The organism is Flavobacterium aquariorum, assembly GCF_003254745.1.
Classification (GTDB): domain Bacteria; phylum Bacteroidota; class Bacteroidia; order Flavobacteriales; family Flavobacteriaceae; genus Flavobacterium; species Flavobacterium aquariorum.
The window spans coordinates 1-115,343 of record NZ_QKXH01000001.1; the positions used below are offsets into that span (position 1 = coordinate 1).

Genomic DNA, 115,343 nt, shown 5'->3' on the forward strand with positions numbered 1-115,343 from the left:
TTTGCAACCAAAAGTCCTTTTCGTCTTCTTTCCTCAGCGTGTATTACTACTAACACTAAGGCTCTAGAAAGGAGGTGTTCCAGCCGCACCTTCCGGTACGGCTACCTTGTTACGACTTAGCCCTAGTTACCAGTTTTACCCTAGGCAGCTCCTTGCGGTCACCGACTTCAGGCACCCCCAGCTTCCATGGCTTGACGGGCGGTGTGTACAAGGCCCGGGAACGTATTCACCGGATCATGGCTGATATCCGATTACTAGCGATTCCAGCTTCACGGAGTCGAGTTGCAGACTCCGATCCGAACTGTGACCGGTTTTGTAGATTCGCTCCTGGTCACCCAGTGGCTGCTCTCTGTACCGGCCATTGTAGCACGTGTGTAGCCCAAGGCGTAAGGGCCGTGATGATTTGACGTCATCCCCACCTTCCTCACAGTTTGCACTGGCAGTCTCGTTAGAGTTCCCGACATGACTCGCTGGCAACTAACAACAGGGGTTGCGCTCGTTATAGGACTTAACCTGACACCTCACGGCACGAGCTGACGACAACCATGCAGCACCTTGTAAATTGTCTTGCGAAAAGTCTGTTTCCAAACCGGTCAATCTACATTTAAGCCTTGGTAAGGTTCCTCGCGTATCATCGAATTAAACCACATGCTCCACCGCTTGTGCGGGCCCCCGTCAATTCCTTTGAGTTTCATTCTTGCGAACGTACTCCCCAGGTGGGATACTTATCACTTTCGCTTAGCCACTGAGATCGCTCCCAACAGCTAGTATCCATCGTTTACGGCGTGGACTACCAGGGTATCTAATCCTGTTCGCTACCCACGCTTTCGTCCATCAGCGTCAATCCATTAGTAGTAACCTGCCTTCGCAATTGGTATTCCATGTAATCTCTAAGCATTTCACCGCTACACTACATATTCTAGTTACTTCCTAATAATTCAAGTCTAGCAGTATCAATGGCCGTTCCACCGTTGAGCGATGGGCTTTCACCACTGACTTACTAAACCGCCTACGGACCCTTTAAACCCAATGATTCCGGATAACGCTTGGATCCTCCGTATTACCGCGGCTGCTGGCACGGAGTTAGCCGATCCTTATTCTTACGATACCGTCAAGCTCCTTCACGAAGGAGTGTTTCTTCTCGTACAAAAGCAGTTTACAATCCATAGGACCGTCATCCTGCACGCGGCATGGCTGGATCAGGCTTGCGCCCATTGTCCAATATTCCTCACTGCTGCCTCCCGTAGGAGTCTGGTCCGTGTCTCAGTACCAGTGTGGGGGATCTCCCTCTCAGGACCCCTACCCATCGTTGCCTTGGTAAGCCGTTACCTTACCAACTAGCTAATGGGACGCATGCTCATCTTTTACCGTTGTGACTTTAATGGCATCATCATGCGATGTCGCCATACTATGAGGTATTAATCCAAATTTCTCTGGGCTATCCCTCTGTAAAAGGTAGATTGCATACGCGTTACGCACCCGTGCGCCGGTCTCTCATTCCGAAGAACAATACCCCTCGACTTGCATGTGTTAAGCCTGCCGCTAGCGTTCATCCTGAGCCAGGATCAAACTCTTCATCGTATATTGTTTGAACTATAAATAGCTCTTTATTTATTTGACTGAAGTTCTAGTGGTTCTATTCAAATCTTCCGATTCTATTACTCTTATTTTATTTGTTCTTATCTTTCGATAAAAACGGCTGTCAATTCAATATGTCTAGGAACGTATCTTCTTTTTTTGTGCGCCAGTCTTTCGATTAGCGGGTGCAAAAGTAGCTATTCTTTTTAAACCTGCAAGCAATTTTTGAAGTTTTTTTGAAAATTTTTATTTCCAATTTTCTTCTCAATTTCTTACCAGTCTCTCAAGGAACGTTACGCGTTTTGCGGGGTGCAAAAATAGCTTACGTTTTCGAATCTCACAAGCTTTTCTGAATCTTTTTTGAAAATAAATTTTCGTCTGGATTTCATCGGGCTTGTCAGGATTTCTAGGAACGTCTGCGTCGTTGCGGGTGCAAAAGTAGCTCCTTTATTCGTTTAAACAATGACTTTTCTAAGGTTTTTTTGCTTTATTTTTCAATCAACTGGTATGTTGTTCTTTACGGGGTGTCGTTTTTAAGAATTTATGGGGTTTTACCCAGCTGTCTTGATAATTTGCCCTGTCGGGGCGTGATTCTTGGGGTTTGTTTAAGGGATTCGCAGAAGAATCGCGTACCTAGTTCTAGCTAATTTCCTTTTACTCCTTTTCTTCCTATTATATAAAGGTGTGGATTTTTCGCTTCCTTTCCTATGAAAAACCCATGCCTTAGCCCCGATAGCAGTGGAAATCCTTGTGGTCCGGGGTTCGGACCACAAGATTGTAGCGGATAGCGGGAAATAGCTCCTGAAGATTTGAATCGACTTAATCGCATTCATCCAAAATCATACCCTATATATAGGTAACAAAAAACAGAAGCAGTCAAAACTAAATTAAGCCATAGAAATTCAGCTCCCTTTTTAGAAAGATTTATCAGAGTTGCCAATACAAGGTGCGATTTTACTAAGAAAAGGGATTAAAACAAAAAAGCTCCTCAAGATGAGAAGCTTTTGGTGCGGATAATAGGACTCGAACCTACACGCCTTGCGGCACCAGATCCTAAGTCTGGCATGTCTACCAATTTCACCATATCCGCGTAATTGTGGGTGCAAAGATAATCATAACTTCGAATTTTCAAAGGATTTTTTAAAAAAAATATTCATTCTCTTTTTTGTATTTTTGATCCTCAAAAAAATTTGATTCAATGGAAGATATAAAATTGTACGTTACAAAACACAAAGATCGCTTTATCAACGAGTTAATTGAGTTATTGAAAATTCCATCCGTAAGTGCAGACACCGCTTTTTCTCAAGATGTTCTTGACACAGCCGAAGCTGTTAAAGCAAGTTTAGTAAAAGCTGGATGCGATTTTGTCGAAATTTGTGAAACTGCGGGCTACCCTATTGTTTACGGAGAGAAAACAATCGACCCAAAATTGCCTACCGTTTTAGTTTACGGACATTATGATGTTCAACCTGCTGATCCATTAGAATTATGGACTTCCCCCCCTTTTGAACCAGTTATCAAGAAAACAGACATTCATCCCGAAGGTGCTATTTTTGCCAGAGGCGCTTGCGATGACAAAGGCCAGATGTACATGCACGTAAAAGCATTCGAATACATGATTCAAAGCAATACTTTGCCTTGTAACGTAAAATTCATGATTGAAGGCGAGGAAGAAGTTGGTAGTGTTAACCTAAAAACCTTTGTGGAAAACAACACGAAAAAACTAAAGAATGATGTGATTTTGATTTCGGACACCGGAATGATTTCCAATCAACAACCTTCTATCACCACTGGACTTCGTGGATTGAGTTATGTAGAAGTGGAAGTTACGGGACCAAATCGTGATTTGCATTCCGGATTGTACGGAGGTGCTGTTGCTAATCCTATAAATATTTTGGCAAAAATGATTGCCTCATTGCACGACGAAAACAATCACATTACGATTCCTGGTTTCTACGACAATGTTGAAGAATTGTCATTAGAAGAAAGAGCCGAAATGGCCAAAGCCCCTTTTAATCTCGATAATTACAAGAAAGCGCTAAACTTAAATGATATTTATGGTGAAAAAGGATTTGTAACCAATGAACGTAACTCCATTCGACCAACACTGGATGTCAACGGAATTTGGGGAGGCTACACAGGCGAAGGCGCAAAAACGGTTATTGCAAGCAAGGCATTTGCAAAAATCTCAATGCGTTTGGTGCCAAACCAAGACTGGGAAGTCATCACCGACTTGTTCTCCAAACATTTCACCAACATTGCTCCGGCTGGAGTTACCGTAAAAGTTACTCCTCATCATGGCGGTCAAGGTTATGTGACCCCAATAGACAGCATCGGTTACAAAGCGGCCAATATGGCTTACACTGAAACCTTTGGTGTTCCTGCAATTCCTGTGCGTTCCGGAGGCAGTATTCCAATTGTTGCTTTATTTGAAAAAGAGCTAAAAAGCAAAACAATACTTATGGGCTTTGGTCTTGACAGTGATGCTATTCACTCACCAAACGAACATTTTGGAATTTTCAATTATCTGAAAGGGATTGAAACCATTCCGTTATTCTACAAATATTTTGTGGAGTTAAGCAAATAAGAATTCTCAAACAATATCTAAATCCGTTCCGTGTGAGCGGATTTTTTTATGTCTACTCCGAAATGATTTTAATTTTAATCAGGAGCTATTTACTTCGTCTGTTCGCTTCGCTCGTGTCCAGCTGTACAATATGTCTGTTGTTCCTCTCGTCTTTTGGGACAAGACGGGACAACAGGATGCCGTTTCCATCTGGGCTAGGGCTTTTGATTTTCAAAAAAAACAAAATCCGCATTTTTCAATGCGGATTTGTCCAAAAAAAAATTTAAAAAAATTAAAAAATTAAAAAAAACCTTAACTAAAAACTTTATCAGGATTGTATCCTATATATGGCATTTCTTGCTCATTAAAAATAACGCCGTATTCTTCTAGCTCTTTCAAAATAGGTTCGTACACTTCTTTGCGAATAGGAAGCTGCACTCCTGGAGTAGTAATTTTACCATTCAGAATTAATAAAGTTGCCATTGCAACAGGCAATCCTACTGTTTTGGCCATTGCAGTATAGGTTTGGTCTTCACCTATACAAACCATTTTGGAGTCTATTTGTTTATCTTCGCCATTAATAACATATCCAAATTTGTGATACATCACAATCATATCCTTATCGTTAGGCTGTAAAGTCCAACTGTCTGTTAGAATTTTTTCAAGAATTTGAGCGGGTGTAGCATCTTTTAATCCTACTTTTTTATTACGATTGAACAAATCCAATTCCAATAATTTATCCCACATGATATCGTCTTGGTCGATTTTTAGAATCAAACGTGTTTTAATTTCAACCGAATCAGTTGGGTGATACGGAAGGAACGAATTCACAAATTGACGGTAACTCATGTTTTCAGAGTTTTCCATAATATAGCTATCGTCCGTCATACCCAATTGCACAAACATATTCCATGCCTTAGAAAATCCCACTCTTCGTATTGTACCTCTATATAAGGTAAGCACATCATCAAGACCATAAACACTTCTGTATTTTAGCGAATCTCTATTCGAATAGGCTTCAAATTTACCGTAACCTTCCACTTCTAAAAACTCAGTTCTGCGAAATAAACTTGTATAAGGGATGTATTTATATGCACCTTCCTGAATAAACTTTGCAGCGCCTCCTTGTCCTGCAAGCACAACATTTCTTGGCGCCCAAGTGAATTTATAATTCCATAAATTATTATCTGACTCTGGAGCTACAAGACCTCCGCAAAAGGATTCAAACAAAAGCATTTTACCTCCTTGTTCCCTAATCTCGTCGATCACTTTCATTGCACTCATGTGGTCGATTCCTGGATCAAGTCCAATTTCATTCATAAAAATTAGATTGTTAGCTTTGGCAGCCTCATCTAATTCTTGCATTGCATCGCTTATATAGGAAGCAGTTACAAGATGTTTTTTATATACGATACAATCCCTTGCAACTTCGATATGAAGGTGAGCCGGCAACATGGATATTACAATATCAGCTTTTTCAATCGCATTTTTTCTTTGCTTCTCATCAAATATATCCAAAGCAATAGGAGTCGCATTTGGATGATTATTTGTCTTTTTGTTAGCTAAATCCAAAGACAAATCACCTATAATAAGATGCAATTCTTCGGATACCGATTTATTCAAAAGGTATTGTATCAACGAAGAAGCAGATCTTCCCGCCCCAATAATAAGAATTGTTCTCATGAGTTAATTATTTAAAAAACGTAACATTATACCTTTCAATATATTTTTCTTGATAAACAGGATATTTTTGTCCCTATTTAAAATAGATTACATTTTGATTGATTTAAAAATATAACACAAACATACAATATTGTTGTATTTATAACAAATTATTTTTAAAAAACATTTACGATTTAAATCCATTCGTCATTTTAAAAATGGTGAAAAAAATTCAATTATCTATGTTTTGAATTACTAAAAAACTACTTTTATCATCGCTTATAAATTACTTTCAGTTTAAAAATATTAGAAATACTTTTGCCTTTTATAAAACAAAAAATAATGGATAAAAAAATAATTACGACAGCAGCCATTTTTGGGATGATAGCCATAATTTTAGGTGCTTTTGGTGCACATGCCCTAAAAAAAGTACTCAGCATCGAACAACTTACTACTTTTGAAACAGGTGTACGGTATCAAATGTACCATGCTTTGTTTTTATTGTTTATTGGGACAACAACAATAATTCGTCAAAAATCAAAAAAAACAATTTATAATTTGACTGTTTTTGGAGTTATACTTTTTTCAGGCTCAATCTACTTGTTGGCAACCAATTCTTTGATGCCAATTGATTTCAAGATATTTGGTTTCGTTACACCAATTGGGGGAATATTTCTTATTTATGCATGGTTCCGTCTGTTTTTTGACTTAATAAAACCAATAAAAAAAGAAAAATAAAATATAATATGGTTCTAAAAAAAATTATACTTTTGCGCTGAAATAAACAACACTCAAAAAAATTTATTTTTTATGGACAACTACGCTTTGTTTACGAAATCGATTTCGTTAAAAGAACTGGGAATTGAAAATGCAAAAATTCAGTATCAACTAACCCCTAATGAGTTACACGATATCACCATTCAATCTGGACAGGGAGTTGAAAATTCTACTGGAGCATTAGCAATTAACACAGGGGAATTCACAGGACGTTCCCCACAGGATCGTTTTATTGTAAAAGACAGTATTACTGAGAATCAAGTATGGTGGGGGAAAGTAAATATCCCTTTCGAACCAACTGCTTTTGATGCTCTTTACAAAAAAGTTACAGATTACTTATCTAACAAAGAAATTTTCGTTAGAGATTCTTACGTTTGCGCCGATACCAATTACAAATTAAATGTTCGCGTAGTAACTGAAACCGCTTGGGCCAATTTGTTTTGCCACAACATGTTTTTAAGACTTACCAATGAAGAGCTAGAAAATTTTACCCCTGAATGGACAGTAATTTGTGCTCCTGGATTCGTAGCGGACCCAGCCATTGATGGAACACGTCAAGGGAATTTTGCAATCTTGGATTTTACTAAAAAGGTTGCGCTTATTGGAGGTACTGGATATACTGGAGAAATGAAAAAGGGTATATTCTCAGCATTGAATTTTATTCTACCCGTTTTCAAAAACACATTACCTATGCACTGTAGCGCTAATGTAGGAGAAGATGGAGATACTGCCATATTCTTTGGATTGTCTGGAACTGGAAAAACAACTTTATCTGCAGATCCAGCCCGAAAATTAATTGGTGACGATGAACACGGCTGGACAAACGAAAATACAGTTTTCAATTTTGAGGGTGGATGTTATGCCAAAGTAATCAATCTTACTGAGGAGAACGAACCAGACATTTTTAGGGCTATTAAAAAAGGAGCCATTCTTGAAAATGTAGTTTTCAAACCTGGAACAAATGAAGTTGATTTTGAAGATATTTCTATCACACAAAATACAAGAGTCAGCTACCCAATTGACCATATCGATAATATTCAACACGGATCTATTGGTAAAGACCCAAAGAACATATTTTTCCTAACTGCCGATGCTTATGGGATTTTGCCTCCTATATCCAAACTAACGGCTGGACAAGCTGCTTATCACTTTATATCCGGATATACCGCAAAAGTAGCTGGAACAGAAGCAGGTGTAACTGAGCCGCAGCCTAACTTTTCAGCTTGTTTTGGAGCACCTTTCATGCCATTGCACCCAACAAAATATGCAGAAATGTTGAGCAAAAAAATGAAAGATGCCAATGTGAAAGTTTGGTTAATCAATACTGGATGGACAGGCGGACCTTATGGAACTGGAAACCGAATGAAATTAAAATACACTCGTGCGATGATTACAGCTGCCTTAAAAGGGCAATTAAATGCTGTTGAGTTTATCAATCATGATGTATTTGGGATTGCAATTCCACAATCTTGCCCAGAAGTTCCTGCTGAAATTCTAAATCCAAGAAACACTTGGGAGAACAAAGAATTATACGACACAAAAGCTACTGAATTAGCTCATAAATTCGAAGAGAATTTTGCGAAATTTAAAGAATTTGCCAATGCCGAAATATTAGCCGGCGCACCGATTATATAGTTAATTTTAATTCAATATGTAAAAAAGCTGTTCTTAATAGAACAGCTTTTTTTGTATATAAACTACGAGAAAAAAGTCTAACAAAAAACAAATCAGCAATTTAAGATATAATTAATTTATTTGGTATTAAATTTGTATCGTCATTCAATAATTATCGAGACAAAAAATCAATCAATCAAAAATCAATCAATCATGTTAAAACAATTTTTCATCCTGTGTTCAGGCGCAGACAAACCGCTGCTAGACGGTTGCTCCGAAGGTGAACAAACCAAATATGTGGGTATTGGTGCCACCGTTTTTTTTACCGCAGTTATGGCTTTTATCGCCAGCGCTTATGCTCTTTTTACTGTGTTCGACAATGTCATTCCAGCGTTGCTTTTTGGATTTGTATGGAGTCTGCTTATTTTTAATCTGGATCGTTTTATCGTTTCAACTATTCGAAAAAGAAACAGTTTTACTAGCGAATTTCTGCAGGCTACTCCCCGAATTATTCTAGCAATTATTATTGCAATCGTGATTTCAAAACCGTTGGAAATCAAAATTTTTGAAAAGGAAATCAACACCGTTTTATTGAAAGAGAAAAATGCGATGGCCTTGAATAACAAAAAGGAAGTCGCCAGTTATTTCAAGTCGGATTTGGACAAAAACAAAAACGAAATCAAGAACCTAAAAGCCGAAATCGTCAATAAGGAAAAAGAGGTAAACACGCTTTATGACACCTATATCAAAGAAGCCGAAGGAACAGCTGGAACAAAAAGAATAGGCAAAGGTCCTGTATTTAAAGAAAAAATAGCCAAGCACGATTTATCTAAAAAAGAATTGGACACCATCAGGAAAAACAATTTAGCCAAAATTGCTGTTCTGGAAAAAGGAACGAAAACACTGCAAACCGATTTGGACAAAAAAGTAACCGAAACTCAACCCATCATCGATGGTTTTGACGGGTTGATGGCGCGAATCAATGCTTTGAACAAACTTCCTTGGCTTCCATCATTTTTTATAATGCTATTATTCTTAGCCATTGAAACCTCTCCTATTATTGCAAAATTATTATCTCCAAAAGGAGAATACGATTTCAAATTGGAAGATTTGGAAACAGCGCTCAAAGCCACAATAGAACAGGACAAATACCAACGGGAATTATTGATAAAAACCAGTGCCACAATGCACGATAAAGTTTATGCCGATATTGCCGAGGATAAAAAATTATATGATTTGCAAAGAAAAAATGCAACCGAATTACTGGAACAGCAATCCAATAATTTTGTCGAAAAGCAAATGAAAACTTTATAAAAATCAAGGCTTTCCATACTTAAATTAACGGCAGTATTTTATCCAAATAAAGCATATTAATATCTCTTATCAAACTTAAAAAAAGCCTTTCCAAATAAATTTATTTATATAAAAACCTGATTATTTGTGTTTTATGTTTATTTTTTTGTTAATTTTAATTAATTAACTTAAAAAACACAAACCTATGGAATTTTTTTATTTTCTTTTAATCGGCGCCATTTCGGGATGGTTAGCCGGGCAACTATGGAAAGGTAGTGGCTTTGGTCTAATCGGCAACATAATTGCTGGAATAATAGGGGGAATATTTGGAGGCTGGCTTGCCGGTAAATTAGGAATTGGCGGTGGTGGCTTACTATGGCAAATTATAATTGCAGCTGGTGGCGCATGGATTTTGCTTTTCTTAATTAGTTTATTTAAAAAATAATATCTCAGAAATAAAACAAAAAAAGGGATTTCAAATAATTGAAATCCCTTTTTATGAATCATTGTCCCGTCCTGAAATAACCTGAATTTCAAAGACAATGTAGTTTACATATAACTCAAAATCTCTTTTTTGAAAGCATCATATTCCCCTTGTAAAATCAAACCGTTATCAAGGAGTTTTTTATAGTTTTGAAGCTTTGCAAAAAGTTCGTCTTGTGTCAACTCACTTGGCTTTTTCTCAGTCGAAGCAGTTGTGCTATCTGCAACAGGTTCTGCATAATTAGAAACTACTGGCATTATTTCGGCAAAATCAGTCACTTCTTCTGTTTCCATTTCCTCGATCAATTCTGATTCTTGAATTAATGTTGGAGCGATTTCTTCCGTAATTGGAGAAAGAGAGTTTGCGCCATTTTTTAAGATATCCAATTGCTCTTTGGCATATGTAAATATTTTACGAGCTTGAATCTTTGGAATATAATCAATCGAAACCTGCATATCTGTTTTGGTAGAAAATGAAAATTCAGAACCAAGAATATTCTCTTTTACAAAAGTTCCTTCGATATCATCCCAAGTATAATCAATAAAATTCATTGATAAACCTAAATTTTTGGGTTGACAGATGATTATTCTTTTGTTAGTCATAACAATACTGTCCGGAAGAACTGTCAATGCTGGTTTTTTCTGAACAGCAATATAGCCTACTTCTTCGTTTTTCATCAAAATATCCTGCAATTTCGAAGTGACTTTCTCAATCGCTTTTGGATCTTGTTCTTCGTTTAAAAATTTTTTAATTTGTTCTTTCATTTTGTATAAAGTTGCTGAGTCACTAAGTAACTGAGTTGCTACGTTTTTCTAATTGTTTTACAAAAGTACTCCCTATTTTTCTAATTCAATAATTTCCATTTGAATTTTCTTGGCCAAACTTTTAAAAACCAAGTCATACGAATGATCGATTAATTCCTTAAATAAAACATCCGAAACATCTTTATTTACAGCAATTGTATTCCAATGTACTTTATTCATATGAAAACCGGGTCGTATAGCATCGTATTCGGCTCTCAGTTCTTGTGCCCGTTCTGGATCGCATTTTAGATTTACTGAAGGATTTCCTTTTTCCCATTGCAATAAAGAAGACAAAGCGAATATTTTTCCGCCAACTTTAAAAACTAAAGTGTCTTCATCGAATGGAAAATGTTCCGTAACTCCTTTTTTAGAAAGGCAATATTCGTAATAGGTTTCTAAATTCATATTTTATTATTTTCCGATTTCGCCCAAATGGGTAAACTTAAATCCCGTTTCATATTTCAGTCCATAGCCCAACATCCTATCCATAGACGAATGGGTAAATAAAATAACTCCTGAAAGTTGAACTCCCTCATTGGAACAATAAATCCCAACAAGATACAAAGCAATCGCTATGCCCCTATGATGAAACACATTATAGCAAAAAGCACCTATTTTATCTCCAAATACATAGCCAATCATAGAGAAATCCGGAAATAAAATTAGCACCAAAAAACACCACCATGCATAGCTTAATTGACTAAAAAAATAAATACCAAGTATAAACAATCCTAATTCTTCGAGTTTAATAACTTTTTGCATCATACTATTTTTTCCATCATTCGTTCGGGATGCGCTAATTCTTTGAAACCAAATTTCTCATACAAAAAATGTGCATCCCTTGTGGCCAATCTCCATATTTTCACTTCTTTCAATGAGGGTTCTTCCATCATTGCCGAAATCAAAATAGAAGAATATCCTTTTCCCCTATGTCCTTCAGATATAAAAACATCCATCATATAGGCAAAAACTACATAATCGGTAATGACTCTTCCAAAACCAATTTGTTCATCGTCTAGATAAATTCCAAAACAAACCGAACTGTCAATCGTTCGCTGGACTTCTTCAATGGTTCTTCCTGCCGCCCAGTAAATATCTTTTAGAAAATATTGGATAAAAGGGACATTCAGTTTATATTTATCAGTAGAAACGGCAATCATACTTTCTTATTTTAAAATTCCATTGACTCTTAAAGCATTCTATGCTTATATAAAATAGGTTTACTCGGACTAGCATCATTTTCAAAAGAAGCAATCTGTAAATTCAACAGATAGCTTCCATCTTCCACGGTATCATCCACAAAAATCATTTCGGTAATTGTTGCATCCAGTCTAGCATTCGCATTCAAATTATTGACATCTTTTACATTCCAAAACTCTTTGTGTGCCAATAATTTTCCTTCGTCATGTTCTTTGTCCACACTCGGCAAATCAATCAGTAAATGTTTGATGCCGCTTTCGCGAATGAAAACCGCAGCATCTTCTGCCAGATAAGGCGGATTGGTATTCGAATATTTCAGTGATTTTTTTATTTTAAAATTAGGCAATGTTCGGATAATTATGGCTTCTGGAGTTTTATTGCCCAACGCTTTTTTAATCTCATTTCTGCTTATTACCAAATCATCACCTTGAATTTCCGGCACAACCGAAACCAATTCGGCCAAAAAGAAAAACTGCTTCAACGACTGATTTACACTGTAAAACTCTCTCGTAATATGTCCTAAACATTCTGTATGTGTCCCGTGTCCGTGTGGATTGAAGAAAATGTTATTGAAGTTGGTCGATGACTTCCCTTCCGAAACTTTGCCTATCCAATCGCCAAAAACAACGGGTTCTATCACCGGTTTTTCTATATACCAGGCAATCGGATTCTCATCTGTATTGGTTAATGGAATCGAAATATCAATGGGTTTTGATAAGTCAACTTCAATAATTTGGTCATTATGTTCGATAGTAGTCTTCATAAAACTAATAAAGCGGTTTAGGATATTTTTGTTTAAAGTTAAAAACTATTTCCGAAGCACCATTTTTTTGCAAATAATCCAATTTTTCCATTGCTTCGGTAACATCTGGAATTTCGCCTTTTTTAACCCACCACATCGCTGTAGCAACTTGTCCAAAAGTTTGAAACCATTCTTTTCTTCGTTTTAAAAACTCCGAGTGAAAGGTTTTATACATATAATGTTCCAAGGTTTCAATACTTTCCCAGATCGAAAAATTCACAATGATTTGTTCATCATTGTAAGGATTAAAATTTGTTGCATTATTGTCTTCATCTTTTAATCGCCATACAAACCCATCACTTTTTTCGGCAATTTCATTGACTTTATCCAAATTATCGACAAATTCTTTCATAATAGGATCGTCAATATTAACACCCTTCATTCTAGCAATATTTATTTCTGCAAGTTGATATTCAGCCATTTTAATTCTTTTTATTTGACAATTAAGACTTTGCGGTTAAGCCTATTCCAAATTTAAATAAAATAAATCTGATGCAATTCCGTCAGTCAAGAATTTTCCCTTTGGAGTTGGTTTCAAAATATTGTTATCAACGGAAAGCAAATCGTCATTTATAAATTTCTGGGCTTGCTTATGCAGATATTCAAGATATTTGCTCCCAAATTCAGTTTCAATTCGGCTCAGAGAAACTCCCCAAATCGTTCTCAAACCCGTCATAATATATTCATTATAACGGTCGGTAATGGATAAAATTTCAATTTCATTGGGAAGTTTGTCTTCTTGAATGGATTTCAAATAAAGTGAATTATTCGAAACATTCCAGCTTCTGGAAATACCATCATAACTATGAGCAGAAGGACCTATTCCTATATATTTTTTCCCTAACCAATACGCCGAATTGTTCTTTGAAAAATAATTGGTCTTTCCAAAATTGGACAATTCATAATGGATAAAATCATTTGCTTCCAATATTTTTACCAAAATTGCAAAATGTTCCTGCGCCGCTTCGTCATTGGGTTGGGCTATTTTTCCCGTTTGTATGAGCTTGTTCAAAGCCGTTTTGGGCTCGACAGTCAATGCATAACTCGAAATATGCGGTATTCCAAAAGACAAAGCCGTTTCAATATTTTGCTTCCATTTCTCGTTGCTCATTCCAGGAATCCCATAAATCAAATCGAGAGAAATGTTATCGAAATATTTTGTCGCTTCTTCCAGACATTTTTTGGCTTCCGCCGAATTATGGGCACGATTCATCATCACCAAATCGTCTTCAAAGAAAGATTGAATTCCGATGCTTAGTCGATTGATTCCAATTTTTGAAAGCTCAATTAAATACTCTTCCGACAAATCATCAGGATTCGCTTCAAGAGTGATTTCAGGATTTTTGGCAACTTGATAATTTTTATAAATCGAATCAATCTGCAATCTCAAATCTGCAATCTGCAATCTGCTCGGCGTTCCTCCTCCGAAATAAATAGTTTCAACGAGTTCGTTCTGAAACTCGATTTTACGCATTTGCAATTCTTTGGCGATAGCCAAAACCATCTCTTCTTTCTTCTTCATTGAAGTCGAAAAATGAAAATCGCAGTAATGACAAGCCTGCTTACAGAATGGTATGTGAATGTAGATTCCTGACATTTATTAATTAGATATTTTGAAAATTAGATGATGAGATAATTTTGAAAATATGTTTATTAAATAACCCGAGTAATTATCTAATTGGCACATTTTCAAATTATCTAATTCTTTTCTCATTCTGTTTCACAAAAGCATCCCAACCTGTATAGCTTTTATCACCAACCACTTTTCCCGAATTAAAAAAATGACAAACCGCGGCGGCTAATCCATCGGTACTGTCCAAGTTTTTCGGTAATTCTTTAAGTCCTAATAATTGTTGAAGCATTTTGGCCACTTGTTCCTTGCTGGCATTTCCGTTTCCGGTGATGGCCATTTTTATTTTTTTGGGTTCATATTCAGTAATGGGAATATCTCTGGAAAGCCCTGCTGCCATTGCTACGCCCTGCGCACGTCCCAACTTCAGCATTGATTGTACGTTCTTCCCGAAAAAAGGAGCTTCAATCGCAATTTCATCGGGATGATGTGTTTCGATTAACTCAATGGTTCGTTCAAAAATGATTTTTAATTTCTGGTAATGATTGTCATATTTGGACAATTGCAATTCGTTGAGTTGCAAGAATTCCATTTTTTTATTGACAATCCTTATCAATCCAAAACCCATAATGGTGGTTCCGGGGTCGATTCCTAATATGATGCGTTCTTTTGTCAAGGTTTGTTATTAAATGGTACTATTGGAGTTGAATTTCATTTCTTCCAGCATCTTGATTATTTTATCTAATTTTTCAATTTCAATTGTATCCAACTTAATTGTTAAAGCTTCAATTTCCAGCTTTGCTTCAATATTGGTCTGATAATCGGATTGTGCCTGAATTCTGTCTCTCTCATTTTGCCTGTTTTGTGACATCATAATAATGGGTGCCGCATAAGCAGCCTGAGTAGAAAAAACAAGATTCAGTAATATAAAAGGATAAACATCCCAATGATACATATAACCAATCAGGTTTAATCCCATCCATACTATTACAAAAACACTCTGAATAATAATGAATTTCCAAGAACCCATTCCTTTAGCCACTGAATCGGCCAAACGGCTACCAAAACCCAATGTTTCGATGTGTTTATCATGCCAAGTTTTGTTATTCTTCATGTCTTTTAAAGTTAGTTTTATTTAAATCATTTAAGTTAATATGCAAAGCTACTCGAAGTTGATGCTTCCATTCATAAAGTTTGCTTCTTTAACAAAAGAAACAATCTTTGTCTTCCTTGGCAATTTCTTCGCGAATCTTTACTAAATAGCATTTTCACGACGATTTTGCTTTACTTTGTGGCATGATTTCAATTCCACACAAAACTAAGCAATTCCTCGTACTTCTGGTCAAACTTTTAATTGTCGGGGGTGCCTTTTATTTTATTTACAATCAATTGGCCAACAATGACAAACTGGACTGGCAAAAATTCTTAGTGCTTTTTCATAAAAATCAGTCGGTATTGGGAATAAGTTTTATTCTCCTTTTGAGTGTATTGAACCGCCTGTTTGAAATTTTAAAATGGAAATATCTGGTTTCCTATCTCCATCCTATTTCTTTGGCTGAAGCAACCAAACAAGTTTTGGCAGGACTTACTGCGGGACTATTTACTCCAAATGGTATTGGAGAATATGCCGGAAAAGCATTGTATTTTGATAAAAAAGAAGCCAAAAAGGTTGTATTCTTAAACCTGATTTGCAACGGAATCCAAATGATCCTGACAATGATTTTTGGCGTTTTTGGATTGTTGTATTTCAATGCGCAATACAACGTGATTACCAGTAAAACGGTAGCAGTACTATTTGGTATTTTGGTAATTCTATTTGCTATTTTATTTTCAGTCAAAAAAATCACGATCAAAGGTTACTCCATAGAAAAACTGATTCATAAAACCAACGAAATCCCAAAATCGATTCATCAAAAAAATACGCTTTTGGCCATTTTAAGGTATTTGGTTTTCACGCATCAATATTATTTTTTGTTTCTGGCTTTTGATGTTGATTTGCCCTATTTTATTTTAATTTCGGCCATTTCGAGTGTTTACTTTTTGGCCTCTTCTTTGCCTACTTTTCAGTTTTTGGATTTTGCCGTAAAAGGAAGTGTCGCTGTATATTTCTTTGGCATATTGGGTGTAAATGAATGGGTGGTTGTCTTTGTCACTATGCTGATGTGGTTCCTTAATGTGGTTTTACCTGTGCTTATTGGGAGTTATTATGTGTTGAATTTCAAACCCAAAATGGCGATATGATTTTCTTTTTATTAAGCATAGCAATCGTTTATATGCTGACTATAAGTTGGCTCATTTATGGTTTTACCAAAATAAATCAGTTTGAATTCATTGGTCTGCCTCCAAAAACCAGTTTTAGCATTATTGTCCCTTTTAGGAATGAAGCCGAAAATTTACCGGTTTTATTGGAAAGTTTTTCAAAATTGAATTACCCAACCGATTTATTTGAAGTGATTTTGGTTGATGATGAATCGGAAAAAGAATTCAGATGGCAGAATACAGATTACAGAATACAATTTTTGAAAAACATCAGACTGTCGAATTCTCCCAAGAAAGATGCCATTACAACCGCTATGGAAATCGTAAAATCCGATTGGGTTGTTACCACCGATGCCGATTGTGTGGTTCATAAAAATTGGTTATTAGCTTTGGACAATTTCATTCAGTTGCATCATGTTTCGATGATTGCAGGAGCGGTTACCTACAATTACAATAATTCCTTTTTACATCATTTTCAACAATTGGATTTGGCTAGTTTACAGGGCGCAACTATAGGAAGTTTTGGAATCAAAAAAGGTTTTATGTGCAATGGAGCCAATTTTGCCTATACCAAATCATTTTTTAAAAAGCTCAAAGGCTTTGAAGACAACTCTGCAATTGCCAGTGGTGATGATGTTTTTCTGTTGCAAAAAGCGTTAGCCAAATACCCCGAAAAAGTAGCCTATTTGAAATCGAAGAATACTATTGTAACCACAAAGCCAGTGAATGATTGGAAATCGCTGTTTTATCAGCGAGTGCGCTGGGCTTCCAAAACGACTTCTTATCAAAGTGTCTTTGGAAAAAGATTGGGGCTACTTGTATTTGTGATGAATTTTAGCTGTGTCTATTGTTTGGTGCTGACTTTTTTGGGCATGTTTCCCTATTTTTTCGTTGGGCTATATTTCCTAATCAAGTTTGGAATTGACTCTGTGCTGATACAGCAAACAAACAAATTCTTGACGAGACATAAAATCCGCTATTTGTTTTTAAGCAGTTTGTGGTATCCGTTTTTCAGTACCACTGTAGCTTTGTATTGTCTGTTTGGAAAATACGAATGGAAAGGGAGGAGGTTTTTGATTTAAGATTGCAGATTGCAGATTGCAGATTGCAGATTGCAGATTGCAGATTGCAGATTGCAGATTGCAGATTGCAGATTGCACTAAATTGTCATCAGAGATGACAATTTAGAAAAAACCAATTCTAATATTGTCCATTCTTCATTTATTCAAATTATGAAATCTTGTTATGAAAACGAAATGCCCTAGCCCAGATTACTTCGCCAGTTCGCTACGCTCGTGTGAAGTGAAAATCCTTTATGTTTTTCTTTAAAAACATAAAGATTACTTCACTTAAAGTCTATTTTCATAGGAGTTCAGTGAACTTCGTTTGCAACGAATAGCTGGAAATAGCTCCTCTTGAATATTTACTGCAAAATCTAAATTCTGTAATCTGCCTTCTGAGATCTTAAATCTACTCCACTTTTAGAATTACGGGAAGGATAAACTGGGTTTTTACGGGTAATCCTCGCTTGATTGCCGGATGGATTTCAGGAAAACCTACTAAACGAGCCTTTAAAATACTGTCTATTTTTACTTTATCATACATAACCGAATCTTTAGGAAACTGCGGTTCGAATTTCAAGGTGGCATTCGGGAAAATGGTCACTTTTACCTCGATAGTATCCAGCTCAGGATAGAGCATTGCCAATGTATCGTTACACAATTTCTCCTGTATTAACTGCGTTAGTACCTCAAAGAAACATTGCTCACGTTGTTTTTTGTCTTCGATTTTATCACAATCCACAACCGATGGATACTCGTCAACCTCTTTCCAATTGATGGACTTCAATTCCTTTTGCAATAATTCCTTTTCGGAAGGAACCTGCTTGTCAAAATATTGACAGGAATTAAAAAGGATAAAGGCTAAAAAAAGGGAATACTGCTTCAATGCTTGTTATTTGAATGGGACTAATATGTTATAAAAATACAATTATTTTTCTCATATTCGTGTACGAAATGAGTGCTGCATTTTCGGCATCAAAATTACTAAAAATATTTTTATGGATATCCTGCTTTTGTTATTGGGTTTTGTTTGTGTGGTTGCGGGTATTTTTGGGAGTTTTTTGCCTGTTTTGCCTGGACCAAGCATCAGTTGGATTGGAATCGTATTGTTGTACTTTACTACAGCCGTTCCTGCTAATTATTGGATTCTGGGGATTTCTTTATTGATTACTGTTACACTAACGGTTTTGGACTATGTTATTCCTGCCAAGGGAACAAAAAAATTTGGCGGGAGCAAATATGGCATTTGGGGAACGAATATCGGTTTGATTATTGGGATTTTTGCACCAATTCCGTTGGGTTTTATTATCGGGCCGTTTGTTGGTGCTTTTATTGGCGAACTGATTTACGATAAACAAGACCATCAACGCGCTTTGAAAGCGGCTGCTGGCTCTCTGCTAGGCTTCCTGGCTTCCTCTTTCATGAAGTTTGTCGTGTGCATGATGTATTTGGGATTGTTTCTTTGGATTGTGTGGGAGAATAGTGAGGCTTTGTTTTAATAAAATTCTTGACAATTAAGTTAGTTCGTTGATTATGACAAAAAATAGGCCACGGATTTGACGGATAAAACGGATTTTACACAGATTTTTTTATTTTTAAGCATAAAAAAAGCCTCTCCATTTAAGGAAAGGCTTTAAACAATATTTGCGGTCTGGACGGGACTCGAACCCGCGACCCCATGCGTGACAGGCATGTATTCTAACCAACTGAACTACCAAACCCTGTTTTATTGCGAGTGCAAATATACAATAGATTTCCGTTTACGCAACTATTTTATAACACAAGAATCAAAAAAAAATATAACTCCTTTAAAATCAAAAAAGCTATCCACAAAGTGGAAAGCTTTTCATTGGTCTAACTACAAACCGGTCTCGTCATATTAGGACGAGAAACAACACAACTAGCTTTAGATACCGTATTTGGGCAAAAAAGCCTTTCTGTTACGAAAGGCTTTTCCCAATATTGCGGTCTGGACGGGACTCGAACCCGCGACCCCATGCGTGACAGGCATGTATTCTAACCAACTGAACTACCAAACCTCTGCTTTATTGCGGTGGCAAAGATACAATAGATTTTCGTTTTCACAAGCCTTTTATTAGAGAATTTAAAAAAAATTTCAACTGCCTTACCCAAACTTTTGTTTTTCAATTAGGTAGGCCGTTAAAATTTTTTCAAAACTTTCACCAACTCCCACAGGAATGTACTTTATTTTGTTTTGAGCGCAGGTTAAAGCCAACTTTTTGAAGTAATCGACCACCTGCTTTTCATACTCTTCCTTAACATTATCAGCAAAAATGACTACCTCATCTCCTGTTTCTACATCAATAAACTTCCTAGGTGCATTGTCAAAATCAAATTTAAGCTCCGTTTCGTTGTCCACCACATGAAATAAAACCACTTTATGCTTGTCGTGTTTCAAATGTTGCAAAGCATTAAAAAGTGCTTCTTCATTTTCAGACTGAAACATATCCGTAAACAAAATAATCATCGAACGGCGATGGATTTTCTCGGCTATCTGATGCAAATAAGTAATAGTATCTGTCTGCTTCTTCTCTTTGGAGTTATCCAAAAGTCCCTCGAGCTTGTTCAAAATCATCCTATGATGACGATCACTTCCTTTCTCAGGCGCATAATATTCATAACTATCCGAAAATACACTTAGCCCCACTGCATCACGTTGTTTTTTCAAAAGATTCATCAAAACCGCCGAAGCCAATACCGAAAAACCTATTTTACTCTCATAGAACTGCTGATCGTCCTTCAATTTAGGATAATGCATCGACGAGGAATTATCAATGATAATATGACATCTCAAATTCGTCTCTTCCTCAAAACATTTGGTGTACAATCGATCCGTTTTGGCAAACAACTTCCAATCTATATGTTTGGTGCTCTCTCCAGTATTATACACTTTGTGTTCGGCAAACTCTGCCGAAAATCCATGAAACGGGCTTTTGTGCATTCCCGAAATAAAGCCTTCCACCACTTGATTGGCTAACAATTCCAAATGTTGAAAACTGGATATTTTTTCTATTTGCGATTCAATCTTCATATTTCAAATGTATAAAAAACTTTAGACAGTTTAATAAACAAAAAAAGGCTTGACTTTCGCCAAACCTTTTTATATAAATTATAATCGTTTCCGATTACAACAATGCGTCTAAGCTATCTGCATACGTTTGTTTTGGAGCCACTCCTACTTGTTTCCCTACTACTTCTCCATTATGAAAAACCAATACTGTTGGAATATTTCTAACACCGTATTTTGCAGCAAATTCTTGGTTTGCATCTACATCTACTTTACCTACAACTACTTTACCTTCGTACTCGTTGCTAAGTTCGTCAATGATTGGTCCAACCATTCTACAAGGCCCACACCATGCTGCCCAAAAATCTACCATTACAGGTTGTGTCGATTTCAAAACTACTTCTTCAAAAGTAGCATCTGTTATTGCTAATGCCATACTATTTTTTATTTTATGTTTAAATGCTTATTTGTTTTAACTAGAGTACAAATTTAGAAATTAAAAACCAACCAAATGCCATTCCCAAATTAGTTTTCATTATAAATGTATTGCTAATAGTTATTTCCAATCGATTAGAAGCTATTTCCAGCTGTACACTATATCTGTTGTCCCGAACCCCGGGACAACAGGATGCAGTTTCCATCTGGGCTAGGGGCATCAAGGATTTCAAGAACTTTTTTAAACAATAAAAAAAGACCCTCTTTTCAGAAGGTCTTGATTCTATTTCAATTACGTTTGATTACAGACTGTACTTCAATCCAAAAGTCATACCTAATCCACTAATTCCAACATAAGAACTAATATCTTCAGTAGCTTTAGTACTATCAAAACCAGCAGCATTAGTTACTTTACTGTTAGAAGTGCTGTTGATTTGCTCAACATAATCCACATGGCTTGCAGAATATGACGCATCGGCACGGAAAGCTGTTGGAGTGTTTAATTTATCCACACCGTTTTCAGTGTACTCTTTTGTTTCTTTAGTTTTTCCATGAACAGTAAAGTTACGGTATTCCAATTCAGCAAAAAGAGAAATGTTTTTTCCTAATTTGTAAGATGTTCCCAAAGCAGCCATAAATCCAACTGTTGGATTTGGTAATACTACGTCTTTTGCGTAAGCGGTTGTTGTACCAGCAGCAGTCGTATAAGTTCTGTTTGTTTCAATCGTTAAATCTCCAACTACAGGAACAATAACCCCTACTTTAGTATAAGGCTCAAATCCACTTGTTTCACCAAGAAATAAAACAACAGCTGGAGCCAAATCAAAAGCAGTAATTTTACCTTCAGCAGTCCCAGTTACAAAAACACCAGCAGCAATTTGTCTATTCACGGTTTCAACCATAGTTTTATCTTTTCCAGTAAAATAATTAAATCCCATCTCAACACCTAAACGTGGTGAAAAACGATATCCTACATTTAAACCTGTACGAAAACCTTCTCCAAATGATCCGTGATTTGTTTCTCTAGAAGCCAAAGTGGTTCCGTTTGCAGCATAAACATCAGTGTTTGGCAATGCACCAGAAACAGTTGGGAATTCTGTTGCAGCCGTTTGGATAAAATAAGAACCTCCTAATTTAAAATACCAAGTTTCTGGCTTACTGTCTGCAGTACTTGTGGTTTGTCCTACCATAGTCATTGTAGAGACTAGTAATCCGAATAATAATAAACTCTTTTTCATGATTTTTTGTTAATTAATTTGCGCAAACTTAAAATAATTTTGAGGATTCTTTAAAATCACTTTAAGCGCCTCAACACATAATTAACACTATTTATAATACTTGATGCTGTTTTTTACTATGCATGCATAATTTTAACTAAAAAACATATTATACTATTGAAAATTTAACTTTTAAAAATCAATTTAATTTAAAATTAATCTGCATTTTCTCCAATTCAAACAACAGTTCATTCGAAATTTGAACTTTTAGTTTTCTACTCGGCATAGATAATTTGGTCACCACTTTTATTTCTTCCACTTCTGTGACTGGCTTTATCTCAGCCAACTCAGTTCCTTCTTCATTTTCATCGACAAAAGACTCTTCTTCATTTTCAACAAACTCAGGTGTAGCCTCAACAATTCGCTTTATTTTTTCAAGCTCCATAATTTCAAAAGACACTGTATTGTCTCCTCTATGATCTTGAAAAAGACGATTCAGTTTATGGATAAATTCAGTCTCAATGTCTTTTATATTCAACAAAAGAATTAACTTTTTGGCAAAGGTACTCAACACATCTTGCAAGTACTGCACTAGTACAAACTGCATTCTAGGATCTGTTTTTTTACCTGTATCTTGATTTACCCAACCTTCTTTTATCATCACTTTCATGAATGTAAAATTGTTTTGGATAAAGAAATGCCTAAACTTTAAATACTCTTCTCCAAAAATTTTAAATTCATAACTCTCGTCATATCCTTCCAACATAAAGGTTCCCCATCCTTTTCCGTTTTTGGCCACGCGGTGCTGTACATTAGTGATAATTCCACCGAAAGTCAAGTTCTTGCCAACATACGCTTCCATGTTTTTAAGGGCTTCCAGCTTGGCATTACAAAAATATTTCATTTCAAATTTGTAATCATCCAGCGGATGTCCCGAAATATAAATTCCAACCACCTCTTTCTCTTTCGCCAATTTTTCCATCGTGCTCCAGTCTTCACAAGGAGGTACTACTGGTTCCGCGATTTGTACATCACTACTCTCACCAAACAAACTCACCTGTGATGAATTTTCATTCTCCTGAAATTTGGATCCATATTTAATCGATTTTTCATAGAATGTAATACCATCACCGTCATCGTGAAAATATTGGGCTCTGGTTGTCCCTTCGAATGAATCAAATCCACCGGCCAAGATTAAATTTTCCAATGCTTTTTTATTTGCTGCGCGCAAGTCAATACGTTTGGTCAAGTCAAAAATAGACTTGTATTTCCCATCTTTTCTGTTTTCTACAATAGTTGCCACCGCTCCTTGCCCCACTCCTTTTATAGCTCCCATTCCAAAACGGACAGCATAATCATCATTTACCGTAAACTTGTAAAACGATTCATTGACATCAGGTCCAAGAACCTGCAATCCCATACGCTTACATTCTTCCATAAAGAAAGAAACCTGCTTAATATCACTCATATTATTGGACAAAACCGCAGCCATATATTCTGCAGGATAATGAGCCTTTAGATAGGCCGTTTGATACGCAATCCAAGCATAACAAGTAGAGTGCGATTTATTAAAGGCATAACTCGCAAAAGCTTCCCAGTCTTTCCAAATTTTCTCCAAAATCTTTGCATCATGTCCTTTTTCGGCCGCTTGGGTAACGAACTTAGGTTTCATTTTGTCCAGTACATCCTTCTGTTTCTTACCCATGGCTTTACGCAAAACATCAGCCTCACCCTTTGTAAAACCTGCCAACGACTGGGACAAAAGCATTACCTGCTCCTGGTAAACGGTAATTCCATAAGTTTCGGATAGATATTCAGCGCAGGCATCCAAATCGTATTTGATTTCTTCATCGCCATTTTTTCTTCGGACGAAAGAAGGAATATACTCCAAAGGTCCCGGACGATACAATGCATTCATCGCAATCAAATCCCCGAAAACCGTCGGTTTCAAATCTTTCATGTATTTTTGCATTCCGGGTGACTCGTATTGGAATATACCAACCGTTTCACCTCTTTGGAACAGCTCGTATGTTTTGACGTCGTCGATCGGAAAAGTATCGGGATCCAATTGAATTCCAGTTCTGTACTTGACCAATTTTACGGTATCTTTTATCAAAGTAAGGGTCTTCAGACCCAAAAAATCCATCTTTAACAGTCCTGCACTTTCGGCAACGGAGTTATCGAATTGAGTAACATACAAATCCGAATCTTTGGCAGTCGTTACAGGAACGAAATTGGTGATATCCGATGGGGTGATAATTACACCACAGGCGTGAATACCTGTATTCCGCATCGAGCCCTCCAATATTTTAGCCTGCTGAATGGTTTCTCCCGCTAAGCTATCTTCATTGGCAATGGCAATCAGCTCTTTTACATTTTCAAACTCATCCGATCGCAAGGCTTTTTTAACCTCATCCTCACTTTCAGAAATAAAACGGGCCAAATTCCATTTGGATGGCATCATTCCTGGAATCAGTTTTGCAATCCTGTCGGCTTCAAACAAAGGCAAGTCCAATACACGGGCCGTATCACGAATAGCCGATTTGGTCGCCATTTTACCATAAGTAATAATTTGCGCCACCTGATTGGCTCCATATTTATTGATTACATAATCCATTACACGACCACGGCCCTCATCATCAAAATCGATATCAATATCGGGCATGGACACACGATCCGGATTCAGGAAACGCTCAAAAAGCAAATCATACTTAATCGGGTCTATATTCGTAATTCCTAAACAATATGCCACCGCCGAACCTGCAGCCGAACCACGGCCGGGCCCAACCGAAACATCCATTTCTCTGGCTTTGGCAATAAAATCCTGTACAATCAGGAAGTAACCCGGATATCCTGAATTGGAAATCGTGAGTAACTCAAAATCCAATCGTTCCTGAATGTCGGGAGTAATTTCGCCGTATCTTTTTTCTGCGCCAACCATTGTAAGGTGACGCAAATATTTGTTTTCACCTCGAACACCTCCATCAGCCTCATCTTCTGGAACTATAAATTCTTCTGGAATATCATACTTAGGAAGCAATACGTCGCGATACAGCGAATAAATTTCGACCTTGTCTACAATTTCCTGAATATTCACAATGGCATCGGGCAAATCGGCGAAGAGTTTTTTCATTTCCTCTTCCGACTTATAATAATATTCTTGATTAGGTAATCCGTAACGATATCCGCGACCACGACCAATAGGCGTGGCCTGCTTTTCACCGTCTTTTACACACAACAAAATATCGTGCGCATTGGCATCTTCCTTATTTACATAATAGGTGTTATTAGTCGCTATTAATTTTACATCGTGTTTTTGAGAAAAAGCAACCAAGGTTTGATTTACACGATTTTCATCCTCTTGATTATGACGCATAATTTCGAGATAAAAATCGGAACCAAATTGTTCTTTCCACCAAATTAAGGCTTCTTCAGCTTGGTTTTCACCGATATTCAGAATTTTACTCGGAATCTCTCCGTATAAATTCCCAGACAAAACCATGATATCTTCCTTGTATTTTTCTACAATTGCTCTGTCAATTCTCGGCACATAATAAAAACCCGCAGTGTATGCAATCGAAGCCATTTTGGCCAAATTGTGATATCCTTTTTTGTTTTTGGCCAACAAAACCACTTGATAACCATTGTCCTTTTTGGATTTATCCAAATGGTTTTCACAGATATTAAATTCGCACCCTACAATAGGCTTGATTTCGGTTTCTGTGGGTTCTTCTCCTTTTTCTACTAACTCCTTATTTTTGGCAGAAGCCGATTTGTTGTGATTCATTACTGCACTCACAAAATGGAATGCTCCCATCATATTTCCCGTATCCGTCATCGCAACGGCAGGAAATTTATTTTTGGCCGTCACCGAAACCAAAGCCCCAATAGCAATGGTCGACTGCAAAACCGAAAACTGTGTATGGTTGTGTAAATGCGCGAAAGACGCATCTACCAATACTTTTTTATTCTCTGTAAGTTCTTCTTTCGAAACCGAAACAGCTTGTTTTTCGCCAAATTGAAGTCGGATTCTCTCGGAAGCTTCTTTTAGGTTAATGTGTTTTAAACCGATTAACTCAATTTCGTGCGGATTTTTACTTTTGAAATCCTTGAAATAACCTATTTCGACATCAAGCTCTTCTTTGGTAAAAATATCTCTACGGATCAATTCCAAGAAACAACGCGTGGTAGCCTCAACGTCGGCAGTTGCGTTGTGTGCTTCCGCAAAAGGAACGTTGAAAAGATAACTATGCAATTCGGTTAACGTAGGCAGTTTAAATTTTCCTCCACGTCCTCCAGGCAATTTCAATAACGAAGCAGTAACCTCGGTACAGGTATCCAGAATTGGCATTTCACCCATTGGCGAAGTAACACCCATTCTGTAGAATTCACAGCCCATAATATTGATATCAAAACCTAGATTCTGACCCACAATAAATTTGGCTTTACCTAAAGCTACATTGAATTTCTCCAAAACTTCAGCCAAAGAAATTCCTTCGGCTTCGGCCAATTCGGTAGAGATTCCGTGAATACGCTCGGCATCGTACGGAATGTTGAATCCTTCGGGTTTTACCAAATAATCCTGATGCTCGATGAGTTTCCCCATGTCGTCGTGCAACTGCCACGCGATTTGAATACATCTTGGCCAGTTGTCGGTGTCAGAAATGGGTGCGCCCCATTTCTTGGGTAATCCTGTAGTTTCGGTATCGAATATTAAATACATAGTTTCTGAAAAGCAAAGTTAAAGTTCCAAATTGCTTCGCCTGTTCGCCTAATGAGGCTCGAGTCCAAGTTTTTATTGCCTTAAAATATTGATTTTATGGACAGTAAAAAGTGTTCAAACACAAAATGGTGGAAGTTCAAATTTAGGTTTTTTATGGGGATTGAGAAGTCTTAAGTTATTAACAACTTTTAAAATAAATCATATAGTTTTATACAATTGTAAGAATATGTATAAATTTGTAAATTAACAATGAAAATAATACTTTTAAAACCCCATTCCCTAATTATGAAAAAAAATCTTTTTGCACTTATAATATTTGTAACGGCATGCAGTAATAATGACAATCCTGATATTGAACAAAATAAATTAACCGCTAACTTTAAATTTGAATCAAATACATTCTATGTTGGTAATGATATTAAAATAACTGACATTTCCGAGTCAGATTTAAAAATTGTTTCTTATTCATATGAATTTGGCAATAGTACTAAATCAACAGAAACAAACCCAGTAATTCAATATAATGACCCAGGAGAATACACTATTACACTATCTATAAAGGATATTAATGGTAATACCTCAAGCACTTCTGTTAAAATTACCGTACTTATGTACGAACCTTACGATTACATAGAAGAATCCTCTCTTCCAAATGCTGGATTTTTCCCTTTAGAAATAGGCATTTATAACAATCACATATTTTATACTCAATATTACAGTCCTGATTATAGTAAAATAACTGCCTATTATAGACATGTTGAATTTGATGAAAATGACAAAACTTTTAATTACAAATTACTTTCTGAAAGTACCCGAAATTCTGGCCATTCACATACTACTTTTTTAAATAACGGAAATAAAATTGTAAATTTAATAGAAACTCTAGGAACTAGTTTATGGATCAGTGAAGCAGTTGAAACAAATTCCGATTGGAGTACTATACTTAGCAAAAACATATCTACACTAACTACTTATGGCTCAGTATCCAATATTAATAATTTCTATTTTTATGGTTCCAAAGATGGAAATCCGGCCATTGAAATTAGAGATGAATCTGGTAAGTTAACCAATACAATAGATTATATAAATGACATTAAAAATGGTTTTATTGGTGACTTAATCAAAAATGGAAACTCTTATATTGGTTTTGGGGGAAAATTTGAAAATTCATCAGGAATGAAAGATTTTGAAAATTATAAACCTTTGATTTTGTTTTTTGACGAAAATCTTCAATTAATTAAATACAAACTTTTTGATTCAACTTTATTGTCAAATAGATTAAAAAGTTGGAATGACTTGAACGGTTCTTTTTTAATAAGGAAATTATCTAATGGCAATTTCGTCTTATATAGCCATGATGAAATAAGAATAATTAATCCTCTTGGAGAAGAAATTAAATTTATAAAAATTGAAAATATTAGCAATTATGACGTTAATGGTCTTATAGTTATAAATGACGAATTTATCATTTCAACTTATAGGAAAATTTTAAAATATGACAATAATGGTACTCTAATAAAAGGAATTAATTTTAAGGGCGAAATAACTCCAGGTTTTGTTACGAAAAATAATACGATCTATTTCACTTCAGGATATGCTTCTCTATCTAATAATGTAACAGTATTCAAAACTTTCATTGGAGCAATAGACTCAAGTTTAAATTTCATAAAAATTAAATAATGTTATTTTTTAAAAAAACCAATTTAAATTTAACTATACATAGAGGCCATCCGAAAATGATTGTTCGGACGGCCTCTTTTGTTACAATAGTTTTAGATGTTGATTCTCATACACTTTATTCGTTGCACAAATCGTTTCGACGAAACTTAAGATTGTAGTTAATTATATTCTCAACGGGTTGAAATCCATTCTCGGCGCCTGTAAATCCTCAAAATTCCAATTGTAAAAACAACATTTCTCGAACACGCCAAATGTCCTTTCGGACGAGTGAGGGATAGAAGCTAGCTACCGAAGTAGCGCGGATAGCCCGACAGCGTTGAGGAAAGGGGCTGTATAAGCGGTGCAAAAAGTAAGCCCCTTTCCTCAACGGTGGCACGCCCAACTTATTTATAGTTTTAGATTCATCCAAAAACCTACTTTCTAATCAAATATTCATCTGTTCTTTTTTTTGGATGTCGTAGTATTTTAGCAAAAAAAGTGAGGTCTAAAAACTCAAAAAAAGCATTATTTACAGCTTCATAAATTGGTTTTTTAGTTAATTTTTATCAAATATTAAGAATACAAAATATAACAATAATCACTATTTTTTAAATTTTTGTTGTGATTTTTTAATCAAATTAGATATTTATGCGTTTTATTTGTAATAAATTTGCAAATTATTAAAAACACAACAAAAAGCATCAAATCTACTTTGAAAAGAAATTCAAAGTCAAATTAAGAAAGTGTATTTTTTTATCGAAAACAACGAACTAAAGTGCAATAGTGTTGTAAAGCCCTTTTGGGTATCGTATATAAACACTTTTCTAAATTGACGACTCTCTTTTCTTTTTTAAATTTGTTGCCAATGATATAATTGTTTAGGAAATTGTCCTGATTATAAAAGAGAAATACACTAAAAAATAGTTAAAATGAGTACTACATTATTCGACAAAGTATGGGATTCGCACGTGGTGCGTAAAATAGAAGATGGACCAGATGTGTTTTTTATTGACCGTCATTTTATTCACGAAGTGACTAGTCCTGTAGCTTTTTTAGGTTTAAAAGAAAGAGGTATTAAGGTATTGTATCCTGAGCGTACTTTTGCAACTGCCGATCATAATACACCAACTATAAACCAACACTTACCGGTTGCCGATGCCTTATCTGCCAACCAATTGAAAGCGTTGGAAGACAATGCAGCTGAATATGGTATTTCACACTGGGGATTGGGACACCAAAAAAATGGTATTGTTCACGTAGTAGGACCTGAAAACGGAATTACTTTGCCTGGTGCAACTATCGTTTGTGGTGACTCTCATACTTCTACTCACGGTGCTTTTGGAGCTATTGCTTTTGGTATCGGAACTTCAGAGGTGGAGATGGTTATGGCTACTCAATGTATTATGCAGCCTAAGCCAAAGAAAATGCGTATCAACGTAAATGGAACTTTAAGTAAAGGTGTGGGTCCAAAAGACGTTGCACTATATATTATTTCAAAATTAACTACTTCGGGCGGAACAGGATATTTTGCTGAATATGCCGGAAATGTTTTTGAAGAAATGTCAATGGAAGGTCGTATGACCGTTTGTAACTTGAGTATCGAAATGGGTGCCCGTGGTGGTATGATTGCTCCTGACCAAAAAACTTTCGATTTCTTAGAAGGACGTTTATACGCTCCAAAGGGCGAAGCTTGGACAAAAGCAGTTGAGTATTGGAAAACCTTGAAAACTGATGCTGATGCCGTTTTTGATGCTGAATTGAACATCGATGCTGCTGATATCGAACCAATGATTACTTATGGTACGAATCCTGGTATGGGAATTGGTATCACAAAACATATTCCAAACGCCAACCAAGTGGAAGGTGGTGAGGAAACTTATAAAAAATCTTTGGCCTATATGGGCTTCCACGAAGATGACGTGATGATTGGGAAACCAATTGATTTTGTTTTCCTTGGAAGTTGTACAAATGGTCGTATTGAAGATTTTAGAGCTTTTACAGAAATTGTAAAAGGAAGAAAAAAAGCAGAAAATGTTACAGCTTGGTTAGTTCCAGGTTCTCACGTTGTAGAAGCACAGATTAAAGAAGAAGGTCTTTTGGACATACTTACTGAAGCTGGTTTTGTATTGCGTCAGCCAGGTTGTTCAGCTTGTTTGGCAATGAACGATGATAAAGTTCCTGCAGGAAAATATGCGGTAAGTACATCAAACAGAAACTTTGAAGGTCGTCAAGGTCCTGGTTCAAGAACGCTATTGGCCAGCCCAATTATGGCTGCTGCTGCTGCCGTTACTGGAAAACTGACAGATCCAAGAGAATTGATGTAAAAAGGCTGTGGGCTTTGAGCCGTCGGCTATCGGCAGATTGCTCAAAGCCCAATGCCGATCGTCCATATGAGAGATTTTAGAAAATATAATGTTTGGCAAGAAAGTCATTTGTTTACACTTGAAGTTTATCAAGCAACGAAAGAATTTCCAAAAGAAGAATTATTTGGATTAACAAGTCAATTGAGAAGAGCAGTTTCTTCTATTCCAACAAATTTTGCTGAAGGTTGTGGTTCTAATTCCGAAAAAGAATTTGCAAGATATTTGAATATTGCAATTGCTTCCTGCTCAGAAGTTGAATATTTATTATTGCTTTCTTCTGACTTGAAATATTTAAAACCTGAAATTCATCAGACTTTAGAAAGCAAAGTAATTCAAATTAGAAAACAGATTTATCAATTAAGACTAAAATTAAATCAATAAAATTAGTGCAGTTTTGCCCAAAGCCCAAAGCCCAAAGCCGACTGCCAAAAACAAATCACAATGGCATACGATAAATTTAATATCCTTACGAGTAGTGCAGTGCCACTACCAATAGAAAACGTAGATACGGATCAAATCATCCCTGCTCGTTTCTTGAAAGCTACAAAACGTGAAGGTTTTGGAGACAACCTTTTCAGAGACTGGAGATACAATGGAGACGATACTCCAAAAGCAGATTTCGTTTTAAACGATAAAACATACAGCGGAAAAATATTAGTGGGCGGAAAAAACTTTGGTTCGGGTTCTTCAAGAGAGCACGCGGCTTGGGCGGTTTACGATTACGGATTCCGTGCAGTAGTTTCTAGTTTCTTCGCAGACATCTTCAAAGGAAATTGCTTAAACATTGGTGTTTTACCTGTTCAAGTTAGTCCAGAATTTGCTGAAACTATTTTCAAAGCTATCGAAGCAGATCCAAAAACAGAATTAGAAATTAATCTTCCTGAGCAAACCATTACACTAAAAGTAACTGGTCAAAAAGAATCTTTTGCCATTAATGGGTACAAAAAGAACAATATGATTAACGGATTTGATGATATTGACTACTTGCAAAACATTAAAGAAGAGATTACAGGGTTTGCAGATAAACTGCCTTACTAAAAAAATAAATACAATTAGTTAAGAAACCCGACACATTTTTTAAATCTGTCGGGTTTGTATATAAAAATAGGTATGGTTTTAGAAATGGCTATTCTGCAGGTAATAAAAGGAGAAGAACAAAATTTCGAAAGAGATTTTGCAATTGCCAGTCAGTTCATACAATCCATTCCAGGTTATGCAAGTCATAGTTTGAGAAAATGTTTAGAGGAGGAAAATAAATATCTTCTCTTAGTAGATTGGGAGAAATTAGAAGATCATACGGTTGGCTTTAGAGAATCGGAAGCCTATTTAGAATGGAAAAAATTGTTGCATCATTATTACAATCCGTTCCCTGTCGTGGAGCATTACGAAATGGTTTTGGAGAATAAAAAATAATTTTAAATTATAAAAAATGAAATCAACTTTATCTGAAATACAACAGCGTTTTGACAATGAAGTAGAGCGTTTTTCTAATTTAGAAACAGGCCAAATCAGTACTGTTGATGCCACTTTGAGTTTAGAATTATTGACCCAAGCAGCTAACGCCTGTTGTCCTGATGCCATACAGGTTTTGGATTTGGGCTGTGGTGCAGGTAACTATTCTTTGAAATTATTAGATCTTATTCCTGATTTTGATTCCACCTTAATTGACTTGAGCCAACCGATGCTGGACAAGGCTAAAGAAAGAATTTTTAAAGCTTCGGAAGGGAAAATCACCACTATTCAAACTGATTTTTTGAGTATGGAATTGCCCAGCGAAACTTTTGATATTGTGATGACCGGAGCAGCGATGCATCATTTGAGAGCAGATGAAGAATGGGAAACGGTTTTCTCCAAAATATATAAAAGTCTAAAAAAGGGAGGCTGTTTTTGGATTTCAGATCTAATAAAACACGACCATCCTGCTATTGACCAATTGATGTGGAAACGCTATGCAGATTATTTAGAAGGTGTGGGTGGCAAAGCATATCAAGAAAATGTGTTCGATTATATTGCCAAAGAAGATACTCCCCGATCTGTGATGTATCAATTGGAAGTATTAAAGAAAGTAGGCTTTTCGTATGTGGACGTTTTACATAAAAACAGTAATTTCTCCGTATTTGGAGGTATAAAATAATATATATGAAAGCAAACAAACACATACAAAGAGACGAACAGGCGACCAAAATATTTGATGACCGAAGCCTTAAAAATGATTACAGAAATCTGATGGGCATTTTAAAACCGGGCATGAATATTCTGGATGTCGGCTGTGGGACAGGCGCTATTTCAAAAGACATTGCAAAAATAGTTGGAGAAAAAGGAAAAGTTATTGGAATTGACAATACCGAAAATTTCATTTTAAGTGGAAAGGAATCCTATCAAGACATCACGAATTTAGAATTAATTCATGTTGATTTATTTGATTTCAATCCAGAAGAAAAATTCGATTTAATTGTTTCGGCCAGAGTATTACAATGGTTGAGTAATCCAAAAGAAGCTTTGTTGAAAATAAAATCCCTTTTGAAACCAAACGGTCAAATTTCAATTTTGGACTATGATCACACGAATTTAGATTGGAATCCTGCTCCGCCAGAAAGCATGCAGACCTTTTATGATACTTTCTTAAAATGGAGACAGGACGCTGGAATGAATAATAGAATTGCAGAAGATTTGCCTGATTTATTGAAAGAAGCAGGTTTTCATTCTATCGAAAAAATAAATTCTGATGACTTTTATAATGAAGAAAGATCAGATTATAAATCGAAAATAGGCATTTGGTCAAAAGTTGCCGGCTCTCTTCAAATGGTAGAAGAAGGTTATTTAGACAATGAATTACGATTGAAAGCCATAGAAGAATACAACCATTGGATAGAAACCGAAGCAATTTCTATGACAATGAAATTAAATGAAGTGCGAGGAAAAATATAAAACTATCAAGATGAATTTCAAACCCAGCACGATTGAAGATATAGACAGCATTTTTGAGTTTTATGATATGGCGATTGCGTATCAAAAAACTAAATTTAATAAACAATGGCAAGGTTTTGACAGAGCATTAGTAAAAAAAGAAATTGCAGAAAACCGCCAATGGAAAATTACAATTGATGGTGAAATTGCTTGTGTATTTGCCATAACATTTGAAGATAAAAGTATTTGGAAGGAAAAAAATAGTGACAGAGCCGTTTATTTTCATCGAATTGTGACGCATCCAAAATTTAGAGGTTATCATTTTGTAGAAAAAATAATCGATTGGGGACTGCAGTTTGCAAAAGAAAATAATTTGGATTTTTTGAGAATGGATACTTGGGGAGATAACGAATCCTTAATTGAATATTATCAAAAATGTGGGTTTAATTTCCTTGGAATTATCATCCCGGATTATGATGGTTTGCCTAAACATTATGAAGGAATAACATTGAGTCTATTTGAAATTAAAGTAGAATAGTAAAAACATATAATACCCTTTTTAAAAGGAATACAAAAAGCAATATGGAAAAAAGAAAAATTGAAATAATGGATACTACACTTCGCGATGGTGAACAAACCTCGGGAGTATCCTTTTCTGCTGCAGAAAAGTTAACCATTGCGCAATTATTGCTAGAAGAACTAAATATTGACCGTATCGAAATTGCCTCTGCTCGTGTTAGCGAAGGTGAATTTCAAGGTGTGAGCGGAATTATGTCTTGGGCTGAGGAAAAAGGATATACCGACAGAATCGAAGTATTGGCTTTTGTAGATGGAGGAATTTCTATCGAATGGATGAAAAAAGCAGGAGCAAAAGTGCAAAACCTATTGACCAAAGGCTCTTTAAATCATTTGACGCATCAATTAAAAAAAACACCAGAACAACATTTTGACGAAATTGCAAAATCTATTACTTTGGCAAATGAAAACGGAATTTCTACCAATGTCTATCTTGAAGACTGGAGTAATGGTATGCGTAATTCTCCTGAATATGTTTTTCAATATTTGGACTTTTTGGTGACACAACCTGTGAAAAGAATATTATTACCCGATACTTTGGGAGTTCTTATTCCATCGGACACTTTTGAATTTATATCTAAAATAACTGCAAAATATCCTAACATTCATTTTGATTTCCACGCGCACAACGATTATGATTTAAGCGTTGCCAATGTGATGGAAGCTGTGAAAGCAGGCATCAACGGATTGCACGTTACCGTAAACGGAATGGGAGAACGCGCTGGAAATGCTCCGCTTGAAAGTACTGTTGCCGTGATTAATGATTTTATGCCCGAGGTAAAAATCAATATCAAAGAATCATCTTTATACTCAGTAAGCAAACTCGTTGAAACATTTACCGGTTACAGAATCCCCGCCAACAAACCTATTGTAGGTGATAATGTTTTTACACAAACTGCAGGAATTCACGCAGATGGAGACAACAAAAACAATCTGTATTTTAATGATTTACTTCCAGAACGTTTTGGCAGAAAACGAAAATATGCCTTAGGAAAAACATCTGGCAAAGCCAATATTGAAAAAAATCTTCAAGAATTGGGATTGAAACTAAACCCAGAAGATTTGAAATTGGTTACGCAAAGAATAATTGAATTGGGAGACAAAAAAGAAACGGTTACCAAAGAAGATTTGCCATATATCATTTCAGATGTATTGGACAGTCAATCTTATGAAGAAAAAATTGTAGTAGAATCGTATGTATTGGTTCACGCCAAAGGATTACGCCCTTCAACTACTCTATGTTTAAAAATCGACGGTGAAATTTTTGAAGAAAATGCACAAGGTGATGGTCAATTTGATGCTTTTATGAATGCCCTTTCAAAAATTTATAAAACAAAAAAAATGATTTTGCCTAAATTAGTCGATTATGCGGTTCGCATTCCACCAGGCAGTAGCTCGGATGCATTATGCGAAACCATTATCACTTGGACTCACAACGGAAAAGAATTTAAAACAAGGGGACTAGATTCCGACCAAACTGTAGCCGCTATCATTGCCACTCAAAAAATGCTGAATGTGGTGGTGATTTAAAAATAAAATTAGAATTGAAAAAAATCTATTAAAAATATAATTAAAAATTAACAACAATGAAATTCAACATTGCCCTTTTAGCCGGAGACGGAATCGGACCAGAAGTAATTAACGAAGCAGTTAAAGTTTCGGATGCCATTGCCAAAAAATTCAACCACGAAATCACTTGGACACCTGCACTTACAGGTGCTTGTGCTATTGATGCCGTTGGTGTTCCTTACCCAGACGAAACTCACGAAATTTGTATGGCTGCCGATGCTGTTCTTTTTGGAGCTATTGGACATCCAAAATACGATAACAATCCAAGCGCACCAGTACGTCCTGAACAAGGTTTATTGTTAATGCGTAAAAAATTAGGTCTGTTTGCAAATGTGCGTCCAACCTTTACTTTTCCATCATTGATTGATAATTCTCCATTAAAAAGAGAGCGTATCGAAGGAACCGACTTGGTTTTCTTAAGAGAATTAACTGGAGGTATTTATTTTGGAGAAAAAGGAAGAAGAGACGACGGAGAAACTGCCTTTGACAATTGTGTATACACTCGAGTTGAAGTTCAACGTTTGGCAAAAAAAGGTTTTGAACTAGCAATGACACGTTCTAAAAAATTATGTTGTGTGGACAAAGCTAATGTATTGGAGACTTCTCGTTTGTGGAGAGAAACTGTTCAAGCTATGGAAAAAGATTATCCAGAAGTTGAAGTGAGTTATGAATTTGTTGATGCAGTTGCAATGCGATTGGTACAATGGCCAAACTCTTATGATGTTTTAATCACAGAGAATTTATTTGGAGACATTTTGACAGATGAAGCTTCTGTTATTTCTGGTTCAATGGGATTAATGCCATCTGCATCAGTAGGTGAACATACTTCATTATACGAGCCAATCCACGGATCTTATCCACAGGCAACCGGACTAAATATTGCAAATCCATTGGCGACAGTTTTATCAGCCGCTATGATGTTTGAAGATGCATTTGGATTGAAAGCTGAAGCTGAAGCAATCAGAGCTGTAGTTAACAAATCATTGGAACAAGGAATTGTAACCGAAGATTTAGTTTCAAAAGGATCAAAAGCATACTCTACCAGTCAAGTAGGCGACTGGTTGGTAGCAAATTTATAGATATATTACGATAGAGGCGCATTACGGTGTGCCTCTACTAATACAAAATGGAATACAACAAAAAAGGTGTCAATTTACATTGACACCTTTTTAATATATGATTGAAAAAAATATTAATATCTTCCTCCTCTGTCTCCACCACCACGGTTATCTCCACCACGGCTGTTTCCACCACCATAACCTCCGCGAGAATCACCTCCACGGCTGTTGTTAAAACTTCTTCTTTCACCTTCTGGTTTTGGTTCAGATTTGTTTACAACGATTGCACGTCCTTGAACAGTAGCTCCGTTCAATTCGTCAATTGCCTTCTGAGCTTCATCATCATTTGTCATTTCAACAAAACCAAATCCTTTACTTCTTCCTGTAAATTTATCAGTGATAATTTTAACTGAATCAACTGCTCCGTAAGCCTCGAAAGACTCTCTTAAATCTGCTTCCTCAATACTGAATGGAAGGCTTCCAACAAAAATATTCATAAGTACCTATTTATAATAATTAGAGCAAATGTACTCTATTTTTTTTCTAAACAACTATAAATTAGCTTATTTATGATATTATTTATAATATACCCCTATTTTGCTTTTTGACAAATCTCTATTTCAACAACGAAAAACTAACTTTTATTCCTTTATTAATTTAAGAATCAACCGAAATAGTTTTTTCTGAACCCTCAGCTATTTTTTTCTGGGAAGTATAATTTCATTCCTTTAAAATACCAAATCGTATTTCGTATTTAAAAAAATTGACTATTTGGTGGTTACCGTTAATGGCACTTTGTAAAAAATCCCTTTTTGAAAATTTACATTTGGATTTATTGAAGGATCTGCTGAAACATTTAATGCATTAATTTTAAATTCACCCGTAATAGTATGGTTTACCGCGTCTATTTCTGTGATTACAATTTGGCCATCACCACTATTTATGCCAGTTGAAAAAACAGTCTTTACATCACCAACTTTTTCTACTAATGTTGCTTTATTAGCAAGGGTAATACCTAAAGGGTAATTTTTAACCAATGTTGTCGAAGTTCTCAGCGTTAAAATTTCGTTTCTTTGATAGGCCTCTATAGTCAAAGAGCCATCAGCAGCTTGAACAGCGGTAAACAAAGTGGCTCTCCAAACCACATTATCTTTTAATCCTTGAACAGCAGGATTATTAAATTTAACTTGATCTTCACAGGATAGTAAAATAAAAAACAGGGCTATAATTGAAAAGAACCTACTCATAAAATTGATTTTGATTCACAAAAATAAAGGTTTTGGAGCTAATATGTGAGTTTTCTTATTCAAAATAAAACTAAAAAAACAGCTAACAAACTATTAATCATTAAAATAATAAACTTTTTAGATAGTTTCGATAAAAGATGTATCTTTGCACCCTTAATTAATCGAGGTCGAGTACCTCAAAATTTAATCATACGATTATGTCAGTAAAAATTAGATTACAAAGACACGGAAAAAAAGGAAAACCTTTTTACTGGGTTGTAGCTGCAGATGCACGCTCAAAAAGAGATGGTAAATACCTAGAAAAAATTGGTACTTACAATCCAAACACAAACCCTGCAACTATCGATTTAAATCTTGATAGCGCAGTAAAATGGTTGCACAATGGTGCTCAACCAACTGATACAGCAAAAGCTATTCTTTCTTACAAAGGTGCTTTATTGAAACACCACCTAGATGGAGGTATTCGTAAAGGTGCTTTAACACAAGAACAAGCTGATGCAAAATTAACTGCTTGGTTAGAAGCTAAAGCTGGAAAAGTTGATGCTAAAAAAGAAGGTTTAACTAAGGCACAAGCTGATGCTAAAGCTAAAGCTTTCAAGGCAGAACAAGAAGTGAATGCAAAACGTTTAGCTGCTGCTGCACAAGCTGAAGCTGATGCTATTGCTGCCGCAACTCCTGCTGTTGAAGAAGAGGTTGTTGCTGAAGCTGAAGAAGCTCCTGCTGCTGAAGAAAATAACGAAACAACTGAAGCATAATTTAGAAGGCGAAAATGCGTAAAGAAGATTGTTTCTATTTGGGTAAAATCGCCAAAAAATTTAGTTTCAAAGGGGAAGTTCTTGCTTATTTAGACACGGATGAACCTGAGTTATACGAAAACTTGGAATCAGTGTTTGTTGAATGCAACAAACACTTGGTTCCTTTTTTTATTGAAAATAGCTCATTGCACAAAAATGATTTCCTCAGAATTCGTTTTGAAGATATCAATACCGAAGAGGAGGCTGATACACTACTAGGCAACGACCTTTATCTTCCTTTGAAAATGTTACCCAAACTTTCGGGTAATAAATTCTACTTTCATGAAGTTATTGGCTTTGAAGTAGAAGACAAACGTTTGGGATATGTTGGAGAAATCCAGTCTATCAACGACACCACAGCTCAACCTCTTTTCGAAGTACTCAAAGGAGATACCGAGATTTTAATTCCAATGATTGATCATTTCCTTGTAAAAATAGACAGAGAAAACAAAAAAGTTATCATGGATTTACCTGAAGGGTTAATTGAAATGTATCTTTAGGGAGTTTAATTGATAATTTGTTTATTCGGTTAATCTGAAATTTCTATGTCCAAATTCCAATTCAAACAATTTTCACTGGAACAAGATCGCTGTGCGATGAAAATCGGCACCGATGGTGTATTATTAGGCGCATGGACCCCGATTGAAAACAATCCATTTAGCGTTCTTGATATTGGAACCGGAACCGGAATTATAGCTTTGATGCTGGCGCAAAGAAGCCATGCCGAGCAAATTGACGCGCTGGAAATTGACGAAAATACTTATGAACAAGCCGTAGACAATTTTGAAAATTCACCTTGGGGCGATCGTCTATTTTGCTTTCATGCAGGTTTAGATGAATTTGTTGAAGAACCCGAAGATGAATATGATTTAATTGTTTCCAACCCTCCCTTTTATACCGAAGATTACAAAACCGAAAACCAACAACGCGATTTGGCTCGTTTTTCCGATGCCTTGCCTTTTGAAGATCTAATTGAAGCAGCAGCATTATTGCTTTCAGAAAATGGAATATTTAGTGTTATTATTCCTTTTAAAGAAGAAGAAAATTTTATAGCCATTGCAAAAGAATACGAATTACATCCCATTAAAATCACTAGAGTTAAAGGCAATCCAAATTCAGACATCAAACGTAGTTTATTGGCTTTCAGCTCAAATGAAAGTGATACTATTTTGAAAGATGAATTGATTATAGAAACAGGCAGACATATCTATACTCCTGAATACATCGAATTGACAAAAGACTTTTATTTGAAAATGTAATCCTTATTTTGTTTTCACACTTTCCTTAGTTTATCCAAAATAGACATTACTGTAATTATTATCGGTTTACCCTCCGTTGACAGCTCCTTTTTTCATTCAAAAAATGTTGCAACATGATAATTTGCTATAACCCATTTTACACTCTTATTTAATACTGGAACTACAAGTTATTTTTTACCTCTTTAAAGAAAAACAAATCAACTCTCAGTGTCAATCATTTAGGATTAAATCTTAAAATTTTTACAAAAAAATTCATAAATTTGATTAAAATGAAAGAATTTAAAGATTTCTGAATATCATAATATCATCATGAAAATAATTTCAGAAAAGGTTTTGTAACAATTGACACAAAACATCAATATCAATTTTTAAAAAGTAGCTCAAACTCATCTTAAAAATAGAACCGAATGAAAAAACATTTAATTCTCTTAACTTTTTTTTTATTGTCACTAGAATTCTTTGCTCAATCTCCAGCTATTTCGAACAAAAAATTTTCAATTGGAAGCTACGGACGAGCTGGAATAGCACATAGTCTTGGAGCTACAGACAGTGAATTTCCCCAATCTCTCAATTTGAACGGAATGGGTTCTATTGGAGGAAGATTTGAAGAAAACGACTATTTCGAATTGGCTGCCGCTTTGCACTTTACTCCAACTATTTCCAGCAAAGACACCACCAAAATCAATGTTCAAGCACGATTTGCATTTTACACCACTCAAGGACAATTAATAGGCAATGTTTCCAACAAATCTATTGGAGGAATCACAACAGCTCTACCTGAATTATTTGCCGAAGCCAATAATATAATGCGCAGTAATTGGAGCGTATGGTTAGGAGCGCGATTATTTCGAGGTGATGATATACATATTATTGACCATTATTATTTTGATGATCATTCAGGGCAAGGCGTTGGTATAAAACACAAAAACACTCAGTTTTCTGTTATCTATACAGGTTCCATCGATACTACCTCGACACTTCCACCCAATTTCTACCTCAATATTGTAAATGGAACTCCCACTTTGGGATTACGCAACAGGTACATCTCCATACTAGAGCATACTCTAATAACAAAAAAAGGTTATGTAAAATTACTCGGTGAATTTCAACGACTCCCATCAGGAACCACTCAAGACGCAACCACAAAATACAATTACCCAGCCGATGTAGGTTATGTAGTTGGAGCAAAATATTTTAAAAACATTTCATCCAGACTCCCAGGTTCCTTTAATGCGATAAGCGCCCGTTATGGCGCAGGAATTGCCAATGGAGGTGATGGTGGAAGTAGCCGGACCTACATAACTTATGGCGGACCTAATCTAGAAACGAATAGTTTCAGGAAGGCCTATTCACTTGCCCTTACCGAAACTTTTTTATTGAATTTTAACAAAAACTATTCTCTGAATGGATATGCAATTTATACCAAAAGCAGAGGCGCTAGCGACAGTCTAAACACCACTACAGATTATCTGGGCAAACAAATATTATTCAACAGAAAACAGGATATCGCTTTTGGAGCAAGAGGCACTTGGTATATCAAAAATTGGCTGCATTTACTTCATGAAGTTGATTTGGCCTGGCGAAAGGACGGTACGCAGGATTTTGCACAAATGACCAAATTCACTATTGCTCCAACATTAGTCCCAACATCAGAGCGAAATGTTTGGGCAAGACCGCACTTTAGATTTGTTTATAGCGTAGCGCATTATAACAAATTTGCATCCAACAACCTCTACTCACCATACCTCACTCAAAGTGGTATCAAAAGCTGGGGACAATATATAGGGGCCAAAGTTGAGTGGTGGATCTGGTAAATAACAAAAAAATAAGCCCTAGTATATTAAGATTCGAAAATCGCAACATTACTAGGGCTTAAAATTAATTACAACAAAATTTATTTTGTCAAAATCATGCAGTAGGTTTAAAACATAATTTCTTGACTTAAAGATTCTTGATATACTATTCACTACTTTGCTATGCAGAATGTGCTTTCTGGATCAACATCTCCATCTGGTATATTTTTACAATGAAAAGTTCTTTTAATCGTAAAACAATCACCATCTATACTCATAACATCTACCACTATCCTATCACCAACCTCGATTTGACTCTCCACACTTTTTTTAGTACAAGTGACTTCATATTGACAATCAGTCACCCACTTTACACTCCATGACATTTGTAACACTCCATTATCATAACTTTCTTGAGTATTGCCTTTTATTACAAAAGTTTTTTTAGGATAATCTGGGTTGTATGCTTTTATGTTTTTTAATTTACTACAATCTAAGGCTTGTGAATACCCTATTGCTCCTACTACTAGAAATAAAATAAGTACAATTTTCTTTTTCATAATTTTGATTTGGGTTAATTTGATGGAAAAATAAAGAATTAAAATCTATTCATTTATTTAGCAATATTACAAAATTGTGTAGCTCAATCCAACACTTCTTCTTCACTTTCTTGCACCGACATAACTATCTGTAAATCTAAAACATACGTCACAATCCTGTGTATTAGATTACTTTTTTGGTAAAACCAAAATAGTTTATAGCGGAAATAATGTTTTAAATTCTTTAGTTATTTTAAACTAATATTTCCTTCATCAGCTCCAGCTGTTTGGCTGCCAATTATTGTAGCATTACGAAACGCTTTCAAATACATTGTCATATACTTCATCCTATTAATTTTCTTTTTTTTAGAAAAATTATTTTATAACAATTTATTTTAGTTTTGTTATATTTCTTTGTGTAGATTTGTAACAATAAAACAGTTATATCATGAGACCCGATTTATTTCAAGCCCCAGATTATTACAATCTAGATGATTTATTAAGTGAGGAACACAAACTAGTTCGTGACTCCGCCCGTGCTTGGGTAAAACGCGAAGTTTCTCCAATTATAGAAGAATACGCCCAAAAAGCAGAATTCCCAAAACAAATTATAAAAGGGCTTGGTGAAATAGGTGGTTTTGGCCCCTATATTCCAGCAGAATATGGTGGTGCAGGATTAGACCAAATCTCTTATGGATTGATTATGCAGGAAATTGAACGCGGTGATTCAGGTGTTCGTTCAACTTCCTCAGTACAATCTTCGTTGGTAATGTACCCTATTTGGAAATACGGAAATGAAGAGCAAAGAATGAAATATTTACCAAAATTAGCCACAGGTGAATTCATGGGTTGTTTTGGCTTAACCGAACCCAACCATGGTTCAGATCCAGGAAGCATGATTACCAATTTCAAAGACATGGGAGATCACTATCTTTTAAACGGTGCCAAAATGTGGATTTCAAATGCTCCTTTCGCTGATATTGCTATCGTTTGGGCAAAAAATGAAGAAGGAAGGATACACGGATTAATCGTAGAACGTGGAATGGAAGGTTTTACAACTCCAGAAACACATAACAAATGGTCGCTTCGTGCATCATCTACTGGAGAATTGATTTTTGACAATGTAAAAGTACCAAAAGATAATTTATTGCCTAATAAATCAGGACTGGGCGCACCTCTAGGTTGCTTGGATTCGGCTCGTTATGGAATTGCATGGGGAGCTATTGGCGCTGCAATGGACTGTTATGACACCGCTTTGCGTTATGCTAAAGAAAGAATTCAGTTTGACAAGCCTATTGCCGGAACTCAATTACAGCAAAAGAAATTAGCCGAAATGATTACCGAAATCACCAAAGCACAATTACTAACTTGGAGACTTGGTGTCCTAAGGAATGAAGGAAGAGCAACAACTGCACAAATTTCTATGGCCAAAAGAAACAACGTGGACATGGCATTGCATATTGCTCGCGAAGCCAGACAAATACTAGGCGGAATGGGAATTACCGGAGAATATTCCATCATGCGTCATATGATGAATCTAGAATCAGTAATTACATATGAAGGAACTCACGACATTCATTTATTGATTACAGGAATGGACATTACCGGAATTCCAGCTTTCAAATAGAACTAAACAACTATTAAAGTATTTATAAAATTGATAGTCAAAGCTTCTTGGTAACGGGAAGCTTTTTTAATTTTACACTAAAAAGAAACTCAATGAATATTGCAACAATCAACTCAGGCATTCAAACCCAAAAACAACAATTATTAAACCATTCTTTATACCAAAAAATAAATACTCTTGAAGATTTGCATCAATTCGTAGAAAACCATGTATATGCGGTCTGGGATTTTATGTCTTTGTTAAAAGCTTTGCAAAATAAATTAACCTGCACTTCAACACCTTGGTTTACGACACCAAATCCCGAAACCCGATATTTAATAAATGAAATTGTATTGGCAGAGGAAAGCGATTTAAGCATTGACGGTCGACGTTTAAGCCATTTTGAAATGTACATTGAGGCAATGCAAGATTGCGGTGCCAAAACAATCGGTATTGAACTTTTTTTAGAAGAGGTTAATTCGCTTCACAATATATTTGTTGCGATCAAAAAAAGTAATCTACATCCAAATATAAAAGAGTTTCTTGACTTTACGTTCAGAGTTATCGAAGAAGGCAAACCACATAAAATAGCAGCAGCATTTACATTTGGCAGAGAGGATTTGATTCCAAAAATGTTTACCGAAATTCTGAAAAATTTTCAATCCAAATTTCCAGCTAATGATTTACGTAAATTACTTTATTACTTTGAAAGACATATCGAATTAGATGCTGATGAGCATGGACCAATGGCAATGAAAATGATCACCGAACTATGTGGTGAGGATCCAAAAAAATGGTCGGAAGTGGAAGAAATTTCGATTCAGGCTTTAGAAAAAAGAATAACTCTTTGGGATGCTATCGAAGAACAGATTCTCCTAAAAGCCGAAATGGTTTAATAAAACATAAGCAACCTTAAGGATCGTTTAATTGTAATTTATTAAAAATGGTTTATACATTGAAAATCTGCGTACTATTCTTAAGCTTTCTTTTTATAGATTGTCAATCTGACAATACTGAAATAAGATCTGTTGTTCCTCCACAAAACCCTAAACCAACTCAACTAACATTGGCCACTAAATCAGAACCAATCAAATATTTGGCTTTGGGAGACAGTTATACAATAGGGCAAAGTGTTTGTGAAACCTGTCGTTTTCCAGAACAATTAAAAACCAAGCTCTATAATTTAAACACTCAAAACAGCATTTCGCTAGACATAATTGCAAAGACAGGATGGACAACCAGTAATTTAATATCGGCAATAAACAGTCAAAATCCAAGTACTGATTATGACCTAGTTACCTTACTCATTGGGGTGAACAATCAATATCAAGGGAATTCTTTTTCTGAATATGAAAAAGAATTCCCTGATTTAGTAAATAAAGCCATTTTATTAGCAAAAGGCGACAAAACAAATTTAATCGTAGTCTCGATTCCAGATTATGCATACACCCCATTTGGCAATGGGAACAAAAGAGTATCTACAGAAATAGACCAATATAATTCTTATGCACAAAACTACTGCGCAGAAAACAGTATAATATTTGTAAACATTACAGACATAACTAGACAAGGACTATCAAATCCTAGCCTAGTTGCTTCAGACAACTTACATCCTTCTGAAAAAGCATATACCTTATTCGTAGAACGCATTTTACCAAAAGCAGTTGACGCTTTACAAAATTAAATTCTAATTCTCTGGAGCCAATTCCAATTCCAAGCCTTCAAGACTCTCGGTAATAGGGATTTGACAACCCAAACGACTATTTGATTTTACATAAAAAGCTTCAGATAACATAGCTTCTTCATCATCACCCATAGCCGGCAACGGAACATCATTAAGAACATAACATTGGCAAGAAGCACACATTGCCATTCCTCCACAAGTTCCTTCAACCGGAAGCTCATAGGCTTTGCACAATTCCATTATGTTCATAGCCATATCTGTTGGGGCCTGTAATTCATGAACAACTCCTTCTCTATCTTTAATTTTTATTAAAACGTCCATTATATAATTTAACTTTTATTTAAAAAATCGGAGTTGTTTAAAACTTCGATATTAATCTTTTACTGTAAGATCTAGTGCGTAATCCTTATTATTTTCGTTATTATGAATTTTCAAACCAATAACATCAGCCTGATTCACTACGAAAGTAACTTTCACAGCGGGCGTATAAGATCCTTCAAAAGTTTTAAATACTAACTTTCCCTCATACGTCAAATTCAACAAACCATTTTTTTCCGTTTTTGTTTTAGTCAATATTTGCGAGTCTAAAACTGCTGTAACATATGCGCTTTTATCTAACATTTTAGCCTTGCCTCCGCTTAGTTCAGTCAAAAATTCAGCATTGGCAATCTTTAATTGTCCCTGTCTATTTGACGATACATCAACCATGGACGCAAAATTCAATTCAGTCCATTCTTCATCAACATTAACATACGTTTTGGACACATATGCCTCTTGAATTGGTTCTTGACCATAGTTTTTATAAAAACACAAAAATAGAATAATTAATAAGTACTGCTTTTTCATAATTCAAATTTTATAGGTTAGTGCTACAAATGTAAATTTTTATTTGAATTTTCAAATAAAAAAATCTTGAATTATTCACATCGTTTTTTACACAAAACAAAATAAACAGCGGTTTTATTGGTAATTCATTAATAATAATCTTTAAAAAAAACCTTTTTATTGATTTTTAACAAGTATGAATCAATCTATTTAACAAGAGTGAACATGACTTTTATCATTTTATACTTGTCTTTTTGTTAGTAAAAAGTCATTTTTAAGACTAATAAAAACAAACAATAATCTATTTTTCAATGTCTTACATAATATTAACAACCGTTTCTATTTGAGGAGCATACTTTTTAATGGTAGTCTCCACTCCGGCTCTTAACGTCATTTGATTCACGCTACAGCTTGTACACGCCCCTTCAAGGCGTACTTTTACGTGTTTTCCTTCATCAATTGAAATAAGCGTAATGTCTCCACCATCTGAATTCAGAAAAGGTCTGATTTCTTCAAGTGCTTTTAGGACATTATTAGTTAATTCTTCTGTTTTCATAAGTCGATATATATTATTCTTTTTCGGTCTACCGATATTTTTGGAGAAGCAATCACATATTAGTGATTGCTATTTATCCTTCAATGTTATTTGAATTGTCATTCAGATAACAAAATTCTTATTTCTTAACAGCCGAACATCCAGCCATTGTAGTGATTTTGATTGCTTCAGTAGGTTCCAAATTTTCATTCCTATTGACAACTTCGCTAACTACGTTTCGTGTTATCTCGTCAAAAACATTTTCAATAACAGAACCTGTTTGCAATGCTGCTGGATGTCCATAATCTCCCGCTTCGCGAATAGACTGTACGATTGGCACTTCTCCAAGAAAAGCAACTCCTAGATCTTGAGCAAGATCTTTAGCTCCCTCTTTCCCAAAGATATAATATTTATTGTTAGGCAATTCTTCTGGTGTAAAATAGGCCATGTTTTCTATAATTCCCAACACAGGGACATTTATAGCTTCTGATAAAAACATAGAAACTCCTTTCTTGGCATCAGCCAATGCAACAGCTTGCGGTGTACTTACCACAACAGCGCCAGTTACAGGCAATGATTGCATAATTGATAGATGAATATCTCCTGTTCCTGGAGGCAAATCAATCAGCATAAAGTCCAATTCTCCCCAATTGGCATCAAAAATCATTTGATTCAACGCTTTTGAAGCCATCGGACCTCTCCAGATTACGGCTTGACTTGGCGAGGTAAAGAATCCAATAGAAAGCATTTTTACTCCATAGCTTTCCACAGGTTTCATCTTCGATTTCCCGTCAACCTCAACCGAAATTGGTTTTTCATTTTCTACATCAAACATGATTGGCATAGATGGACCGTAAATATCGGCATCCAATATCCCTACAGCAAATCCCATTTTGGCTAATGTTACCGCTAAATTTGCCGTAACAGTAGACTTCCCAACACCACCTTTTCCTGAAGCAACTGCAATAATATTTTTTATCCCCGGAATAGCTTTTCCTTTTATTTCATTCTTTTCCGGAACTTCTACTTTTATGTTTACTTTAATTTTGGCATCTGGAGAAACTAATTCATGTATCGTCTTTCTAATATCATCCTCAGCTCTTTTCTTGATGTGCATCGCAGGTGTGTGCAATAGCAAATCTATAACAACTTCATCTCCAAAAGTAACCACGTTTGCTATAGCGCCACTTTCTACCATATTTTTACCTTCACCGGCAATAGTTATTGTTTCTAATGCCTTAAGAATATCTTTTCTATCTAATTTCATGCGTAATTATTATTTTTTTGTTTGGAACATGTAGTGCCTTGTCCAATTTATTTATCTTTTTTGAATCAGGCGATTTCATTATAAAACATTTTATAAAAGGTTTAAAAAATTGTCTTTATTTAAACTAATTTTAGATTGCAAAGATAACGGATTAAGTTCTTATTCTAAAGGATTTGGATTGGATTTATTGATTGTGGTACATAATAACATCTTTCAACACAACTGTGATTTTTGCAATCCTAAAAACCTTAAAAGCGATAACTACAAATAGCAGAAATACCGAATTAAAGCCTCATTTCGGGCTCCCAAAAAACGGACTCAAAATTCATGATTTGATTATCCTCAACAATAATACCCTCACTTTCCAGTAATTGTTGCATTAGATTAGTACCGTCAAAATGGTGCTTACCAGTTAACAATCCTTTTCTATTGACCACCCGATGTGCAGGAACATCCTCAAGATTGTGTGCTGCATTCATTGCCCAACCCACCATTCTGGCAGAACGTGCACTCCCTAAAACTCTGGCAATTGCGCCATAGGAAGTGACTTTCCCATATGGAATTTGCCTGACGACAGCATAAACTCTTTCAAAAAAATTTTCGTTTGTTGCTTCCATTTTGTCTTATCCAAAATATCCTTTAATGAGTTTGAACAATGTAATTATAGAAACTAATCCGGTAATTGAACCAATAATATAATTCCCATTATTCATTAAAAAAGAGGATTTTGCTTCCCTTTTTTTGAAGTATACAATGTAAAGATAAAAAACCAAGAACGAGCCTGTAACTACTCCTCCCACAAAGGCAAAAATAAAAGACTCTAAAAAATAAAAATATCCATAAGTAGAAAGTGTAATGGACACGAAAACATAATATGGAATAGGGAATAAATTCAATGCCGACAATAACATTCCCAAAAAGAATCGATTCGTTTTGCTACGAACCTTCATTTCCGATTTTGGTAATTTTGGCTTTTTGGCTTTCCACAAAAAATAAATGGTCAATACAATAAATATAAATAGTCCAATTTCTTGAAGACTACTTATAATATCGGGGCGGCTATTGATAAAATTGGCAAATAATAAGGCTAAAAATGTCTGAAAAAAAACAATTATTGTAGCACCAATAGCGAAAGAAATGGCCTCATTTCTACCGTCTTTTAAGCTTACTTTTGCAGCTGTCATATTAATCAAACCAGGAGGTGTAATACCAATTGCTGCAACAATAAATCCGAGAAAAAAAGGCAATAGTAGAGTCATACTTAGTTTGCAGTTTCAGTTTGCAGTCTCAGCTTACAAACTGAAAACCATCTTAGAAAACTATTTGATTTTAAAACGAATATACGTAATTGCTTTGTTAATTTCCAAATATTGCTTCTCATAAAATGTCTGAAAAGCCGTAACTTCTTCAGGACTTCCCTCATTTACATACACATTATGATTAGCATACAAAACCTCATGTCCTTCCCCATGAAGCAATCCCAATGTGTAACCATGCATGAATTCACTATCGGTTTTAAGATTGACAACGCCTTCTTTCTTCAAAATTTTCTTGTACAATTGCAAAAATTCCGAATTAGTCATCCTATGCTTCGTTCTTTTGTATTTTATTTGAGGATCTGGAAAAGTAATCCAAATTTCATCAACTTCATTTTCAGCAAAAATATGGTTGATCAATTCAATTTGAGTCCGAATAAAAGCCACATTATGCAATCCTGTTTCAACAGCAGTTTTTGCACCGCGCCAAAAACGGGCACCTTTGATGTCGATTCCCACGAAGTTTTTATTGGGATATTTCTCGGCCAATCCAACAGAATATTCTCCTTTTCCACAACCCAATTCAAGCACCAATGGATTTTCGTTTTTAAAAAACTCCGAATTCCACTTCCCTCTTAGCGGAAATAAATTTCCAACTACTTCTTCTCTTGTTGGTTGAAAAACATTAGTGAATGTTTCGTTTTCCTTGAACCTTTTTAATTTATTTTTACTTCCCACGATATGTTTGCTATTTCGGCAAAATTAAGGAATTATTTAAGACCGAAAACTTTGATGAAGAAAAAATGAAGATTTTAATCATGACCTAATATTTTTTAGCAGAACTTCTTTATACCTAAAAAGCATATTCTATCTCGTCCTTTCAAACCCTTTTTTGAATCAAAAAAGAGATGCTAAAAAACCAACTGAAATTATTCAGCACTAAACTTAAACTGAATTCACTTTTAACTAAAAATATATTTATGTACCTTTATGTAAAATAATCTTTTGATGAAAAAAAAAGTTTTATTTATAACAATAATAGCATTTACTCTTTCCCTCATTTCTTTCTACCGTTACAGAAAAGAAATTCTAACGGCTGAAGCCACTTCTTCTGCCCAACTACAACAAAAAACAGCTGCCAATAAACCTATAATTAGTATTGACAAAACTGCCATTATTCGTTTTTTTAAACAATATTCTTCTCTGAAAAAATACCAGTCAGATGTTACTATCATTTACGTAAAGAGAAATTATAAGTCAATATGGTATAATCGCACGGGACTTATCAAATTTGCCGATGTACTATATGCTAAAGTAAATCTTCTTGATGAAGAAGGATTAAATTCTCACTTACCGTACAAAGATAAATTTGACAGGATTTTTGACAAGAACTCAGCTGATAAACCTTCCCAAACCGATACCGAAATAATGCTATCCACCGTATACGTTTTTTATGCCCAAAAAGTATTTCATGGAATGGACACAAAAAAAATACAGGAAACCGGATGGTTTATCCCTAGAAATAATATTTCTTATGCAAATCTATTGGATTCTTTATTAGTCAATCCGGAATTACTAAGTAGAAATGAAAACCTGGTATTTAACCAATATTACAAACTGCGAGATGTTTTAAAGAAATACCGACAAATAGAAAAAGAAGGTGGTTGGAATCAAATAGACTCTATTTCTGAGGCACAGGAATTGAAACCAAATGACAGCTCCAAAATCATTGGTCAAATAAGACACTGGCTTACCATTAACGGGGACTTAAAACGGGATTCCAAACTTAATGTATACGATGATGAGATGATGGCCGCTATATTGAATTTTAAAAAAAGGAACGGTTTTAAGGCTAATTATCCCATTACATATAGACACATCAGACAAATGAACATTCCTGCCGAAGAACGCATTAAAATCATTATGATAAACATGGAACGTTGTAGATGGATTGATCCAAAATTGGCTAAAGCCAATGAATATATAATTATAAATATTCCATCCTTTAAATTAATTTATAAAAAAAACGGCAAAAAGGAACTGGAATCGAATGTGTTTTTAGGTCAAATCATTACCGAAACAGTTGTTTTTAGTGCCAATATGAGCAGTATAGTATTTAGTCCCTATTGGAATATCCCCAAAAGCATTGTTGAAAGTGAACTAAAAATACAAATAGAACGTGACAAAAATTATCTGGCCAAAAACAATATAGAATGGAACAACGGTAATCCCAGACAAAAACCCGGAATAAATAATTCTTTGGGACTCGTTAAATTTGTTTTTCCAAATTCCAATAACATCTATCTTCACGACACGCCAGCCCGAAATCTATTCGACATGGAATACAGAACATTTAGTCATGGCTGCATCAATTTAGAAAAAGCCAAAGAATTGGCCTTCTTACTTTTAAAAGATGATCCCGACTGGCCTATTGACCGGATCAATAATGCAATGAAAGGAGTAAAGGAAACCACCTGTATACTCAAACATAAAATCCCAATTCATATTGGCTATTTTACAGCTTGGGTTAACGATTCTGGCGAGATCTGTTTTTATAATGATATCTATTTAAGGGATGACCATCTGGCAGAATTATTATTTTCAGAAACACCCTAATGTCATTATTATTTCTTTTCCTGAAGATTTTTTATCATGACATCCTCAATCCCTTCTTTAATTTTTACCACTTCATTTGTATTCTCATTTGGAACGGTCATAGACAAAACATAGTGTTTAATTTTCCATTCTTTACCTATTTTTACCAAAACACCAGAACCTCTGCAAATTTTCATTTGAGTATTCAACAGTTCGTCAAACCAAGCCAGCTTACCTGATTTATCAAAATAAATGTGACGCTCCAATGCTTTAAAGTCCCAAGCTTTACCTCTGTCAAAATAAGGTTTTGCAAAGGCCTTAAAAGCTTTCAAATCCCAATTTTCTGTTGGATCTGTTCCGATGTAAATCGCATCATCTGTCATCATTCCAAAATAGACCTTGGCATTGGCCTCCGCTGCCGCTTTATGCCAAGCATCAAGTGTTCTGTTCACCTGTTCTTTCTCATCAGATTCCTTATACTGTAAAGAATCAAAACTAACTAATGTCAATACTGCTAAACTTAAAAAGAGCGCTCTCATATTTTACTTTTTTATTATTTCTTTGGAAGGCTTCCCATTTTAATTTTCATTTCACCATTTTTCCCGTCTACAACCAATAAATGCAATACTATTCCTTTGTATCGTTTGGCTTCTCTCTCTTTTGGGTCTTTTATTTTATAATCATCCTCTGGATTTCTCAGCGGAATCGTCAAACCTAATTTGGTTCCTTTTTTGAATGAATAAATCCCCTCAACATCAAAATTCAATACATTCGAACTTACTTTAAAATAGTCAACATTTACTAGACTGCCGCTCATGTTCAATTGTCCTGATAAATCATTAAAAACAATATGTTTTACATCTCGATTAGGAAAAGCAAACTTACCTATTTTCATTATTGGTTTAAAATCCGTTAAGGATCCATTTTTGATATCATATTGCAGATTCCCTTTGGCAGAATCGTCAACCAAATCACCATTTTGAGTCATTTTTACCGACATATCAGCCCTTGCCGAAAGACTTCCTTTTATGTTTTGGGGTTGAAAAGAGGTAATCCCAAAGTTTTTAAAAGACGTTAAAAACTGTGGAATATCAACCGTAGCTATATTTACATTTGTTTTTACATCAAACAAATTGCTGTTAGGAATTAACTGGGAAGCGAATGTGATTTTACCCCCGCAGGTTTCAATTGCTCCTTGTTTGACAAAAAATTGTCTATTCTTGGCCACAATAATAATTTTTGCGTTTTTGGCAGTCAAATTAGAATACACCATCTTTTGAAGATTCAAATTTAAAACCACTTGACATTTTTCAACAAGCGTTATTCTTTTTTTAATATCTGATTTGCTGGCTATTTTTTTAACTTCCTTCTTTTTTCCACCGTATGCCAAAACACTCAAAAACTTTTTGACATCCATAAAAGGGCTATTGACATTCAAGACAGCAACCATTTTTTCGGGATCATCATAGTAGAGATTAAGAAAATTGTCTATTTTTCCGTCTAAGTAAACAATATTCTTATCTCTTTGATACTTAATGTTTCTAATAAATAATGCCTCGTCTGTAAAATCAAGAAGAATATTAGTTTGAAAGGGAAGATTTTTAGACTGTAAAAGCATATTCGCCTTTTCAATATTCACTTTTCCTGTAAAACGAGGTTTCGAAATTTGTAAGTCCACAATATTTACATTGAATTTTAAATCGACATTGGCAGTTCCTCCATTAAACTTTATAAATTCATCACCAAAAACATTTCCTAAATTTTCCACATCAAATTTAGAATGCAAGTCTCCTGTAGCAACCGGTTTTTCTAAATTATTAATTGCTGCCGCAGGAATAACTATTGGTATCCCCTTATAGTTCCCTTTAAAATTTTTAATGATAACGGCTGAGTTGATATCATTGTTACCCAAACCATTCTTGAAATTATTGATATATCGACCTTCAAAACTGCAATCTTTAGTTTCTCCTTCTGAAGAGATCAAGACATTATCCTTGATTTGGGCATCCACAATAATTTCGGGATCTCCCTCGGCATTCATGTCTCCAATGATACTGCACTGAGCATCGAGCGGTTTGGTTATATTAAAATGATTCAGAATTTTAAACAAATGAGGGTCTAACAAATGTGCCGCATTCAACCATAAAATACTCGTTTTTATATTGATGTTCATTATTGGATGTTCCTTTTCCAAACCAAAACTCGCTTTGATGTCAAAATCATCGTCACCAATTTCAAGATCTTCGGTAAGAACCTCAATTTTATTTTTGGCTTTGGAGAATTGTACCGCAAGTTTTCCTTTTACCCTTTTGTCTTTTATAAAACTACCATGTTTGGTATTGAATGCCATGCTTTTGGCAAAAACATCCAAAAACAAATCCGTTTGAAAACCATCATCGGTATATTCGATTTTGCTTTTTAAAGACTTTACTTCAAAATGGAACAACTTATTTCTTTGCAGGTTTTGGGAAATAAAAACTACATTCTTGAAATCGACTTCACCGATTTCAGTTTCAGTTTCGCTTTTGGGCTTATTGGTTTTGGGTTTTGGTCTAAAAATATTCGAATTGGAAACCCCATTCTTGTCTTTGAACAAATCGATTTTAGTATCAATCAAAACTACTTTTTCGATATCTACCTTTTTATGCAATAAACTCAGCACATTCAGCCGCACTTCGATTTCTTCTGCTTTTAGCACACTTCTTTTATGTACGGCATACAAACTGTCCTGCAACTCTACTTTATTCAAAACTACAGTAAAATTGGGAAAACCTATTAGGAATTTATAACCAACATCTCCAATACTGGCATGACCCGAAATATTATCGTTGATTTTTTGATTGATCTCAGTCACTATGGTTTCTTTATTTTGAATGAAATAAAGACGTAATCCAATAAAGAAAATCAGGATTAGTCCCAAAAAACCAATAATAAAAAAACCAATTCTCTTTAAAATTTTTCTAACTCTACTTGTTTTAAAAAATTCTTTTCCTTTTTCTATAAATTCTTCCATACTAGTCATTTATATATTATATAGGTGAAAAATATTTCTTACTGATTTCAAATATTTTGAATTAAATAATCTGCAACACGACTCGACCTTAATCAAAGTTAACATAATATATTACAAAAAGGGACGTTATATCTTAAAAACTTTAACATTGTAATGCAATTATATTCAAACAATTTAAACACTGACTTTGTTAAAATTCTCACACTTGTTTAAAGGTTTTTTTGTAGTATATTGATGTAAAAATTGAAAAATTGTACTACTTTTGAGGCCAATAAACTCTATAAATGAGTAACTAATTTAAAAACAAAAAATATGCGATCATTAAAAATTTTACTATTAAGTGCTTTCATAGTATTAGTATCTAATGCATCTTCAGCACAAGCTTGGGGAATTAGAGCAGGGGCCAACATTTCAGACATTACTGGAAATGGCTGGAACACAGACGCCAAAACCGGTCTTTATGTAGGTGTTTACAAAGAAATCCCATTGGTAAAAAGCTTGCTTTTCATACAGCCTGAAGTACAATACTCACAAGAAGGATTTTCTACTGCAAATGCCAAAGACACGAAGATAGATTACCTTACTGTGCCTATTTTAGCAAAAATCTATGCTGTTAAATTATTAAGCTTTGAAACAGGACCGCAATTTGGATTTGTAGTTTCAGACAATGTTGACTATACTGATGTAAACAGTTTTGTGCCTTCATGGGCTTTTGGAACATCTCTTAACCTACCTCTTGGATTGTCTATAAATGCTAGATACATTACAGGTTTGGATGATACGTTTGACAATCCTACTCTTTCAGGAAAAAATCAATCTTTTCAAATTGGTGCCGCTTTTCAATTTTAAATAAAACACCAACCTACCACCTAAAAGTTGCCTTAAAGTTCATTTCTTTAAGGCAACTTTTTTTGTACATTTATAGTAGTCTCAAATAAACACTCCCTTATGAGAAAATCTATTGTGTTGCTTATCCTTCTTATTTTGGGCTCTTCCCTTTCTATGCTTTCCTGTAAAAAAAAGGAAGATGCTAATCTAAAATTACCTCATAAGATTAATGCCTTTAACAAAGTAAAAAGCCTGCCTCCATTTGACAGTACTCTGGTCAGCTCCTTTTTTACAAAACATCCTGAACTTCAAAAATACCAAGAAGAAACAAGCGAATTGTATCGAAAACGCAATTATCAATACATTTGGTTTGATACCAAAGGCATGCTGGAAGTTAGCAATTTACTGTATAATAAATTAAACAATATGGAAGACGAAGGAATTAAAGCCGTCATCCCATACAAAGAAAAACTTGACTTCCTTTTTCAGAATGCGACTGAAAATCAAAGCGCGAATGTCAATGATGAATTATTGATTACATCTCTTTATTTTTTTTATACACACAAAGTTTTAAAAGGAATAGACGACAAGAAAATTGCTGAATTGGGTTGGTATTTACCCCGAAAAAAACAATCCTACGTCAATTATTTGGATTCAATAATTGCCAATCCTTCGCTAATTAACAAAAACGAAAAAGAAATATTGAATGAGTATTACAGCCTCAAAGAAGTACTCCATAAATACAGAAAGATTCAAAAAAATAATTTTTGGAATACCATAGAAATGGATTCCAGTCATACCTATCTCAAGCATGGAGATTCTTCTCAAACTATTGTCCAAATCAGACAGCGGTTGTTTATATTGGAAGACATAGCAACAGACTCAAAAAGCACCATATACGATGAGTCTCTTGCTTCTGGAATTCTAAAATACCAAAAACGAAATGGTCTAAAAGAAAACCAAATAATTACTCAAAAAATCATAGCTTCTTTGAATATCCCAATAGAAAACCGCATCAAAACAATCATGGTCAATATGGAACGCTGTCGATGGATTGATGTTGATGTTGCCAAATCCAAAGAATTGATTGTGGTGAATATACCGTCCTATCGATTGACGTATTTCAAGGAAGGAAAACCTGTTTTGACCTCCAATGTGGTTGTTGGAAAAGACATGAACAAAACCGTGATTTTTAGTGCCGATATGCGTTATATCGTTTTTAGTCCCTACTGGAATGTTCCGACAAGCATTATCAAGAAAGAGATTAAACCTGGTATAGCCAAAAACAAAAACTATCTTGCCCAACACAACATGGAATGGAACAATGGTAATGTTAGACAAAAACCCGGACCTAAAAATTCATTAGGTCTAGTGAAATTTTTGTTCCCTAATTCGAACTCTATTTACTTACACGACACACCTTCAAAAGGTTTGTTTAACGAAGAAAAAAGAGCTTTTAGCCACGGTTGTATCAGAGTTGCGAAACCAGTGGAATTGGTTAATGAAATACTAAAAGACGATAAAAACTGGACACCCGAAAAGATTAATGCCGCCATGCATAAAGGCAAAGAAACGTGGTATACCCTCAAGAACAAAATCCCTGTTTACATTGGTTATTTTACTGCTTGGGTTGATAACGAGGGGGTTATCCATTTTTATGATGATGTCTATCAAAGAGACAATCGTTTGGCAACGATGTTGTTTGAAGAATAACTGATTCCAACATAAAACAAATGAGGCTGCCCCAAAAGACAGCCTCATTTTATATGTATTTGATAATTCGCTTAATGTGCTTTTTGTTTATCGAATGTAGTGTTGAGCACTTTTTTGATTTTATCCAAAGCTCCGTTGAATGCTTTTTCGATAGAGTCAGCGTGTTCTGTGACTGCGATTGGCTGCATATTGGCAGGACGCGCTTCAATAAGACAACGCTTGTCGTTTACGCCTAATTTGGCACTGTTTTCGTCTCCAAAATGCACTTCTATACGAGTCACTTTATCATCAAAACGGGATAATACTCTTGTTATTTCAGTAGAAAAATAAGATTCTAATCTTTCGCTTCCTTCTACATTCTTGTCTGTGTTGATTTGTACTTTCATATGTCTATTATTATTAATTTTTAATGCTTATTCTCAAAGTTAAAAATTATTCCCTAAAACAGTCCCGTTTTAGTAAAACATTATGAAAGAAAAAAGTTGTTTTTTGATTTAAAGACAGAAGTGTCTGAAAAAGAAAAATTTATTGGTTGGCTTGGGTTTGCAGTAACGTAATTTCTTGTTGGATTACGGCAATACAATCTTCCAGCTTTTTTTCAATTTCGTGGCTCCAAAAACGGATTACTTTCCAATTTTGCGATTCCAAGAAATTATTGACCTCAACATCTCTTTGAATGTTTCGTTCTATTTTCTTTTGCCAAAACTCAGTATTGGTTTTGACACGGTCTTTTTGGGTTTCCCAATCTTTTCCGTGAAAGAATTCGCTGTCTACAAATATGGCAATTTTAAGTTTTTTGAAGGTTAAGTCTGGCGTACCAAAAACAGTTCGATTGTTTTTACGGTAACGGTAGCCGAGATGCCACAAAGCTTTTGCCAATCGCACCTCATCTTTGGTATTGGTGCTGCGAATGGCACCCATAATTTTGGAACGTTGTTGTGGTGTAATACGATCCATGACGTAACAATTTAAAAACTGTTACTCAAAGTTAGGGCTTTATTTAAAGAGAAACTATTTTTAAAAAATGATTATTTACAAGGAGAATATTTATTCTTCAACGAACTTATAAAATCCCCTATCAGTCTGAAGAACATTTATTTTACCAAGATTATTTTATAAATCTAATTTGTAAATTGAGTTTAATAAATAGCTCTCCATTTTCCTCATATATCCAACCATATTTATATGGTTTAGGTGATAGATTTTTTGCAAAACCTGGATTCAAGTCATCTTCACTTGTTGAAGCTTGTTCAAGTTTTGTATGATTAATCAAATAATCTTCAAATTCGTTCTTATTGTATATATGATAACAAACCAGATCACCATTATCTTTTACTATAATAATCCCCCCCGTTGCATCATACTTACCTGTCCAAACTGATTCTGGAGTCATTCCTAAGGCACTTTCCGTAAGGAAATTTTTTATTTTATAATCATAAAAAGGGTGCCCTTTTGAAATATTAAAACCTAATGGATTCTTAAATTTAATTTCTTCCAGAAGGTCAGTTAATTTTGATTTTCCATTTTTGAATTTACAATAAATCAAATGGGATAATATCTCAGGTAATTGAGAATCTATTAATTGTAAATTTAATTCTAAATTATCAGATTGGATTTTTTGAAACACAATCTTACAATTTAGATCTTCTAATTCATTTAAACGTAAAGCAATTTTAGATGAACTCTTATTTTGTTGAGAATATAATAAAGTATCTGTATTAATTTTTTTAAAATTAAGAATCAAACCTTCTGGTTTTAATATTTTGAAAATAAAATTAGTACCTGCAGCAGGATTAAAAAGAGTTGAATCTTTACCAATCATTGATTTAATACTAAATCCAAGTGTTGGTTTTAAACCCGTATTCATATCATGAACGACAACTCTAATATCAGCCTTATCAGTTTTAACAGCAGCCAAAGATTTAACATCGATACTGTTTATGAATGATTCTATTGTTGGAAATGAAAAACTTCTGCCAGTTGCTTTTTTCAGGTAACCAAAAAGTTCTTGTGATTTTTGAATAAAATCTAAAACAGAAACTGTAATGACTTTTTTAGAAGTATTCCCATCAATAATTTCAATATTGCCATTAAGAACAAATTCCCTCTTTTCAGCAGCTTCTTGTCTAAGTATTTTTATAATTGGATAATAAACTCCAGGAATTGCATTTAGATTAGCATCTGCTGCATTTAGTTTTCCCTCAGCAAGAAGTTTTAAAAAAACATATATTTCACTCCATTCTCCTTTGTTTCCTGTTATCATAATTTGGATTTTATCAAATCAATAATTTTCTCAGCTGTTGCCTGTATTGCAGGAACTGCAACAGAATTTCCAAATTGTTTATACGCAGAAGCATCAGCAACAGGAATGATGAAATTATCTGGAAAACCTTGTAGCCTCGCCCATTCTCTAGGAGTCATTTTTCTAATTCCTTCACGATTAACTTCACCTTTAATATGGGTCGTCGGAGTGAAATCTGTAATTCTTTTATCAATCACAAGATTTCTCTCTCTTCCCATTCCTCCCACTAGAATTGAATTTGATATTTCATCATCTTTAATAATTGCGAAACCAAATCCATTTCCTTTATCAGCATGCCTAGCTTTGTGATTAATCAGAGTTTGCAAATATTGAGTTGACAAATAGTATTTAGTAGGAACAACTTTCTTTTCTTTTACGTTTTTAAAAAACACTTTTTCTTCAAAAGGTTCAGGATATTCAAATGAGTTTATTCCTAAATCTTCTCTAAAACCTACAATATAAATTCGCTCTCTATTTTGGGGCACTCCAAATTCTTTGGCATTAATAATTTGAGGTTCTGGGACAAAATATCCTAAATCATTTCTCAAAACGTTTAAAATAGTTTCCAGCGTTTTCCCTTTATCGTGACTCCTTAATCCTTTAACATTCTCTAAGAAAATTGCTTTTGGTTTCTTTGTTTTTATAATTTCTGCTACATCAAAAAAAAGAGTTCCTCTTGTATCTTCAAAACCACCTCTTTTTCCTGCAATAGAAAATGCTTGACATGGAAAGCCAGCACATAAAAGATCAAAATCATCAGGAATATATTTTTTTGTTCTTTCTTTTGTAATATCTCCAAAAGGAGTTTCCCCAAAATTTGCTCTATAGGTTTTTTTTGCATTCTCATCCCATTCGCTGGTAAAAACGCATTTTCCTCCCAGATTTTGCATAGCCATTCTGAATCCTCCAATTCCCGCAAACAAATCAATGAATTTGAAAGTATAATTTTTTGGAGTTGGAAAAGGGACATTTTCTACTTCAAATAATAATTGTTGCAGTGCTATATCAGAAACAATATTTAAATTTTCTTCTTGATTTTTATATTCAACAATCTCATTTAAATAAATTTTCGCTTCTTTTTCATAGTGTTTTTTTACTCCATTATGATAATTATGAAGATAATGAGTCACTACCGCTTTTTTGTTATCGTCTTCTTCCAAAGTTCGAATTTTAAACTTTTTACCATCAAACTCTTCTATTGATATTTGCTCTTTCATTTTCATTTCTTAAAATTTAATTCGTTAAAAAAAGTCGCAAAATCACTATCCAATGCGAGGATTATTTTTTCAATTATTTCAATGGAGACATTTCTTTTTCCTTTCTCAATGTCAGAGATATAGGTTCTGTCCACATTTGAAATATTTGCCAAAAACTCAATTGAGAAACCTTTTTGTTCTCTAAGCTCTTTGACTTTAAATCCGAATTTTTCTTTTATATTCATAGTTTATAAAAATAGTTTCGTGAGGACAATTGACCTGCTTACAATCGTCCTCATTCATAATTAGTTTTCAACGTGTTTTCAGACCAAAAAACACCCCCTCTTTTCTCTAGCGTTTTCAGTAATTGGTAATTTAAGTCCCTTATCAAAGCCCCATCTGTTATAATTATTGAGAAGTAGGAACCAAAATGTTCAATAGACATCTAATACGAGCTAAAGAAGGATTTAGCCCCATTTTTTATCCTAAACTAGCCTTATTAATCAAAAAAAGAGGTGCTAAGTACCTCTATTATTGGTGTTAAATAGCAATAGTATTGGTTTTAAGTACCAATACTACTGGTGCTTAATACCTCTATTGTTGGATTTAAATACCTGCTTTGATGGTCTTAAATACCAATATTATTGGTTCTTAGCACCTCTATTATTGGTTTTAAATACCTACTTTAATGGTTGTAAGTACCAGCAATAGAGGTGCTAAATACCTCTATTCAATTCTTTTTTCAATTTTGAAAAACAAAAAACGCCAATCTTTCGACTGGCGTTTTGAGGTTTACAAAAGGTTTATTTTAGTTTTCTTCTTCTAAGTTTTCGAGTTGTTTTTCTAAAACAATATCAGTTTTAATTCGCTTCACGGTTTCCTTACGGGTGATGAGCAACGGGATGGCAACCCCTGCGGCCAAAGCCAAGATGATAAAACAAGCCGAGAGACCGTTCTTTACCGTTTCAAAAAAGAGTTTGGTATAAACATCCGGATCTTGTTCGGCAGTTAATTTCATTACTCCTACCATGGCTTTGTAGGCAAAAAATCCCGGAATCATAGGAATCAATGCGGGAAGCGCAAAAGTCATGGGCGGCGCTTTGCGATAGTGTGCCGCCAATACACTAGAAAAACCAATAAGGCTTGAACCGCATAAGGCCGCGAAAACCAATCCTACTTCGAGTGATATTAAATAAAATTTGAGCAGTCCGCCCAGTGCTGCGATGATATATATAACTCCTAAAGTACGGCGAGGCACATTGAACAAAACGGCAAAACCGATACCTGCACAACCCAACCAAATTCCTTTTTCTAATAATGCAAAATCCATTTTAGTGTAAATTAAAAATTAATAATGAAACCATCAATCCCAATGCAATGGCAAAAGCGATGACCAAAACATTTACGCCTCTGGTGGTTCCGTTTAATATGTTTCCGTCGATCAAATCCGAGAAGGAATTAATCATAGGCACACCGGGAATTAAAAACAATACCGATGTGGATAAGGCATGTATAAATTCTCCCTCGGGATTTAGAAACGAATAGAGCCCGACCAAGAACGAAGAGGTTAAAGCCGCAAAGAAAATACACACATAAAAATTGAATTTGAGTTTCATGGTTTCCTGTCTCACAAAAAGCCCCAAGAAACTTCCTGAAAAGCATAGAATCATTTCGATTAATCCACCACCAAACAATCGGCAAAATGAAGCTCCTGCCAAAGCGACCAAAAACAAAACTGCAAACCTTGGATATAATGGTTTTCGGTCTAGCAATTTCATTTCTTTATTGATGCGCTCCACAGACCATTTTTCTTCCACAATTTTCCAACTCATCGTACTGATATCCGAAATGAGATTGAAATTGAGGTGCATATTCGGCACCCATTTTACACTGGTAAACGTTTTGATATTGTCTTTATAGGTTAAAGTAATCATCAAAGCATGATTGGTAATCATTAAATCCGAATCACAGCAAAAAGCACCGGCTATTCTGCTGATGGTGACTTTGACACGTTCGGTATTGGCTCCTGAAACCATCAGTAAGGAACCTATTTCCAGGAGCATTTCTCCCAGTTCGTATTTGTTTGGTTTTGCAACTAATTCCATATAAATGCGGTTGTTAATTTTACTCCCAAATTTAACAAATTAACCCCTTAAAAGCATGATATACATCATGAAAGCATTAATTTGTTAAGATAATAAATAACAAGTGATTTCTAACGATTTCGCTTGTGGTTAAGCATGAAAAAAGACCCGAAATTGGGAAAGAAGTGGTGTATTTGCAGTTACTATTTGGCTTTTTGGAGGTCCTTTTTGGAGTTATAAAACACAAAAAACGTCAGACTGAAGACTGACGTTTGCCAAAAGCCTATTTTTTTGGGTGTTATTTTATCGAATTATTACTTTTTTATAGATTAAAAAAGGATATTTTAATCTTTTGGATAAATAAAATCTTCTTATGAAAAGCGATGCCCTAGCCCTGATGGAAGCGAAAAGCCTTTTGAAATAAAATGCCCTTTTTCTTGAAAAAAAAGAGCGACCAACGGAAGCTCCTTTTTATTCTTAGAAAAAGGGCGTTTTATGAAAAAGCTTGCAGCGTACAGCAGGATCAAGCTCCTAAACTATGGATTACTTACTGTTGACAATGTTGTAAATCCCATGTTAAAGAGTGTGAAGGCTTGGATGTCGCAGATTTCCTGAATGGTTGCTGCGAGTGATTTTCCGGCGCCGTGGCCCGCGTTGATATCGATTCTAATTAAAACGGGGTTGGTTCCTGTTTGTTTTTCCTGCAACTCGGCCGCAAATTTAAAACTGTGTGCGGGAACTACCCTGTCGTCGTGATCGCCCGTAGTCACAAGTGTGGCTGGATATTGAACACCTGTTTTTACATTTTGGACTGGTGAATACGATTTTAAGTACTCAAACATTTCCTTGCTGTCTGCCGAAGTTCCATAATCGAAAGCCCAACCCGCTCCGGATGTAAAGGTGTGGTAGCGCAACATGTCCATCACGCCCACGGCCGGCAAGGCGACTTTCATCAAATCGGGACGTTGTGTCATGGTAGCACCGACCAATAATCCGCCGTTGGACCCGCCACGAATGGCGAGATAATTAGGAGAGGTATAGTTTTGTGCAATCAGGTATTCGGCTGCAGCTATGAAATCATCAAAAACGTTTTGTTTTTGCATTTTGGTTCCTGCATCGTGCCATTTTTTGCCATACTCTCCTCCTCCACGAAGATTGGCTACGGCGTAGATTCCGCCATTTTCCATCCACACGGCATTCGAAATACCAAAACTTGGCGTCAGGCTAATGTTGAATCCACCGTACCCATAAAGAATGGTTGGGTTGTTTCCGTCGAGTTTCAGTCCTTTTTTGTGCGTGATTATCATTGGGACTTTGGTTCCGTCTTTGGACGTATAGAACACTTGGGTAGAAACGTAATCCTCGCTTTTGAAATCTACTTTCGGTTGAGCATAAACCGCCGATTTCCCTGCTTTTGGTTCAAAAGAATAAATAGTTCCCGGTGTAATATAATTGGTAAACGAATAATAAAGTGTTTTCTCTTCTTTCTTACTTCCAAAACCCGTGGCAGTCCCGAGACCCGGCAATTGAATTTCGCGCACTAATTTGCCCGAATACTCATATTGCTTCACAATCGATACGGCATCTTTCATATAATTGGCAAAGAAATAACCAGCTCCTGTTGTTGGTGTCAACACATTTTCGGTTTCGGGAATTACGTCTTTCCAATTCTCCGGTTTTGGATTACTGAAACCTACACTCACAATACGCTTGTTGGGCGCATTCAAGTCGGTTTCTATGAATAATTTTTCACCTTCGTTTTCTATGATGTTGTTATCACTGTTGAAATTATCTACAATCGTTACAATAGGACTGTTGGGTTTGGTCAAATCCTGAATGTACAATTCGTTTCCGTAAGTGGAATTGGCAGCCGTAATCACTAAATAATGGTTGTCTTCGGTTACGCTTCCGCCAACATAACGGCGTTTTTGGTCAGCACCAAAAATGACTTTATCATCTTTTTGGGCCGTTCCTAATTTATGGTAATACAATTTATGTTGGTCGGTTTTGGCTGATAGCTCGCTTCCTTTTGGTTTGTCATAACTGGAATAGTAGAATCCTTCGTTTCCTTTCCAAGACACGCCGCTAAATTTAACGTCCACCAAAGTATCTTCCAATTTCTTGAAAGTATTGACATCCATCAAGATTACTTTTCGCCAGTCGCTTCCTCCTTCGGAAATGGAATAGGCTACTTTGGAACCGTCTTTGGAAAAATCAACTCCTCCTAATGAAGTGGTTCCCAGTTTTGAAAAAGTATTTGGATCCAAGAAGACTTCTTCTTTGCCCTTGGCATCTTTGCGATACAAAACCGACTGATTTTGCAATCCGTTGTTTTTGTAATAATAAATGAAATTCCCTTCTTTGAACGGTGCGCTTATTTTTTCGTAGTTCCAAAGTTTTTCGAGCCGAGCTTTTAATGCGTCTCTAAAAGGAATTTGAGACAAATAATCGTAGGTTACTTTGTTCTCTTCTTTGACCCAAGCAGCTGTTTCAGCCGATTTGTCGTCTTCGAGCCAACGATACGGATCGCTTACTTTAGTATCGAAATAAACATCAACCGTTTCGCCTTTTGCAGTTTTGGGATAAGTTATTGGAGTTGGTTTTTGGTTTTGCCCAAAAGAAGCCATTGAAGTAGATACAGCCATCAGAAATAGGAATTTTTTCATAATTTATTAGGTTAAGCACCTAACAAAAATAGGAAAAGTTTTTAGAAAATTAGACAGTAGAGAAAAATGAAAAACTTTCAAAAGTCAACAAAGAAACATTAGTGATTTACTGAAAAAATCATAGACATTCTTTTTTATTTAAACCATTAAGAAATTAAGATTCAGTAAGGCTCATGGTCTTTCTTAATGAATCTTAATTTCTTAATGGTTCAATATTTTCAATTTATAGTCAACTTTTCAGAACAAGACATAAAAAAACCCAAACAATGTTTGGGTTTACTATGTGGAGAATATCGGATTCGAACCGACCACCTTCCCGATGAAAAATCGGGACGCTCTAGTTCTTATTTGGTATCAAACTTTCAATATATTTCCTGCTTTTCATCTTTTTAATTTGCAATTCCCTTTGACAAGCTTCACTTCTGGTAAGGAAAGTTTCGAAATATTTTAATTCCCAATCTTTAGCAACTTTTGTGTATTTACTTCTGCTATTCAAATGATCTTGAAGACGTTCTTCAACGTTTTGACAAGAACCAACATAATATTTATTAAGTGTAGTAGAATAAATGATGTAAGTGTAATACATAGTATATAGAAAAGTTTGCGATTCGATTTTAAAAACCAAAGTACAAAAAAATCACAAACAAAAAAAACCCACTGAACTCAGTGGGTCTGTATTGTGGAGAATATCGGATTCGAACCGACCACCTCTTGCCTGCCAGGCAAGCGCTCTAGCCAAATGAGCTAATCCCCCAATATTTATATTCTGAACTGGTAACCTTCCCGACTCAATCGGGACACTCTAGCCAAATGAGCTAATCCCCCAATTGTGCCGCAAATATAACATATAATTATAGGAATATGCAAATTTCAAAAAGACTATTCTTTAAATCCAAAAAAAATAACATTTTGCTACGGTTACTTTTTTAACTTTACATCAAAATACGCCTTATGCTTACACCTGATAAAAACGGAACACTCTTAACAACCATAGAAAACAAAATCGCTACGGTGCAGTTTGGTCATCCCGCCAGTAACTCTTTCCCCAGAGTATTGTTGGATCGATTGACCAACGAGCTTACTTTTTTGAGTGATAATGAAGAGATTTCGGTTATTGTTCTAAAAAGTGAAGGTACAGGTGCTTTTTGTGCAGGCGCTTCCTTTGATGAATTATTGGCAGTAAGCACTCTTGATGAAGGTACCCGATTTTTCTCTGGGTTTGCCAATTTGATCAATGCTATTCGCTCTTGCAAAAAAATAATTATAGGACGTATTCAAGGAAAAGCCGTAGGCGGTGGTGTAGGTATTATTGCAGCCTGTGATTATGCAATTGCAACCCAAGAAAGTGCTATCAAATTATCGGAATTGGCAATTGGAATTGGCCCATTTGTGATAGAACCAGCCGTGAGCAGAAAAATTGGAAAAACAGCAATGGCCGAAATGACTTTGGGCGCACACGAATGGAAATCGGCTTCTTGGGCTCACCAAAAAGGACTATATGCCAAAATAATGGAAACACAAGAGGAACTGGATCAAGAAGTAACCGCTTTCTCCAAAAAACTATCCCATTACAATCCAGAGGCTCTTGCCGAAATGAAAAAAGTCTTTTGGGAAGGAACAGCACATTGGGATAAACTATTAAAGGAAAGAGCTGCCATTTCCGGCAAACTAGTCCTATCCGATTTTACAAAAAATGCTTTAATCAAATAACAATGACCGCTTTCATCCTACTGCTCCAAAAGGTAAACATTGACGAAAAAATTAAAAACGCTCCCAATGAAGGCTATCAAATAGGTGTCCTTATTGGTTCCTATCTGCCGTTTGTTATTTTAGTTTTATTAGCATACTGGACATACAATCGTGCCAAAAACAGAAAAGAGTAACTTATAAAACGAAACCTTTTTGAAAAAAATAATCTTTTTTGGTATTATCCTCTGTTTCCTTACCTCCTGTCAGCAACAAGAACAACCCACGATCTCTTTTTATTATTGGAAGACCATTTTTAGGCTTTCGCCAAAAGAAAAAAACACTTTGTCCACTAATGAAGTCAAGAGACTTTATATACGTTATTTTGATATTGATCTGAGCGATCAAACTCATAAGCCCTACCCCAGAACTCCAATTCGTTTTGAGGATGCAACTTCTGGATTTGAAATTATTCCTGTTGTGTATATCAAAAACAAGGTGATGCTTGACAAGAAATTAAACGTCTTGGATTTGGCTCAAAAAACAAATAATTTCATTCAGCAAATCAACTCAAAAAGCAACATTACCATTCAGGAAATCCAGATCGATTGTGATTGGACTCTTGGCAGTAAAGACAATTACTTGCGATTTATAGAAGCTTTTAAAAAGGTTTCCAATAAAAAATTATCCGCAACCATACGTTTGCATCAAATAAAATATTTTAAAAAAACAAAAATTCCAAATGTAGACCGAGGCGTATTGATGTACTATAATATGGGTAAAATTGCCCCCGATTCTTTAAATTCGATATACGATCGTAACATTGCCAACCGTTATTTATCCAGTCTGCAACACTATCCTTTGCCTATAGACATTGCACTTCCAATATATTCCTGGGGCATTCACATAAGGGATAAAAAAATAATTGGTTTAAGAAACAAAATTGATACCCGTAATTTAAAAAATAGCAGTAGTTTTGTTCCTACAAAAAATAATTGGTTTACGGTTAGACATTCGAATTTTCAAGACGGTATTTTTTATAAAGAAAATGATCAGATAAAATTAGAAACAATATCCAAAAATGATTTGCTCGAAATGGCAAATGATCTTGAAGAAAACACGAAACAAAACCCAAAAGAAATTATCTTTTACGATTTAGACGAATTCAATTTAAAAAATTATGAAGAAGGCCTTTTTAAAAAAGTTATTGATTGCTTTTAGCGCACTTACCCTATTGGTTTATGGAACGATCTATGCTTGTTCCGACGGAGATTGGGGTTGGTCCTTTGATTCCAACTTTACGCCCGAAACATTTGTGGACAAGTCCTATTCACCACTTTTCTTATCGACCGATCTTTTTTACGGAATTGGATATGATACGGAGCATCTTACGAGATTCAATTCTGAAAACATAAAAGACTGGTCAACTTATTTAGAAGGAAAAATCGATGAAAAAGACTTAACTTTTTTCTTGACCGATTCTAGTAGCACTGATGTAGCCGATTTGAATATTTATTATAAAAAAGGAAAGACAAATAAATGGACCGATAAATGGAAAAAAAAATTCAACATAAATGATAGTAAAGTAAAAGACTTCTTTATGTTTTTGAGTGATGCGCAAATTGTTGAAACCTATTCCACCCAACAATTCGATTCATGGAACTATGACGAGACAACAAAACCTCAGCTCCTAACCGATGGCAATTGGATTAAATCAATAGAAAAAAAATACAACGACACTAAAGATCCCTTCCTAAAAAACAGATATTGGTTTCTGGCTATTAAAGCCAGTTTTTATAGTGATCGTCAGGTAAACGGGGTAGCTTTCTTTTATCAAACAGAAAAATCAATACCAAAAAATACTTTGTATTACAGAGCACTGGCCTACATAGCTGGAGTGGAATACAAGCAAAAGCATTATGCCAAATCCAATTTTTTATACAGTCAGGTTTTTGACAAATGTCCGACTCTACGAGTAGTTTCGGCCTATTGTTTTCATCCTCAAGATGAAAAAGACTGGAAACAATCCTTGTCTATGGTTAAAAACAATGACGAAAAATCTGCTCTTTGGGCCATTCAAGGCTATTATAATGACGAAGAAAAAGCAATTGCCGAAATTTATAAATTGCAACCCAAAAACCAACACCTAGATTATTTATTAACTCGATTAATCAATAATCAAGAGAACAAAATAGATCAATCTTTTAAAGACAAAACTGTTCTTGAAAACAAAAAAAGAACCAAAGACAGTATCCATAAATCAACCATTGATTTGGTTACCAAAATTGCACAGTCTGATAAAACATCCAATCCCTATCTGTGGAATGTCGCTGCGGGTTACCTTGAAACTTTAAACGGAAACTTTAAACAAGCTGATAAAAATTTTGACAAAGCCGAAAACAAAATGCCAAAAACTCCTTTGGCCATTAATCAAGTTCGATTACTAAGATTCGTTAACAACCTCAGCAAAATTGATCAGCTGAATTTAGAAAACGAAAAAACAATTCTAGCGGATTTATCTTGGCTGTATTCTGAATTGCCTAAAAGTTCTATAGAGAATTTCCGCTATGAAAATGCTTCCGCTTGGAGTAAAAACTATTTGGCAGCATTATACCGCTCTCAAAAAAACACTGTGATGACCGAAATTTTCAATCATGAATCCAGTTTTTATGATAATGAAAAACAATTGCTCGACATGAAGGCTTTTTTATCCAAAGTAAACAAAACCGAAATAGAAAAAATTGGAGCTTCAATTTATGAAATTAAACTGGCCGACATTAACTATTTTCAAGCCGTTAAAGCAACTTTCGAAAACAAAATCCCAGAAGCCATTGCGTTTATCAAACAATCGGATAAGCTTCAAAACACCGTTTTTTATGGAAATCCATTTATAGGTAACCTCAAAGACTGCCACGATTGTGATCATCAAGCACTGCAAAAAAAGAAATACACCATGCTGGATTTCTTGACCATTATCCAAAAAATGCAGGACAATGTGACCAAACAAGTTGATGTGTACAACAATAATCTTTTACTCGGAAATGCTTTTTACAACATCACCCATTTTGGTAATGGCCGATTATTTTACGAGGGGAAAATTGCAGGAGAAGGTTCTACACCCGATTTCTTCAGAGATCCAATTCGGGAGATGATTACCAATTGCTCTTTGGCGAAAGCTTATTACGAAAAAGCATTTTTGGCAACAAAAAACAACGAACAAAAAGCCAAAACCCAATATATGATGTCCAAATGTGAACGAAACGACTATTATAACAAAAAATACTATTCGCTCAATTTATCTACTTGGGACATTCAAGACGACCAAACCAATTTTATAGCTTGGCAGGGCTTCAAAAACATAAAAGCAAATTATTCAAAAACCAAGTACTATAAAGAAATCATCAACGAATGTGGGTATTTCAAAACCTATGTTCAAAAATAAAATTAAATATCATTGGGCGTGCCACCATAAAACAAAGGGACCAACTCACTATATACTCGTGATTAGGTCCCTTTACTTTATGCTGTCAGGCTGTCCGCGTTACTTCGGTAACTTGCTTCCATCCTTCACGCAAACTCACAAAATTTTTCGATTTAATCAAAATTCCATTACGAACGCGCCATCGCCATACAAACAATACTAATCTTTGCTCCTGGGATTTTCAACAATGCTTTGGAACAGGCTTCGAGAGTAGCTCCTGTAGTTAATACATCATCAATAAGCAGATAATGCTTATTAGTGTCTTCTTCTGTGAAAGCAACATCAAAAACCGTTTCAATACCTTCCGTTCTTCCCAAAAGGTTTTTTTTTGATTGCGTTTTAGAATATACTTTCCGCATGAGAATAGTGTCATTCATTGGAATTTTAAAATTCTCTGACAAGGCCACTCCAAAATTCGTAACCTGATTATACCCTCGTTCTTTCAATCGCTTTTTATGCAATGGAACGGGAATAATAACATCTACATCCTCAACAACTGAATTGTCTTTTAAATCGGATGCATACCATTCGCCCAAAAAAGTTCCTATTTCTTCGTGCCCTTTGTATTTCAAATTATGAATGATTTCCTGAACCATTCCTTTTTTATGAAAATACAGTAATGCCGAAACATGTTTAACAGGTATTCGACCATAAAACTTTTTGAAAGCTTCATTTTCGGGATTCAAATGATGGTTTGTCAGAGGCAATTCATGTCGGCAAACCGTACAAATTATATATTCGTTGGTTCCTACAAATGATTTACAGCCAGCGCAAACCTTTGGAAAAAATAAATTAATCAAGGAATTAAACATAAAAAAATTGATTTATCCATAAAAATAAGAAAACCTCCTCTTCAAACTTCATTTTTTTTCTTTTTTTAATTTCCCTTTTTATATTTTTGCATCACTATGGCAAAACAAGAAGATTTATTTAAGAATGTAGTTTCGCACGCAAAAGAGTACGGATTTATTTTTCCGTCAAGCGAAATATACGATGGTTTGAGTGCGGTATATGATTATGCACAAAACGGAGTAGAATTAAAAAAGAACATACGCGAATATTGGTGGAAATCGATGGTTCAAATGAACGATAACATCGTCGGACTTGACGCGGCTATATTGATGCACCCTACAACTTGGAAAGCATCGGGTCACGTTGATGCCTTTAACGATCCATTAATAGACAACAAAGATTCCAAAAGAAGATACAGAGCCGACGTTCTGATTGAAGATTATGCTGAAAAGTTAAATCTAAAAGCGAAAAAAGAAATCGAAAAAGCGAAAGCTCGTTTTGGAGAGGCTTTCAACGAACAGGAATTCATCACAACCAATACTAGAGTAGTAGAATATCTTGCTAAAGAAAGAGAAATTCTGGAAAGAATGGGACGCTCTTTGGGAGCTGGTGACTTGGAAGACGTAAAAGCGTTAATCGAAGAACTGGAAATTGCTGATCCTGAAACAGGTTCTAGAAATTGGACTGAAGTGCGTCAATTCAACTTGATGTTCGGCACCAAACTAGGAGCTTCTGCAGACACGGCAATGGATTTATATTTACGTCCTGAAACGGCACAAGGTATTTTTGTGAATTTCTTGAATGTACAAAAATCAGGAAGAATGAAAGTTCCTTTTGGTATAGCACAAACTGGTAAAGCTTTCAGAAATGAAATCGTTGCCAGACAATTCATCTTCCGTATGCGTGAATTTGAACAAATGGAAATGCAATTTTTTGTACGTCCAGGCGAAGAAATGCAATGGTACGAGCATTGGAAAACCACTCGTTTGAACTGGCATTTATCTCTTGGTTTAGGAAAAGAAAATTATCGTTTTCATGATCACGAAAAATTGGCTCACTACGCTAATGCAGCTGCAGATATTGAGTTTAATTTCCCTTTTGGTTTCAAAGAATTGGAAGGTATTCACTCCAGAACTGACTTTGACTTAAAAGCGCACGAACAATATTCAGGTAGAAAATTACAGTATTTTGATGCCGAATTGAATCAAAATTATGTTCCTTATGTTGTGGAAACTTCTGTTGGTTTAGACAGAATGTTCTTGGCCGTTTTTGCAACTTCTCTAAAAGAAGAAACATTAGAAGATGGTTCAACAAGAACAGTATTGAAATTACCTGCCGTTTTAGCACCAACAAAAGCTGCCGTTTTACCATTGGTTAAAAAAGACGGATTACCAGAAATCGCAAACAAAATCATCGAAGATTTACGTTGGGATTTCAATGTGGCTTATGATGAAAAAGATGCAGTAGGAAGACGTTATAGAAGACAAGATGCTTTGGGAACTCCTTTCTGTATCACAGTGGATCACCAAACGATAGAAGACCAAACCGTGACCATTCGTCATAGAGATACGATGAAACAAGACCGTGTGGCCATCGCCGACTTAAAAGCAATTATCGAAAATGAAGTTTCGATGAAAAACTGGTTGATGAAAATGTAATTATTCAATCTAATATCGTTTAAAAAATGCTTCTCAATTGAGAGGCATTTTTTTTGTTTAAAATCAAAAAAAATCTTGCCTTTACACATATGTATTTAATTCACAACTGAATAGTATTAAATTTTTCGATAGCTTTTCATCAAATTGCATTAAAAAAACATAAATTTGACTGATTTTGTTTCGCTTAGTCACACGATTATTTATTTTTTTTACCTCAATCGTTCTTTATGAACAATTATTTTAAATAGAAAAAGTATAAATTTAGAAAAGTTTAAAAAGAATTAAATAATAATTAGGTCTTAAAAACATGAATTACACTTATATTATCATAGACGATGATCCCGAAAGCGTTTTAAAAACAAAGACAATTGCCAGTGAATTTTCTGAATTAAATTTTCTTGGTTCTGCTGGTAATTATGCAGATGGTGTAGATTTAATTTTAAAACATATGCCCAGACTTATCTTTTTGGAAATAGATCCCATTGACAAAACCAGTAATTTATCATTGCAGTTAATCAATGGTTTATTAATGTATTTGAAAGAATTGCCAAAAATTGTCATTACAACAAACAAAAAAGATTTTGCTTTCGACTGTATCAAATATGAAGTCATCGATTATTTATTAAAACCATTATTAGTTATCGATTTTGTAAAACTGATTCATAAATTAAATAAAATAAATACAGAAGATGAAGTGGTTCTTGTTCAAAATCCAAATGCCCGAGAAAAACGAAATCTAGAAAATATAGAATTGCAAAACAGCAAAAAATCATTTATTCTATGCGTCAAATCCTATGGCGATCATAGATATATTGATTCTGATGAGATATGTTACTTTCAAGCCGACAATAATTCTACCGATATTCATTTAAAAAATGGCGAAATGATAACGGCTTTCAAGACATTGAAACATTTTGAAACCGTCTTGACCAATCCGTTTATACGAATCCATAATAGTTATATTGTAAATCGGAACTTTATCTCCAGAATTCATACTGGAAATTCTTTGTGTTACATTAAGAAGACCACAATAAAACTTCCGTTTTCAAAATCTTACAAAACCAATATTGACTTTATAATTAATGAATTTGCCAATGAAAATTATATCGAAACTTAATAAATAGTCGTTTGCCATGAATTGCTATCCATTCACTATCAAACGAATACCATTGACCATAAACATCTTTTTTTGAATTGATTATCGCGGCTTCCTGTTTAGTTTTACAAAAGAATTCCAACACAAACGGAATTAAAAACGTAAAAAATAACAACAACATAAAGCCCAGAAATCATGAAAAAAGCTATCTTAACTATCGGATTATTTACATTAGTATTGGCAACAACTTCATTTGCCTCTCCAAAAAATTCAACTTCTTCAATTGCTGATAATGCAGTAATCACATCTATTGATGGTAACGGAAGTCAAGATTCAGGTGGGGGTAAAAAAATAGATTTCATGGGTACAGTTTCAAAAGGCAAAACTACAAATCAATTAGCTGACATTGACGGTAATGGAAGTCAAGATTCAGGTGGGGGTAAAAAAATAGATTAAGCAATTAAACCAATAATAAAATAGAGGCTGTCATTTACTTGGCAGCCTTTTTTTATATGAAAAGTTTTAGTATTTTTGGTTCAACTCAAATCCTAATATTGAAAAAATATTATTACATACTAATTCTTTTTTTAGCTGTTTTTTTTAGCTGTACCAAAAATAAAGTAGCCATAAAAAAAGCGAATACCTCAGAAGACAGCCTTAGTACCTATCTTACTTTGGCTAATGACGACCATTTGTCTTTTGTTTATAAAAAAAAATACAATCAAAAGGCATTTGCAATTATAATGAATCAAAAAGACGATTCGATTAACAAAGTCAACCTCTTTAAGGTAGCCAATCGGTATTACAATATGAACGATTGGAATGGTTACCATGAAACTTCCAAACTCATTTTGGAACGTTCGAAAAAGAGTCATGACACAGTGAATATGGCCAAAGCCTTCACCTATATAGGAGATTACTACGGAGCAAAATCTATCTCGGATAGTGCTTTTTATTCCTATTTTAAAGCTGAAAAACTTTATCTTAAACTTAATGACAATTACAATCTGGCTAAAACACGTTTTAGTAAAGCTAATTTACAATACAATGAAAGCGATTATTTTAATTGCGAAATAGCCGTTTTTAAGGTTTTGCGAGCGATAAAAGGAATCAATGCCGATGATTTACTTTATGAATCCTACAATCTTTTGGGTATTTTATACAATGAAAGAGAAGAATTTGATAGAGCTTTAGAATACCATAATAAAGCTTTGGCTATTATTGGCAACCAATCTTTTCCATCAGTTTTGCAATCCAAAGCATCTTCCTTAAACAATATGGGGTATGTGTATTTGAACTTGAAAAATTACAAGCAAGCCAAAAGTAATTTCGAAAAAGGCTTAAATGAAGCAAATTTATTTGTGGATAAGCCCAAATTATATGCTATGTTATTGGATAATTTGGCCTATGCCAAATTCAAACTAAATGAATCCGACAACCTTCCCAATCAATTTTATCGAGCTTTAAAAATTAGAGATAGTTTAAAAATCACATCTGGAATCATTGTAAGCAAAACCCATTTGTCTGAGTATTTTGCTTCCAAAAATGACACTTTCAAAGCTGTGCAATATGCAAAACAAGCACTTGCTCTTTCCCGCAGCACCAATCGATTGAGAAGTATACTGGAAGCTCTTAAACAAATAGAGGCTGTAGACCCAAAAAATGCTTCTAAATATTCTAAAGAATACATCCTTATCAATGATCGCCTGCAAAAAGCAGAACGCAAAATGGGCGAAAAATTCTCGAGGATAGAATATGAAACCGATGAAATCAAAGTAGAGAACACGAATCTAGAAGGACAAAATAAGAAACTTTTGTTAATCTTTGGTTCTTTTATAATCTTGGCAATATTATTGTACACTATTAAATTACAAAAAGTTAAACAGCGTGAATTGCTATTCAAACAGCAACAACAACAAGCCAATGCCGAAATCTATAATCTATTGATTAATCAACAAAATGCTATTGAAATCAATAGTATTAAAGAGAAAAAAAGAGTCGCCAGAGAATTACACGATGGTGTTCTAGGCAGAATGTTTGGTGTTCGAATCAATCTGGATAGTTTAAACAAAATCAAAGATGATTCCGGAATCGAAAGAAGACTGAACTATCTAACTGAACTCAAGAACATTGAACAAGATATTCGTGAAATTTCACACAACCTGAATAGGGAAAAATCAGAATTAATTAATAACTTCGTAGCTATTGTAGCTAATTTATTCGAAGAACAGAAAAAAACCTATAGCACAAAGTTTCTTGCGCATATCGACCCTGCTATAAAATGGGATTTTATTGATAATACGATAAAAATTAATATATACCGTATTCTTCAGGAATCTCTTCAAAATTGTAATAAATATGCGGATGCCACAAAGATAAAGGTGGAATTCAAAAAACATAATGACAATTTAGTATTAAAAATCAGCGATGATGGTGTAGGGTTTAATATCAATCGAGCAAAAAAAGGTATAGGTCTCCAAAATATAAAAACGAGGACCATAGAATGTGAAGGAACACTCGAAATAAAATCAAAAAAAGAAGAAGGAACTAGCATAATAATAGTAATCCCAATTAAAAAAACACAAAAACCTACAACATAATGATAGTTGATTCAAAAGTGGAAAAATTAATTAAAAAGAACATTTTAATAGTAGATGATCATCCCTTTATAATTGACGGATATAAAAACGCCATTACTCGTTACAAACCCGACATTTATGAATACTCGTTTACCCAAGGTAAGGACTGCGAAACAGGTTACAACATTATTACAAATCCTGAAACCCCTCCTTTTGACGTTGCTTTTTTAGACATCAGTATGCCTGCCTTCGAAGAAAAAGGAATTGTTTCCGGTGAAGATTTAGCAAAATTAATTTTGGAATTGATGCCAAATTGCAAAATTATTCTACTCACGATGTACACGGAATTACTCAAAATAAAAAATATAATTGAGACTATAAATCCTGCTGGACTGGTTATAAAAAATGATTTAACCTTTGATGAGTTACTTTTTGGCTTTGACATTATATTGAAAGATGAGATATACTACAGTCACTCTGTAATAAAAATGGCTGATCAAATTAATAATGATTTTGAAGGTATCGATCAATTTGATAAATTAATTTTATTCCATATTTCAAAAGGAACAAAAACCAAAGATATTCCACAATACATCCCTATTTCACTGCATGGCATAGAAAATAGAAAAGTAAATCTAAAAGAATTATTTAAAATTGAAGATGGAAGTGATATTGATTTGATTCGCGAAGCAAAAGTTAGGGGAATTATCTTTTAACTCTTTCAATAACAACAGAAAAGCGACACCAAATAGTGTCGCTTTTCTGTTTTTTTATATATTATCTATTACTCGCTTATTGCATCCCAACCTCTTGCTTTCAAAGGTATTTTAGTATTAGCACGAGTTACCAGATGCACCCCTTCACTTTCCTGCGTCATGTGCCCGATAATGCTGAAATTTGGGTTCCCTTTTATTTTTTCAAAATCTTCCATAGCGATGGTAAAAAGCAATTCATAATCCTCACCACCGTTGATAGCAACTGTCGTACTATCAATATTAAATTCTTCGCAAACATTGATAAACTGAGGATCTATAGGCAATTTATCTTCATACAGATTACAACCAACACCCGATTGTTTACACAAATGCATAATCTCCGAAGACAATCCATCGGAAATGTCAATCATAGAAGTTGGTTTTATTTCCAAAGCGTGCAATAAAGTACGTACATCTTTACGAGCCTCAGGCTTCAATTGACGCTCGATCAAATAAGTATAGGCATCCAAATCGGGTTGTGAATTAGGATTCACCTGAAAAACTTGTTTCTCTCTCTCCAACACCTGCAATCCCATATATGCGGCTCCAATATCGCCTGTAACTACCAATAAATCGGTTTGTTTGGCACCGTTTCTATAGACGATTTCATCTTCATCAGCTTCTCCAAGAGCAGTGATGCTAATGATTAACCCTTTTTGGGAAGAAGTCGTATCGCCACCAATTACATCTACTTTGTATTCCTGTGCTGCATGCGCAATTCCCTCGTATAATTCTTCCAATGCTTCTAACGGAAAACGATTGGACACCGCGATTGAAACAGTGATTTGCGTTGGTCGAGCATTCATCGCACAAATGTCGGATACATTGACCACGACAGATTTGTACCCTAAATGTTTTAAGGGCATATAGGCCAAATCAAAATGCACGCCTTCGATCAATAAATCGGTGGAAACCACTACTTTTTTCTCTTTGAAATCCAACACGGCTGCGTCGTCACCAATTCCTTTTAGCGTGGAAAGCTGTGTGATTTCGAAGTTTTTTGTCAAATGGTCTATTAAACCAAATTCTCCTAGTTGAGCTATACTGGTGCGTTGCGGGGTTTTATCTTCAATCATTTTGTCTGTTTATTGCTTTTTTGGTTTTTACCAAGGTTGCAAAGGTACGAAGTTGAAGATTTAATAACTATAAATAAAAGGAGAAAGCAGTTTTAGATTTTTTTTTAAAAGTAATTTGTTTAATATCAATTCTATTTGTTTTGATGATTTTTCCAGTGAAAGTAACGTTGAAACGAGATTTAATGAACTGAACGAATCTGTGATTATCGCTTCATACTAAAATGTGATTTGAAGACTTGTGCCACTCCGTTTTGTGTATAGAAAACCTGAAACCAATAATCGGTGGATGGAAGTGGATTGCCATTGTAATTTCCGTCCCATCCTGGGCCAGACGGTCTGAGTTCTTTTAGGAATTTACCGTAGCGATCAAAGATATTTATAACGGCATCGGGCTGAAAAGCGAGATCGGGTATATTCCAAGTGTCATTGTAACCATCATTGTTTGGGGTGAAAAACTTAGGATATTTGAGCACATTAACAATTAAAACACGGTTGTCACAATTGCCTTTGGTGTCTTTTATGGTAATAATATGCTGTCCCGAAGCAACATTGGAAAAAACATTACTAGTTTGAAAAATGCCGTCATCCATTTGGTATTCATATATTCCAAAGCCATTGGTCAGGGTCACGATAATATCGATAGTGTCTTCGAATGCATCGGTCACGGTTACGTTCACAATTGCCGGACTGGATTTTTCAACGGTAACCGTGGCTGGATTGTAACCACAATCGTTGCCTGTATTGGGAGTGTTTTTGGTGCTAACAACGGTATAAGTTCCTTCTTTAATAGCAGAGTAATTGGCTCCCGTGCTTAATTTATTGCCATCCAAAAACCAATCAATGGTATAATTATTTGGATTAAGCCCTGAAATCAATTGTGCCGAATTGATTAGTGCTCCTGTTTGGTAATCGACACAGATTATACCGCTTTTTAACGGCAAATCTTTCAGTGGATAAATGGTAATATTAAAATCGTCTTGGGAAGCACAGTTGGAATTAGCTGGAGCCGGGGCATAGATGTACATCGTTTGGCTGGAGTTTATTTGCTGTCCTGCCAAATAGAGTGTTCCAGTAGCATTTGGTCCGCTATAATAATCTCCTTTTGACAAGGGAGGCAATGTGTAGCTTTGACAAATGGCTACATCCGGCATACTAACCAATACAGGGGCTGTAGAAATAGTTATTGAAAAACTTTTTTCGGTGGAACAAGTCAATCGATTCCCGACTATAGCGTAAACATAAATAGTCTGCGAGGTCGTCAAGACAGTTCCCGCAGGAATAGCGACCCCTTTCCCCTTGGGTTGTGAATAATAATTTCCTAACTTTAATGGTGGCAATGTGTAGCTGTCGCAAACACTTACATTGTTGAAGTCGCCGACATCTATTCCATTGGCATTGACCTTAAAAAAAGATTCGTTGCTGCATTTTGTAAAATCAGCCCATTCATTATAAATATAAATAGTTTGAGTAGTTGTTATGACCGTTCCTTCGATAAGTTGATTTCCCAATCCATGAGGACCTCCTGTAGCGGTGTAATATGCCCCATTTTTTAATTTCGGTAGTTTAAAATTGGTGCAGGTAACCACATCCGTAAAACTATCGACTGGAGGGAGTGGCCTGATTTCGACAATGAAACTATGCTCATTTGTACAATCTGTTCCAACTGAATAAATATAAATCGTCTGTGTTTCAGTAATGACATCACCTGCTTTTAATGAAATCCCGCCACCATTGGTTTCGGTAAAATAATTTCCATTCATCAAGGGCGGTAATACATAACTTTGACATTCCAGCCTATCGCTTGGCGTGTCCACCAATGGCAATGGTTTTATGGTAATCTGATATTTTAAGTTATCGGTGCAATTGGGAGAAGTCGTAGTGGCAACATAATAATACACCGTTTGTGAGTTGGTAATGACCGTTCCTAATGGAATACTTTTGCCCTGACCACCCGGCCCGTCATAATAACCGCCTATGGTAACTGGCGGCAACGTATAGCTTCCGCATTCGGAAATGGGAATAAAAGCTGAAGAATTAACAATATCAACTTTGAACGAATTCTCATTGGTACATTTTCCATCATTTGCATAAATAAAAAGCGTTTGGCTCGAAGTTATTCTATCCCCAGCAGTCAACGGAGTCCCCAAACCTCCGGACAAACTGTAATAATTACCATTTGTCAAAGGAGGCAGCGTATAAGAATCGCAAGTCACCACATTACTGGGCTTATCAACCAAAGGCAAGGGATGAACCGTGAAAGGTATGGCTTCGTCACGGCAAACTACACCGTTAATTACGGCATAATAATAAATGGTGTTGTCTGTTGTATATGTAGTCCCGACTGAAATAGTATTACCTCTTCCTCCAGCCTCCGTAAAAAACCCACCCACAACTACACCGGGAACTATGTATTTACCACAGGCTTCTTTAGGAAAATCAATTTCGTAAACAAAGGTTAGCTTAAAAGAATTCTCATTGGTACAATTGTTTGTTGATGTTGGACCGCTGTAAATATAGTAGATACCCGTTTTGGTGATAATGTCTCCTGCATTCAGTTTAATTCCCGTTCCATTTGATCCCGTATAATAATCGCCATATGTAATTGGGGGCAATGTGTAGCTGTTACAAGCAATCACATCAGGAATGTCATCTACTGTAGGAAGCGAATAAACTATTATATTAAAACTGACGGTTTTGTAGCAACCCAAACTTGTAATATTTTCGATTCGTACCCAAATGGTCTGTGGTGATTGGGAAAGAGAAGTAACGAAAGTAGCTGGGGTTGCTATACTGTTCGTAGCTGTGTTTGCTTCAGCTTGACTAGTATAATAGCTAATTTTGTAATCCGAAGGATTTAATCCGTTCAAAATAGGCGCTTCTTGTACTGTCAAATCAACGGGTACTCTTCCAAAATTGGTGTCACAAAAACTCAAATCTGGCGGTTTTACAACATTGATAGGAGCTGTTACCAATAAATCAAACGGAAGCAAATTATTGCAAAAAGTGTTCCTGTTATAAACATGTACCGCTTTTATGTATATCGTTTGGTTACTGGCACTGTTAAAAGAAGCCAATTGATTGTAGGGTATAGTAGGTCCATTTGCATTGGCCGCAGTCAAAGAATCAAAATATTCAAGGCTATACTCCGCTGGACTGAGACCTAAAGTAATTAAATTATTCTGAGTTAAGTCATATTTATAAGTAGGGTTTCCAGTATTGCAGGCGATTAGGTTTTTGGGAGGTTTAATAACTAGATCCGTAATCACCACCTCATCTTTTATGATGCAACCCGAAAGTGTTGCCGTAACGCCATAAGTCCCAGCTTTATTTAGCGCCAACGAACTGCTTGTTTCCCCTGGAATTACCGCTCCGTCGTGAGTCCAAACGTATACATAATTTCCAACAAGACCTGACTGGAGAACGATTCTTTCGCCTTCACAAATAGCTCTATCGGAACCTAAATTCAAGGTGGTCATAAAACTTCCTCCTTTTATGAAAACTGCCGAATCATAACTGCTGTCATTGTAATCCCCGATAGCCAGTTTTATGCTATAAGTTCGGTTCGGGATTACTGTCGACGAAGCCGTCAAAACCTTAGTTTCACCTCTCATATTTATGGCAGATTCCCCCGGATTGGTTACATTATAATGGTCAAACAAATTGGCATTGGCAGATAAACAGGAAGAATTGTATTGTTCATCTCTAATATTCTTGACCGAAACTGGCGTTGTTGTTCCTGGAAGAACGGCCAGATTTTTTGAGACTCCTGTGGTCAAATCGGTTAATATAAATGCAAAAACGTCACTAAAACCGCATTGAAACTCACCATATTCATTGGAAGCAAAAAGAAAATCAAAACTAAAATTACTTGACAAAGGGGTAAAATCAAACTGAAGGTAACTCACATCAGTAATAGGAACAACTTGTCCATTACCATCACTTATAGCCTGCAAATCGCTATCGCCTGCTGAATTTAATTGACTGCTTTCATTAGCTCCAGTATAAACTCCCTCGGTATATTTTGCTATTCCATTCCGAATGATGATTCCGCTTGAAATTGGAAAACTTGGATCGGTATTCGTGAATTTACCAATTCCTTGGTGGGATGAAAATTTGAAGTTGTTTTCATTCGCACAGGCATTTTGCATTAACTCTTCCCTAATCAGTTCAGGTATACCCAAGGTTGTCGTATCGACTACAATCCCCTGTGACAAAGATATAGTCGAATAAAATAATAAAAGTAGAAATAGAGGCGTTCTCATAATTCTTATTTTATTAATTTGGAGCGTTTAAAGATACAAATGATTTTATTTTTAATGTAATGAATTTCAGTATTTTAGACTATTAAAATCATTTACAATTAATTATTGCACAAGAGCAATTATCGGTTCTAATTTTAGTAAATTGCAGCTACAGTTTTAACAGATCTTAATACAAAACCATTCTCAAAATAAAAAAATGAACTCATTCGATATTGTTACCCTTACAGTAAATCCAGCTTTAGACAAAAGCACCCATTTTAAAGGCTTAGTTGCCGAACAAAAAATACGCTGTTCAGAACCCCGATTCGATGCAGGAGGTGGTGGAATCAATGTCTCCAAAGCTATTTCTCGTTTGGGTGGATCATCATTAGCAGTATTCACTTCGGGAGGACCATTGGGAAAAATGCTGGAAGAATTGGTTGCCAAAGAATTCATCGCCTATCAAGCCATTCCTATCCAAACTTGGACTAGGGAAAGTTTTGTCGCGGTAGATGAAAATACTAATTCTCAGTATCGTTTTGGTTTTACCGGAGGTGAAATAACCGATGAAGAAGAACAAGCCGTGCTCAAAGCCATAGCCAACTTAAAACCAAAATTCTTGGTTGCGAGTGGCAGTCTAAACGAAGGTTTATCTCCCGATTTTTATCAAAAAGTAGCTGAAATAGCCAAAAAATCAAATTCAAAATTAATAGTTGATACCTCTGGAGAAGCCTTGAAAAAAGTATTGGAAACTGGCGCTTACCTCATCAAACCAAATGTTGGGGAACTCGCTAAACTAGTAGGTGTCGAACGCCTGGAAATGGAAGAAGTCAATGAAGCAGCAAAACAAATTATTGCCAAAGGCGGAGCCGAAATTGTTGTCGTTTCACTGGGACCTCAAGGAGCTATTCTCGTAACCAAAGACAATTATGAATTTGTTCCGGCTCCCAATGTAGCCAAGAAAAGTACCGTTGGTGCCGGCGACAGTATGGTAGGTGGTATGGTTTGGGCGCTTTCGCAAAATAAAAGCCTGAAAGAAGTAATCCGCTGGGGAGTGGCCTGCGGTTCTGCAGCCACGATGAACGAAGGAACTCAATTGTTTAAAGGTGCCGATGCACAAAGATTATTCGATTGGCTGAAAGATAAGTGATATTATTTAACCACAAATTCAACAAAACAAAAAGCTTGATGATTTTTTTTACATCATCAGGTTTTGTCTTTCTTCTTTACTCTTTTTTCTATCCTCTAGAAAAAAAATAAATTTACTACTGACAAACTGTTGTCACCGACCCTATCTAATTTTGAAGAAGTAAAAAATCAAAAACTTTAAAATTATGAAAACATTAGCAGCACAAGTTATCACTCCTGAAGATTTATTGAAACATTGGCAAGGTCATCGCGCCTTAACACGACGTGTAATTGAATTGTTTCCTGATAAAGATTTCTTTGAATTCTCAATTGGCGGAATGAGACCTTTTTCAAAATTGGCCGACGAACTTTTAGCCATTGGAGCACCGGCACTTAAAGGGATTGTAAATCGTAATATTCAACCTTATACTGAAGGTTCCGAAAAATTAATTTTTAAGGCACAATATCTTGAAAAATGGGACGAAGCTACCGCAGAAATTAATGAAAATTGGCAAAAATTAACCATCGAAGATTTTAATGAGACCTTTAATCTTTTTGGTCAATATGAATTCCCGATTATCCACAATATTTTATATTTTATTGATAATGAAGTGCATCATCGAGGTCAGGGTTATGTTTATTTGAGAGCCTTGGGAATTGAACCTCCTTTTTTCTGGGAAAGATAAAAACTAAAAAAGCTCCTAAAATAATTTTCGTTTTAGGGGCTTTTTTTTATAAAAGGCGTTGTCTGTTTATATCCAATAATTCCAGAATTCTTGTTTTCAATCTTTCAGGTTCCAATATGGTAGCATAATCACCAAACATCATATACCAGCGTGAAAACCCTTCCATCGTATCGCAAGACATAAAAGTCATTTCGATTTTATCATCTATTGCTTTTTCAGAAACGAAGCCATGGTATTTTCGTTCGTATGCCAGGTATTTGGCAATTTTCTTTTCGACAAGTATCCTGATTTTGATTGTTGAAACAGTTTTGTTTTTATCCAAATAAGTTTCTAATGCCTCATGTTCCAATGAAAAAGGAATATCTGTTTTTTTGATTCCGTGAATGCGATCTGCCCGGAATTGTCTGTAGTCTTTACGCAAATGACAATACCCTAACATATACCAATTGTTATTGTCGTGAAAAACGCCAACAGGTTCAATATGTCGCACCGTAATTCCGTCCGATTGAATCGCTTCATACGAAAGAATAACTTGTGTTTTTTCGGCGATGCTTTCAAAAAGCGTTGCTAAAGTATTTGGAGATTTATCATTAAAAAGCTTCTCCGAAGACTGCATTAAAACACTGGATTCAATGCTGGAAACCCAATCTTTATCGTCGCTACGAAGTACTGATTTCAGTTTGTACATCGCCGAAGCATAATGATTCCCAAGTGTTGCATCAGTAAATTTCTGCATTAGTTTTTCGGCCGCAATAAAACTACTAGCCTCTTCACGGGTAAACATTACAGGTGGCAGTCTGTAGCCATCCATTAAAGCATAACCAACGCCGGCCTCACTGTAAATGGGAACTCCAGACGCTTCCAATGTCCGGATGTCACGATAAATGGTTCGCAAACTAACCTCAAAACGATTAGCCAATTCCTGCGCTTTTACAATTTTTTTGGATTGTAATTGGATTAGAATTGCTACGATTCGGTCAAATCGTTTTGGGGATTCATCATTCATAAGTATGATTATTATATTTCAAAGATACAGTTTTGCTGTTTTGGGAGATTATATTAAAAACAAAAAAACCTGACAATTTTTACATCATCAGGTTTTCTCTTTATTCTTGAATTTTTCTTCTATTTTCTAAAAAAAAGACTAATCATTCAATTTCAATACCGCCATAAACGCTTCTTGCGGAATTTCAACATTTCCTACTTGGCGCATACGTTTTTTACCTTTTTTCTGTTTTTCCAATAATTTACGTTTACGAGAAATATCCCCTCCGTAACATTTGGCGGTAACGTCTTTACGCAAAGCTTTAATCGTTTCACGGGCAATAATTTTGGCACCAATCGCCGCTTGAATCGGAATGTCAAATTGTTGTCTCGGAATCAATTCACGCAATTTCTCCGTCATTTTCTTCCCGATGTTATAAGCATTGTCCTCGTGAATCAACGCAGAAAGCGCATCAACCGTTTGACCATTCAATAAAACATCCAAACGAACTAATTTAGAAGTTTTCATCCCAATTGGAGAATAATCAAATGAAGCATAGCCTTTTGAAACTGTTTTCAATCTGTCGTAAAAATCAAATACAATCTCCGCCAAAGGCATATCGAAATTCAGCTCAACACGCTCTGTTGTCAAATACGTCTGATTCGTAATTTGACCGCGTTTTTCAATACACAAACTCATAACGTTTCCAACAAAGTCGGCTTTAGTAATGATAGTCGCTTTAATATAAGGCTCCTCAACTCGGTCTAGACGAGAAGGTTCTGGCAAATCTGATGGATTGTTAACTATAAAAGCATCTTCCGGATGTTTTTTGGTGTAAGCCAAATACGAAACGTTAGGAACTGTAGTGATTACAGTCATATCAAACTCACGCTCCAATCGTTCTTGGATAATCTCCATATGCAACATTCCCAAGAATCCGCAACGGAAACCAAACCCTAAAGCTGCCGAACTTTCCGGGGTAAATACCAACGAAGCATCGTTCAATTGCAGTTTTTCCATTGAAGAACGCAAATCCTCGTAATCCTCCGTATCTACAGGATAAATCCCGGCAAATACCATTGGTTTTACATCCTCAAAACCAGTAATCATATTGGTGGTAGGCGTTTTGGCATCCGTAATAGTATCCCCTACTTTTACTTCTTTGGCTTCTTTAATACCAGAAATCAAATACCCAACATCCCCGGTCGAAATCACATTTTTAGGAACTTGATTCAATTTCAATGTCCCAACTTCATCGGCAAAATACTCATTGCCAGTTGCCATAAATTTAATTTTTTGGCCTTTTTTAATTTCTCCGTTTTTCACACGGAAAATTACCTCAATACCACGAAACGGATTATAATGTGAATCGAATATCAAAGCCTGAAGAGGCTCATCTTTTACTCCTTTTGGAGCCGGAATTTTTTCAATAATCGCTGCCAATATATTTTCAACACCAAAACCAGTTTTACCCGAAGCGTGAATAATATCTTCCAATTTACACCCAAGCAAGTCGATAATATCATCACTTACTTCCTCAGGATTGGCGCTTGGTAAATCTACTTTATTCAAAACTGGAATAATTTCCAAGTCATTTTCAAGAGCCAAATACAAGTTAGAAATCGTTTGTGCCTGAATACTTTGTGCAGCATCCACAATCAATAACGCTCCTTCGCAAGCCGCAATAGAACGAGAAACTTCATAAGAGAAATCCACGTGACCTGGAGTATCGATTAGGTTCAAGATATATTCTTCCCCTTTATACGTATATTCCATTTGTATCGCGTGACTTTTAATCGTGATACCACGTTCACGTTCCAAGTCCATATTGTCAAGCAATTGAGCTTTTTCTTCACGAGCCGTTACTGTTTGGGTTGCCCCCAATAATCGGTCTGCCAATGTACTTTTTCCGTGGTCAATATGTGCAATAATGCAAAAATTCCTAATATGTTTCATCTTATCCTAATATCAAATTTATTTGGGCGTGACGGCAGAAAAAGCCGTCGGGCTATTCGCTACAAGTCCTCGTCCCGAAAAAAGCGGGACTGTGGGCTTTCCACTACTATCCCTCACGCAAACGCCGTAAAGCGACAATTAATCTGCAAATATACTCTAAATTCAACAGTTTCAAAGTTTCAAAATAGGAAACTCAAGCATTTACCCAAAGTCTTTTCAAATTGTAATACATATACCCCTTAATTAGTTACCATATTATTCAAAATCACCTTCTTACTTATCTAATGTCATTAAGTTTTTTATCCTTTCGCTTAAAAGATGTAATTTTGCAAAAAATTTAAAGGACGATGATTAAGATTGGCAACATAATATTACCAGAATTCCCCCTATTGTTAGCACCTATGGAAGATGTGAGTGACCCTCCATTTCGCAGATTATGCAAAACACATGGCGCCGATTTAATGTACTCTGAATTTATTTCTTCCGAAGGTCTAATTCGCGACGCCATCAAAAGCCGAATGAAATTAGACATCTTCGATTATGAAAGACCCGTAGGAATCCAAATTTTTGGAGGTGACGAAGAAGCAATGGCGTTATCGTCCAAAATAGTTTCTACCATAAACCCCGATTTAATAGACATCAACTTTGGTTGTCCTGTCAAAAAAGTCGTTTGCAAAGGCGCCGGTGCAGGGGTTTTAAAAGATGTTGATTTAATGATTCGCTTAACTCAAGCCGTTATCGATAGCACGCATTTGCCTGTTACTGTAAAAACACGTTTGGGTTGGGACGACAGCTCTATAAATATAGACGAGGTTGCCGAGCGTTTGCAAGATATTGGTGTTGCCGCTTTGAGCATCCACGCCAGAACACGTGCACAGATGTACAAAGGGCATTCCGATTGGTCACATATTGCCCGCGTCAAAAACAACCCAAGAATCACAATGCCAATTTTTGGAAATGGTGATATTGATTCCCCAGAAAAAGCATTGCACTATAAAAACGAATATGGTATCGACGGAATAATGATTGGTCGCGCCGCCATTGGATATCCTTGGATTTTCGACGAAATCAAACATTACTTCAAAACAGGTGAACATTTAGCAAAACCGACAGTTGCTGATAGAGTCGAAGCCGTACGAAATCACCTTACTTGGGCAATGGAATGGAAAGGCGAAAGACTCGGTATTGTTGAAACACGACCACATTATACCAATTATTTCAAAGGAATTCATTCTTTCAAACCCTTCAAACAAAAATTGGTAACTCTTGACCATCCACAAGAATTATTTGCCGTTTTGAATGAGATAGAAAAGGCTTATGCTGATTATGAGTGTGTGTAATAATCTGGATTTATCGTAAGGGTGATGTCACCCAACTCAGTGCGTCTTAATCCAATAATTTCGTGCTCACTCGACTGCTTGCTATTAATGATGCAATAAAACCGAGTGTGACAATAGTAGCCATAACAATAAGTACGTTTTCCATTGTAAAAACCACTGGATAAGCTAGTGTGGGAGTTATCATAATTAGTTCATACTGCTGTTGTAATAACACAAACACGATACCCAACAACAATCCGATAATTCCACCAAAAAAACTTAACAAAGTACCTTGAAGCAGGAATATATTTCGCAAATCCTTGATGCCGGTTCCTAGATTAAAAAGAGTTTTAAGATTTCCTTTTTTATCCAAAATCATCATGATGAGCGCACCAATCAAGTTAAAAAGCGCCACAACAATAACCAACGTAAATATTAAATACACCGCAATATTCTCCGTATTCAACATTTTGTACAAGGCTTCATTCAGCTGTTCTTTGTTTTTTACGGTAATTTTATTCTTGAAAATCGATTGGAGTTTCTCAATAACAGCACTTTCGTCAGCTCCTTGTTTTAATTTAATCTCAAGACTGGAAATCTGATTAGACTTATATTCCAATAATTCTTGCGCCAAACCTAAATCGGCAAACACATATTTAGAATCCAAATCTTCGCTGATTGCATAAATTCCAACCGGAAAAACATCTGTTTTGTTAAAAGCCTGAGCAGGATTTTCAATAGCTCCCTTACCAGGTTTTGGAACAAAAACCTCAAAGGCATTATTATAATCCAGTAAGCCCATTGAGAATTTTTGGGCAATGCCATACCCAACAACAACCTGATAAGTGTCGGATTTCAGCCATTGTCCATTATATAGTTTTTTATTATAATCACTAACGGTGTTAAAAGCAGAATCAACACCCTTAAGAAAAGTAACCTCTTGTTTTCCATTAAACGTAAACAATACTCGCTCTTCAATAACCTTCGAATAGGAAGCGACACCTTCAATTGCTGCAATCTCTTTTTCCTGTTTTGGTACAACAAAAAAAGATTTCCCAAGCGTACTGTTTACTTTAAGATCGGGATCAATATCATTTGTAAACGAAAGACTAAATTCCTTTAACCCCGTAAAAACCGAGAGCACGACAAACAATGCCATTGCTCCCACAATAATTCCCATACTGGCAATACGATTAATGATATTGATAGCATTATTTTTACTTTTGCTAAAAATATACCGCTTGGCTATGTAAAGAGGAAAATTCAAATTTTATTGAAATCTGCGTTTGTCCAACAAATCTCGATTTTCTATCGGATTTTCTTGATTTTTCAAAGCGTTGTCAATCTTCTCGATATAATCCAAAGAATCATCAATAAAGAAAACCAAATTTGGCACTTTACGCAATTGCAAACGCACTCTTTGTGATAAATCGTGCTTAATTAAAGTCGAATTAGCCTTAATTCCCACCAACGTTTCCGCTGCTTTTTCTTGAGGAAAAATACTTAAATGCACCGTCGCCACAGACAAATCTGTAGTCACGACAACTTTGGATACTGAAATTATCAAATTCGTAATTCCATTTTTTCTCACTTCACCTTGCAAAATATCAACCAAATCTTTTTGGATAACCCCGCCTATTTTTTTCTGTCTATTTGTTTCCATAGTGCAAAAATACTATTTTTTTGAGAGACCACCCTACAAAGTCATAAACTGATAAAGTTTTTTATATTTGTTTTATGATTTTGGCAGTAAAATATTAGGCTTTATTAGGAGATAAAGTACCTGCTGTCCGCTACATCTTTTGTGCCGAACCCCGACACAAAAGGTAATTGTGAAAGCAATTCGACCATCAGGGCTAAAGAGAAACAACAGTTCTTTTTGGGAACAATTCAGAAAATAAAAACACAAAACATTACATAATGAGAAAAATAGAACACATTGGCATCGCAGTCAAAAACCTTGAAGTATCCAATTTGTTATTCGAAAAACTCTTCGGCGCACCCGCTTACAAACAAGAAGAAGTTGCCAGCGAAGGCGTAAAAACATCCTTCTTTATGAACGGTCCCAACAAAATAGAACTTTTAGAGGCCACCAGTCCCGAAAGCCCAATTGCCAAGTTCCTCGAAAAAAAAGGAGAAGGAATCCATCATATCGCTTTTGATGTTGAAGACATTCTCTCCGAAATCCAGCGCCTCAAATTAGAAGGATTCACCATCCTAAACGAAACCCCAAAAAAAGGAGCAGACAATAAATTGGTAGCTTTTTTGCATCCAAAAGGTACCAATGGTGTATTAATCGAACTCTGTCAAGAAATAAAATAAAAAAATTCAGAATTTAGTCAATTCATAATCAGTCATTTTCAAAATAGATTCCTAGTAACCATTAAACTCTTCAAAAATCTAACCTTAAAATACTTGTAGTAATAAAATAATTGTAGTAATATTGCAAACTCTAAACCGGTCCTATAGCTCAGCTGGTTAGAGCACCTGACTCATAATCAGGTGGTCCCTGGTTCGAGCCCAGGTGGGACCACAAAAAACCCCTCATATCAACTGATATTAAGGGGTTTATTTTTTTAAAAAAAACAGAACAGATCTTGCCTAATACACTTTAACCAAAAAAACATACCGTTCAACGTAATCCTAGCTAGAAAATATTATAAGTACAAAAAAAACAGTAACTTAGTTGAAGCAATTCCCCCAAGGCTACAAACAAGATCTACCTTGTTTTTTTGTAAGTATTAGATTAATTCCAGCTTAAAAAAGTTAATTTTAGCGTCAAAAGAATCATTTTATAGAGTTATCGTTTGTCTCTCAAAAAATATATCTATAACTTCGCAGCATTAAATTATTTATATAGTGTTAGGAGTTTTAAATCAAAAAAGTTCTTTTATTATTTAATAAAAATGATTTATTACTTTTTATAAATTTATGAAAATTATCAAAAATAGATTTTTTGTCTGTATGATACTCCTTCTCACAGGAGTAAGTAGCTATTGTCAAACTGACCCACCTGACCCTGGCGAAATTCCACCAGATTTACCAATTAATGAAAATATCACTATTTTATTATTAATAGCCTTGTTATATGGTTTCTTTATCATTTACAAACATATTCAAAGCAAAAAAGCATCAATTTAAATTGATGCTTTTTTGCTTATACCAGTAAAATTGTTATTTATTTATTACCATATAACTTAGAAACATATTTTCCAATTACATCAAATTCCAAATTCACTTTGGTTCCAACAACAAACGAATTAAAATTAGTATGTTCGTGTGTATAAGGTATAATCGCTACACTAAAATTACTTCTACCTGAATCCACCACAGTCAAACTCACGCCATTTACTGTAATAGAGCCTTTTTCTATTGTGATGTTTTGCAAAGCCCAATCATACTCAAAAGTATAAAACCAACTTCCATTAGTCTCCTGAACTGAGACACAAGTTCCTATCTGGTCAATATGCCCTTGTACAATATGTCCATCCAAGCGATCCCCTAATTTCATCGCCCTTTCTAGATTAACAATATCTCCAACCTTCCAATTTGAAATATTGGTCTTTTTAATTGTTTCCCCTATGGCGGTAACCGTATAATGATGCCCATCAATTGCAACAACCGTTAAACATATTCCGTTATGCGCAACACTCTGGTCAATTTTTAATTCATTTGCCAAAGGAGAATCTATCGTGACATGAATATTATCTTGCTCTTTCTTAACTTCTTGGACAATCCCAAGTGTTTCAATAATTCCTGTAAACATTTCTTATTTTATTTTACTAAATTTGCACTTCAAAATTAGCAATAAATAACTAGAGGACATTATGAAAAAAGCAGAAAATATAATCGTAGGAATTTCAATAGGAGATTTAAACGGTATTGGAAGCGAAGTCATTCTAAAAACATTCGAAGATCCTCGTATGTTAGAACTATGCACTCCTGTTATCTTTGCCAATGTAAAAATACTTTCATTCGTCAGAAAGAATTTTGAATCCACAGTTGCCTTACACGGTATAGACAAACTAGATCAAATTGTTATTGGCAAAGTAAATGTATTCAATCTTTGGAGAGAAGGAATTGATTTAAACCTTGGAACAAATGATGAAAAAGTGGGCGAATACGCGATAAAATCATTTGTTGCCGCCACCAAAGCACTAAAAGAAGGCGACATAGATGTATTAGTAACAGCCCCAATAAACAAGTACAATATTCAATCGGAATCATTTAAATTCCCCGGACATACTGATTATTTAGACCAAGAACTTGAAGGTGATGCATTAATGTTAATGGTGCAAGACAACTTAAGAGTTGGTTTATTAACAGATCACATTCCTATTAATGAAGTCGCTTCACATTTAACTGAAGAGTTAATTTTCAAGAAAATCGAAACCATCAATAAAACTTTAATACAGGACTTTAGCATCAATAAACCTAAAATTGCAGTTTTGGGCCTTAATCCTCATTGTGGTGACGGTGGGGTTATTGGAACCGAAGATGACAATGTATTAAAACCTGCATTGAAAAAATTATTCGAAAAAGGAACTTTAGTTTTTGGTCCTTTTCCCGCAGACGGTTTCTTTGGCAGCAACCAATATGAAAAATACGATGCCGTTATTGCAACCTATCATGATCAAGGTCTAATTCCTTTCAAAACATTATCCTTTGGAAATGGCGTTAACTATACCGCAGGGTTGAATAAAATAAGAACTTCCCCAGATCATGGAACTGCTTATGATATAGCCGGAAAAAATAAAGCCGATTATAATTCCTTCAAAGAGGCTGTTTACCTTGCTATTGACGTGTATAATTCAAGAAATCAATATGCCGAAATCAGCCAAAAACCTTTAAAAACAAAAGAAAAACAGTTATAAACAAAAAAAGGTGAATAACATTATTAGATTTCCAATTATTTTATATCTTTGCACTCCCGAAGTTTAGGGCAAATTGTTGTTGAAATGAGCAAGACAAAAGAATATGTAATTCCTTTCGTAGGATTGAAGCTAGGAAAACACAAATTTGAGTATCAAATTAATAATGCGTTCTTTGAAATCTTTGATTATAACGAATTTCAAAATTCAGACATCAAAGTAAATGTAGTTTTAGACAAAAAAAGCAACCTATTAGAGATTAGCTTCAAACATCAAGGAACCATCAATGTACCTTGCGATCTTACAAGCGAAGATTTTGATTTACCTATTAAAGGTAAAATAAAATTAATTGTTCGATTTGGAGATAGTTATAATAATGATAACGAAGAGTTATTAATATTGCCTTTTGGTGAATTTGAAATAGACATCGCTCAATATGTATACGAGATGATTGTACTGTCAATACCTCTAAGAAGAGTACATCCAGGAATAAAGGATGGCAGTTTAAATACAGAAGCTTTGACAAAACTGAAAGAATTGACAATTAAAGAGCAAAAGAAAGAAAAAGAAGAAGAAAAAGAAGAGAATATAGACCCACGTTGGGACAAATTAAAGCAACTATTAACGGATAAATAATATAGTAAAATGGCACATCCAAAGAGAAAAATCTCGAAAACTAGAAGAGACAAAAGAAGAACACATTACAAAGCTACTGTAGCTCAAATCGCTACATGTCCAATTACTGGAGAAGCACATTTATACCACAGAGCTTACTGGCATGAAGGAAAAATGTACTACAGAGGACAAGTTGTTATCGATAAATCTGTCGTAGCTCTTGCTTAATACGTTTTTGTAAATAATACTGGAACTCTCACTTCGTGAGAGTTTTTTTTGTTGTTTATAATTTCCTTAAATAAGAAAACTTAAAACTATTAGTTTGGTTTTTTTATTGTAATTTTAGAGACTTTTAAAAATTTTGCAAATGGCAACATTTGGCAATAAATAATCGCATATAATGAGTACAATTACAGCCGCAATTACCGCAGTTGGAGGTTATGTTCCGGACTTTGTTCTTTCAAACAAAGTTCTAGAAACTATGGTCGATACAAATGATGAATGGATAACCACACGCACCGGAATTAAAGAAAGAAGAATACTAAAAGATGCCGATAAAGGAACTTCTTTTCTTGCTATAAAAGCTGCAGAAGATTTAATAGCAAAAGCAAACATTGACCCTCTCGAAATAGATTTAATATTAATGGCAACTGCAACTGCAGATATGCCAGTAGCGTCTACAGGTGTATACGTAGCAACTGCAATTGGGGCTACAAATGCATTTGCATATGACTTACAAGCTGCTTGTTCTAGCTTCCTTTACGGAATGTCAACAGCTGCTGCTTATATCCAATCTGGAAGATACAAAAAAGTACTACTTATAGGTGCCGACAAAATGTCTTCAATTGTTGATTATAAAGACAGGGCAACTTGCATTATTTTTGGAGATGGTGCAGGAGCTGTTTTATTTGAACCAAATTATGAAGGTTACGGTTTACAAGATGAATACTTACGAAGCGATGGTGTAGGACGTGATTTCTTAAAAATTCCAGCTGGAGGTTCTCTTCTTCCAACTACTATGGAAACTGTAAATGACAACAAGCACAATATCATTCAAGATGGAAAAACCGTTTTTAAATATGCGGTTACCAATATGGCAGATGCAAGTGAATTGATTCTTAAAAGGAACAATTTAACTAATGAAGATGTGAATTGGTTAGTGCCACACCAAGCTAACAAACGTATTATTGATGCTACAGCACACCGAATGAACTTAGAAGATGCCAAAGTTTTGATGAATATTGAGAAATATGGAAATACTACTTCTGCAACCTTACCTTTAGTTCTTTACGATTTTGAACACCTTTTCAAAAAAGGGGATACTATCATTTTTGCTGCTTTTGGCGGCGGTTTTACTTGGGGATCCATTTACCTAACTTGGGCTTACGATAAAAAATAAAATAAACTAAAAAGAAATAATTATGGATTTAAAAGAAATTCAAAATCTAATCAAATTTGTAGCAAATTCAGGTGTTGCAGAAGTAAAATTAGAAATGGATGATGTCAAAATCACCATCAGAACTACTTTAGAAGGAAACGTTACCGAAGCAACTTATGTTCAACAGTTACCTGTACAAAACGCACTTCCTCAAGCTGTCGCTCCACAACAAATAGCTCCTGTTGCTGCCGCTTCAGAAGCAGCACCAGTTGAAAACGCTCATTATGTTACCATAAAATCACCAATAATTGGTACTTTCTATAGAAAACCTGCTCCAGATAAACCAATGTTTGTAGAAGTTGGTAAATCAATTGCAAAAGGAGATGTCCTTTGTGTTATTGAAGCCATGAAATTATTCAATGAAATTGAATCTGAAATATCTGGTAAAATTGTAAAAATATTGGTAGACGATATGTCTCCAGTAGAATTTGACCAACCTTTATTCTTAGTAGATCCATCATAATTTTAGATTTTAGATTGCAGATTTTAGATTGCAGATTTGATTTTAAATCAAATTAAAAAACTAATTATCTAATTATCAAAATTGACTAATTATCTAATTGAAAAAAAATGTTTAAAAAAATACTAATAGCAAATAGAGGAGAGATTGCACTTCGTGTCATCCGAACTTGTAGAGAAATGGGCATCAAGACGGTGGCTGTTTATTCTACGGCAGATGCCGAAAGTTTACATGTGAAATTTGCTGATGAAGCCGTTTGTATAGGACCACCTCCAAGTAACTTGTCTTATTTAAAGATGTCCAATATTATTGCTGCTGCCGAAATCACAAACGCAGATGCAATTCATCCTGGTTACGGATTCCTTTCCGAAAATGCAAAATTTTCTAAAATTTGTCAAGAACACAATATAAAATTCATCGGTGCGTCTCCAGAAATGATAGACAGAATGGGTGATAAAGCTTCTGCAAAAGCCACGATGATCGAAGCTGGTGTACCTTGTGTACCAGGTTCAGTTGGAATCTTAGAGTCTTTTGAACAAGCCGCAGAATTAGCCAATAAATTTGGATACCCTGTAATGCTAAAAGCAACTGCCGGTGGTGGAGGTAAAGGAATGAGAGCTGTTTGGGCTCCAGAAGATTTACTAAAAGCATGGGAAGGTGCACGTCAAGAATCAGCTGCCGCTTTCGGAAACGACGGAATGTATCTTGAAAAATTAATTGAAGAGCCACGTCATATCGAAATTCAAGTTGTTGGTGATTCATACGGTAAAGCATGTCACCTTTCAGAAAGAGACTGCTCTGTTCAACGTCGTCACCAAAAATTGACCGAAGAAACTCCTTCTCCATTTATGACCGACGAATTACGTGCAAAAATGGGAGAAGCAGCTGTAAAAGCAGCAGAATATATAAAATACGAAGGTGCTGGAACTGTTGAGTTTTTGGTGGACAAACACAGAAACTTCTACTTCATGGAAATGAACACTCGTATCCAAGTGGAGCACCCTATTACGGAACAAGTTGTTGATTACGATTTAATCCGTGAGCAAATTCTAGTAGCTGCCGGTGTGCCAATTTCTGGTAGAAACTATCTTCCTCAATTGCACGCTATCGAATGCCGTATCAATGCTGAAGATCCTTATAACGACTTCAGACCGTCTCCAGGAAAAATCACTACGCTACATATGCCAGGTGGTCACGGAGTACGTCTCGACACACACGTGTATTCAGGCTATACGATTCCACCAAATTATGATTCAATGATTGCCAAATTAATTACTACAGCCCAAACTCGTGAAGAAGCTATCAGTAAAATGAGAAGAGCATTAGACGAATTCGTAATCGAAGGTATCAAAACAACCATTCCATTCCACAGACAGTTGATGGACGATGCAAGATACATCGCAGGGGATTACACCACTGCCTTCATGGACACTTTCAAAATGAATGACCCCGAATAAATTAATTCAAATATCAAGTCCCATTCCTAACCGAATGGGATTTTTTTTGGCCTTATACCAACCAAAATAATTCTCTTTAAAAAACATTATGGCGTGCCACCATCCTGAAAAAAGGGCTATCCACGCTACTTTGGTAGCTAGTTTCAAATGAAATTCACTGAACTCCTCTAAAAATAAATGTATAGTGAACTAATCCCTCACGCAACCGTTGAACAACATTTTTCTAAAATTAAATCAAAAAAGACCTTACAACACTTGAGGTCTTTTCTTTGTTGAAATTCAGATAAGTGTGTAATAATTACCCACCTTCGATTAAAAAATACACACATACAAAGTATTTTCAATTTCTTAAATACTTCATAAATACCTAAGTATAAGTGTGTTATGTAAAATTTTGATGAATTAAATAAGTTGGCATAATAATTTCATTAAGTAAAAATATAAAACTTAAAAAATTATTATCATGAAAAAATTAATCTTATCAGCCGCAATCATTTTAGGGAGTTTCTCAGCATTTGCACAACAATCAACTCCACCAAAATCAGAAGTAACAACTCAAACTGTTCAAGATCCGTATACAGAAATTAAAATGGAGGAAGTGCCAGAAGCAGTAAAAAGTGCATTAATAAAAGCATATCCAACTGCAATTCTTGACAAAGCTTTTATCAATGAAAAAAAAGAATACAAACTACAAATCACAGTTGGTGACAAAGTGGGAGCATTATATGCCGATGCAACTGGAGCTTGGATAAAAAAATAATTTCACAAAACAAACAACTAAATTAAATCATTAAAACTATTATTATGAAAAAGTTAATCTTATCAGCAGCAATCATCTTGGGAAGTTTCACAACATTTGCACAAACTTCGGTAGTTAAAAAAACAGTTACTACAACACAAACTGTTGAAGAAAAATACACAGAAATTAAACTTGAAGAGGTTCCAAGTTCTGTGATATTAGCATTAAAAACTGCTCAACCCACAGCAGTTATCGAAAAAGCATATATCAATGAAAAGAAAGAGTACAAACTAGACATAAAAGTTGATAACCAGAAAGCTACTGTTTACACAGATGCAGCAGGTAACTTGAAAAATAAATAAATTGGGGACTTAATAATTTTAGAGTGAAAAAGGGAGAGAGATTCAATGAATCCCTCTCCCTTTTTTTATAAGTTTATTATGAATGTCCTAATTTTAATAACTTTACTTTAGCAAATAAAGTTAAAACCTATGCCAAAGATTTTATTGATAGAAGACGATGTTTCCTTTTGCAAGATGTTGGAAAATTTTCTCGTAAAAAAATCTTACTCTGTAACTACTGCATTTACAGTAGAAGAAGCGAAAACTAAAATTAAAAGTCAAAATTTTGACCTTATAATTACAGATTTGAGACTTCCTGACTATGATGGAATTCAACTTATGTCTGAATTTAAAAGCGAATACCCAACAATTCCCGTCATACTAATGACTGGTTATTCTGACGTTAACACAGCTGTGAAAGCCATAAAAAATGGTGCAGCTGATTACATTTCAAAACCTTTTAATCCCGAAGAAGTTTTGCTGGTTATTTCAAATATATTACAAACTCCTGTTGTAAGTTCTGCAATTAACACTATTGTTACTATACCAAAATTTAATAAATCTCCAAATGAAGATGTTGTTCTGGGAATTTCAGCAGCATCAAAAAAATTGGCAGAATACATTCAACTTGTAAGCCCTACCGATATGTCCGTTTTAATCATTGGCGAAAGCGGGACAGGAAAAGAAGTTATTGCAAAGAGTATTCATCAAAATAGTCCCAGAAAAAGTAACAATTTTATTGCTGTTGATTGTGGAGCAATTCCAAAAGAACTGGCCGCCAGTGAGTTTTTTGGCCATTTAAAAGGCTCTTTTACAGGAGCGATAAATGACAAAATTGGTTGTTTTGAAGCTGCGAATAAGGGAACTCTATTTCTTGATGAGATAGGTAATCTCTCCTACGAAAACCAAATTCAACTCCTAAGAGCTTTACAGGAAAGAAAAATAAAACCAGTCGGGAGCAACAAAGAAATTAATGTTGATATCCGAATAATTACTGCAACAAATGAAGATTTAAGAGAAGCCGTAAAGAACGGAACATTCCGTGAAGATTTATACCATCGAATCAATGAATTCTCCATTCAATCACCTTCATTAACTGAGCGAAATGGAGATTTGATGATTTTTGCCGATTTCTTTCTTGGCAAAGCGAATCAACAATTAAACAAAAACATCATTGGGTTCTCACCCGAAGTGGTGGCTATTTTTGAAAATTACAGATGGCCCGGAAATTTAAGAGAACTTCAAAATATAATTAAGAGAGCCACACTCTTATCTCAAGGTGATTTTATTGAAAAAAACACGCTTCCTCTTGAAGTTTTTCAAACGGAAAATAGAACTACCGGTGATTTTTCTTTGTTTGAAAATGAAAAAGATGCCATTTTGAATGCCTTGGAACAAGCGAAAAACAACAGATCTGAAGCAGCAAAATTGCTTAAAATAACTAGGAAAACGCTATATAATAAATTAAAACTGCACAATATCGATTAGGTAATTTCTTTTTTTAAAAGTAAAAAAAGTGACGTGATTGCATTCTTCAATACTTTGAATTTAACTTCAATTTCTTCAAATGAAATTTCATTATATTCTAAATCACTTAAAATTTGAACAATTTCATGAGCTTCAATTTGTTTAAACATTGAATTCATTCTATGCGCTATCTCTTTTACTTTTAAAATATTTTTTTCAGAAATTGCTTCTTCAACTATTGATAAATTTTCTTTTGTTGAAGTTTTAAAGGAAAGCAAAAATTCTTTTAAAACTTCTTCATCATTAGATAAAAATAATTTCAAAGAGGTTAATGAATATCTTTTTGTTGAATCAACTCTATTCTCAACTTCTTCAATTATTGAAAATTGTAATTCTCCATTCGTCAAAATCGAATCTATAATTTCCACTAATATTTTTGGAGAATACGGTTTTCGTATAACATTGGTAAATCCTGCTTTTATGTAGATTTCCGTTTCTAAATCAGTTCTTCCAGTTATAGCTATAACAGGTTTTTTGTCAACATTTATAGTAACGGACTCCTTTAGTTTTTTAAAAAATAGAAAACCATCAATTTCTGGCATTTGAATATCAGTAATTACAAAGTCAAACGAATTACTTTCCATCGCTTCGAGTGCAGCCGAAGCATTATTAAATGACAATACTTTAAAATTATTCTGCTGTAAAATTTCAGTCGTTAAGTTTAATAAATTAATGTCATCATCAACAACAACTGCTGTCAACTTATGACTGGAAGAAGCAATTGGCGGCTCTTTTTGAGAAGAAAAATCAAACAGTAATGGAAGTTGAATCTCAAAAATACTTCCTTTTCCATGAACACTTTTTAAACTCAATTTTCCGCCAAGAATTTCAACCATTTTTTTTGAAATCGTAAGTCCTAATCCAGTCCCTCCATATTTTTTTTCGATATTTTCATCAGCCTGAGTGAATTCTTCAAAAATTAATTGTTGTTTATCATCCTGTATTCCAATTCCAGAATCTTCGATCCTAATTGTGAAAAATTGATTTTCATTAGTAGATTTTACTTCTATTTTAATAAACCCTTCAGTCGTAAATTTAAACGCATTCCCAATTAAATTGGTAACGACTTGTCTTAATCGGAATGGATCGCCTATGATTTTATCTTGAAAAGCGGCATCAATTTCAATAGAAAGAAGGATTAGCTTTTGTTCATATACAGACTGAATACTTTTTGCTACTTCATGAATAACGTTGGGTAAAGAAAAAGGAATCTTTTCTATCGTAATTTTTCCTGCTTCAATTTGTGTAAAATCAAGTAAATCCTGAATCAATTTTGTAATGTATTCTGAAGAACCTTTTATGTTATTGGCAAAATACAATTGTTTTTTTGTTAGCTCAGAATTCCCTAAAAGCTCTGTATATCCAACAATTGTACTCAATGGAGTTTTTAAATCGTGACTGACTGTAGAGATAAGCTGCTCACGGTTTCTAAGTAATCTTTTGGTCGTGCTGTTGGCTTCCTCAAGTTGTTTTTTATAGGATTGCGTTTTAGAAAAATCACTTAAAATCAAAATTAAAAAAAACAAAGTCGAGAACAATCCCAACACTGCGGCTATGGTAACAATTTGATTATTTCGTTTTAATGATTTTTCTTTTTCTAAATAGTTTCGAGTTGTATTTCTAATAATTTCTCTTTCGATAATACTCAGAACCTTTCTTAACTGATCTGATATTAAAAGCTCATTTTGGAGCAGCTTGTTTTCTTCAAAATTTAATGTGAATTTCTTTTTCAAAGTTGCATTCTTGACCTCATTAAGCAAGTTTTTTGAGACCATTATAATCGAATCCGATTCCTTTTTACTTAATGTATTTGTACTGTCGTCTGGAATGTTTTCATTCAAATAATCCACATATTTTTTAAGAACATTTCGTTGATAACTCCCCAATTCTGATGGACGTTTTATAAAATCTTCCAACTGGAGTTTTCTAAGCGACGATTCCATTTTTGTCAAATCATTAATGGCTTTTTTTAATGCCGCTTCATCATTTGTTTTATTTTTTATCGCTTTCAATAACTTTATATTATTAGTCTTTTTAGACAACAAAAGTTTCACACTATCCAATAACGTAATCTGATATTGGGTTGTGACCAATAATTTTAGAGAATCAATTTCTGTTTTTAAGGAATCTGTTTTGGAGATATAATTTTGAAAATCCTTCTTCGAATCGGATTGAATAGTTATCCTAGCCAAACTTTCCGTTTCATAGATATTGGAAAGTAAATTACTGACTTTTAAAATCTTACTATTCGCTTTAGCAGCTTTGCTTTCTGCTTCAGAAAAACCCTTATTTTCAGAATATAAAAACCAACTCACACCAACAAATAGTGCTGCCAAAACCAGATAACTGATAAAAATTTTTATTGGAATATAGCTTTTCTTAATGTTCATAATTCAAAGATAAGAATTACAAAATGATAGACTAGATTGTTTAACATCCTTTACTATAGAACTCCACCCAAACTTAAATAGTATTAAACAACAAAAAAGCTCAGTTTAAAATTGTATGGGCGTGCCCCCGTTGAGAAAAGGGGCTTACTTATTGCACCGCTTATACAGCCCCTTTCCTCAACGGCGTCAGGCTGTCCGCGCTACTTCGGTAGCTAGCTTCCATCCTTCACGCAACTCACAAGACCTACGAAACAAAACGAGGAAATCAATTTTCATAAGGCATAAACCCAAAGTCTGCATTCGTCCATACTCACCCTTCTGTCTTCCGCCTAATTTCTCAAAAACAGATAATAAACACCACTATTGTTGGTCAGAAGCACCAATAATAGAGGTAGTAAGCACCAATACTTTTGGTCCTTTCAACCAATAAAACAGGTAATAAAAACCAACAATAGTGGTAATAATAGCCAATAGTATTGGTGATTTTAGAAGATAAAAGAGGTAGTAAAAACCAAAAGTATTGGTACTTACTACCAATAATAGAGGTAGAAAACACCAACAATATTAGTGATTTACACCTGTTATTGCTAAAAAACAATTACACTTATAAAATAAAACGTACAAAATATAGTAGATAACGGTATTAAATACAAGAAAGATCTCGGCGAACAGTACCCTCTGATAGGCAATTTTGTTCACTACCATATTATTCGCAATAAAATAAAGAAAGCCGATGTGTCTCGGACATTGGGAATAATCCCAACGGGATTGAATGATTATTTCAAGAGAGACTCCCTGCAATTTGCCATTTTGTGGAAGCTGAGCCTAGTACTGAAGCATAATTTTATTGCCCAGTTGGGCGAATATTTACCCTACCGTTTTGAGACCATTCGAAAAAAAGCCCTCAAAGAACAACTAGCTGAAAAAGAAGCCATCATACAAAAAATGGAAATCCAGTTGGAGACGATTAGGGAAATGATTCGGAAGCAATAAATTACACCCGAATTGATTTAAAATCCATTCTATTAAAGAAATAAACGGTATGTTTGTTAGACAAATCAACCCAAATTAGGTTGTATATGTCCGATTTTATCAGACCTATATACGAGTTACCAGTAATTTATGAGAAACGACATATTTAAAGAAAAAAACATATATCCAAACGGAGTGAAAATCCAAGAACATTATAAAGATTTCTATGATTCTATCTTTGTCGCATATTTACCATTCTTTAAAGTCGAAAATCAAAAGTCGAAAAAAAACAATTACAAAAAATTAGAAAAAATAACTTTTGAAAATGCAAAAAAAGAGATTGAAATATTAAATAATATTCCTATCCCAAATGCTGAAATCTATAGTTATAGTAATGAAGATTATCCGACAGATATAGAAATATATGAAAATGGTAAAATTATTAAGTGGGAAACTATAATAAAAGAAGCAAAATTTAAAGATAAAACAGAATTAAACAAGGCACTTCGAACTTCAATTGGAGCGTTAAGGCAAATTTTCAGAAAAACTGAATTAAGTGAAAAGCTAAATTCGTTTACAACAGAAAATTATATTTGGAATCCAACAGAAGGAGCTTTTGATATTTTTTCAAAATTAGGAATTTATCGAACGTTTAAATTATTTAAGAAAAACGAAATAATAATAGTTGATGAATTTTATGAGGACATAAATTCAATAAATATCGATGAACTTTCAGAATATGAGTTTTTAGAGAAGATTGATTTCAATGATTATTACATCTATTCTTCTGATAAAGAGATTTTATTTACAATCGAATGGGACAGTTTCTTTTTCTTGATTGCAACTGACAACACTAAAATGGAGGAAATTATAGCAAATAAGTATTTTGAAGGTTTTCTTTGTGATTCTGAAACAACACACGATTGGGATTATTTACCTGGAGAATTAGAAAATCTATTAAAAATTGAAAAAAAACAGAACTCAAAATCAGAAAATCAAAAATGGTGGGAATTCTGGAAGTAATAAAAAAACTACTGGTAACAGCTACTACAACGGATTTGGGCAATAGGCTTAATGGAAATATGGTCTTGTATTTGGGATGAGTTGGCAAATCCGAAGAATGGGCTTAATTTAGTCCCAAACCAGCTGTAGTACCAGAACGTTATAGGGCATTTTAACACAAGAAACTGCAAAGCAGAAAATATACATTATGAATTCTGAAATTACTAACGAAAAAAACAAACCTAGAAATCCAATATTAGCATTTTTCTTTTCTTTATTTTTTTATGGATTCGGACAAGTATATAATGGACAAATCAAAAAAGGGATTATATTTCTTCTTATTGAACTTACCTTACCTTTCATTTTTGGCTTTACAAGATTAGGTGTTTTTTTTATTGGATTCATTTCAATTTTAATTATCGGGTTTGCTTTTAGAATTTATGTCATTTATGATGCAACAAAAACCGCAAAAAAATTAAAGATTTATAAACTTAAATCTTATAACACTTGGTATTATCATCTTGCAATTATAATTGGTATAAGTACTATACTTTGGCTTTACGATTCCAATACAGCTAATTCAATTATGGGAGTTAGAAGTTACATTATTCCAACAACTTCAAACGAACCTAATATTAAACTTGGAGATAGATTAATAGCAGATTCAAAAGCTTATGACCAGAGAAAACCAAATTATGGAGATTTAGTTGTTTTTCAAAAAAAGGACAGCCTAAAATCTTCTATGTATAGAATTGTTGCATTGCCAAACGACAAAATTGAAATCCAAAACAACTTTTTAATAATAAATGGTAAAAAGTGTAGAACATCATTTGTCAAAGAAACTAAAAATGGAGGATTGGATGTTAATGAATATGAAGAACAACTTCCAAATGGTCACAAACATAAAATATATACTTTTAAAAAGCCATTTGAAGAAAATAAAAGGAAAATACCTGAAATTACAATTCCAGAAAATTGTTATTATTTAGTTGGTGACAATAGAGATAATGCAATGGATTCTAGATATGTCGGTGTAGTTAATAAAGACGAAATTAAAGGCAAAATAGTTTTTAGCTATTGGGGAAAAACTAATGACAGAATTAATATCGATTTTACAGATAAATAAAAAAAACGCCCTATAACAGCTACTACAACGGATTTGGGCAATTGGCTTAATGGAAAGCCGGTTTTGTATTTGTGATGATTTGGCAAATCCGAAGAATGGGCTTAATTTAGTCCCAAACCCGCTGTAGTACCAGAACGGTATGTGAAACTTAACCATACCAAATCGAAACATGAAAATCAAAAACATGAAAAAATTTACAACATTATTTTCTTTGTTACTTCTCTTATTAACTATTAAGATTTCCGCACAGGAAAATACTAAGCTTTCGGCACAAGATAAAAATGTAAATGAGCGTACAAAAATAGAGGTCGAAATAGTAAAGAATGGGAACGTTGAAAAGGGAGTCGGATACTTAATCTCATTTGATATTTTAAAAAACCTGTATTCAGCAATAGTAATAGAAAAACACTTTATTGAAAACACAAAACAGGCAATTCTTTATATCCCTATGAAAAGTGGGCCCCAAACTAAAATAGAGGTTGATGATATTTCAAAATATCTGTTTACTGAACAATCAAATAACTTGGCAATAATACGACTAAGACAACTCGCAAACCATCTAGAGACGCAAACTATCTATTCTAATGTTATTTTTGTTCCTGAAGAGTCAATATCAGATTTTTCTTTTCCACTGGATAAAATAAAACTTAAAGAACTTAAAGAGAGTTGGGAAAAATCAATGGTGATTAAATAAGCTTCACATAACAGCTACTGCAACGGATTTGTCCATTACAAAATTAGAGGAATAATAAATTTTGATTACTGAAACAATTTCGAATTTAATTATAAATTGTAATGATAGCACAACAAAAAAATAAATGGATAAACCAACCTTTTTAAACAACATTAGTACGATTAGCATTTTTATAATGGTACTTCTTGCCTCTTTTTTGTTAACCACAAATACAAAAACTAAGCTTTCAAATAGACTTTTTGCCACTTTTCTTCTGCTTACAGCATTTGATTTGAGTAGCTTTTTTACCGAAAAATATTTTGAGACCAATTTAAATTTTGAGCTTTTTAGAATGACAATTAGTTTACTAATTATGCCTATATTCTACTTGTATGTAAAAGCAGTTTGTCATTCAGATTTTCAATTAAAACCAAAACATTTAACGCTAGCAATTCCGTTTGCAATAGCAAATTTGGTGTTTATTCCAAGGCTATATTTAGCAACTACCATCGAAAGCATCTACATTTATGAGCACTTTAAGCAAATGTTAGAAATACGTTTTTTTTATATATTGGCGGAATTACAATATGCTTTTTATATTATTTTGGTATTTATAATTTTAAAAAAATACAAAGAAATTTACTTAGAGAATTATACCAATACAAATAACTCATCGTACAAATGGTTGTTTCAAATGACAGTATTTTTTCTAATTGCCCATTGTATTGTTTTATTCAAATCGGTAATAAGGTATACAGATTATAATGTTCTTCTTAACTCGTCAAATGTAATTATTGGACTTATTGCACTAATTATAAGTTGTTGGTTTGTATTAAAGGCCTTAAACAATCCTGATCTTTTTAAAGGTGTTGATTCAAATATGCTATTAATAAATGAAGTAGTTATTTCAACAGAAAAAGAATTACTAGAGACTCCAAAATCGGCAGAAATTGCTTTACAAATCGAACTTGTGAAAAAGTATGTTTTAGAAAACGAACCGTTTCTCGAACCCTCATTAACGATACAAGATTTAGCTAAACAAGTTAACATTCCTGTTCGTGATTTATCTGTTTTGATTAATCATCATATGAATCAACATTTTTTTGATTTTATAAATGAATATCGAATACAAAAAGCGATGCAAATTTTAAAAAGTCCTTCTAAAAGCAAGCTTACAGTTTTAGAAATTCTTTATGAAGTGGGTTTTAATTCGAAATCATCATTTAATACTGCTTTCAAAAAGTACACCAATCAAACACCTACGGAGTTCAGAAACTCCTAATTATAAAGATTTTGTAAAAAGTCGAACTTTACTAAAATAAAGTCGAACCAATTTAATTACTGTAAATTGGTTCGACTTTTTTCATTCGGTCGCCAACGTTAAGCTTATGATGCAATTTTGTTTCAAATTAATACTAACAATTAAAAATTTGAAATCATGAAAATTACATCCTTATTTATTTTATTTCTAGTCCCTTTTTTATCTTTAGCACAATTAAAAGAAAATACAAAAGGCAGTAACACTCAGTTGGCTTCTGCAAACACACAAACTGAAATTATCTTAAACGATTCTGACCTGAAAAATCAAATTTCTGAAGAAAAATATGTTTTAATAAATGGTATTGAACAATGGGTTACCATAAAAGGAAACCGTTCAAAACCTATTATTTTATTTATTCACGGAGGACCGGGAAGTACAATAAGTCCCTTCATCGATGTTATATATAAAGATTTAGAAAAGGATTTTATTATTGTTCAATGGGATCAACGAGGAGCTGGAAGAACTTATGGGCGCAACACACCTCCTGAGGAATTAACTCCAGAATATTTAAAAGCAAATCCTTTAACGCTTGAACAAATGACTAGCGATGGAGTAGAAGTGTCAAAATATCTTTTGAAACATTTAGGAAAACAAAAAATTATTCTTACTGGAACGTCATGGGGTTCCGCACTTGGAGTAAAAATAGCTACAAAACAACCAGATCTTTTTTATGCTTACGTGGGACATTCTCAAATTGTTAATCCCAGTATTGATATAGAATTTTATTCTAAAATTTATAAAATGGCTGAAGACAGAAATGACAAAGAGGCTCTTGACATATTAAATTCTATAGGCAAACCTCCATATAGCAGAGCAAAAAACACAGGCTTGCTATTTAGAATTTTAAAAAAATATGAAAGAGCAAATTCAACACCTGCTCCAGACAATTGGTTTGTACTTGCTCCAGCTTACGACAACAATATCGACAGTAAAAATAGAGAAGACGGTGATGATTACTCGTTTGTAAATTATATTGGTGATGATAAATTAGGAGTTCAACCAATAATTACAACCATTAATTTAATGAGAGATAATTTAGAATTTAAAATTCCGGTATATTTAATACAAGGCAATGAAGATATTATGACGCCAAAAGAAAACTCAAAAATATATTTTGATAAAATTCAAGCACCTAAAAAAGAATATTTTTTGTTACCAAAAGCGGCGCACGGTTTTAATCAATCTGTTGTAGAAACACAATATAAAATATTTAAGAGTATAAAAACTTTATAAATTAAAAACAAAAAAACAAGTACTGAATACAATAGCGGTTTAGCAAGATTTCGGCATTTGGTTTAAAGGAAAATTGACTTTGTATCTAGGATGATTTGCTTCGCCTGTTCACTATCCCTCGGGTGGCAAATAAACGTTATCGGCTTTGTGTGTCATTCCAAAAAAGCGAAATCTCTCTCCCTAGCCCCGATAGAAGTGGAAATCCTTTTGTACCGGGGTTCGGTACAAAAGATTGTAACGGAAAGCGGGACCAATGCTTCCAAAAAATCCTAATCTTTCTGCTCCAAATCATAATCAAACTCTGTTTATTCCAATAAAAAAAACCTGTCTTGAATTGATCGAGACAGGCCTTTTCTAATTGAAAGAGACAAAATTATGCTCCTATTTTCTTAGCAATATCAGATGGAACACCACCTTTATTAACCATTAATGAAGTTGTTTTGTATTTTACAAAATTCTTGCTAACGTACAAATAACCTTTATAGTCATTGGTCGCTCCCCACGAATTTTTTACAATATAATACTCTTTACCCATTTGATCTTTGGCAATACCTACAATATGCATCGCGTGATCATCAGTAGTTTGGTAATTATCAAATGCTTTTTGACGAATTTCTTCAGTGATTTCCAATTCTGGTTTTGGACCATTGAACATATTTTCTTTTTCCTCGGCAGTCATTTCATCATACTTTTTGGTTGGAACATAAGCCACACCATTTTTCCAGCTAAAACTCTTCTCACTCACATCCGAAGCCCAAGCTACTGTGTAACCGTTTTTCAATGCATTATCGATGATAGTTGTCATATCGTTCATTTTCACATTGTAAACCATATCAAATGACCAGTTATCAGGAACCATCATCATCGTTTTTGTATACAATGGAACGTTAGCATAAGATGCAAATTCAACATATTCATCTGGATTAATTCCCACTACTTCCTTAGCAAAAGTTTGTGGAGTATAGCTTTTTCCTTTGTATGTAAAATTCTCTGGAACTTGTCCTAAATAAGAATCAATTACTGCGGCATAGGCTTTTTCCCAATTAGGGGTTAATTCTCCGTTTGGATTTTTCACAACTGCAGCCAACATAGCTTCAGTCAAAGCGGCCATTTCAGCAAACTTATTTTTTGAAGTACCATAGTTCAAACCAGTATATACTTCTTGAGGCACAGCACCATATTTTTTGTACATATTAGTGACGTCATGCAATTCTCCTCCATCTCCCAATGTTACGGCTCCGTGCATGCGCACGTAATTTTTGCCTTTTTCAACATATGCATTTCGAGCAGAGAAAACTTGAGATAATTCTACAGGCTGTTTTCCCATTCTAATCATTTCTGATTCTAAAAAAGAATTCGTAGAATAACTCCAACAAGTCCCTGAAGATCCTTGGTTTTTGATAGAAGTATTAGCCAGATTAATTACATCTGTAAATTTGAAACTTTCTGCGCTTTTTTCGCTAACATTGACTTTCAACGAATTGACTAATCCGTCTTGAGCAGTCATCGTATTCATCCCAACAACTAACGTTGTAGCAATAAGAAACGATTTAATGGGTAATTTATACATCTTTAAAATTGGTTAAGGTTTTTTAATATGTAACAAAAATAATGATTTTGTTACATTTCTGTTTCTGAATTATTAATTAATAAGGTTTCTTCAAGCCATTTATAAAACTCTTTTTGCCACACCAGAGCATTTTGAGGTTTTAGAACCCAATGATTTTCTTCAGGAAAATAAAGAAATCTACTTTTAATTCCTCGTATCTGCGCCGCTTGAAAAGCTTCCTGGCCTTGTCCTATTGGCACTCTGTAATCGATTCCACCTTGAATAATCAAAATTGGTGTGTTCCAGTTTTGAACATTGTTTATAGGATTGAATTTAGTATACGCTTTTTGTGCAGCTGTATTGTCTTTTTCCCAATAAGGTCCTCCAAAATCCCAATTATTGAAGAAAACTTCTTCGGTGGTTCCAAACATACTTTGTGTATTGAAAACTCCGTCGTGGGCAATAAATGTTTTAAATCTATTGTTGTGGATTCCTGCCAAATAAAACACAGAATACCCACCATAACTAGCTCCAACACAACCCAAGCGGGCTTTGTCAACATAACTTTCTTTCGAAACATCATCAATAGCCGAGAGATAATCGTCCATCACCTGTCCGCCCCAGTCTTTACTAATTTGCTCATTCCACTCCACACCATGACCCTGCATACCACGACGATTTGGTGCAACCACAACATATCCATTTGCGGCCATTAATTGGAAATTCCAACGAAATGAGTACGATTGGGTCAAAGGAGATTGTGGCCCACCTTGACAATATAAAAGAGTTGGATATTTTTTAGTAGCATCAAAATTTGGAGGTAAAATGACCCAAACCAACATTTTTTTTCCATCCGTTGTTGTTACATAACGTCTTTCAGTTTTGCTTAATGCTAATGTTGAGTAAGTCGCGGTATTAACATTGGTCAATTGTTTCCACGTATTTTTCTTTAAATTATACGAAAAAATTTCAGCGGCATGATTCATGTCGGTTCTTGTAACAATTACATTATCTCCAGAAAAACCAACTAAATCATGCACATCAAAATCACCATTTGTAATTTGTTTTACATTAACTGCAATTTTGGTCAAACCTGGAAAATTAACCTCAAAAAGCTGTAATGTTCCGTCAATTGGAGCAATAAAATATACTTTTTTCCCATCATTACTCCATTTGAAACTACTTACAGTTCCGTCCCAATTGGCAGTAAGGTTCATTTTCATTCCTTTGAAACTAACAATCAAATCATTTTTGTCTGCCTCATAACCATCACGTTTCATTTGCAGCCAAGTCAAATCCCCAGAAGGCGAAAATTGTGGTGCTGTATCATATCCAAAGTTCCCTTCAGTTCTATTGCTAGTTTTCCCGGTTTCAAGATTGAATTCATATATATTGGTGTCTGTAGAAAGCGCATATTGTGTACCCGCTTTTTTCTTGCATACATACACTATACTTTTCCCATCTGGAGACCAATTATAATCTTCATCACCACCGAAAGGTTTTTGAGGGCTGTCAAAGTTCTCTCCTTTTAGAATATCAATTCCTTCTGCGCCTTCCTTATTTTCTTTGTAAAAAACATGATTGAATTTACCTTCGTTCCAAGCATCCCAATGACGATAATCAAGGCCATTATAAATTTGAACGTTGGATTTATCTAAATTAGGGTAATAGTCTTTCCCTAAAACATTATCAATTTTTACTTCTTGATTGTAAACGATGTATTTCCCGTCAGGAGAAATATTTTTATCAATCAAAATTTCTTTTTTGTCTTTAATTTCTAAAGCTGTTCCACCATTAATCGCAACAGTATAGTATTTGGAATTGGATTTGTTTTCTTCGACTGAAGGTGTAGAAACTTTGTAAACAACATTTTTGCCGTCTTTTGAAATTCCTAAAGGAGTAATTCGTCCTAATTTCCACAATAATTCCGGAGTCATTACATTTTGAGCACTTGCGGTTAAACTCATCATTGTTAGCATTAAAAAGATTGTTTTTCTCATAATTATTTAAAATACGTATTCAGTTTTCAAATATAACATTATAATCATCAATTAGAATAAATAGCGACACATAAAAAAACCTTAAAAAAGTGATGTTCTTTAGTGCCTAAAAAAGCTGTAAAATATTAAGTGGTTTTAAAAATTTCAACTGTTAATAGCGTGATAAAAAAGCATAACACTAATATGATGATACTCGCAATCATTATTTTTTTCAGAAATGACTGTCCATTATTGTTTACTTGGCAATCCATATTGACTATATTCTTAGACTTTTCAAACAATTCAACGGTTTTCAGATATTTATTCCATCCTCCACTCTCATAAATCTGTTTACCAAAATCAGTTAAATCACAACGGAATCCTTGTTCTTTTTCTAATACGACAAGGCCCTTATGATCTAAAATTTCTGCAAAGACTTTGGAGTTTTTTAAGTTAAAACCACATTCATCCTTAAAGTTGATCCGCATCATAAATTGAGATTTCGATGTATATAGCAGTTTCAAGTTTACTTCTATAAGTTCATCTATATTTTCAAACATAACCAAATATTTAATTTTATTATTACATCCTGATTTAGCCAATAGTCTATTCAATCACACTAAAGCAAATACCGATTTTTAAAATCTAATTTTACAGCACAATTATGATGCCAAACCTGTATTGTTTGAAATCTTAACATATTGCTAACCTTAAAAACAATATTTTAAAAAAAATAATTCAGAATACCTAACATATTCAAAGTGTACTATTCAAAAACTAGAAAATTTATTTAATTTTATAAAAAAAAGTCAAATGCAACTAAGCTATTGGGAAATAAAAAATTGGTTTACAAATGTTGACTTCACTATTGTGGGCAGTGGTATTGTGGGTCTACATACTGGCTTACGTTTGCGTGAAAAATACCCTGAGAGCAAAATATTAATACTCGAAAAAGGAATGCTCCCACAAGGAGCCAGCACAAAAAATGCTGGATTTGCGTGCTTTGGCAGTATTTCAGAAATCATCGAAGACTTAAAAACGCATACAGAAGAAGATGTTATCCAACTCATCCAAAAAAGATGGAATGGTCTACAATTATTGAGAAAACGTCTTGGCGACAACACAATAGATTTCAAACCTTATGGAGGTTATGAATTGTTTCTAAAGGACGATGAAAACAGTTTTTTTGAATGTTCAAATAAGTTGACCTTTATAAATGAAATATTAAGACCGTTATTCAAAGCCAATGTATTTGCCAAAGAAGTCGATCGTTTTGGTTTTGGAGACATCAACGAATATTTGATATTCAATCCTTTTGAAGCTCAAATTGACACGGGAAATATGATGCAAGCCTTGTTGAAACAAGCCATTGAGCAAGATATTTTAATACTCAACCAACAAACTGTTACCTCCTTTACGGATAACGAAAACGGTGTTGAAGTTGCACTTGATGATTTTAGCTTTACAACCAAAAAATTATTGTTTGCCACCAACGGTTTTGCCAATGAACTGACCAAAGGCGGAGTGAAACCAGCAAGAGCACAGGTTTTAATCACAGAACCAATTCCTAATTTAGACATAAAAGGAACTTTCCATTTGGACAGAGGCTATTACTATTTCAGGAATATTGGCGATCGTATACTGCTTGGAGGCGGTAGAAATCTGGATTTTGAAACCGAAACTACTACTGAATTTGGTCAAACAGAAATTGTACAAAAAAAATTGGAAGACTTATTAAAAAAAGTAATTTTGCCCGATCAAGATGTCCAAATCGAACACCGCTGGAGTGGAATTATGGGCATTGGC

General features: G+C 34.7%; 107 protein-coding genes, 5 tRNA genes and 1 rRNA gene (1 of these 113 running past the window's edge). 59 read left to right on the plus strand and 54 right to left on the minus strand.

The annotated features are described in order from the left end of the window. Window positions 1–67: 67 nt before the first annotated feature. Both DOS84_RS00005 and DOS84_RS00015 read right to left on the minus strand, forming a co-directional pair. A 16S ribosomal RNA gene (locus DOS84_RS00005) occupies window positions 68–1,581 on the minus strand. A 1,002-nt stretch (window positions 1,582–2,583) separates the two neighbouring features. Beyond that, window positions 2,584–2,668, minus strand: a tRNA-Leu gene (locus DOS84_RS00015). 108 nt (window positions 2,669–2,776) lie between these two features. On the opposite strand from DOS84_RS00015, the gene DOS84_RS00020 reads away from it, so the two are divergent. Further along, window positions 2,777–4,165: a dipeptidase gene (locus tag DOS84_RS00020; RefSeq protein WP_111408072.1), complete on the plus strand. Its 1,389-nt coding sequence runs from the start codon at window positions 2,777–2,779 to the stop codon at window positions 4,163–4,165. Between the two features lie 291 nt (window positions 4,166–4,456). On the opposite strand, the gene DOS84_RS00025 is transcribed toward DOS84_RS00020, so the two are convergent. Beyond that, on the minus strand, window positions 4,457–5,827 hold the full coding sequence (locus DOS84_RS00025) for a saccharopine dehydrogenase family protein (RefSeq protein ID WP_111408073.1): 1,371 nt from the start codon (window positions 5,825–5,827) through the stop codon (window positions 4,457–4,459). Between the two features lie 321 nt (window positions 5,828–6,148). Here DOS84_RS00025 and DOS84_RS00030 point away from each other — a divergent pair, with 321 nt between their 5' ends. From DOS84_RS00030 to DOS84_RS00045, 4 genes are all read left to right on the plus strand, one after another. After that, a complete protein-coding gene (locus DOS84_RS00030) occupies window positions 6,149–6,544 on the plus strand; it encodes a DUF423 domain-containing protein (protein ID WP_111408074.1) in 396 nt (131 codons plus the stop codon). 72 nt (window positions 6,545–6,616) lie between these two features. Further along, the gene (pckA, locus tag DOS84_RS00035; RefSeq protein WP_111408075.1) at window positions 6,617–8,218 is read left to right on the plus strand and encodes a phosphoenolpyruvate carboxykinase (ATP); all 1,602 of its coding nucleotides are present in this window, start codon (window positions 6,617–6,619) and stop codon (window positions 8,216–8,218) included. Window positions 8,219–8,410: 192 nt separating this feature from the next. Next, a complete protein-coding gene (locus tag DOS84_RS00040) occupies window positions 8,411–9,511 on the plus strand; it encodes a DUF4407 domain-containing protein (protein WP_111408547.1) in 1,101 nt (366 codons plus the stop codon). A 184-nt stretch (window positions 9,512–9,695) separates the two neighbouring features. Continuing rightward, the gene (locus DOS84_RS00045; protein WP_111408076.1) at window positions 9,696–9,935 is read left to right on the plus strand and encodes a GlsB/YeaQ/YmgE family stress response membrane protein; all 240 of its coding nucleotides are present in this window, start codon (window positions 9,696–9,698) and stop codon (window positions 9,933–9,935) included. A 104-nt stretch (window positions 9,936–10,039) separates the two neighbouring features. On the opposite strand, the gene DOS84_RS00050 is transcribed toward DOS84_RS00045, so the two are convergent. The 9 genes from DOS84_RS00050 to DOS84_RS00090 form a co-directional block, all read right to left on the minus strand. Further along, window positions 10,040–10,738, minus strand: coding sequence for a PH domain-containing protein (locus tag DOS84_RS00050; protein WP_111408077.1), 699 nt, complete (start codon window positions 10,736–10,738; stop codon window positions 10,040–10,042). Between the two features lie 72 nt (window positions 10,739–10,810). Next, window positions 10,811–11,182: an MmcQ/YjbR family DNA-binding protein gene (locus DOS84_RS00055; protein ID WP_111408078.1), complete on the minus strand. Its 372-nt coding sequence runs from the start codon at window positions 11,180–11,182 to the stop codon at window positions 10,811–10,813. Between the two features lie 6 nt (window positions 11,183–11,188). Further along, entirely contained in the window at window positions 11,189–11,539 is a 351-nt protein-coding gene (locus tag DOS84_RS00060; RefSeq protein ID WP_111408548.1) for a DUF4260 domain-containing protein, read from the minus strand. Next, on the minus strand, window positions 11,539–11,937 hold the full coding sequence (locus DOS84_RS00065) for a GNAT family N-acetyltransferase (RefSeq protein ID WP_111408079.1): 399 nt from the start codon (window positions 11,935–11,937) through the stop codon (window positions 11,539–11,541). Before DOS84_RS00065 ends, DOS84_RS00060 begins: the two co-directional genes overlap by 1 nt. Window positions 11,938–11,966: 29 nt before the next feature. Next, window positions 11,967–12,740 (minus strand): cyclase family protein, encoded by a 774-nt coding sequence (locus DOS84_RS00070; protein WP_111408080.1) that lies wholly within the window; start codon window positions 12,738–12,740, stop codon window positions 11,967–11,969. Window positions 12,741–12,744: 4 nt separating this feature from the next. Continuing rightward, window positions 12,745–13,200 (minus strand): DUF3291 domain-containing protein, encoded by a 456-nt coding sequence (locus DOS84_RS00075; RefSeq protein ID WP_111408081.1) that lies wholly within the window; start codon window positions 13,198–13,200, stop codon window positions 12,745–12,747. A gap of 42 nt (window positions 13,201–13,242) precedes the next feature. Then, window positions 13,243–14,376 carry a radical SAM family heme chaperone HemW gene (hemW, locus tag DOS84_RS00080; protein WP_111408082.1) on the minus strand — a complete coding sequence of 378 codons (1,134 nt, stop codon included), beginning with the start codon at window positions 14,374–14,376 and terminating at the stop codon, window positions 13,243–13,245. A 97-nt stretch (window positions 14,377–14,473) separates the two neighbouring features. After that, window positions 14,474–15,025 carry a crossover junction endodeoxyribonuclease RuvC gene (ruvC, locus tag DOS84_RS00085; protein ID WP_111408083.1) on the minus strand — a complete coding sequence of 184 codons (552 nt, stop codon included), beginning with the start codon at window positions 15,023–15,025 and terminating at the stop codon, window positions 14,474–14,476. 9 nt (window positions 15,026–15,034) lie between these two features. Beyond that, a complete protein-coding gene (locus DOS84_RS00090; RefSeq protein ID WP_111408084.1) occupies window positions 15,035–15,463 on the minus strand; it encodes a DUF1003 domain-containing protein in 429 nt (142 codons plus the stop codon). Between the two features lie 182 nt (window positions 15,464–15,645). Between DOS84_RS00090 and DOS84_RS00095 the strand changes: the two genes are divergently transcribed. Together DOS84_RS00095 and DOS84_RS00100 are read left to right on the plus strand one after the other, a co-directional pair. Further along, on the plus strand, window positions 15,646–16,590 hold the full coding sequence (locus tag DOS84_RS00095) for a lysylphosphatidylglycerol synthase domain-containing protein (protein ID WP_111408085.1): 945 nt from the start codon (window positions 15,646–15,648) through the stop codon (window positions 16,588–16,590). Beyond that, window positions 16,587–17,690 (plus strand): glycosyltransferase family 2 protein, encoded by a 1,104-nt coding sequence (locus DOS84_RS00100; protein WP_111408086.1) that lies wholly within the window; start codon window positions 16,587–16,589, stop codon window positions 17,688–17,690. The genes DOS84_RS00095 and DOS84_RS00100 overlap by 4 nt, the downstream gene beginning before the upstream one ends. A 388-nt stretch (window positions 17,691–18,078) precedes the next feature. Here the strand turns inward: DOS84_RS00100 and DOS84_RS00110 are convergent, their stop codons facing one another. Beyond that, window positions 18,079–18,555 (minus strand): hypothetical protein, encoded by a 477-nt coding sequence (locus tag DOS84_RS00110; protein ID WP_111408087.1) that lies wholly within the window; start codon window positions 18,553–18,555, stop codon window positions 18,079–18,081. Window positions 18,556–18,667: 112 nt separating this feature from the next. Between DOS84_RS00110 and DOS84_RS00115 the strand changes: the two genes are divergently transcribed. Then, window positions 18,668–19,168: a DUF456 domain-containing protein gene (locus DOS84_RS00115; protein ID WP_111408088.1), complete on the plus strand. Its 501-nt coding sequence runs from the start codon at window positions 18,668–18,670 to the stop codon at window positions 19,166–19,168. 148 nt (window positions 19,169–19,316) lie between these two features. On the opposite strand, the gene DOS84_RS00120 is transcribed toward DOS84_RS00115, so the two are convergent. From DOS84_RS00120 to dnaE, 6 genes are all read right to left on the minus strand, one after another. After that, window positions 19,317–19,390: transfer RNA gene (locus DOS84_RS00120), tRNA-Asp, on the minus strand. A gap of 244 nt (window positions 19,391–19,634) precedes the next feature. Then, window positions 19,635–19,708, minus strand: a tRNA-Asp gene (locus tag DOS84_RS00125). Between the two features lie 86 nt (window positions 19,709–19,794). Then, window positions 19,795–20,721, minus strand: a complete 927-nt coding sequence (locus DOS84_RS00130) for a DUF58 domain-containing protein (protein WP_111408089.1) — start codon at window positions 20,719–20,721, stop codon at window positions 19,795–19,797. A 94-nt stretch (window positions 20,722–20,815) separates the two neighbouring features. Continuing rightward, window positions 20,816–21,133, minus strand: a complete 318-nt coding sequence (trxA, locus tag DOS84_RS00135) for a thioredoxin (protein ID WP_077377586.1) — start codon at window positions 21,131–21,133, stop codon at window positions 20,816–20,818. A 301-nt stretch (window positions 21,134–21,434) separates the two neighbouring features. After that, window positions 21,435–22,370: an outer membrane beta-barrel protein gene (locus DOS84_RS00145; RefSeq protein WP_111408091.1), complete on the minus strand. Its 936-nt coding sequence runs from the start codon at window positions 22,368–22,370 to the stop codon at window positions 21,435–21,437. 178 nt (window positions 22,371–22,548) lie between these two features. Continuing rightward, window positions 22,549–27,072 (minus strand): DNA polymerase III subunit alpha, encoded by a 4,524-nt coding sequence (gene dnaE, locus DOS84_RS00150; RefSeq protein WP_111408092.1) that lies wholly within the window; start codon window positions 27,070–27,072, stop codon window positions 22,549–22,551. A 249-nt stretch (window positions 27,073–27,321) separates the two neighbouring features. On the opposite strand from dnaE, the gene DOS84_RS00155 reads away from it, so the two are divergent. From DOS84_RS00155 to leuB, 10 genes are all read left to right on the plus strand, one after another. Further along, window positions 27,322–28,752, plus strand: a complete 1,431-nt coding sequence (locus DOS84_RS00155; RefSeq protein WP_111408093.1) for a PKD domain-containing protein — start codon at window positions 27,322–27,324, stop codon at window positions 28,750–28,752. 908 nt (window positions 28,753–29,660) lie between these two features. After that, window positions 29,661–31,055: a 3-isopropylmalate dehydratase large subunit gene (gene leuC / locus DOS84_RS00160; RefSeq protein ID WP_111408094.1), complete on the plus strand. Its 1,395-nt coding sequence runs from the start codon at window positions 29,661–29,663 to the stop codon at window positions 31,053–31,055. A gap of 51 nt (window positions 31,056–31,106) precedes the next feature. Further along, a complete protein-coding gene (locus DOS84_RS00165; RefSeq protein ID WP_341537920.1) occupies window positions 31,107–31,475 on the plus strand; it encodes a four helix bundle protein in 369 nt (122 codons plus the stop codon). Window positions 31,476–31,535: 60 nt separating this feature from the next. Then, window positions 31,536–32,132 carry a 3-isopropylmalate dehydratase small subunit gene (gene leuD, locus DOS84_RS00170; protein ID WP_111408096.1) on the plus strand — a complete coding sequence of 199 codons (597 nt, stop codon included), beginning with the start codon at window positions 31,536–31,538 and terminating at the stop codon, window positions 32,130–32,132. Between the two features lie 54 nt (window positions 32,133–32,186). Then, window positions 32,187–32,507, plus strand: a complete 321-nt coding sequence (locus DOS84_RS00175) for an antibiotic biosynthesis monooxygenase family protein (RefSeq protein ID WP_243636294.1) — start codon at window positions 32,187–32,189, stop codon at window positions 32,505–32,507. Window positions 32,508–32,523: 16 nt separating this feature from the next. Further along, window positions 32,524–33,228: a class I SAM-dependent methyltransferase gene (locus DOS84_RS00180; protein ID WP_111408098.1), complete on the plus strand. Its 705-nt coding sequence runs from the start codon at window positions 32,524–32,526 to the stop codon at window positions 33,226–33,228. A gap of 5 nt (window positions 33,229–33,233) precedes the next feature. Next, window positions 33,234–34,022 carry a methyltransferase domain-containing protein gene (locus tag DOS84_RS00185; RefSeq protein ID WP_111408099.1) on the plus strand — a complete coding sequence of 263 codons (789 nt, stop codon included), beginning with the start codon at window positions 33,234–33,236 and terminating at the stop codon, window positions 34,020–34,022. 10 nt (window positions 34,023–34,032) lie between these two features. After that, entirely contained in the window at window positions 34,033–34,539 is a 507-nt protein-coding gene (locus tag DOS84_RS00190; RefSeq protein WP_111408549.1) for a GNAT family N-acetyltransferase, read from the plus strand. Window positions 34,540–34,583: 44 nt separating this feature from the next. Continuing rightward, on the plus strand, window positions 34,584–36,107 hold the full coding sequence (locus DOS84_RS00195) for an alpha-isopropylmalate synthase regulatory domain-containing protein (RefSeq protein WP_111408100.1): 1,524 nt from the start codon (window positions 34,584–34,586) through the stop codon (window positions 36,105–36,107). 56 nt (window positions 36,108–36,163) lie between these two features. Further along, window positions 36,164–37,225 carry a 3-isopropylmalate dehydrogenase gene (leuB, locus tag DOS84_RS00200; protein ID WP_111408101.1) on the plus strand — a complete coding sequence of 354 codons (1,062 nt, stop codon included), beginning with the start codon at window positions 36,164–36,166 and terminating at the stop codon, window positions 37,223–37,225. 113 nt (window positions 37,226–37,338) lie between these two features. Here the strand turns inward: leuB and DOS84_RS00205 are convergent, their stop codons facing one another. Both DOS84_RS00205 and DOS84_RS00210 read right to left on the minus strand, forming a co-directional pair. Continuing rightward, window positions 37,339–37,701, minus strand: coding sequence for an RNA recognition motif domain-containing protein (locus tag DOS84_RS00205; RefSeq protein WP_111408102.1), 363 nt, complete (start codon window positions 37,699–37,701; stop codon window positions 37,339–37,341). 270 nt (window positions 37,702–37,971) lie between these two features. Further along, window positions 37,972–38,451 carry a DUF6252 domain-containing protein gene (locus tag DOS84_RS00210; protein ID WP_111408103.1) on the minus strand — a complete coding sequence of 160 codons (480 nt, stop codon included), beginning with the start codon at window positions 38,449–38,451 and terminating at the stop codon, window positions 37,972–37,974. A gap of 197 nt (window positions 38,452–38,648) precedes the next feature. Between DOS84_RS00210 and DOS84_RS00215 the strand changes: the two genes are divergently transcribed. The 4 genes from DOS84_RS00215 to DOS84_RS00230 all read left to right on the plus strand — a co-directional run bounded on the left by DOS84_RS00215 (window position 38,649) and on the right by DOS84_RS00230 (window position 42,318). Continuing rightward, the gene (locus tag DOS84_RS00215) at window positions 38,649–39,206 is read left to right on the plus strand and encodes a 30S ribosomal protein S16 (protein WP_111408104.1); all 558 of its coding nucleotides are present in this window, start codon (window positions 38,649–38,651) and stop codon (window positions 39,204–39,206) included. A 14-nt stretch (window positions 39,207–39,220) separates the two neighbouring features. Then, entirely contained in the window at window positions 39,221–39,745 is a 525-nt protein-coding gene (gene rimM / locus DOS84_RS00220; protein ID WP_111408105.1) for a ribosome maturation factor RimM, read from the plus strand. A 45-nt stretch (window positions 39,746–39,790) separates the two neighbouring features. Continuing rightward, window positions 39,791–40,504, plus strand: coding sequence for a tRNA1(Val) (adenine(37)-N6)-methyltransferase (locus DOS84_RS00225; RefSeq protein ID WP_111408106.1), 714 nt, complete (start codon window positions 39,791–39,793; stop codon window positions 40,502–40,504). Window positions 40,505–40,911: 407 nt separating this feature from the next. After that, window positions 40,912–42,318: a carbohydrate porin gene (locus tag DOS84_RS00230; protein WP_111408107.1), complete on the plus strand. Its 1,407-nt coding sequence runs from the start codon at window positions 40,912–40,914 to the stop codon at window positions 42,316–42,318. Between the two features lie 152 nt (window positions 42,319–42,470). Here the strand turns inward: DOS84_RS00230 and DOS84_RS00235 are convergent, their stop codons facing one another. Beyond that, window positions 42,471–42,857: a hypothetical protein gene (locus tag DOS84_RS00235; protein WP_111408108.1), complete on the minus strand. Its 387-nt coding sequence runs from the start codon at window positions 42,855–42,857 to the stop codon at window positions 42,471–42,473. 427 nt (window positions 42,858–43,284) lie between these two features. Between DOS84_RS00235 and DOS84_RS00240 the strand changes: the two genes are divergently transcribed. The 3 genes from DOS84_RS00240 to DOS84_RS00250 all read left to right on the plus strand — a co-directional run bounded on the left by DOS84_RS00240 (window position 43,285) and on the right by DOS84_RS00250 (window position 46,126). Further along, entirely contained in the window at window positions 43,285–44,463 is a 1,179-nt protein-coding gene (locus DOS84_RS00240; RefSeq protein WP_111408109.1) for an acyl-CoA dehydrogenase family protein, read from the plus strand. Between the two features lie 92 nt (window positions 44,464–44,555). Continuing rightward, window positions 44,556–45,338, plus strand: a complete 783-nt coding sequence (locus DOS84_RS00245) for a DUF3050 domain-containing protein (RefSeq protein ID WP_111408110.1) — start codon at window positions 44,556–44,558, stop codon at window positions 45,336–45,338. Window positions 45,339–45,385: 47 nt separating this feature from the next. Next, the gene (locus tag DOS84_RS00250) at window positions 45,386–46,126 is read left to right on the plus strand and encodes an SGNH/GDSL hydrolase family protein (RefSeq protein WP_111408111.1); all 741 of its coding nucleotides are present in this window, start codon (window positions 45,386–45,388) and stop codon (window positions 46,124–46,126) included. Between the two features lie 3 nt (window positions 46,127–46,129). Here the strand turns inward: DOS84_RS00250 and DOS84_RS00255 are convergent, their stop codons facing one another. The 7 genes from DOS84_RS00255 to trmB form a co-directional block, all read right to left on the minus strand. Next, window positions 46,130–46,447 (minus strand): 2Fe-2S iron-sulfur cluster-binding family protein, encoded by a 318-nt coding sequence (locus tag DOS84_RS00255; protein ID WP_111408112.1) that lies wholly within the window; start codon window positions 46,445–46,447, stop codon window positions 46,130–46,132. 51 nt (window positions 46,448–46,498) lie between these two features. Further along, window positions 46,499–46,972: a hypothetical protein gene (locus DOS84_RS00260; protein WP_111408113.1), complete on the minus strand. Its 474-nt coding sequence runs from the start codon at window positions 46,970–46,972 to the stop codon at window positions 46,499–46,501. Between the two features lie 295 nt (window positions 46,973–47,267). Beyond that, window positions 47,268–47,507 carry a NifU family protein gene (locus tag DOS84_RS00265; RefSeq protein ID WP_111408114.1) on the minus strand — a complete coding sequence of 80 codons (240 nt, stop codon included), beginning with the start codon at window positions 47,505–47,507 and terminating at the stop codon, window positions 47,268–47,270. Between the two features lie 118 nt (window positions 47,508–47,625). Continuing rightward, window positions 47,626–48,753, minus strand: a complete 1,128-nt coding sequence (locus tag DOS84_RS00270; protein ID WP_111408115.1) for an Mrp/NBP35 family ATP-binding protein — start codon at window positions 48,751–48,753, stop codon at window positions 47,626–47,628. A gap of 284 nt (window positions 48,754–49,037) precedes the next feature. Next, the gene (locus DOS84_RS00275; RefSeq protein WP_111408116.1) at window positions 49,038–49,370 is read right to left on the minus strand and encodes an MGMT family protein; all 333 of its coding nucleotides are present in this window, start codon (window positions 49,368–49,370) and stop codon (window positions 49,038–49,040) included. 6 nt (window positions 49,371–49,376) lie between these two features. Further along, the gene (locus DOS84_RS00280) at window positions 49,377–50,012 is read right to left on the minus strand and encodes a LysE family transporter (protein ID WP_111408117.1); all 636 of its coding nucleotides are present in this window, start codon (window positions 50,010–50,012) and stop codon (window positions 49,377–49,379) included. 60 nt (window positions 50,013–50,072) lie between these two features. Continuing rightward, window positions 50,073–50,747, minus strand: a complete 675-nt coding sequence (gene trmB, locus DOS84_RS00285) for a tRNA (guanosine(46)-N7)-methyltransferase TrmB (protein WP_111408118.1) — start codon at window positions 50,745–50,747, stop codon at window positions 50,073–50,075. Between the two features lie 270 nt (window positions 50,748–51,017). On the opposite strand from trmB, the gene DOS84_RS00290 reads away from it, so the two are divergent. Further along, window positions 51,018–52,625, plus strand: coding sequence for a L,D-transpeptidase family protein (locus tag DOS84_RS00290; protein ID WP_111408119.1), 1,608 nt, complete (start codon window positions 51,018–51,020; stop codon window positions 52,623–52,625). A gap of 8 nt (window positions 52,626–52,633) precedes the next feature. Here the strand turns inward: DOS84_RS00290 and DOS84_RS00295 are convergent, their stop codons facing one another. Together DOS84_RS00295 and DOS84_RS00300 are read right to left on the minus strand one after the other, a co-directional pair. Next, the gene (locus tag DOS84_RS00295; RefSeq protein ID WP_111408120.1) at window positions 52,634–53,143 is read right to left on the minus strand and encodes a nuclear transport factor 2 family protein; all 510 of its coding nucleotides are present in this window, start codon (window positions 53,141–53,143) and stop codon (window positions 52,634–52,636) included. Between the two features lie 14 nt (window positions 53,144–53,157). Further along, window positions 53,158–55,617, minus strand: coding sequence for an AsmA family protein (locus DOS84_RS00300; protein ID WP_165830374.1), 2,460 nt, complete (start codon window positions 55,615–55,617; stop codon window positions 53,158–53,160). A gap of 312 nt (window positions 55,618–55,929) precedes the next feature. Between DOS84_RS00300 and DOS84_RS00305 the strand changes: the two genes are divergently transcribed. Together DOS84_RS00305 and DOS84_RS00310 are read left to right on the plus strand one after the other, a co-directional pair. After that, window positions 55,930–56,466 carry a porin family protein gene (locus tag DOS84_RS00305; protein WP_111408122.1) on the plus strand — a complete coding sequence of 179 codons (537 nt, stop codon included), beginning with the start codon at window positions 55,930–55,932 and terminating at the stop codon, window positions 56,464–56,466. 99 nt (window positions 56,467–56,565) lie between these two features. After that, window positions 56,566–58,158, plus strand: coding sequence for a L,D-transpeptidase family protein (locus tag DOS84_RS00310; protein ID WP_111408123.1), 1,593 nt, complete (start codon window positions 56,566–56,568; stop codon window positions 58,156–58,158). A 71-nt stretch (window positions 58,159–58,229) separates the two neighbouring features. Here the strand turns inward: DOS84_RS00310 and DOS84_RS00315 are convergent, their stop codons facing one another. From DOS84_RS00315 to DOS84_RS00360, 10 genes are all read right to left on the minus strand, one after another. Then, window positions 58,230–58,544 (minus strand): HPF/RaiA family ribosome-associated protein, encoded by a 315-nt coding sequence (locus DOS84_RS00315; protein WP_111408124.1) that lies wholly within the window; start codon window positions 58,542–58,544, stop codon window positions 58,230–58,232. A gap of 139 nt (window positions 58,545–58,683) precedes the next feature. Then, window positions 58,684–59,115, minus strand: coding sequence for a very short patch repair endonuclease (locus DOS84_RS00320; RefSeq protein ID WP_111408125.1), 432 nt, complete (start codon window positions 59,113–59,115; stop codon window positions 58,684–58,686). Window positions 59,116–59,266: 151 nt separating this feature from the next. Further along, complete coding sequence (locus DOS84_RS00325; protein ID WP_207802010.1) at window positions 59,267–60,421, minus strand: HpaII family restriction endonuclease; 1,155 nt, start codon at window positions 60,419–60,421, stop codon at window positions 59,267–59,269. Next, window positions 60,418–61,683 (minus strand): DNA cytosine methyltransferase, encoded by a 1,266-nt coding sequence (locus DOS84_RS00330; RefSeq protein ID WP_111408126.1) that lies wholly within the window; start codon window positions 61,681–61,683, stop codon window positions 60,418–60,420. Before DOS84_RS00330 ends, DOS84_RS00325 begins: the two co-directional genes overlap by 4 nt. Next, window positions 61,680–61,901 (minus strand): helix-turn-helix domain-containing protein, encoded by a 222-nt coding sequence (locus DOS84_RS00335; RefSeq protein WP_111408127.1) that lies wholly within the window; start codon window positions 61,899–61,901, stop codon window positions 61,680–61,682. The genes DOS84_RS00330 and DOS84_RS00335 overlap by 4 nt, the downstream gene beginning before the upstream one ends. A gap of 563 nt (window positions 61,902–62,464) precedes the next feature. Further along, on the minus strand, window positions 62,465–62,986 hold the full coding sequence (locus DOS84_RS00340; RefSeq protein ID WP_111408128.1) for a threonine/serine exporter family protein: 522 nt from the start codon (window positions 62,984–62,986) through the stop codon (window positions 62,465–62,467). Between the two features lies 1 nt (window position 62,987). Then, the gene (locus DOS84_RS00345) at window positions 62,988–63,761 is read right to left on the minus strand and encodes a threonine/serine exporter family protein (protein ID WP_111408129.1); all 774 of its coding nucleotides are present in this window, start codon (window positions 63,759–63,761) and stop codon (window positions 62,988–62,990) included. Window positions 63,762–64,276: 515 nt separating this feature from the next. Further along, window positions 64,277–66,385, minus strand: coding sequence for a prolyl oligopeptidase family serine peptidase (locus tag DOS84_RS00350; protein ID WP_243636304.1), 2,109 nt, complete (start codon window positions 66,383–66,385; stop codon window positions 64,277–64,279). A 358-nt stretch (window positions 66,386–66,743) separates the two neighbouring features. Beyond that, entirely contained in the window at window positions 66,744–66,992 is a 249-nt protein-coding gene (locus DOS84_RS00355) for a GIY-YIG nuclease family protein (protein ID WP_111408131.1), read from the minus strand. A gap of 94 nt (window positions 66,993–67,086) precedes the next feature. Further along, window positions 67,087–67,160: transfer RNA gene (locus DOS84_RS00360), tRNA-Ala, on the minus strand. Between the two features lie 197 nt (window positions 67,161–67,357). On the opposite strand from DOS84_RS00360, the gene DOS84_RS00365 reads away from it, so the two are divergent. Genes DOS84_RS00365 through DOS84_RS00375 form a run of 4 tightly spaced genes read left to right on the plus strand, consistent with a single transcriptional unit; the run spans window position 67,358 to window position 71,534 of the window. Further along, a complete protein-coding gene (locus DOS84_RS00365; protein ID WP_111408132.1) occupies window positions 67,358–68,116 on the plus strand; it encodes an enoyl-CoA hydratase/isomerase family protein in 759 nt (252 codons plus the stop codon). A 2-nt stretch (window positions 68,117–68,118) separates the two neighbouring features. Then, complete coding sequence (locus DOS84_RS19015; RefSeq protein ID WP_165830375.1) at window positions 68,119–68,289, plus strand: hypothetical protein; 171 nt, start codon at window positions 68,119–68,121, stop codon at window positions 68,287–68,289. Between the two features lie 19 nt (window positions 68,290–68,308). Further along, the gene (locus DOS84_RS00370) at window positions 68,309–69,313 is read left to right on the plus strand and encodes a hypothetical protein (RefSeq protein ID WP_111408133.1); all 1,005 of its coding nucleotides are present in this window, start codon (window positions 68,309–68,311) and stop codon (window positions 69,311–69,313) included. Next, on the plus strand, window positions 69,273–71,534 hold the full coding sequence (locus DOS84_RS00375; RefSeq protein WP_111408134.1) for a hypothetical protein: 2,262 nt from the start codon (window positions 69,273–69,275) through the stop codon (window positions 71,532–71,534). The genes DOS84_RS00370 and DOS84_RS00375 overlap by 41 nt, the downstream gene beginning before the upstream one ends. Window positions 71,535–71,701: 167 nt before the next feature. Here the strand turns inward: DOS84_RS00375 and DOS84_RS00380 are convergent, their stop codons facing one another. Beyond that, on the minus strand, window positions 71,702–72,385 hold the full coding sequence (locus DOS84_RS00380) for a ComF family protein (RefSeq protein ID WP_111408135.1): 684 nt from the start codon (window positions 72,383–72,385) through the stop codon (window positions 71,702–71,704). A gap of 96 nt (window positions 72,386–72,481) precedes the next feature. Between DOS84_RS00380 and DOS84_RS00385 the strand changes: the two genes are divergently transcribed. The 5 genes from DOS84_RS00385 to DOS84_RS00410 all read left to right on the plus strand — a co-directional run bounded on the left by DOS84_RS00385 (window position 72,482) and on the right by DOS84_RS00410 (window position 78,414). Further along, window positions 72,482–74,023, plus strand: a complete 1,542-nt coding sequence (locus tag DOS84_RS00385; RefSeq protein WP_111408136.1) for a glycine--tRNA ligase — start codon at window positions 72,482–72,484, stop codon at window positions 74,021–74,023. A gap of 307 nt (window positions 74,024–74,330) precedes the next feature. After that, the gene (locus tag DOS84_RS00390; protein ID WP_111408137.1) at window positions 74,331–75,140 is read left to right on the plus strand and encodes a LytR/AlgR family response regulator transcription factor; all 810 of its coding nucleotides are present in this window, start codon (window positions 74,331–74,333) and stop codon (window positions 75,138–75,140) included. A 174-nt stretch (window positions 75,141–75,314) separates the two neighbouring features. Beyond that, window positions 75,315–75,575: a hypothetical protein gene (locus tag DOS84_RS00400; RefSeq protein ID WP_111408139.1), complete on the plus strand. Its 261-nt coding sequence runs from the start codon at window positions 75,315–75,317 to the stop codon at window positions 75,573–75,575. Between the two features lie 98 nt (window positions 75,576–75,673). Next, on the plus strand, window positions 75,674–77,719 hold the full coding sequence (locus DOS84_RS00405; RefSeq protein ID WP_243636295.1) for a tetratricopeptide repeat-containing sensor histidine kinase: 2,046 nt from the start codon (window positions 75,674–75,676) through the stop codon (window positions 77,717–77,719). Further along, a complete protein-coding gene (locus tag DOS84_RS00410) occupies window positions 77,719–78,414 on the plus strand; it encodes a response regulator (protein ID WP_111408141.1) in 696 nt (231 codons plus the stop codon). The genes DOS84_RS00405 and DOS84_RS00410 overlap by 1 nt, the downstream gene beginning before the upstream one ends. A 68-nt stretch (window positions 78,415–78,482) precedes the next feature. On the opposite strand, the gene thiL is transcribed toward DOS84_RS00410, so the two are convergent. Then, window positions 78,483–79,529 carry a thiamine-phosphate kinase gene (thiL, locus tag DOS84_RS00415; protein ID WP_111408142.1) on the minus strand — a complete coding sequence of 349 codons (1,047 nt, stop codon included), beginning with the start codon at window positions 79,527–79,529 and terminating at the stop codon, window positions 78,483–78,485. Between the two features lie 203 nt (window positions 79,530–79,732). Beyond that, window positions 79,733–83,791 carry a T9SS type B sorting domain-containing protein gene (locus tag DOS84_RS00420; protein ID WP_111408143.1) on the minus strand — a complete coding sequence of 1,353 codons (4,059 nt, stop codon included), beginning with the start codon at window positions 83,789–83,791 and terminating at the stop codon, window positions 79,733–79,735. Between the two features lie 196 nt (window positions 83,792–83,987). Between DOS84_RS00420 and DOS84_RS00425 the strand changes: the two genes are divergently transcribed. Then, window positions 83,988–84,920, plus strand: a complete 933-nt coding sequence (locus tag DOS84_RS00425; protein ID WP_111408144.1) for a 1-phosphofructokinase family hexose kinase — start codon at window positions 83,988–83,990, stop codon at window positions 84,918–84,920. A 184-nt stretch (window positions 84,921–85,104) separates the two neighbouring features. Further along, window positions 85,105–85,584, plus strand: coding sequence for a DinB family protein (locus DOS84_RS00430; RefSeq protein ID WP_111408145.1), 480 nt, complete (start codon window positions 85,105–85,107; stop codon window positions 85,582–85,584). Window positions 85,585–85,630: 46 nt separating this feature from the next. On the opposite strand, the gene DOS84_RS00435 is transcribed toward DOS84_RS00430, so the two are convergent. Then, window positions 85,631–86,590: a helix-turn-helix transcriptional regulator gene (locus tag DOS84_RS00435; RefSeq protein ID WP_111408146.1), complete on the minus strand. Its 960-nt coding sequence runs from the start codon at window positions 86,588–86,590 to the stop codon at window positions 85,631–85,633. A 138-nt stretch (window positions 86,591–86,728) separates the two neighbouring features. After that, window positions 86,729–88,525, minus strand: a complete 1,797-nt coding sequence (lepA, locus tag DOS84_RS00440) for a translation elongation factor 4 (RefSeq protein WP_111408147.1) — start codon at window positions 88,523–88,525, stop codon at window positions 86,729–86,731. 347 nt (window positions 88,526–88,872) lie between these two features. Here lepA and dusB point away from each other — a divergent pair, with 347 nt between their 5' ends. Further along, window positions 88,873–89,865, plus strand: a complete 993-nt coding sequence (gene dusB / locus DOS84_RS00445) for a tRNA dihydrouridine synthase DusB (protein WP_111408148.1) — start codon at window positions 88,873–88,875, stop codon at window positions 89,863–89,865. A gap of 46 nt (window positions 89,866–89,911) precedes the next feature. On the opposite strand, the gene DOS84_RS00450 is transcribed toward dusB, so the two are convergent. Beyond that, entirely contained in the window at window positions 89,912–91,111 is a 1,200-nt protein-coding gene (locus DOS84_RS00450) for an ABC transporter permease (protein WP_111408149.1), read from the minus strand. A gap of 3 nt (window positions 91,112–91,114) precedes the next feature. Continuing rightward, window positions 91,115–91,507 (minus strand): 30S ribosome-binding factor RbfA, encoded by a 393-nt coding sequence (gene rbfA, locus DOS84_RS00455; protein WP_100432845.1) that lies wholly within the window; start codon window positions 91,505–91,507, stop codon window positions 91,115–91,117. 257 nt (window positions 91,508–91,764) lie between these two features. On the opposite strand from rbfA, the gene mce reads away from it, so the two are divergent. The 3 genes from mce (at window position 91,765) to DOS84_RS19020 (ending at window position 92,985) form a co-directional block, all read left to right on the plus strand. Beyond that, window positions 91,765–92,166, plus strand: a complete 402-nt coding sequence (gene mce / locus DOS84_RS00460; RefSeq protein WP_111408150.1) for a methylmalonyl-CoA epimerase — start codon at window positions 91,765–91,767, stop codon at window positions 92,164–92,166. A gap of 137 nt (window positions 92,167–92,303) precedes the next feature. Continuing rightward, a tRNA-Ile gene (locus DOS84_RS00465) sits at window positions 92,304–92,377 on the plus strand. Window positions 92,378–92,808: 431 nt separating this feature from the next. Further along, complete coding sequence (locus DOS84_RS19020) at window positions 92,809–92,985, plus strand: hypothetical protein (RefSeq protein WP_165830376.1); 177 nt, start codon at window positions 92,809–92,811, stop codon at window positions 92,983–92,985. A 37-nt stretch (window positions 92,986–93,022) separates the two neighbouring features. Here DOS84_RS19020 and DOS84_RS00470 read toward each other — a convergent pair whose 3' ends face one another. Continuing rightward, complete coding sequence (locus DOS84_RS00470; protein WP_111408151.1) at window positions 93,023–93,610, minus strand: riboflavin synthase; 588 nt, start codon at window positions 93,608–93,610, stop codon at window positions 93,023–93,025. A 58-nt stretch (window positions 93,611–93,668) separates the two neighbouring features. On the opposite strand from DOS84_RS00470, the gene pdxA reads away from it, so the two are divergent. The 6 genes from pdxA to accC all read left to right on the plus strand — a co-directional run bounded on the left by pdxA (window position 93,669) and on the right by accC (window position 98,685). Next, window positions 93,669–94,718: a 4-hydroxythreonine-4-phosphate dehydrogenase PdxA gene (pdxA, locus tag DOS84_RS00475; RefSeq protein ID WP_111408152.1), complete on the plus strand. Its 1,050-nt coding sequence runs from the start codon at window positions 93,669–93,671 to the stop codon at window positions 94,716–94,718. An 84-nt stretch (window positions 94,719–94,802) separates the two neighbouring features. After that, on the plus strand, window positions 94,803–95,351 hold the full coding sequence (locus tag DOS84_RS00480; RefSeq protein WP_111408153.1) for a YceD family protein: 549 nt from the start codon (window positions 94,803–94,805) through the stop codon (window positions 95,349–95,351). A gap of 9 nt (window positions 95,352–95,360) precedes the next feature. Then, on the plus strand, window positions 95,361–95,558 hold the full coding sequence (gene rpmF / locus DOS84_RS00485) for a 50S ribosomal protein L32 (RefSeq protein ID WP_100432852.1): 198 nt from the start codon (window positions 95,361–95,363) through the stop codon (window positions 95,556–95,558). A gap of 172 nt (window positions 95,559–95,730) precedes the next feature. Further along, the gene (locus DOS84_RS00490; protein WP_111408154.1) at window positions 95,731–96,729 is read left to right on the plus strand and encodes a beta-ketoacyl-ACP synthase III; all 999 of its coding nucleotides are present in this window, start codon (window positions 95,731–95,733) and stop codon (window positions 96,727–96,729) included. A 22-nt stretch (window positions 96,730–96,751) separates the two neighbouring features. Continuing rightward, window positions 96,752–97,231 (plus strand): acetyl-CoA carboxylase biotin carboxyl carrier protein, encoded by a 480-nt coding sequence (gene accB / locus DOS84_RS00495; protein ID WP_111408155.1) that lies wholly within the window; start codon window positions 96,752–96,754, stop codon window positions 97,229–97,231. 107 nt (window positions 97,232–97,338) lie between these two features. Beyond that, window positions 97,339–98,685: an acetyl-CoA carboxylase biotin carboxylase subunit gene (gene accC / locus DOS84_RS00500; protein WP_111408156.1), complete on the plus strand. Its 1,347-nt coding sequence runs from the start codon at window positions 97,339–97,341 to the stop codon at window positions 98,683–98,685. A gap of 6 nt (window positions 98,686–98,691) precedes the next feature. Here the strand turns inward: accC and DOS84_RS19025 are convergent, their stop codons facing one another. Then, window positions 98,692–98,832: a hypothetical protein gene (locus DOS84_RS19025; protein WP_165830377.1), complete on the minus strand. Its 141-nt coding sequence runs from the start codon at window positions 98,830–98,832 to the stop codon at window positions 98,692–98,694. 316 nt (window positions 98,833–99,148) lie between these two features. On the opposite strand from DOS84_RS19025, the gene DOS84_RS00505 reads away from it, so the two are divergent. The 3 genes from DOS84_RS00505 to DOS84_RS00515 all read left to right on the plus strand — a co-directional run bounded on the left by DOS84_RS00505 (window position 99,149) and on the right by DOS84_RS00515 (window position 101,253). Next, complete coding sequence (locus tag DOS84_RS00505; protein ID WP_111408157.1) at window positions 99,149–99,445, plus strand: hypothetical protein; 297 nt, start codon at window positions 99,149–99,151, stop codon at window positions 99,443–99,445. A gap of 44 nt (window positions 99,446–99,489) precedes the next feature. Continuing rightward, a complete protein-coding gene (locus DOS84_RS00510) occupies window positions 99,490–99,786 on the plus strand; it encodes a hypothetical protein (RefSeq protein WP_111408158.1) in 297 nt (98 codons plus the stop codon). Between the two features lie 129 nt (window positions 99,787–99,915). Continuing rightward, complete coding sequence (locus DOS84_RS00515) at window positions 99,916–101,253, plus strand: sigma-54-dependent transcriptional regulator (protein ID WP_111408159.1); 1,338 nt, start codon at window positions 99,916–99,918, stop codon at window positions 101,251–101,253. On the opposite strand, the gene DOS84_RS00520 is transcribed toward DOS84_RS00515, so the two are convergent. Then, window positions 101,250–103,682, minus strand: a complete 2,433-nt coding sequence (locus tag DOS84_RS00520) for an ATP-binding response regulator (protein ID WP_111408160.1) — start codon at window positions 103,680–103,682, stop codon at window positions 101,250–101,252. The genes DOS84_RS00515 and DOS84_RS00520 overlap by 4 nt on opposite strands. Before the next feature lie 735 nt (window positions 103,683–104,417). On the opposite strand from DOS84_RS00520, the gene DOS84_RS00525 reads away from it, so the two are divergent. The 6 genes from DOS84_RS00525 to DOS84_RS00550 all read left to right on the plus strand — a co-directional run bounded on the left by DOS84_RS00525 (window position 104,418) and on the right by DOS84_RS00550 (window position 110,009). Beyond that, window positions 104,418–104,675, plus strand: coding sequence for a hypothetical protein (locus DOS84_RS00525; protein ID WP_124020609.1), 258 nt, complete (start codon window positions 104,418–104,420; stop codon window positions 104,673–104,675). A gap of 129 nt (window positions 104,676–104,804) precedes the next feature. Continuing rightward, the gene (locus DOS84_RS00530) at window positions 104,805–105,677 is read left to right on the plus strand and encodes a DUF2711 family protein (protein ID WP_111408162.1); all 873 of its coding nucleotides are present in this window, start codon (window positions 104,805–104,807) and stop codon (window positions 105,675–105,677) included. Window positions 105,678–105,864: 187 nt separating this feature from the next. Then, a complete protein-coding gene (gene lepB / locus DOS84_RS00535; protein ID WP_111408163.1) occupies window positions 105,865–106,782 on the plus strand; it encodes a signal peptidase I in 918 nt (305 codons plus the stop codon). A gap of 184 nt (window positions 106,783–106,966) precedes the next feature. Beyond that, window positions 106,967–107,476: a hypothetical protein gene (locus DOS84_RS00540; protein WP_124020610.1), complete on the plus strand. Its 510-nt coding sequence runs from the start codon at window positions 106,967–106,969 to the stop codon at window positions 107,474–107,476. Between the two features lie 673 nt (window positions 107,477–108,149). Next, on the plus strand, window positions 108,150–108,737 hold the full coding sequence (locus DOS84_RS19270) for a helix-turn-helix domain-containing protein (protein ID WP_243636296.1): 588 nt from the start codon (window positions 108,150–108,152) through the stop codon (window positions 108,735–108,737). Between the two features lie 156 nt (window positions 108,738–108,893). Next, a complete protein-coding gene (locus DOS84_RS00550; protein ID WP_111408166.1) occupies window positions 108,894–110,009 on the plus strand; it encodes an alpha/beta hydrolase family protein in 1,116 nt (371 codons plus the stop codon). A gap of 373 nt (window positions 110,010–110,382) precedes the next feature. On the opposite strand, the gene DOS84_RS00555 is transcribed toward DOS84_RS00550, so the two are convergent. The 3 genes from DOS84_RS00555 to DOS84_RS00565 form a co-directional block, all read right to left on the minus strand. Next, on the minus strand, window positions 110,383–111,579 hold the full coding sequence (locus tag DOS84_RS00555) for a C1 family peptidase (protein ID WP_111408167.1): 1,197 nt from the start codon (window positions 111,577–111,579) through the stop codon (window positions 110,383–110,385). Between the two features lie 50 nt (window positions 111,580–111,629). After that, on the minus strand, window positions 111,630–113,558 hold the full coding sequence (locus DOS84_RS00560; RefSeq protein ID WP_111408168.1) for a S9 family peptidase: 1,929 nt from the start codon (window positions 113,556–113,558) through the stop codon (window positions 111,630–111,632). A gap of 125 nt (window positions 113,559–113,683) precedes the next feature. After that, on the minus strand, window positions 113,684–114,097 hold the full coding sequence (locus DOS84_RS00565; RefSeq protein WP_124020611.1) for a hypothetical protein: 414 nt from the start codon (window positions 114,095–114,097) through the stop codon (window positions 113,684–113,686). Window positions 114,098–114,350: 253 nt separating this feature from the next. Here DOS84_RS00565 and DOS84_RS00570 point away from each other — a divergent pair, with 253 nt between their 5' ends. After that, window positions 114,351–115,343, plus strand: the 5' portion of a protein-coding gene (locus tag DOS84_RS00570; RefSeq protein WP_111408170.1) for an NAD(P)/FAD-dependent oxidoreductase. Its footprint extends 120 nt past the window's final position; the window shows 993 of its 1,113 coding nt (coding positions 1–993); the start codon lies at window positions 114,351–114,353; its stop codon lies off the right edge, out of view.

Excerpts from the sequence above, each read along its gene's own strand:
- DOS84_RS00505 (WP_111408157.1), top strand. The coding sequence starts at position 99,149 with ATGAAAAAATTAATCTTATCAGCCGCAATCATTTTAGGGAGTTTCTCA.
- DOS84_RS00115 (WP_111408088.1), top strand. The coding sequence starts at position 18,668 with ATGGATATCCTGCTTTTGTTATTGGGTTTTGTTTGTGTGGTTGCGGGT.
- DOS84_RS00380 (WP_111408135.1), bottom strand. The coding sequence starts at position 72,385 with ATGTTTAATTCCTTGATTAATTTATTTTTTCCAAAGGTTTGCGCTGGC.
- DOS84_RS00240 (WP_111408109.1), top strand. The coding sequence starts at position 43,285 with ATGAGACCCGATTTATTTCAAGCCCCAGATTATTACAATCTAGATGAT.
- DOS84_RS00045 (WP_111408076.1), top strand. The coding sequence starts at position 9,696 with ATGGAATTTTTTTATTTTCTTTTAATCGGCGCCATTTCGGGATGGTTA.
- DOS84_RS00290 (WP_111408119.1), top strand. The coding sequence starts at position 51,018 with ATGAAAAAAAAAGTTTTATTTATAACAATAATAGCATTTACTCTTTCC.
- DOS84_RS00515 (WP_111408159.1), top strand. The coding sequence starts at position 99,916 with ATGCCAAAGATTTTATTGATAGAAGACGATGTTTCCTTTTGCAAGATG.
- leuB (WP_111408101.1), top strand. The coding sequence starts at position 36,164 with ATGAAATTCAACATTGCCCTTTTAGCCGGAGACGGAATCGGACCAGAA.
- DOS84_RS00090 (WP_111408084.1), bottom strand. The coding sequence starts at position 15,463 with ATGAAGAATAACAAAACTTGGCATGATAAACACATCGAAACATTGGGT.
- DOS84_RS00520 (WP_111408160.1), bottom strand. The coding sequence starts at position 103,682 with ATGAACATTAAGAAAAGCTATATTCCAATAAAAATTTTTATCAGTTAT.
- DOS84_RS00145 (WP_111408091.1), bottom strand. The coding sequence starts at position 22,370 with ATGAAAAAGAGTTTATTATTATTCGGATTACTAGTCTCTACAATGACT.
- DOS84_RS00305 (WP_111408122.1), top strand. The coding sequence starts at position 55,930 with ATGCGATCATTAAAAATTTTACTATTAAGTGCTTTCATAGTATTAGTA.
- DOS84_RS00375 (WP_111408134.1), top strand. The coding sequence starts at position 69,273 with ATGAAGAAGGCCTTTTTAAAAAAGTTATTGATTGCTTTTAGCGCACTT.
- DOS84_RS00280 (WP_111408117.1), bottom strand. The coding sequence starts at position 50,012 with ATGACTCTACTATTGCCTTTTTTTCTCGGATTTATTGTTGCAGCAATT.
- leuD (WP_111408096.1), top strand. The coding sequence starts at position 31,536 with ATGGCATACGATAAATTTAATATCCTTACGAGTAGTGCAGTGCCACTA.
- DOS84_RS00020 (WP_111408072.1), top strand. The coding sequence starts at position 2,777 with ATGGAAGATATAAAATTGTACGTTACAAAACACAAAGATCGCTTTATC.
- DOS84_RS00335 (WP_111408127.1), bottom strand. The coding sequence starts at position 61,901 with ATGAATATAAAAGAAAAATTCGGATTTAAAGTCAAAGAGCTTAGAGAA.
- rbfA (WP_100432845.1), bottom strand. The coding sequence starts at position 91,507 with ATGGAAACAAATAGACAGAAAAAAATAGGCGGGGTTATCCAAAAAGAT.
- DOS84_RS00095 (WP_111408085.1), top strand. The coding sequence starts at position 15,646 with ATGATTTCAATTCCACACAAAACTAAGCAATTCCTCGTACTTCTGGTC.
- rpmF (WP_100432852.1), top strand. The coding sequence starts at position 95,361 with ATGGCACATCCAAAGAGAAAAATCTCGAAAACTAGAAGAGACAAAAGA.
- DOS84_RS00040 (WP_111408547.1), top strand. The coding sequence starts at position 8,411 with ATGTTAAAACAATTTTTCATCCTGTGTTCAGGCGCAGACAAACCGCTG.
- DOS84_RS00195 (WP_111408100.1), top strand. The coding sequence starts at position 34,584 with ATGGAAAAAAGAAAAATTGAAATAATGGATACTACACTTCGCGATGGT.
- DOS84_RS00225 (WP_111408106.1), top strand. The coding sequence starts at position 39,791 with ATGTCCAAATTCCAATTCAAACAATTTTCACTGGAACAAGATCGCTGT.
- DOS84_RS00325 (WP_207802010.1), bottom strand. The coding sequence starts at position 60,421 with ATGATAACAGGAAACAAAGGAGAATGGAGTGAAATATATGTTTTTTTA.
- DOS84_RS00560 (WP_111408168.1), bottom strand. The coding sequence starts at position 113,558 with ATGAGAAAAACAATCTTTTTAATGCTAACAATGATGAGTTTAACCGCA.
- DOS84_RS00320 (WP_111408125.1), bottom strand. The coding sequence starts at position 59,115 with ATGGATCGTATTACACCACAACAACGTTCCAAAATTATGGGTGCCATT.
- hemW (WP_111408082.1), bottom strand. The coding sequence starts at position 14,376 with ATGTCAGGAATCTACATTCACATACCATTCTGTAAGCAGGCTTGTCAT.
- thiL (WP_111408142.1), bottom strand. The coding sequence starts at position 79,529 with ATGATTGAAGATAAAACCCCGCAACGCACCAGTATAGCTCAACTAGGA.
- accB (WP_111408155.1), top strand. The coding sequence starts at position 96,752 with ATGGATTTAAAAGAAATTCAAAATCTAATCAAATTTGTAGCAAATTCA.
- DOS84_RS00100 (WP_111408086.1), top strand. The coding sequence starts at position 16,587 with ATGATTTTCTTTTTATTAAGCATAGCAATCGTTTATATGCTGACTATA.
- DOS84_RS00205 (WP_111408102.1), bottom strand. The coding sequence starts at position 37,701 with ATGAATATTTTTGTTGGAAGCCTTCCATTCAGTATTGAGGAAGCAGAT.
- DOS84_RS00155 (WP_111408093.1), top strand. The coding sequence starts at position 27,322 with ATGAAAATAATACTTTTAAAACCCCATTCCCTAATTATGAAAAAAAAT.
- DOS84_RS00130 (WP_111408089.1), bottom strand. The coding sequence starts at position 20,721 with ATGAAGATTGAATCGCAAATAGAAAAAATATCCAGTTTTCAACATTTG.
- dnaE (WP_111408092.1), bottom strand. The coding sequence starts at position 27,072 with ATGTATTTAATATTCGATACCGAAACTACAGGATTACCCAAGAAATGG.
- DOS84_RS00345 (WP_111408129.1), bottom strand. The coding sequence starts at position 63,761 with ATGGAATTAGTTGCAAAACCAAACAAATACGAACTGGGAGAAATGCTC.
- DOS84_RS00265 (WP_111408114.1), bottom strand. The coding sequence starts at position 47,507 with ATGAAAACAGAAGAATTAACTAATAATGTCCTAAAAGCACTTGAAGAA.
- DOS84_RS00270 (WP_111408115.1), bottom strand. The coding sequence starts at position 48,753 with ATGAAATTAGATAGAAAAGATATTCTTAAGGCATTAGAAACAATAACT.
- leuC (WP_111408094.1), top strand. The coding sequence starts at position 29,661 with ATGAGTACTACATTATTCGACAAAGTATGGGATTCGCACGTGGTGCGT.
- DOS84_RS19270 (WP_243636296.1), top strand. The coding sequence starts at position 108,150 with ATGACAGTATTTTTTCTAATTGCCCATTGTATTGTTTTATTCAAATCG.
- mce (WP_111408150.1), top strand. The coding sequence starts at position 91,765 with ATGAGAAAAATAGAACACATTGGCATCGCAGTCAAAAACCTTGAAGTA.
- DOS84_RS00310 (WP_111408123.1), top strand. The coding sequence starts at position 56,566 with ATGAGAAAATCTATTGTGTTGCTTATCCTTCTTATTTTGGGCTCTTCC.
- DOS84_RS00275 (WP_111408116.1), bottom strand. The coding sequence starts at position 49,370 with ATGGAAGCAACAAACGAAAATTTTTTTGAAAGAGTTTATGCTGTCGTC.
- DOS84_RS00210 (WP_111408103.1), bottom strand. The coding sequence starts at position 38,451 with ATGAGTAGGTTCTTTTCAATTATAGCCCTGTTTTTTATTTTACTATCC.
- DOS84_RS00400 (WP_111408139.1), top strand. The coding sequence starts at position 75,315 with ATGAAAAAAGCTATCTTAACTATCGGATTATTTACATTAGTATTGGCA.
- DOS84_RS19020 (WP_165830376.1), top strand. The coding sequence starts at position 92,809 with ATGATACTCCTTCTCACAGGAGTAAGTAGCTATTGTCAAACTGACCCA.
- DOS84_RS00230 (WP_111408107.1), top strand. The coding sequence starts at position 40,912 with ATGAAAAAACATTTAATTCTCTTAACTTTTTTTTTATTGTCACTAGAA.
- DOS84_RS00565 (WP_124020611.1), bottom strand. The coding sequence starts at position 114,097 with ATGTTTGAAAATATAGATGAACTTATAGAAGTAAACTTGAAACTGCTA.
- DOS84_RS00540 (WP_124020610.1), top strand. The coding sequence starts at position 106,967 with ATGAAAAAATTTACAACATTATTTTCTTTGTTACTTCTCTTATTAACT.
- DOS84_RS00070 (WP_111408080.1), bottom strand. The coding sequence starts at position 12,740 with ATGAAGACTACTATCGAACATAATGACCAAATTATTGAAGTTGACTTA.
- DOS84_RS00385 (WP_111408136.1), top strand. The coding sequence starts at position 72,482 with ATGGCAAAACAAGAAGATTTATTTAAGAATGTAGTTTCGCACGCAAAA.
- lepA (WP_111408147.1), bottom strand. The coding sequence starts at position 88,525 with ATGAAACATATTAGGAATTTTTGCATTATTGCACATATTGACCACGGA.
- pckA (WP_111408075.1), top strand. The coding sequence starts at position 6,617 with ATGGACAACTACGCTTTGTTTACGAAATCGATTTCGTTAAAAGAACTG.
- DOS84_RS00315 (WP_111408124.1), bottom strand. The coding sequence starts at position 58,544 with ATGAAAGTACAAATCAACACAGACAAGAATGTAGAAGGAAGCGAAAGA.
- DOS84_RS00180 (WP_111408098.1), top strand. The coding sequence starts at position 32,524 with ATGAAATCAACTTTATCTGAAATACAACAGCGTTTTGACAATGAAGTA.
- DOS84_RS00470 (WP_111408151.1), bottom strand. The coding sequence starts at position 93,610 with ATGTTTACAGGAATTATTGAAACACTTGGGATTGTCCAAGAAGTTAAG.
- dusB (WP_111408148.1), top strand. The coding sequence starts at position 88,873 with ATGATTAAGATTGGCAACATAATATTACCAGAATTCCCCCTATTGTTA.
- DOS84_RS00510 (WP_111408158.1), top strand. The coding sequence starts at position 99,490 with ATGAAAAAGTTAATCTTATCAGCAGCAATCATCTTGGGAAGTTTCACA.
- DOS84_RS00250 (WP_111408111.1), top strand. The coding sequence starts at position 45,386 with ATGGTTTATACATTGAAAATCTGCGTACTATTCTTAAGCTTTCTTTTT.
- DOS84_RS00245 (WP_111408110.1), top strand. The coding sequence starts at position 44,556 with ATGAATATTGCAACAATCAACTCAGGCATTCAAACCCAAAAACAACAA.
- DOS84_RS00215 (WP_111408104.1), top strand. The coding sequence starts at position 38,649 with ATGTCAGTAAAAATTAGATTACAAAGACACGGAAAAAAAGGAAAACCT.
- DOS84_RS00550 (WP_111408166.1), top strand. The coding sequence starts at position 108,894 with ATGAAAATTACATCCTTATTTATTTTATTTCTAGTCCCTTTTTTATCT.
- DOS84_RS00055 (WP_111408078.1), bottom strand. The coding sequence starts at position 11,182 with ATGAATTTAGAAACCTATTACGAATATTGCCTTTCTAAAAAAGGAGTT.
- rimM (WP_111408105.1), top strand. The coding sequence starts at position 39,221 with ATGCGTAAAGAAGATTGTTTCTATTTGGGTAAAATCGCCAAAAAATTT.
- DOS84_RS00025 (WP_111408073.1), bottom strand. The coding sequence starts at position 5,827 with ATGAGAACAATTCTTATTATTGGGGCGGGAAGATCTGCTTCTTCGTTG.
- DOS84_RS00425 (WP_111408144.1), top strand. The coding sequence starts at position 83,988 with ATGAACTCATTCGATATTGTTACCCTTACAGTAAATCCAGCTTTAGAC.
- DOS84_RS00390 (WP_111408137.1), top strand. The coding sequence starts at position 74,331 with ATGAATTACACTTATATTATCATAGACGATGATCCCGAAAGCGTTTTA.
- DOS84_RS00235 (WP_111408108.1), bottom strand. The coding sequence starts at position 42,857 with ATGAAAAAGAAAATTGTACTTATTTTATTTCTAGTAGTAGGAGCAATA.
- DOS84_RS00355 (WP_111408131.1), bottom strand. The coding sequence starts at position 66,992 with ATGTATTACACTTACATCATTTATTCTACTACACTTAATAAATATTAT.
- DOS84_RS00430 (WP_111408145.1), top strand. The coding sequence starts at position 85,105 with ATGAAAACATTAGCAGCACAAGTTATCACTCCTGAAGATTTATTGAAA.
- trxA (WP_077377586.1), bottom strand. The coding sequence starts at position 21,133 with ATGGCATTAGCAATAACAGATGCTACTTTTGAAGAAGTAGTTTTGAAA.
- DOS84_RS00255 (WP_111408112.1), bottom strand. The coding sequence starts at position 46,447 with ATGGACGTTTTAATAAAAATTAAAGATAGAGAAGGAGTTGTTCATGAA.
- DOS84_RS00295 (WP_111408120.1), bottom strand. The coding sequence starts at position 53,143 with ATGAGAGCGCTCTTTTTAAGTTTAGCAGTATTGACATTAGTTAGTTTT.
- DOS84_RS00530 (WP_111408162.1), top strand. The coding sequence starts at position 104,805 with ATGAGAAACGACATATTTAAAGAAAAAAACATATATCCAAACGGAGTG.
- DOS84_RS00490 (WP_111408154.1), top strand. The coding sequence starts at position 95,731 with ATGAGTACAATTACAGCCGCAATTACCGCAGTTGGAGGTTATGTTCCG.
- DOS84_RS19015 (WP_165830375.1), top strand. The coding sequence starts at position 68,119 with ATGACCGCTTTCATCCTACTGCTCCAAAAGGTAAACATTGACGAAAAA.
- DOS84_RS00340 (WP_111408128.1), bottom strand. The coding sequence starts at position 62,986 with ATGGATTTTGCATTATTAGAAAAAGGAATTTGGTTGGGTTGTGCAGGT.
- DOS84_RS00420 (WP_111408143.1), bottom strand. The coding sequence starts at position 83,791 with ATGAGAACGCCTCTATTTCTACTTTTATTATTTTATTCGACTATATCT.
- DOS84_RS00030 (WP_111408074.1), top strand. The coding sequence starts at position 6,149 with ATGGATAAAAAAATAATTACGACAGCAGCCATTTTTGGGATGATAGCC.
- DOS84_RS00065 (WP_111408079.1), bottom strand. The coding sequence starts at position 11,937 with ATGATTGCCGTTTCTACTGATAAATATAAACTGAATGTCCCTTTTATC.
- DOS84_RS00330 (WP_111408126.1), bottom strand. The coding sequence starts at position 61,683 with ATGAAAATGAAAGAGCAAATATCAATAGAAGAGTTTGATGGTAAAAAG.
- lepB (WP_111408163.1), top strand. The coding sequence starts at position 105,865 with ATGAATTCTGAAATTACTAACGAAAAAAACAAACCTAGAAATCCAATA.
- DOS84_RS00165 (WP_341537920.1), top strand. The coding sequence starts at position 31,107 with ATGCCGATCGTCCATATGAGAGATTTTAGAAAATATAATGTTTGGCAA.
- DOS84_RS00350 (WP_243636304.1), bottom strand. The coding sequence starts at position 66,385 with ATGGCTGTATCTACTTCAATGGCTTCTTTTGGGCAAAACCAAAAACCA.
- DOS84_RS00480 (WP_111408153.1), top strand. The coding sequence starts at position 94,803 with ATGAGCAAGACAAAAGAATATGTAATTCCTTTCGTAGGATTGAAGCTA.
- DOS84_RS00075 (WP_111408081.1), bottom strand. The coding sequence starts at position 13,200 with ATGGCTGAATATCAACTTGCAGAAATAAATATTGCTAGAATGAAGGGT.
- DOS84_RS00260 (WP_111408113.1), bottom strand. The coding sequence starts at position 46,972 with ATGAAAAAGCAGTACTTATTAATTATTCTATTTTTGTGTTTTTATAAA.
- accC (WP_111408156.1), top strand. The coding sequence starts at position 97,339 with ATGTTTAAAAAAATACTAATAGCAAATAGAGGAGAGATTGCACTTCGT.
- DOS84_RS00185 (WP_111408099.1), top strand. The coding sequence starts at position 33,234 with ATGAAAGCAAACAAACACATACAAAGAGACGAACAGGCGACCAAAATA.
- DOS84_RS00060 (WP_111408548.1), bottom strand. The coding sequence starts at position 11,539 with ATGCAAAAAGTTATTAAACTCGAAGAATTAGGATTGTTTATACTTGGT.
- DOS84_RS00555 (WP_111408167.1), bottom strand. The coding sequence starts at position 111,579 with ATGTATAAATTACCCATTAAATCGTTTCTTATTGCTACAACGTTAGTT.
- DOS84_RS00435 (WP_111408146.1), bottom strand. The coding sequence starts at position 86,590 with ATGAATGATGAATCCCCAAAACGATTTGACCGAATCGTAGCAATTCTA.
- DOS84_RS00190 (WP_111408549.1), top strand. The coding sequence starts at position 34,033 with ATGAATTTCAAACCCAGCACGATTGAAGATATAGACAGCATTTTTGAG.
- DOS84_RS00365 (WP_111408132.1), top strand. The coding sequence starts at position 67,358 with ATGCTTACACCTGATAAAAACGGAACACTCTTAACAACCATAGAAAAC.
- DOS84_RS00050 (WP_111408077.1), bottom strand. The coding sequence starts at position 10,738 with ATGAAAGAACAAATTAAAAAATTTTTAAACGAAGAACAAGATCCAAAA.
- DOS84_RS00300 (WP_165830374.1), bottom strand. The coding sequence starts at position 55,617 with ATGGAAGAATTTATAGAAAAAGGAAAAGAATTTTTTAAAACAAGTAGA.
- DOS84_RS00410 (WP_111408141.1), top strand. The coding sequence starts at position 77,719 with ATGATAGTTGATTCAAAAGTGGAAAAATTAATTAAAAAGAACATTTTA.